General features: G+C 71.9%; 101 protein-coding genes. 55 read left to right on the forward strand and 46 right to left on the reverse strand.

The window, feature by feature from the left end; translation table 11 throughout:
- Positions 1-381, forward strand: a 381-nt coding sequence (locus H180DRAFT_RS26670; RefSeq protein ID WP_139151451.1) for a substrate-binding domain-containing protein, incomplete at its 5' end; no start/stop codon positions are given.
- Here the strand turns inward: H180DRAFT_RS26670 and H180DRAFT_RS26675 are convergent.
- Positions 318-1,514, reverse strand: a complete 1,197-nt coding sequence (locus H180DRAFT_RS26675; protein ID WP_079100438.1) for an NAD(P)-binding domain-containing protein — start codon at positions 1,512-1,514, stop codon at positions 318-320. The genes H180DRAFT_RS26670 and H180DRAFT_RS26675 overlap by 64 nt on opposite strands.
- Before the next feature lie 99 nt (positions 1,515-1,613).
- Here H180DRAFT_RS26675 and H180DRAFT_RS26680 point away from each other — a divergent pair, with 99 nt between their 5' ends.
- Positions 1,614-2,036: a secondary thiamine-phosphate synthase enzyme YjbQ gene (locus tag H180DRAFT_RS26680; protein WP_055488716.1), complete on the forward strand. Its 423-nt coding sequence runs from the start codon at positions 1,614-1,616 to the stop codon at positions 2,034-2,036.
- A gap of 405 nt (positions 2,037-2,441) precedes the next feature.
- Here H180DRAFT_RS26680 and H180DRAFT_RS29635 read toward each other — a convergent pair whose 3' ends face one another.
- The 4 genes from H180DRAFT_RS29635 to H180DRAFT_RS26695 form a co-directional block, all read right to left on the reverse strand.
- Complete coding sequence (locus H180DRAFT_RS29635) at positions 2,442-3,071, reverse strand: hypothetical protein (protein ID WP_139151452.1); 630 nt, start codon at positions 3,069-3,071, stop codon at positions 2,442-2,444.
- A 43-nt stretch (positions 3,072-3,114) separates the two neighbouring features.
- Positions 3,115-4,038, reverse strand: a complete 924-nt coding sequence (locus H180DRAFT_RS26685; RefSeq protein WP_055488717.1) for a WXG100 family type VII secretion target — start codon at positions 4,036-4,038, stop codon at positions 3,115-3,117.
- A gap of 140 nt (positions 4,039-4,178) precedes the next feature.
- Positions 4,179-4,346, reverse strand: coding sequence for a hypothetical protein (locus H180DRAFT_RS30000; protein WP_159033609.1), 168 nt, complete (start codon positions 4,344-4,346; stop codon positions 4,179-4,181).
- A gap of 342 nt (positions 4,347-4,688) precedes the next feature.
- The gene (locus H180DRAFT_RS26695; RefSeq protein WP_079100439.1) at positions 4,689-5,456 is read right to left on the reverse strand and encodes an IclR family transcriptional regulator; all 768 of its coding nucleotides are present in this window, start codon (positions 5,454-5,456) and stop codon (positions 4,689-4,691) included.
- A gap of 164 nt (positions 5,457-5,620) precedes the next feature.
- Between H180DRAFT_RS26695 and H180DRAFT_RS26700 the strand changes: the two genes are divergently transcribed.
- From H180DRAFT_RS26700 to H180DRAFT_RS26740, 9 genes are read left to right on the forward strand one after another with little or no spacing between them, the layout of a single operon-like run.
- A complete protein-coding gene (locus H180DRAFT_RS26700; protein ID WP_055488718.1) occupies positions 5,621-6,562 on the forward strand; it encodes an HpcH/HpaI aldolase/citrate lyase family protein in 942 nt (313 codons plus the stop codon).
- Entirely contained in the window at positions 6,559-7,737 is a 1,179-nt protein-coding gene (locus H180DRAFT_RS26705; RefSeq protein ID WP_055488719.1) for a CaiB/BaiF CoA transferase family protein, read from the forward strand. The genes H180DRAFT_RS26700 and H180DRAFT_RS26705 overlap by 4 nt, the downstream gene beginning before the upstream one ends.
- Positions 7,734-8,255: a MaoC family dehydratase gene (locus H180DRAFT_RS26710; RefSeq protein WP_055488720.1), complete on the forward strand. Its 522-nt coding sequence runs from the start codon at positions 7,734-7,736 to the stop codon at positions 8,253-8,255. Before H180DRAFT_RS26705 ends, H180DRAFT_RS26710 begins: the two co-directional genes overlap by 4 nt.
- Positions 8,252-9,412 carry an acyl-CoA dehydrogenase family protein gene (locus H180DRAFT_RS26715; protein ID WP_055488721.1) on the forward strand — a complete coding sequence of 387 codons (1,161 nt, stop codon included), beginning with the start codon at positions 8,252-8,254 and terminating at the stop codon, positions 9,410-9,412. Before H180DRAFT_RS26710 ends, H180DRAFT_RS26715 begins: the two co-directional genes overlap by 4 nt.
- A 48-nt stretch (positions 9,413-9,460) precedes the next feature.
- Positions 9,461-10,468: an LLM class flavin-dependent oxidoreductase gene (locus tag H180DRAFT_RS26720; protein ID WP_055488722.1), complete on the forward strand. Its 1,008-nt coding sequence runs from the start codon at positions 9,461-9,463 to the stop codon at positions 10,466-10,468.
- Complete coding sequence (locus H180DRAFT_RS26725; RefSeq protein ID WP_074467024.1) at positions 10,465-11,496, forward strand: TRAP transporter substrate-binding protein; 1,032 nt, start codon at positions 10,465-10,467, stop codon at positions 11,494-11,496. Before H180DRAFT_RS26720 ends, H180DRAFT_RS26725 begins: the two co-directional genes overlap by 4 nt.
- A 10-nt stretch (positions 11,497-11,506) precedes the next feature.
- Positions 11,507-12,103 carry a TRAP transporter small permease gene (locus H180DRAFT_RS26730; protein WP_055488724.1) on the forward strand — a complete coding sequence of 199 codons (597 nt, stop codon included), beginning with the start codon at positions 11,507-11,509 and terminating at the stop codon, positions 12,101-12,103.
- The gene (locus tag H180DRAFT_RS26735) at positions 12,100-13,407 is read left to right on the forward strand and encodes a TRAP transporter large permease (RefSeq protein WP_055488725.1); all 1,308 of its coding nucleotides are present in this window, start codon (positions 12,100-12,102) and stop codon (positions 13,405-13,407) included. The genes H180DRAFT_RS26730 and H180DRAFT_RS26735 overlap by 4 nt, the downstream gene beginning before the upstream one ends.
- Positions 13,404-14,633: an MmgE/PrpD family protein gene (locus H180DRAFT_RS26740; protein ID WP_199822527.1), complete on the forward strand. Its 1,230-nt coding sequence runs from the start codon at positions 13,404-13,406 to the stop codon at positions 14,631-14,633. Before H180DRAFT_RS26735 ends, H180DRAFT_RS26740 begins: the two co-directional genes overlap by 4 nt.
- Here H180DRAFT_RS26740 and H180DRAFT_RS26745 read toward each other — a convergent pair.
- Positions 14,617-15,300: an HAD family hydrolase gene (locus H180DRAFT_RS26745; protein ID WP_055488809.1), complete on the reverse strand. Its 684-nt coding sequence runs from the start codon at positions 15,298-15,300 to the stop codon at positions 14,617-14,619. The genes H180DRAFT_RS26740 and H180DRAFT_RS26745 overlap by 17 nt on opposite strands.
- Positions 15,301-15,438: 138 nt before the next feature.
- Between H180DRAFT_RS26745 and H180DRAFT_RS26750 the strand changes: the two genes are divergently transcribed.
- A complete protein-coding gene (locus tag H180DRAFT_RS26750) occupies positions 15,439-16,527 on the forward strand; it encodes a lactonase family protein (protein WP_254666201.1) in 1,089 nt (362 codons plus the stop codon).
- Between the two features lie 283 nt (positions 16,528-16,810).
- Here H180DRAFT_RS26750 and H180DRAFT_RS26755 read toward each other — a convergent pair whose 3' ends face one another.
- The 5 genes from H180DRAFT_RS26755 to H180DRAFT_RS26775 all read right to left on the reverse strand — a co-directional run bounded on the left by H180DRAFT_RS26755 (position 16,811) and on the right by H180DRAFT_RS26775 (position 21,809).
- Complete coding sequence (locus H180DRAFT_RS26755) at positions 16,811-17,824, reverse strand: sirohydrochlorin chelatase family protein (RefSeq protein WP_175437835.1); 1,014 nt, start codon at positions 17,822-17,824, stop codon at positions 16,811-16,813.
- A 106-nt stretch (positions 17,825-17,930) separates the two neighbouring features.
- On the reverse strand, positions 17,931-18,908 hold the full coding sequence (locus H180DRAFT_RS26760; protein ID WP_107097778.1) for an N-acetylglucosamine kinase: 978 nt from the start codon (positions 18,906-18,908) through the stop codon (positions 17,931-17,933).
- A 56-nt stretch (positions 18,909-18,964) separates the two neighbouring features.
- Positions 18,965-19,642 (reverse strand): uracil-DNA glycosylase, encoded by a 678-nt coding sequence (locus tag H180DRAFT_RS26765; RefSeq protein ID WP_055488729.1) that lies wholly within the window; start codon positions 19,640-19,642, stop codon positions 18,965-18,967.
- A gap of 58 nt (positions 19,643-19,700) precedes the next feature.
- Complete coding sequence (locus H180DRAFT_RS26770) at positions 19,701-20,810, reverse strand: WD40/YVTN/BNR-like repeat-containing protein (protein ID WP_055488730.1); 1,110 nt, start codon at positions 20,808-20,810, stop codon at positions 19,701-19,703.
- A 234-nt stretch (positions 20,811-21,044) separates the two neighbouring features.
- Positions 21,045-21,809 (reverse strand): TetR/AcrR family transcriptional regulator, encoded by a 765-nt coding sequence (locus H180DRAFT_RS26775; protein ID WP_079100440.1) that lies wholly within the window; start codon positions 21,807-21,809, stop codon positions 21,045-21,047.
- Positions 21,810-22,305: 496 nt separating this feature from the next.
- Here H180DRAFT_RS26775 and H180DRAFT_RS26780 point away from each other — a divergent pair, with 496 nt between their 5' ends.
- Positions 22,306-22,815: a hypothetical protein gene (locus tag H180DRAFT_RS26780; protein ID WP_055488731.1), complete on the forward strand. Its 510-nt coding sequence runs from the start codon at positions 22,306-22,308 to the stop codon at positions 22,813-22,815.
- A 27-nt stretch (positions 22,816-22,842) separates the two neighbouring features.
- Here the strand turns inward: H180DRAFT_RS26780 and H180DRAFT_RS26785 are convergent, their stop codons facing one another.
- From H180DRAFT_RS26785 to H180DRAFT_RS26800, 4 genes are all read right to left on the reverse strand, one after another.
- Entirely contained in the window at positions 22,843-23,577 is a 735-nt protein-coding gene (locus tag H180DRAFT_RS26785; protein WP_074467025.1) for a phosphatase PAP2 family protein, read from the reverse strand.
- 33 nt (positions 23,578-23,610) lie between these two features.
- Complete coding sequence (locus H180DRAFT_RS26790) at positions 23,611-24,555, reverse strand: M56 family metallopeptidase (protein ID WP_055488732.1); 945 nt, start codon at positions 24,553-24,555, stop codon at positions 23,611-23,613.
- Between the two features lie 66 nt (positions 24,556-24,621).
- The gene (locus H180DRAFT_RS26795; RefSeq protein WP_055488733.1) at positions 24,622-25,275 is read right to left on the reverse strand and encodes a DUF5134 domain-containing protein; all 654 of its coding nucleotides are present in this window, start codon (positions 25,273-25,275) and stop codon (positions 24,622-24,624) included.
- A 139-nt stretch (positions 25,276-25,414) separates the two neighbouring features.
- Positions 25,415-25,807, reverse strand: coding sequence for a VOC family protein (locus H180DRAFT_RS26800; protein WP_055488734.1), 393 nt, complete (start codon positions 25,805-25,807; stop codon positions 25,415-25,417).
- A 45-nt stretch (positions 25,808-25,852) separates the two neighbouring features.
- On the opposite strand from H180DRAFT_RS26800, the gene H180DRAFT_RS26805 reads away from it, so the two are divergent.
- Positions 25,853-26,434: a GNAT family N-acetyltransferase gene (locus H180DRAFT_RS26805; protein WP_055488735.1), complete on the forward strand. Its 582-nt coding sequence runs from the start codon at positions 25,853-25,855 to the stop codon at positions 26,432-26,434.
- Here the strand turns inward: H180DRAFT_RS26805 and H180DRAFT_RS26810 are convergent.
- Positions 26,406-27,089: a glycerophosphodiester phosphodiesterase gene (locus tag H180DRAFT_RS26810; RefSeq protein WP_055488736.1), complete on the reverse strand. Its 684-nt coding sequence runs from the start codon at positions 27,087-27,089 to the stop codon at positions 26,406-26,408. The two genes, H180DRAFT_RS26805 and H180DRAFT_RS26810, sit on opposite strands and share 29 nt — an antisense overlap.
- Positions 27,090-27,317: 228 nt before the next feature.
- On the opposite strand from H180DRAFT_RS26810, the gene H180DRAFT_RS26815 reads away from it, so the two are divergent.
- From H180DRAFT_RS26815 to H180DRAFT_RS26830, 4 genes are all read left to right on the forward strand, one after another.
- Positions 27,318-28,337 carry an alpha/beta hydrolase gene (locus H180DRAFT_RS26815; protein WP_254666202.1) on the forward strand — a complete coding sequence of 340 codons (1,020 nt, stop codon included), beginning with the start codon at positions 27,318-27,320 and terminating at the stop codon, positions 28,335-28,337.
- Between the two features lie 91 nt (positions 28,338-28,428).
- Positions 28,429-29,826, forward strand: a complete 1,398-nt coding sequence (locus H180DRAFT_RS26820) for a DUF6421 family protein (RefSeq protein WP_055488737.1) — start codon at positions 28,429-28,431, stop codon at positions 29,824-29,826.
- 55 nt (positions 29,827-29,881) lie between these two features.
- Entirely contained in the window at positions 29,882-30,661 is a 780-nt protein-coding gene (locus tag H180DRAFT_RS26825; RefSeq protein WP_055488738.1) for an SDR family NAD(P)-dependent oxidoreductase, read from the forward strand.
- The gene (locus H180DRAFT_RS26830; RefSeq protein ID WP_074467031.1) at positions 30,658-31,719 is read left to right on the forward strand and encodes a threonine aldolase family protein; all 1,062 of its coding nucleotides are present in this window, start codon (positions 30,658-30,660) and stop codon (positions 31,717-31,719) included. The genes H180DRAFT_RS26825 and H180DRAFT_RS26830 overlap by 4 nt, the downstream gene beginning before the upstream one ends.
- 89 nt (positions 31,720-31,808) lie before the next feature.
- Here H180DRAFT_RS26830 and H180DRAFT_RS26835 read toward each other — a convergent pair whose 3' ends face one another.
- Positions 31,809-32,528 carry a lysophospholipid acyltransferase family protein gene (locus H180DRAFT_RS26835; RefSeq protein ID WP_055488740.1) on the reverse strand — a complete coding sequence of 240 codons (720 nt, stop codon included), beginning with the start codon at positions 32,526-32,528 and terminating at the stop codon, positions 31,809-31,811.
- 274 nt (positions 32,529-32,802) lie between these two features.
- Here H180DRAFT_RS26835 and H180DRAFT_RS26840 point away from each other — a divergent pair, with 274 nt between their 5' ends.
- The 6 genes from H180DRAFT_RS26840 (at position 32,803) to H180DRAFT_RS26865 (ending at position 39,759) form a co-directional block, all read left to right on the forward strand.
- The gene (locus H180DRAFT_RS26840; protein WP_254666206.1) at positions 32,803-33,201 is read left to right on the forward strand and encodes a thioredoxin family protein; all 399 of its coding nucleotides are present in this window, start codon (positions 32,803-32,805) and stop codon (positions 33,199-33,201) included.
- A gap of 255 nt (positions 33,202-33,456) precedes the next feature.
- A complete protein-coding gene (locus tag H180DRAFT_RS26845) occupies positions 33,457-34,242 on the forward strand; it encodes an electron transfer flavoprotein subunit beta/FixA family protein (protein ID WP_055488741.1) in 786 nt (261 codons plus the stop codon).
- Positions 34,243-34,319: 77 nt separating this feature from the next.
- Entirely contained in the window at positions 34,320-35,282 is a 963-nt protein-coding gene (locus H180DRAFT_RS26850) for an electron transfer flavoprotein subunit alpha/FixB family protein (protein ID WP_055488742.1), read from the forward strand.
- A 144-nt stretch (positions 35,283-35,426) separates the two neighbouring features.
- Positions 35,427-36,428, forward strand: a complete 1,002-nt coding sequence (locus H180DRAFT_RS26855) for an NAD-dependent epimerase/dehydratase family protein (RefSeq protein WP_055488743.1) — start codon at positions 35,427-35,429, stop codon at positions 36,426-36,428.
- A 96-nt stretch (positions 36,429-36,524) separates the two neighbouring features.
- Complete coding sequence (locus tag H180DRAFT_RS26860) at positions 36,525-37,820, forward strand: DUF6986 family protein (RefSeq protein ID WP_055488744.1); 1,296 nt, start codon at positions 36,525-36,527, stop codon at positions 37,818-37,820.
- Between the two features lie 55 nt (positions 37,821-37,875).
- Positions 37,876-39,759 (forward strand): serine/threonine protein kinase, encoded by a 1,884-nt coding sequence (locus H180DRAFT_RS26865; RefSeq protein WP_055488745.1) that lies wholly within the window; start codon positions 37,876-37,878, stop codon positions 39,757-39,759.
- Positions 39,760-39,953: 194 nt separating this feature from the next.
- On the opposite strand, the gene H180DRAFT_RS30865 is transcribed toward H180DRAFT_RS26865, so the two are convergent.
- The 3 genes from H180DRAFT_RS30865 to H180DRAFT_RS26875 form a co-directional block, all read right to left on the reverse strand.
- Positions 39,954-40,076 (reverse strand): hypothetical protein, encoded by a 123-nt coding sequence (locus tag H180DRAFT_RS30865; RefSeq protein ID WP_302622460.1) that lies wholly within the window; start codon positions 40,074-40,076, stop codon positions 39,954-39,956.
- A 15-nt stretch (positions 40,077-40,091) separates the two neighbouring features.
- Positions 40,092-41,567: a sodium:solute symporter family protein gene (locus H180DRAFT_RS26870; protein ID WP_199822528.1), complete on the reverse strand. Its 1,476-nt coding sequence runs from the start codon at positions 41,565-41,567 to the stop codon at positions 40,092-40,094.
- 68 nt (positions 41,568-41,635) lie between these two features.
- Complete coding sequence (locus tag H180DRAFT_RS26875; RefSeq protein WP_055488747.1) at positions 41,636-42,835, reverse strand: CdaR family transcriptional regulator; 1,200 nt, start codon at positions 42,833-42,835, stop codon at positions 41,636-41,638.
- A gap of 179 nt (positions 42,836-43,014) precedes the next feature.
- Here H180DRAFT_RS26875 and H180DRAFT_RS26880 point away from each other — a divergent pair, with 179 nt between their 5' ends.
- On the forward strand, positions 43,015-44,271 hold the full coding sequence (locus tag H180DRAFT_RS26880; protein ID WP_074467026.1) for an NAD(P)/FAD-dependent oxidoreductase: 1,257 nt from the start codon (positions 43,015-43,017) through the stop codon (positions 44,269-44,271).
- A 219-nt stretch (positions 44,272-44,490) separates the two neighbouring features.
- Entirely contained in the window at positions 44,491-45,246 is a 756-nt protein-coding gene (locus tag H180DRAFT_RS26885; RefSeq protein WP_055488749.1) for a nucleotidyltransferase domain-containing protein, read from the forward strand.
- 139 nt (positions 45,247-45,385) lie between these two features.
- On the opposite strand, the gene H180DRAFT_RS26890 is transcribed toward H180DRAFT_RS26885, so the two are convergent.
- A complete protein-coding gene (locus H180DRAFT_RS26890) occupies positions 45,386-46,369 on the reverse strand; it encodes a LacI family DNA-binding transcriptional regulator (RefSeq protein ID WP_254666207.1) in 984 nt (327 codons plus the stop codon).
- A 228-nt stretch (positions 46,370-46,597) separates the two neighbouring features.
- Between H180DRAFT_RS26890 and H180DRAFT_RS26895 the strand changes: the two genes are divergently transcribed.
- Positions 46,598-47,593, forward strand: a complete 996-nt coding sequence (locus H180DRAFT_RS26895) for an ROK family protein (RefSeq protein WP_055488750.1) — start codon at positions 46,598-46,600, stop codon at positions 47,591-47,593.
- Here H180DRAFT_RS26895 and H180DRAFT_RS26900 read toward each other — a convergent pair.
- Entirely contained in the window at positions 47,520-48,422 is a 903-nt protein-coding gene (locus H180DRAFT_RS26900) for a helix-turn-helix domain-containing protein (RefSeq protein WP_055488751.1), read from the reverse strand. The genes H180DRAFT_RS26895 and H180DRAFT_RS26900 overlap by 74 nt on opposite strands.
- A 77-nt stretch (positions 48,423-48,499) precedes the next feature.
- Between H180DRAFT_RS26900 and H180DRAFT_RS26905 the strand changes: the two genes are divergently transcribed.
- Entirely contained in the window at positions 48,500-49,087 is a 588-nt protein-coding gene (locus tag H180DRAFT_RS26905; RefSeq protein WP_055488752.1) for a TIGR03086 family metal-binding protein, read from the forward strand.
- Positions 49,088-49,270: 183 nt separating this feature from the next.
- Positions 49,271-50,314, forward strand: coding sequence for an NUDIX hydrolase (locus tag H180DRAFT_RS26910; protein WP_055488753.1), 1,044 nt, complete (start codon positions 49,271-49,273; stop codon positions 50,312-50,314).
- Between the two features lie 82 nt (positions 50,315-50,396).
- On the opposite strand, the gene H180DRAFT_RS26915 is transcribed toward H180DRAFT_RS26910, so the two are convergent.
- Positions 50,397-51,794 carry a dipeptidase gene (locus H180DRAFT_RS26915; protein WP_055488754.1) on the reverse strand — a complete coding sequence of 466 codons (1,398 nt, stop codon included), beginning with the start codon at positions 51,792-51,794 and terminating at the stop codon, positions 50,397-50,399.
- 203 nt (positions 51,795-51,997) lie between these two features.
- On the opposite strand from H180DRAFT_RS26915, the gene H180DRAFT_RS26920 reads away from it, so the two are divergent.
- Complete coding sequence (locus H180DRAFT_RS26920) at positions 51,998-53,443, forward strand: geranylgeranyl reductase family protein (protein WP_368073149.1); 1,446 nt, start codon at positions 51,998-52,000, stop codon at positions 53,441-53,443.
- A gap of 291 nt (positions 53,444-53,734) precedes the next feature.
- Here the strand turns inward: H180DRAFT_RS26920 and H180DRAFT_RS30005 are convergent, their stop codons facing one another.
- Entirely contained in the window at positions 53,735-54,109 is a 375-nt protein-coding gene (locus H180DRAFT_RS30005; RefSeq protein ID WP_055488755.1) for a DUF6332 family protein, read from the reverse strand.
- Positions 54,110-54,390: 281 nt separating this feature from the next.
- Here H180DRAFT_RS30005 and bglX point away from each other — a divergent pair, with 281 nt between their 5' ends.
- Positions 54,391-56,709, forward strand: coding sequence for a beta-glucosidase BglX (bglX, locus tag H180DRAFT_RS26930; protein WP_302622461.1), 2,319 nt, complete (start codon positions 54,391-54,393; stop codon positions 56,707-56,709).
- Between the two features lie 39 nt (positions 56,710-56,748).
- Here the strand turns inward: bglX and H180DRAFT_RS26935 are convergent, their stop codons facing one another.
- Positions 56,749-58,023, reverse strand: coding sequence for an MFS transporter (locus H180DRAFT_RS26935; protein ID WP_074467027.1), 1,275 nt, complete (start codon positions 58,021-58,023; stop codon positions 56,749-56,751).
- A gap of 17 nt (positions 58,024-58,040) precedes the next feature.
- On the opposite strand from H180DRAFT_RS26935, the gene H180DRAFT_RS26940 reads away from it, so the two are divergent.
- The 3 genes from H180DRAFT_RS26940 (at position 58,041) to H180DRAFT_RS26950 (ending at position 60,341) form a co-directional block, all read left to right on the forward strand.
- On the forward strand, positions 58,041-59,273 hold the full coding sequence (locus H180DRAFT_RS26940) for an ROK family protein (protein WP_055488757.1): 1,233 nt from the start codon (positions 58,041-58,043) through the stop codon (positions 59,271-59,273).
- A gap of 13 nt (positions 59,274-59,286) precedes the next feature.
- Complete coding sequence (locus H180DRAFT_RS26945; RefSeq protein WP_055488758.1) at positions 59,287-59,823, forward strand: GNAT family N-acetyltransferase; 537 nt, start codon at positions 59,287-59,289, stop codon at positions 59,821-59,823.
- Between the two features lie 134 nt (positions 59,824-59,957).
- The gene (locus tag H180DRAFT_RS26950) at positions 59,958-60,341 is read left to right on the forward strand and encodes a PPOX class F420-dependent oxidoreductase (protein WP_055488759.1); all 384 of its coding nucleotides are present in this window, start codon (positions 59,958-59,960) and stop codon (positions 60,339-60,341) included.
- A 273-nt stretch (positions 60,342-60,614) separates the two neighbouring features.
- On the opposite strand, the gene H180DRAFT_RS26955 is transcribed toward H180DRAFT_RS26950, so the two are convergent.
- Together H180DRAFT_RS26955 and H180DRAFT_RS26960 are read right to left on the reverse strand one after the other, a co-directional pair.
- A complete protein-coding gene (locus H180DRAFT_RS26955; protein ID WP_079100443.1) occupies positions 60,615-61,196 on the reverse strand; it encodes an ATP-binding protein in 582 nt (193 codons plus the stop codon).
- 176 nt (positions 61,197-61,372) lie between these two features.
- Complete coding sequence (locus tag H180DRAFT_RS26960; RefSeq protein WP_055488760.1) at positions 61,373-61,684, reverse strand: hypothetical protein; 312 nt, start codon at positions 61,682-61,684, stop codon at positions 61,373-61,375.
- Positions 61,685-61,810: 126 nt separating this feature from the next.
- Between H180DRAFT_RS26960 and H180DRAFT_RS26965 the strand changes: the two genes are divergently transcribed.
- Entirely contained in the window at positions 61,811-62,992 is a 1,182-nt protein-coding gene (locus H180DRAFT_RS26965; protein ID WP_074467028.1) for a PLP-dependent cysteine synthase family protein, read from the forward strand.
- 44 nt (positions 62,993-63,036) lie between these two features.
- Here the strand turns inward: H180DRAFT_RS26965 and H180DRAFT_RS26970 are convergent, their stop codons facing one another.
- A complete protein-coding gene (locus tag H180DRAFT_RS26970; RefSeq protein WP_055488762.1) occupies positions 63,037-63,831 on the reverse strand; it encodes an arylamine N-acetyltransferase family protein in 795 nt (264 codons plus the stop codon).
- A gap of 145 nt (positions 63,832-63,976) precedes the next feature.
- Positions 63,977-64,849: a DeoR/GlpR family DNA-binding transcription regulator gene (locus H180DRAFT_RS26975; RefSeq protein WP_055488763.1), complete on the reverse strand. Its 873-nt coding sequence runs from the start codon at positions 64,847-64,849 to the stop codon at positions 63,977-63,979.
- Positions 64,850-65,137: 288 nt separating this feature from the next.
- Between H180DRAFT_RS26975 and H180DRAFT_RS26980 the strand changes: the two genes are divergently transcribed.
- Positions 65,138-67,543, forward strand: a complete 2,406-nt coding sequence (locus tag H180DRAFT_RS26980) for a hypothetical protein (RefSeq protein WP_074467034.1) — start codon at positions 65,138-65,140, stop codon at positions 67,541-67,543.
- On the opposite strand, the gene H180DRAFT_RS26985 is transcribed toward H180DRAFT_RS26980, so the two are convergent.
- Together H180DRAFT_RS26985 and H180DRAFT_RS26990 are read right to left on the reverse strand one after the other, a co-directional pair.
- The gene (locus tag H180DRAFT_RS26985; RefSeq protein WP_055488765.1) at positions 67,513-69,984 is read right to left on the reverse strand and encodes a right-handed parallel beta-helix repeat-containing protein; all 2,472 of its coding nucleotides are present in this window, start codon (positions 69,982-69,984) and stop codon (positions 67,513-67,515) included. The genes H180DRAFT_RS26980 and H180DRAFT_RS26985 overlap by 31 nt on opposite strands.
- Positions 69,985-70,269: 285 nt before the next feature.
- Entirely contained in the window at positions 70,270-70,872 is a 603-nt protein-coding gene (locus tag H180DRAFT_RS26990; RefSeq protein WP_055488766.1) for an Rv1733c family protein, read from the reverse strand.
- A 399-nt stretch (positions 70,873-71,271) separates the two neighbouring features.
- On the opposite strand from H180DRAFT_RS26990, the gene H180DRAFT_RS26995 reads away from it, so the two are divergent.
- Positions 71,272-72,684, forward strand: a complete 1,413-nt coding sequence (locus H180DRAFT_RS26995) for a family 2B encapsulin nanocompartment shell protein (protein WP_055488767.1) — start codon at positions 71,272-71,274, stop codon at positions 72,682-72,684.
- Positions 72,685-72,789: 105 nt separating this feature from the next.
- The gene (locus H180DRAFT_RS27000) at positions 72,790-74,184 is read left to right on the forward strand and encodes a family 2B encapsulin nanocompartment shell protein (protein WP_055488768.1); all 1,395 of its coding nucleotides are present in this window, start codon (positions 72,790-72,792) and stop codon (positions 74,182-74,184) included.
- A gap of 104 nt (positions 74,185-74,288) precedes the next feature.
- Here the strand turns inward: H180DRAFT_RS27000 and H180DRAFT_RS27005 are convergent, their stop codons facing one another.
- Positions 74,289-76,682, reverse strand: a complete 2,394-nt coding sequence (locus H180DRAFT_RS27005) for a phosphoketolase family protein (protein ID WP_055488769.1) — start codon at positions 76,680-76,682, stop codon at positions 74,289-74,291.
- A 127-nt stretch (positions 76,683-76,809) separates the two neighbouring features.
- Between H180DRAFT_RS27005 and H180DRAFT_RS27010 the strand changes: the two genes are divergently transcribed.
- The 3 genes from H180DRAFT_RS27010 to H180DRAFT_RS27020 all read left to right on the forward strand — a co-directional run bounded on the left by H180DRAFT_RS27010 (position 76,810) and on the right by H180DRAFT_RS27020 (position 80,175).
- Positions 76,810-78,162, forward strand: a complete 1,353-nt coding sequence (locus tag H180DRAFT_RS27010; RefSeq protein ID WP_254666204.1) for a GAF domain-containing protein — start codon at positions 76,810-76,812, stop codon at positions 78,160-78,162.
- A gap of 64 nt (positions 78,163-78,226) precedes the next feature.
- The gene (locus tag H180DRAFT_RS27015) at positions 78,227-79,750 is read left to right on the forward strand and encodes an acetaldehyde dehydrogenase ExaC (protein WP_055488770.1); all 1,524 of its coding nucleotides are present in this window, start codon (positions 78,227-78,229) and stop codon (positions 79,748-79,750) included.
- Positions 79,750-80,175, forward strand: a complete 426-nt coding sequence (locus H180DRAFT_RS27020) for a DUF779 domain-containing protein (RefSeq protein ID WP_055488771.1) — start codon at positions 79,750-79,752, stop codon at positions 80,173-80,175. The genes H180DRAFT_RS27015 and H180DRAFT_RS27020 overlap by 1 nt, the downstream gene beginning before the upstream one ends.
- Here the strand turns inward: H180DRAFT_RS27020 and H180DRAFT_RS27025 are convergent.
- Entirely contained in the window at positions 80,129-81,058 is a 930-nt protein-coding gene (locus H180DRAFT_RS27025) for an MOSC domain-containing protein (protein WP_074467029.1), read from the reverse strand. The two genes, H180DRAFT_RS27020 and H180DRAFT_RS27025, sit on opposite strands and share 47 nt — an antisense overlap.
- Before the next feature lie 48 nt (positions 81,059-81,106).
- Positions 81,107-81,640, reverse strand: a complete 534-nt coding sequence (locus H180DRAFT_RS27030; protein WP_055488815.1) for a DUF6643 family protein — start codon at positions 81,638-81,640, stop codon at positions 81,107-81,109.
- 226 nt (positions 81,641-81,866) lie between these two features.
- Between H180DRAFT_RS27030 and H180DRAFT_RS27035 the strand changes: the two genes are divergently transcribed.
- Positions 81,867-83,186 (forward strand): TerD family protein, encoded by a 1,320-nt coding sequence (locus H180DRAFT_RS27035; protein ID WP_055488816.1) that lies wholly within the window; start codon positions 81,867-81,869, stop codon positions 83,184-83,186.
- Between the two features lie 28 nt (positions 83,187-83,214).
- Here the strand turns inward: H180DRAFT_RS27035 and H180DRAFT_RS27040 are convergent, their stop codons facing one another.
- Complete coding sequence (locus tag H180DRAFT_RS27040; protein ID WP_055488772.1) at positions 83,215-84,348, reverse strand: glycosyltransferase; 1,134 nt, start codon at positions 84,346-84,348, stop codon at positions 83,215-83,217.
- A 99-nt stretch (positions 84,349-84,447) separates the two neighbouring features.
- Here H180DRAFT_RS27040 and H180DRAFT_RS27045 point away from each other — a divergent pair, with 99 nt between their 5' ends.
- Positions 84,448-85,233, forward strand: coding sequence for a glutamate racemase (locus H180DRAFT_RS27045; RefSeq protein WP_055488773.1), 786 nt, complete (start codon positions 84,448-84,450; stop codon positions 85,231-85,233).
- Positions 85,234-85,709: 476 nt separating this feature from the next.
- Here H180DRAFT_RS27045 and H180DRAFT_RS27050 read toward each other — a convergent pair whose 3' ends face one another.
- Complete coding sequence (locus tag H180DRAFT_RS27050; RefSeq protein WP_079100445.1) at positions 85,710-86,798, reverse strand: O-antigen ligase family protein; 1,089 nt, start codon at positions 86,796-86,798, stop codon at positions 85,710-85,712.
- 186 nt (positions 86,799-86,984) lie between these two features.
- Here H180DRAFT_RS27050 and H180DRAFT_RS27055 point away from each other — a divergent pair, with 186 nt between their 5' ends.
- From H180DRAFT_RS27055 to H180DRAFT_RS27070, 4 genes are all read left to right on the forward strand, one after another.
- The gene (locus H180DRAFT_RS27055) at positions 86,985-87,467 is read left to right on the forward strand and encodes an NUDIX hydrolase (RefSeq protein ID WP_055488774.1); all 483 of its coding nucleotides are present in this window, start codon (positions 86,985-86,987) and stop codon (positions 87,465-87,467) included.
- 105 nt (positions 87,468-87,572) lie between these two features.
- Positions 87,573-88,697, forward strand: a complete 1,125-nt coding sequence (gene tal, locus H180DRAFT_RS27060; RefSeq protein WP_055488775.1) for a transaldolase — start codon at positions 87,573-87,575, stop codon at positions 88,695-88,697.
- A gap of 99 nt (positions 88,698-88,796) precedes the next feature.
- Positions 88,797-90,035, forward strand: coding sequence for an NAD(P)/FAD-dependent oxidoreductase (locus tag H180DRAFT_RS27065; RefSeq protein WP_055488776.1), 1,239 nt, complete (start codon positions 88,797-88,799; stop codon positions 90,033-90,035).
- Between the two features lie 93 nt (positions 90,036-90,128).
- On the forward strand, positions 90,129-90,785 hold the full coding sequence (locus H180DRAFT_RS27070) for a DUF309 domain-containing protein (RefSeq protein WP_055488777.1): 657 nt from the start codon (positions 90,129-90,131) through the stop codon (positions 90,783-90,785).
- A gap of 21 nt (positions 90,786-90,806) precedes the next feature.
- Here the strand turns inward: H180DRAFT_RS27070 and H180DRAFT_RS27075 are convergent, their stop codons facing one another.
- The 6 genes from H180DRAFT_RS27075 to H180DRAFT_RS27100 all read right to left on the reverse strand — a co-directional run bounded on the left by H180DRAFT_RS27075 (position 90,807) and on the right by H180DRAFT_RS27100 (position 96,888).
- Positions 90,807-91,277 carry a PTS-dependent dihydroxyacetone kinase phosphotransferase subunit DhaM gene (locus H180DRAFT_RS27075; RefSeq protein WP_079100446.1) on the reverse strand — a complete coding sequence of 157 codons (471 nt, stop codon included), beginning with the start codon at positions 91,275-91,277 and terminating at the stop codon, positions 90,807-90,809.
- Positions 91,270-91,902: a dihydroxyacetone kinase subunit DhaL gene (gene dhaL, locus H180DRAFT_RS27080; RefSeq protein ID WP_079100447.1), complete on the reverse strand. Its 633-nt coding sequence runs from the start codon at positions 91,900-91,902 to the stop codon at positions 91,270-91,272. The genes H180DRAFT_RS27075 and dhaL overlap by 8 nt, the downstream gene beginning before the upstream one ends.
- Before the next feature lie 76 nt (positions 91,903-91,978).
- Positions 91,979-92,971 (reverse strand): dihydroxyacetone kinase subunit DhaK, encoded by a 993-nt coding sequence (gene dhaK / locus H180DRAFT_RS27085; RefSeq protein WP_055488778.1) that lies wholly within the window; start codon positions 92,969-92,971, stop codon positions 91,979-91,981.
- Positions 92,972-93,276: 305 nt separating this feature from the next.
- Complete coding sequence (locus H180DRAFT_RS27090) at positions 93,277-94,203, reverse strand: GNAT family N-acetyltransferase (protein ID WP_055488779.1); 927 nt, start codon at positions 94,201-94,203, stop codon at positions 93,277-93,279.
- Positions 94,204-94,273: 70 nt separating this feature from the next.
- A complete protein-coding gene (locus H180DRAFT_RS27095; RefSeq protein ID WP_055488780.1) occupies positions 94,274-95,725 on the reverse strand; it encodes an amino acid permease in 1,452 nt (483 codons plus the stop codon).
- Positions 95,726-95,931: 206 nt separating this feature from the next.
- Positions 95,932-96,888 (reverse strand): hypothetical protein, encoded by a 957-nt coding sequence (locus H180DRAFT_RS27100; protein ID WP_175437836.1) that lies wholly within the window; start codon positions 96,886-96,888, stop codon positions 95,932-95,934.
- Between the two features lie 559 nt (positions 96,889-97,447).
- Between H180DRAFT_RS27100 and H180DRAFT_RS27105 the strand changes: the two genes are divergently transcribed.
- The 6 genes from H180DRAFT_RS27105 (at position 97,448) to H180DRAFT_RS27125 (ending at position 101,970) form a co-directional block, all read left to right on the forward strand.
- Positions 97,448-98,212, forward strand: a complete 765-nt coding sequence (locus H180DRAFT_RS27105) for an MgtC/SapB family protein (RefSeq protein WP_175437837.1) — start codon at positions 97,448-97,450, stop codon at positions 98,210-98,212.
- A 37-nt stretch (positions 98,213-98,249) separates the two neighbouring features.
- Positions 98,250-99,911, forward strand: coding sequence for a phytoene desaturase family protein (locus H180DRAFT_RS27110; protein WP_055488782.1), 1,662 nt, complete (start codon positions 98,250-98,252; stop codon positions 99,909-99,911).
- A 70-nt stretch (positions 99,912-99,981) separates the two neighbouring features.
- Positions 99,982-100,134, forward strand: coding sequence for an alpha/beta fold hydrolase (locus H180DRAFT_RS29640; RefSeq protein WP_139151454.1), 153 nt, complete (start codon positions 99,982-99,984; stop codon positions 100,132-100,134).
- 89 nt (positions 100,135-100,223) lie between these two features.
- Positions 100,224-100,739, forward strand: a complete 516-nt coding sequence (locus H180DRAFT_RS27115) for a VOC family protein (protein ID WP_055488783.1) — start codon at positions 100,224-100,226, stop codon at positions 100,737-100,739.
- 92 nt (positions 100,740-100,831) lie between these two features.
- Positions 100,832-101,086 carry a DUF397 domain-containing protein gene (locus tag H180DRAFT_RS27120; protein ID WP_107097783.1) on the forward strand — a complete coding sequence of 85 codons (255 nt, stop codon included), beginning with the start codon at positions 100,832-100,834 and terminating at the stop codon, positions 101,084-101,086.
- Positions 101,087-101,472: 386 nt separating this feature from the next.
- Positions 101,473-101,970: a hypothetical protein gene (locus H180DRAFT_RS27125; RefSeq protein ID WP_055488785.1), complete on the forward strand. Its 498-nt coding sequence runs from the start codon at positions 101,473-101,475 to the stop codon at positions 101,968-101,970.
- 143 nt (positions 101,971-102,113) lie between these two features.
- Here H180DRAFT_RS27125 and H180DRAFT_RS27130 read toward each other — a convergent pair whose 3' ends face one another.
- The gene (locus tag H180DRAFT_RS27130) at positions 102,114-104,279 is read right to left on the reverse strand and encodes an N-acetylmuramoyl-L-alanine amidase (RefSeq protein ID WP_254666205.1); all 2,166 of its coding nucleotides are present in this window, start codon (positions 104,277-104,279) and stop codon (positions 102,114-102,116) included.
- 162 nt (positions 104,280-104,441) lie between these two features.
- Entirely contained in the window at positions 104,442-105,599 is a 1,158-nt protein-coding gene (locus H180DRAFT_RS27135; RefSeq protein ID WP_074467035.1) for an aminoglycoside phosphotransferase family protein, read from the reverse strand.
- Positions 105,600-105,851: 252 nt separating this feature from the next.
- Here H180DRAFT_RS27135 and H180DRAFT_RS27140 point away from each other — a divergent pair, with 252 nt between their 5' ends.
- Entirely contained in the window at positions 105,852-107,384 is a 1,533-nt protein-coding gene (locus H180DRAFT_RS27140; protein WP_055488787.1) for a DNA-binding protein NsdB, read from the forward strand.
- Between the two features lie 209 nt (positions 107,385-107,593).
- Here H180DRAFT_RS27140 and H180DRAFT_RS27145 read toward each other — a convergent pair whose 3' ends face one another.
- Together H180DRAFT_RS27145 and H180DRAFT_RS27150 are read right to left on the reverse strand one after the other, a co-directional pair.
- Positions 107,594-109,813, reverse strand: a complete 2,220-nt coding sequence (locus H180DRAFT_RS27145) for a glycoside hydrolase family 15 protein (protein WP_199822529.1) — start codon at positions 109,811-109,813, stop codon at positions 107,594-107,596.
- 246 nt (positions 109,814-110,059) lie between these two features.
- The gene (locus H180DRAFT_RS27150; RefSeq protein ID WP_055488788.1) at positions 110,060-111,544 is read right to left on the reverse strand and encodes a PP2C family protein-serine/threonine phosphatase; all 1,485 of its coding nucleotides are present in this window, start codon (positions 111,542-111,544) and stop codon (positions 110,060-110,062) included.
- A gap of 314 nt (positions 111,545-111,858) precedes the next feature.
- Here H180DRAFT_RS27150 and H180DRAFT_RS27155 point away from each other — a divergent pair, with 314 nt between their 5' ends.
- Positions 111,859-113,319, forward strand: a complete 1,461-nt coding sequence (locus tag H180DRAFT_RS27155; protein WP_055488789.1) for a hypothetical protein — start codon at positions 111,859-111,861, stop codon at positions 113,317-113,319.
- Positions 113,320-113,651 lie beyond the last annotated feature (332 nt).

Below are 113,651 nucleotides of genomic sequence, written 5' to 3' on the forward strand. Positions count from 1 at the left end.
CTGCGTCAGGTGGAGGCGGGGCGGCTGGATGTGGCGGCGGGGAGGGATGCGGGGGCGCGGTTGCTGGGGATGTCTCCGCGTCCTTCGGGGGTGTTCTGTGCGAATGATCTGCTGGCGTTGGGTGTGTTGCAGGCGTTGTACGGGGCGGGGGTCTCGGTGCCGGGGGAGGTTGCGTTGGTGGGGTATGACGACATCGAGTTCGCGGCTGCGGCTGCGGTGCCGTTGACGTCGGTGCGGCAGCCTGCGTTCCGTATGGGGCGGGCGGCGGCGGATCTGCTGATCGAGGAGACGGGGGAGAACTCCGGGGGACATGAGCATCAGCGGATCGTGCTCCAGCCCGAACTCGTCGTCCGCCGCTCCAGCATTCCCGTCCGGACCTGACCGCCGCTTTCCTGTCCGTGCTTCCCGGCCTCCGGGGACCGTTGCGTGCCTGTCCCGGGGGAGGGCTGCGAGGCCCTGCCCCGCAGCAGCCGGTCCACCTCGCGTGCGGCGGAGCGGCCGGCACGGTTCGCGCCCACCGTGCTGGCCGAGGGACCGTATCCGACCAGATGGATGCGGGGATCCGCCGCCACCCGTGTGCCCTCCATGCGAATGCCGCCGCCCGGCTCCCGCAGGCCCAGGGGTGCCAAGTGGCCGGTGGCGGGCCGGAATCCGGTGGCCCACAGCAGCGTGTCGGCCTCCATGCGGCGCCCGTCGCTCCACTCGACGCCGTCCGGCACGATCCGTTCGAACATCGGCTGCCGCACGAGCACGCCGCGCTCGCGGGCCAGGGCCATCTCTTCGGTCAGGGGCAGCCCCGTGACGGACACGACGCTGCCCGGCGGCAGCCCCCGCCGGACCCGTCGCTCGACGGCCGCCACCGCGGCGCGTCCCTGGTCCTCGGTGAACGGCCCTTCGCGGAAGGAGGGTTCGTGGCGCGTCACCCACGCCGTCTCCGCCGCCACCTGCGATACCTCCAGCAGATGCTGCACCGCCGAGGTACCGCCGCCGATCACAACGACGCGCTTGCCGGTGAAGGCCTCGGAGTGAGGTCCGGGGTATCCGGCGGTGTGCAACTGGCGCCCGCGGAAGGTCTTCTGTCCGGGGTAGCGGGGCCAGAACGGACGGTCCCAGGTGCCTGTCGCGCTGATGACGGCCCGGGCCCGCCAGACGCCGGCCGACGTCTCCACGCGCAGCAGCCCGCCGTCCTCGCGCACCGCCCGCACACGCACCGGACGCCGCACGTCGAGGCCGAAGGTCTGCTCGTACGCCGCGAAGTACTCGCTGATCACCTTGGACGACGGACGCGCCGGATCGGCCCCGCTCAGTTCCATGCCGGGGAGGGCGTGCATGCCGTGCACCTTGCCGTACGTCAGCGTGGGCCAGCGGAACTGCCAGGCACCGCCGGGCCGCTCCGCGCGGTCCAGGACGACGAAGTCCCGCCCCGGTTCGTAGCCGAGACGACGCAGGTGAAAGGCGCTCGAGAGGCCCGCCTGCCCGGCCCCGATCACCACAGCCGCAACCTCGTTCCCCATGCTCACTGCAACCCTCCGGCGCTTGCGGAACTTCCCGTCCGCGTGTGCGGGAAGGGGGCGTGCAGGGTGCGGAAGCGGCCCTGCATGGAGGATGGAGGCATGACCGACGCACTTCGGACCCACGTCCTGCACATCACCACCGGCTCGGGTGAGAGCGTCAGCGACCTCACCCACGAGTGCGAGTCCTTCCTCGCCGGCGCGGCCGAGGGCCGGGACGGCCTGCTCAACGTCTTCGTCCCGCACGCCACCGCGGGCATCGCCGTCCTGGAGACCGGAGCCGGCAGCGACGACGACCTCCTCGCCGCCCTCCGCGACCTGCTGCCGGCCGACGACCGCTGGCGGCACCGGCACGGCAGCCCCGGCCACGGCAGGGACCACGTGCTGCCCGCGCTCGTCCCGCCGCACGCCACGCTTCCGGTCGTCGGCGGGAGGCTGGAGCTGGGCACCTGGCAGTCCGTGTGCCTCGTCGACACCAACGGGGACAACCCGCACCGGAGGGTCAGGCTGAGCTTTCTGGGGTGAGGAGGCGGCCGCGAAACATGGTCGTGGGACCGTGGGCGTCCTGGGCAGTTTGCCGCGAGGTGCCCGTACGGCCTCGACCCAGCCGATTGCTGAAGGCTCCTTCACCCCCGGTCGTGGAATGTCCAGGTGGGGGATGCGGATATCGAGTCGTGCCGGACGGTCCCTGAGCATGTGATGCCTCAGCCCGTCGCCCCGCGCTCGCGTAGCTGGTACGGAGCGACGCCCCTCCCGTTGGTGCGGCGCTCGACACAGCGCTCGGCGGCGTCGGTCGCGTGCCCGGGGCCATGCGAAACCGGAGTAGACGGAGGCTCGGTCCGAACACCGTCGGCAGTAACGGGGCAGCCAACCCCGAACGTCCTTGAACCGAACGAGGAGCTGACGAATTCAGTGCGCAGCGTGATGCACTCAGCCTTTGAAACCCGGTGGGGGCGCGAGCTTTCCGAGTATCTGTTGCTGTGCTCCTCCCTTCAACCGGACGCTGCTCCAGGAGCCGTCGGTGAAGTGCAGGCGGCTATTCGCGACATACGGCGAGTCGTCTGCCCACTTCAGTGGCTCCGCGTCGCGCACGTGTTCCAGCGGCAGCGACCAGCCGGCTTCGGAGCCGAGGTCACCGACGTAGACAAGATGCAGCCCCGAGCGGCCAACGACGAGATACGTTCGTGCCGGAGCGTCACAAGCGGCCAGTAGCCCGCCCGCCTGACTCCGCCAACCACCCCGCAGTGGCCTGCGCTTGCGGCGGAGGGTGATCGAATCGGCAATAAGATCATAGAGAGTCTGTGGCACATCAGTCAGCCAGATGAACACGAGGACCAGCCATCCCCACCACGGCGGCCGCTGCTTGCGCTCCTTCCCGGCCACCCGCGGCTTGGGCCTCAACCTCTTCGGCACCCTCCGTGCATCCGTGCCCGGCGTCACCAGCCCCACGGCCACGGGGGTATCCGTATGTCCCAGGGCCGCCACCACTTGAGTATGAACTTCCTGCGACATCTGCCCCGCCCCGCTGTTCATCGCTTCGCCTGCGTCAGCTCCACTCATCCGAAGTCCCTAGCCACTTTCTCCTTCGCTGAGAGTCCGGAGTTCATCCGGTCCGCGAAGTTACGGGAGTCACCCCGCGGAGGCGCCTCCTTCGGCGCGACACCGGGTGCGCCTTCGGGGCCGTAAGTCTCGTATGCCTGCCCCAGAGGCTCGCCGACCTGGTTACCGACGATCGGCGCGACGTCCCCCGCTTGATGGCGCGTTTGGCAGCGGCCCGTTCGCCGACCATTCTGAGGTCCTCCGTCTGCCCACCGGGAAGCTTGGCCCCCGGGGTATCAGGATCCTTGACCCGACCCAAGTAGCGCTTGGCCGCGTTCTTGTGGCTGAATGGGTCCTTCTTGTCGCGCATGGATTGCATCAGCTTCTTGAGTTTCTGCGCTTTCTTCAGGGCCTGCATCCGCTTCGCCAGGTCGGCCAGGGTGTCGGCCAGCTTCGCCGTGATTTTCACGGCCCTCATAGCCTTGTGCGCGATCCCTGCGGCCGCGATCAATGGCCCGATCGCGGCGGCGGCGCCCGCCGTGAGTACGGACAGGATCGCAGTCGTCGCGGCCGCTGCCAGCGCAGCCTGAACGATCTCCACGAGCAGGTCGATCATCAGTTTCTCGGCCTCGGCGCACGCCTCCACTGCGGACTCCAGCAGTTCGGCGATCTGGTCCATGTCCGTGGCCTCGCCGTGGAGGGCCTCCTCGAAGGCGGACGCCTCCTTGTGGAAGGCGTCCGCAGCCTCCCCGGCCCAGTGGCCACTGAGACGCTTCCGTTCGAACTTGAGGTCGTCCACGACACCGCGCAGGTCCCGGGCCGCTTCGCGATAATCCCCGGCGATCTGCGTGAGACGCTCGTTGTCACCCGAGACCTTCTCCAGGTCGTCCTCGAGGCCGAACTGCTTGATGATTCCTCGGACAGCCTCGTCGAGGACGTCGGAAAACGGCCCGGAGATGCTGATCCCGAGCCGGCTCAGGATGTCCATCACTTGCCCTCGAAGTCCACGTTGACATCGTCCTCGGTGCGGTCGTAGGCGTCCGCCGTGTCCTTCACCGCGTCCACGATGCCTTCCAGTGCACCAGCTGCGCCCTTGAGGTCCTCAAGCGAGTCGGAACGCTGCTTCTCTTAGTCGTCGGCCAACTCGTCCGATTCGGGAAGTTTGCCGAACGCCCCGGGCGACAGTCTCACCTGGTCGATCTTGTTGCGTATCCGCCGGATTCGCTCCGCTTCCTTGTCGACGTTCTTCGCATAACGCCGCAAAGCACTGGGATTCACCTCGAACTGAGCAGGCAATGTTGCTCCCCGTCGCGCCGGCTCATGGTCGTCCGTCAGGCTAAAGCGCCGTCAGCCGTGGTGGATTGCCTTTTGTGTTCAGATCCCGTCACAGTGCCTGCACTGGCCCAGGTGCGCCGCGACGCACGGCTCACACAAAGCCCTGGGGGAGCCATTTCTGAAGGCATCTGCTGAAGTCGAGACGTCCCCTGGAAACGAGGGAAGGCCATGAACGGGATGCTCGACTGAGAGGGGAGACCGCCGCAGAGCGGGCCGATGCTGGGGGCGGACCGGCCCTGGTGGCTGCGGTCAGAATCCTGGCCGGGCGGCAACAGCCGCCATTCGCCCTGCCCCCCGCCCGCTTCACCCCGGCGGCAGGCTCGCGCTGATGCGCCGCGCCGCGGCTGCCGTCAGCGGTCCGAGCAGGCGGCCCCGCTCCGCGTCGTAGCGCTGGACCGGCACGGAGACCGCGAGCGCGCCGACCGGCCGGCCCCGCTGGTCCACGAGCGCCGCGCCGACGGCGCCGACGCCGGGCCGCCACGCGCAGTCGTTCGTCGCGTACCCCGCCTCGCGCACACGGCGCAGGTCTTCCAGGACCGCCGGCAGGTCGGCGGGAGTCGTCTCCGAGAAGCGTTCCAGCGGCCCTTTCAGCAGCCGTTCCACCTCCGCGTCCGGCAGGCGCCCGAGGATTGCCCGGCCGCTGCAGCTCGCGTGCAGCGGTACCCGTGTGCCCAGGCGCACCCAGGTGCGCACCGGCTCGTCGCTGTCCACCCGGTCGATGACGATCAGGTCGTGCTCAAAGCCGTAGCCGGAGAGGTGGATGGTCTCGTGCGTCTCGTCCCGCAGGTCCCGCATCACCGGAAGTGCGGCCTCGCGCAGTCCGACTTCGGCCGGGGCGTGGATGCCGACGGACAGGGCCCGGCCGGTCAGCACCCACAGCGTGCGGTCGCCCCGGGAAGTGGTCAGCCATTCCGCTTCGCGCAGCGTGACCAGACAGCGGTGGACGGAGCTCTTCGGGATGCCCGAGGCCCTCGCGATCGCCGAGACACCCACGGGCTGCAGCTCAGCAACTGTCTCCAGTACGCGCAGAGTTGTGATGACGGCGCGCATCCCGGTGCCGGAGCTTGGCATCAGCGATCGTCCCCCTTGCCCGGGTCTCGTTCCGGTTGGCGCCTGCACACCTCTTGACAGTACGTGAGCGCCATCACCAAGGTAAGGGCGATCGTACCGCCACGTGGTACGTGTTCCGTCTCACGGAACAATCCTCAGGGAGTCTCACGGAACAGGAAGAGTTCATGGACGTCGGACGGACGCTGCTGTTCGTTCCCGGCGACCGTCCCGACCGGATCGCGAAGGCCCTGACGAGCGGAGCCGACGCCGTTGCCGTCGACTTCGAGGACGCCGTCGGGGAGGCGTCGAAGGAGACCGCGCGCGCCCTCACCGCGGAAGCGCTCACCCGCCTCGCCCCGGCCCCGCCCGGCGGGGCGGCACCCGGCGCGAGCGGTGCCGCCGTCCGTCCCGCCGTCCTCGTCCGCATCAACGCCCTGGAGACCCCCGAAGCCGAGGCGGACCTGGCGGCAGTCGCATCCCTGCTCGGCACGGTCCGCCTGGACGGCCTGATCGTGCCCAAGGCGGAATCGGTCCGGCAGCTCGACGAACTCGACGCGCGACTCACCGCGGCCGAGGCCGCCGCGGGCACCGGGCCCGGAGAGCTGTCGCTGCTGCCCGTCGTGGAGACCGCCGCAGGAGTCCTGGCCTCCGCCGGTGTCGCCGCGGCCGGGCCCCGTGTGCACGCGGTGCTGTTCGGCACGCTCGACCTCGCCGCCGGACTCGGCGTGCGCCCGAGCGTCGAAGGACGCGAACTGCTCCACGCCCGCTCGCAGTTGGTGCTCGCCGCACGCGCCGCGGGGCTCACCGGCATCCTGGACGGACCGTACGCGGCGCTGGACGACGAGAACGGCCTGGCGCGGTCCACGCTCGCAGCCCGCGAACTCGGCTTCACTGGACGCGCCGTGCTCCACCCCCGCCAACTCGCCCCGGTCCGCGCAGCGTTCACACCGACGGACGCCGAACTGGACCAGGCCCGTGCCGTGCTGGCCGCCCACCGGGACGCCTCCGGACGCGGCGCCGCTGCGGTGCGGCTGAGCGACGGGACCTTCGTCGACCGCCCGGTGGTGGCCCGGGCCGAGGCGCTGCTGCGCGAGTCCGGCCGGCACGGGGCGGAGGCCGGCTCATGACGGCGCACGCCGCGTCGCACGGCGGGCTGCCCCTGGACGGCCTCACCGTCGTCGCGGTGGAACAGGCCGTGGCCGCCCCGTACGCCACCCGCCGGCTCGCGGACCTCGGAGCCCGCGTGATCAAGGTGGAGCGGCCGGACGGCGGCGACTTCGCGCGCGGCTACGACCAGGTGGTCGGCGGCGAATCCAGCGCGTTCCTCTGGCTCAACCGCGGCAAGGAGTCCGTGCAGCTCGACCTCAAGGACCCGGCCGCGGTGGAGGATCTGCACCTGCTGCTGGAGCGCGCCGATGTAGTGGTCGCCAACCTCGCCCCCGCCGCCCTCGGCCGGCTCGGCCTCGACGCCGCCTCGCTGCGGCAGCGCCATCCCGGTCTCATCGTCTGCCTGATCTCCGGTTACGCACCCGGCGGACCCCTCGCCTCGAAGAAGGCCTACGACGCGCTGATCCAGGCGGAAACCGGCGTGATGTCGCTGACGGGCACACCGCAGGCACCCGCGAAGGTGGGCGTGTCCATCGCCGACATCGCCGCCGGGAGCCACGCCCTCAGCGGAGTGCTCGCCGCCGTCCGCCACCGCGACAGGACGGGCGAAGCCCTGCCGGTCCAGGTCTCGCTCTTCGACGCGCTCACCGAATGGATGGCGCACCCGCTGTACTACACCCTTCATTCCGGCAACGCGCCCGTCCCGATGGGGACTTCGCACCCCGCGATCGCCCCGTACGGCGCCTTCACGGCGGCGGACGGGGACTCGCTGCTGATCTCCGTGCAGAACGAACGCGAATGGGTGCGGCTGTGCACCGACGTGCTGGATGCCCCGGCGCTCGCCGGCGACGACCGCTTCGTCTCCAACACCGCCCGCGTCGCCGAACGCACGGCCCTCGACGCGGAACTGGCCGACCGCTTCGCCGCGCACACCTCGCGGACACTGACCGCACGGCTGGACGCCGCCGGAATCGCCTGGGGGCGGATGACGTCGCTGACCGACCTGCCCTCCCACCCCGAACTCGCCCGCGACGGACGCTGGATGGACACCGGCACCCCGGGCGGCACCGTGCGCACCCTGCGTCCGACCGGCATGCCCGGCGGGCGCACCGCCGAGGGCGGCGCCGTGCCGGCCCTGGGCGCCCACACCGCCTCCGTACTCGCCGAACTGCACGCCGCCAAGGGGGAGTCATGACGACCCACACCGGCTGGCAGGGCCGCTACTACGAGGACTTCGTCGTCGGCGACGTCTTCGAGCACCCGCTGGGCCGCACCGTGACCACGACCGACAACATCTGGTTCACCCTGCTCACGCAGAACACCGCTCCGCTCCACTTCGACCACGAGTACGCGCGGCGCACCGAGTTCGGCAAACCACTCGTCAACTCGGCCTTCACCCTGGCGCTCGTGGCGGGCCAGAGCGTCACCGACGTCTCGCAGAACGTCTTCGCGAACCTCGGCTGGGACGAAATCACCCTGCCCAACCCGGTCTTCGAGGGCGACACCATCCACTCCCGGTCGAGCGTGCTGAAGGCGAGGGAGTCCGCCTCGCGCCCCGGCCTCGGCGTCGTCACCGTCCGCACCACCGGCGTCAAGCAGACCGGTGAGGCCGTCATCGAATTCACCAGGACACTGCTGGTCCACAAGCGCGGCCACGGCCCACGGCACCAGGGCCCCGCACAGAACGGGGCGCACGAGGGAGAGGGACAGTGACCAGCGAGGCGACCAGCGAACTCCGCCGCGACCTGCGCCGGCTGACCGACCGGATCTGCGCGGACTACCCCGACGCGTACTGGCGGGAGGTCGACGCCGAACGTCGCTACCCCGAGGAGTTCGTCGACGCCCTGACCGGCACTGGCTGTCTCGGGGCGCTCGTGCCGGAGGAGTTCGGCGGACTGGGGCTCGGCCTGGGCGACGCCTCCGTCATTCTGGAGGGCATCAACGCGGCCGGCGGCAACGCCGGACCTGTGCACGCCCAGCTCTACACCATGGGCTCACTGCTGCGGCACGGCACTGTGGAGCAGAAGCGCCGCTACCTGCCCTCCATCGCCTCGGGGGAACTGCGCCTCCAGGCGTTCGGCGTGACGGAACCCACGGCCGGCACCGACACCACCAGCATCCGCACCACCGCGGAACGCACCGGCGACGGCTACGTCATCAACGGCCAGAAGGTCTTCATCTCCCGCGTGCAGCACTCCGATCTGATGCTGCTGCTGGCGCGCACCACGCCGCGGGAGCAGGCGGCGAAGAAGTCCGAGGGGATGTCGCTGTTCCTCATCGATCTGCGCGAGGCGGAGGGCGTGGGACTGCGGCCCATCCGCACGATGGTCAACCACGAGACGAACGAGGTCTTCTTCGACAACGTGCGCGTGCCCGCCGACAGCCTCATCGGCGAGGAGGGCAGGGGATTCCGCTACGTCCTCGACGGCATGAACGCCGAACGCATCCTCATCGCTTCCGAATGCATCGGCGACGGACGCTGGTTCGTGGAGCGTGCCTCGCACTACGCGCGGGAACGCGAGGTCTTCGGCCGTCCCATCGGGCAGAACCAGGGCGTGCAGTTCCCCATCGCGAGAGCGCACGTCAACGTGGAGGCCGCCGACCTGATGCGCTGGCGTGCCTGCGACCTCTTCGACGCGGGCGAACCCTGCGGGGCCGAGGCCAATATGGCCAAGCTGCTCGCGGCGGACGCCTCGTGGGAGGCGGGCAACGCCGCGCTCCAGACCCACGGCGGCTACGGCTTCGCCGCCGAGTACGACATCGAGCGCAAGTTCCGCGAGACGAGGCTCTACCAGGTCGCCCCCGTCTCCACGAATCTCATCCTCGCCCACATCGGCCAGCACGTACTGAAGATGCCGCGCTCGTTCTGACCGCGGCCCCGCAGGCAGATCCGCACCACGAAGGAGGCTTCAGCGCACATGACTCCCGCTCCCGGCTACGGGCTGGTGCTGTGCAGCCAGTTCACCTCCGACGACGACGTGGTGGCACGCTTCGCCGAACAAGTGGAGCAGGTGCGCTTCGCCCGCGACGCCGGCTTTTCCTCGGTGTGGGCGACGCAGCACTATCTCGCCGACCCCTTCCAGTACCTGCATCCACTGGCCGTGCTCTCCCGCATCGTTCCCGAATCCGGCGACATGCGCATCGGCACCGCCATCACGCTCATGGCGCTCCAGAACCCCGTCGACATCGCCGAGGAACTGGCCACGCTCGACATCATCAGCGCAGGCCGCCTCACCGTCGGAGCCGGACTCGGCTACCGCGACACGGAGTTCGACGCCTTCGGCGTGCCCCGGGACGCGCGGCTGCGCCGCTTCCTGGACAACCTCGGCCTGGTGCGCCGGCTGTGGACCGAGGAGGAGGTGAGCTTCACCGGCGACCACGTCAGGCTCGACGCCGTACGGCCCGTACTGCGGCCGGTGCAGCGCCCCCACCCGCCGGTCTGGCTCGCCGGCCACACCGACGGGGCGCTGCGCCGCGCCGCGCGGATGGGGCTGCCGTGGATCGCCGCCGCTGCACACGTCGACCGCGACTACCTGCACCGGCAGGTCGCCCTCTACCGGGCCGCCTGCTCCGAGTACGGCCGCGAAGAGGCCCCCGTACAGGTGCTCCAGGAGATCTACGTCGGCGAGAGCGACGAGGCGGCCGTCGAGGACGTGCGCGCCGCGATGACCGCGAAGTACGACGCCTACCGCGCCTGGGGCCAGGACCGGGTGCTGCCGCCCTCGCAGAGCTTCGACGCGGAATTCGACAAGCTGCGCAGGGGCCGGTTCATCCTCGGCGGGCCCGCCGCCTGCCGGGCGCAGCTCAGCGACCTCATCACTCATGTGGCACCGGAGAACATCCTGCTCCGCCCGCAATGGCCAGGGATGCCGCAGGAGAAGGTCATGGCCAGCCTGAAACGCCTTACGGACGAGGTACTTCGATGAAGACAAGAGCTATGGGACGGCGGAGCTTCCTGTCCGCGGCGGGCGTGGGCCTGGCGGCGGCCGGAGCCTCCGCCTGTGCGCCGGCGAGCGCGAAGACGGGCGGCACGTCGAGGATGGCGACATATCTGCCGTCCTCGTACGACGACCTGTACCCCGGCATCGAGATGTTCAACGAGGCCGCCGCCGAACACAGCGGCGGGCGGCTGACGTTGGACATGTACGACTCGGGCGCCCTCCTCGGCGCCGAACAGCTCCTGCCGGGACTGCTCGCGGGCGTCGCCGACGTGATCTTCCAGACCAGCTCCTACGTGTCCTCGACGTATCCGGTGCTCGGCGCCATGGAACTGCCCTTCGTCACGGAGGACTACGGCAAGCTCCGGCGCGCCATCGAACCGGGGAAGCCGCAGTACGAACTGGTCAACAGGGAACTGGCACGCCAGGGAGTGCGCGTACTCGGCGGCATGCCCACGACCTTCGAGTACCTGTGGACGGTGGACAGGCCCATCCGCAGGCCCGAGGACGTGCGCGGCCTGCGCCTGCGCGTCGCCGGCGAGATCGAGGGCGAGACGGTCAAGGCCCTCGGCGGAGCGCCCGTGACGATGGGTTCCGCGGAGGTCTATCAGGCGCTGGAGAAGAACACCATCGACGGGCTCGTCAGCTACATCGGGACGGTGGTCTCCCGCGATCTGCAGAAGATCGTCAGGTACGGGACGGCCGGGCACTTCGGCGCCTACACCGTCGACGCCTACTGCCGCAGCGACTGGTACGACCGGCAGCCCCCCGCCGTCCGCACCGCCCTCGACGAGGCGGGCCGGAAGCTCTACCGCGACGGGACCGCGAACATGGTGAAGGTCCACACGAAGGACTACCTCCCCAAGGTCGAGGCCGCCGGTGTGCAGCTGGTCAGGCCGGAGGGCGCCGAACTGGACGCCTTCCGCAGGGCGGTGTCCCCGGTGCACGCGGCCTGGAGGCAGCGCCTCGGCGCCCGCACGGCCGACCGGGCCGTCGAATCCATCCGGAAAGCATGAGGGGCCCGGCATGAGCGCGCTGAACTCGATACGCAAATACGTACTGGCCTGCGCCCTTGCGCTCGCCGTCGTCGCCATGGCCGTCGTCGGGCTGATGATGCTGACCATCACCTACGACGTGGTCGTCCGGGCGGTCCTGTCCGCACCGACGGACTGGGCCTACCCGCTGAACTCCGCGGGGGTGCTCGCCGCGACCTCGCTGACGGTCCCGTACCTGTACGCCAAGGGCCGCCACATCTCGATGGATCTGGTCCACCGGGCGCTCCCGCCCGTACTGCGCCGGGCCGCCGACCTGGTGACCGCCGCCGCCACCGCGTTCCTCGGGGTGGTGCTCGCCGTGACCGCGTACCGCTCGATGACGGTGGCCGTCGAAGGCGGACTGACCGGCTCCGGCACCTTCAGCATCCCCCTGTGGATCCCCGACGCCGTTCTGCTGGTCAGCGGCGTGCTGCTGGCGGTCGTCGCGGTCCTCTTCCCGCCGCCGGCCACCGACGCCGTGACGGCGGTCCAGCCACCGTCCGCGGCCGCACCGTCCGCGGAGGGCGCACCGGCCCCCGGTGACCGCGACACCGCCGCCGGCACCACAGAAGGGCAGGCACGCCCATGATCTCCGACGCCGCCATCGCCGGCCTCGCGGTCGTTCTCCTGCTGGTCCTCATCACGATGCGCACACCGATCTTCGTGGCGCTCGCCGTCTCCGGCATCGCCGGGCTCATCGGCCTGGACGGGCTGTCCGGGGTCGAACTGGTGCCGCTCTCCCTCGTCGCGCAGCTCCAGAACTACGCGCTCGTCGCAGCGCCGCTTTACATTCTCCTCGGTGAGGTGCTGGCGGTCAGCGGCCTGGGCCGCGACCTGTTCGGCGCGGCCTACCGCTGGTTCAACCGGGTCCCGGGCGGGCTCGGAGCCTCCGCCATCGGCTCCTCCACCGTCTTCGGTGCCATGTCCGGCGTGAGCATCTCCTCCGTCGCGGTGATCGGACGCATGGCCGTACCGGAGATGCTCGCCAGGGGCTACCGCCCGACCTTCGCCAGCGGCAGTGTCGCCGCCTCCGGCGCGCTGGCGATGCTGATCCCGCCGAGCCTGATGTTCATCCTCTACTCGTCCGTGACGGGCGTGAGCATCGCCGAACTCTTCGCGGGCGGCCTCCTCCCCGGACTGCTCCTCGCCGCGTTCATGATTCTCTACGTGGTGGTGCGGGCCAAGTCCTCACCGGCCGAGGCGCCCGTCACGGAGGAGCGCTTCACCTGGCGGGAACGCCTCGTGGCCCTGATGAAGATCTCGCCCGCGCTGCTGCTCATCGTCCTGGTCCTCGGATCGATCTACCTGGGCGTGGCCACCCCCACCGAGGCGGCGGCCGTCGGCGCCCTGGCGGCGTTCGCCATGACCGGTTTCCTGTACCGGAAGCTGGGCCGGCAGAACCTCCGCACGATCTTCGTCTCCACCGCGCACGTCACCGCGTCCATCCTGGCCATCGTCGGCGCCGCCTTCGTCTTCACGCAGATGCTCGTGGTGGCACGGGTCCCCGACGCCGTCTCCGACTTCGTGGTGGGCCTGGAGGCATCGCCGTACCTGGTGATCGCGGCGATCATGCTGGTGCTCGTGCTGCTCGGCTGCCTGGTCGACGCCGCCTCGCTGCTGCTCGTCGTGACGCCGATCCTCGTGCCGGCGATCGAAGGGCTCGGCTTCGACCCCCTGTGGTTCGGAGTGCTGCTGGTGATCAACCTCGAAATGGCGGTGATCACGCCGCCGGTCGGGCTGAACCTGTACACGATGAAATCGGTCGTTCCCGAACTGGACCTCGCGGACATCTTCCGCGGGATCCTGCCCTACCTGGCCATCGAGGCCGCGATGCTGGCACTGGTGACGGCCGTGCCCGAACTCGCCACCTGGCTGCCGGAGTTGATCGCGTGATCGCAGACCTCGCCGACTGGGCCGCCGCCCTCGGCCCCGACGAGGCCGACAGGGAAGTCGCCCGCAGGGCACTGGTGGACACCGTGGCCGTCACCCTCGCCGCGGCCGGCGACCCCGTCGCCGCAATGACGGCGGGGCTGCCGGAGCCGCTGCGGTGGGCGGCGACCGGGCACGTCCTGGACTTCGACGACGTTCACCTGCCCTCGACCTCGCACGTCAGCGTCGTATGCGTCAACGCGGCGCTCGCCTGCGGAGGCGGAGCGCGCGCCTACCTCGCGGGAGCGGGAGTGATGGCCCGGCTCGGCACGGCGCTGGGCTGGAGCCACTACGCGAGCGGCTGGCACACCACGTGCACCGCCGGAGCGCCGGCCGCCGCCGTGGCGGCCGGGACCGCCCTCGGCCTGGACACGGACGGGCTCAGGCGGGCCATGGCGCTGGCCGTGCCCGCGGCGGGCGGTGTCCAGCGGGCCTTCGGCACCTCCGGGAAGTCACTCCAGGTCGGCTTCGCGACGGACGCCGGCGTGCGCGCGGCGCGGCTGGCCGCGGCAGGCGCGACGGCCGAACCGGCAGCGCTGGACGACTGGTTCGGCCTGGCCGGCGGCACCGCGGAACCGGATCTGTCCGGACCCGCCGTTCCGGACGGCCTGGCCCTCAAGCTCCACCCCTGCTGCTACGCGATGCAGCGGCCCATCAGCGCGGCGCGTGAACTGCCGCGCGAGGGGCGGGGGACGGAGGACATCGAGCGGATCACCGTCACCACGCCCGAGGCGGGCATGCAGCCGCTGATCCACAGGCGGCCCCGCACCGGACTGGAGGCGAAGTTCAGCATGGAGTACGCGGTGGCCACGACCCTCCTCGACGGATTCCCGCGCATGGCCGACTTCACCGACTCCGCGGCCGCCCGGCCGCAGGTGCGCGAACTGCTGGAGCGTACCAAGGTCCGGGTCCTGCCCGGCGGCGAAGGCGGGCTGACGGGCGGCGAGACCCGCATCGTCGTGGAGAGCTGCGGCGGTGAACGGGCCGAGGCGGCCGTGGAGTTGCCACGCGGCCACCCGGAACGGCCGGCGAGCGACGCGGAGCTCGCCGCCAAGGTCGCCGACTGCGTGGGCGAAGAACGCGCCGCAGAGGTCATGGCACTGACCTGGGAGTCCGCGGCGCCGCTGCTGCGTGGCGCTCTCGGCCCGGACCGAGGGCAGGAGAACCGGAGCGTCAGCCCCGGCCGGTGATCCAGTCGAAGACCCGTGCGGCGTCGAACTGGTCCTGCCCGCCCGCGAAGAGGAGCCCGGCGGAGGCGAACGCCGGGTCCGTCGCGGTCTCCCGCACGTACGGAACCGCCACGCAGCGCATGCCCGCGCGGCGCGCCGCCTCCGCGCCGGGCGGAGCGTCCTCCAGCACCACGCAGCGCCGGGGCGGCACCCCCAGCCGCCGGGCCGCCTCGAGGAAGACGTCGGGCTCCGGCTTGCCGTGCGCGACCTCTTCCGCGGAGACCCGCACGGGCAGCAGCGCCGACAGCCCCGAGCCCTCCAGCACGGCCTCGACGGCCGCACGCGAGGACCCCGAGGCAAGCGCCAACGGATATGACGCGCCGTGCAGTTGCTCCACGAGAGTGCGCATCCCGGTGAAGACCGGCGTGGAGTGCGCGGCGAGACGGACATAGATGCGGTTCTTCTCCGCCAGCAACTGCTCGACGGGCGCGGCGATTCCGTGCTCGGCGCGCAGCGTCTCCAGCGTCTGACGGGTTCCGATACCGATGAACCGCGTGTGGTCCTGCCACGTGAAGCCGGTGACCCCGTGGTCGGCGAGCACTCGCCGCCCCGCCTCGTAGTAGTGGGGTTCGCTGTCGACGAGCGTGCCGTCGAGATCGAAGATGACGGCGGCCGCGGAGTTGTCCATGGCCACCAGGGTGCCAACTCTGCGGGCGAGTGACCGGGGCCGGGCGCCGGGTGTGATCGAGTACGCCCCGCCTCACCGCGGGCGCTGCTACGGTCGGCCAAGATCGCGGAACTGTCTCCGGAGGAAGGGCGCGGCGCGGTGAGTGAAGTGAGCGGGCAGTGGGCCGACAGGGCGTACATCGGATCGTTCACCTCGGCGGGCGGCCGGGGCATCACCACCGCCGCACTCGACCCGGAGAGCGGCGCGCTGACGGAGCTGCACCACACCGAGACCCTCGTGCCCGACCCCTCGTACCTCACCGTCGTCGAGGGCCCCGGCGGGCCGGGCAGCGCCGGCGGTCACCTCTACGCCGTCAGCGAGCGCGAGACGGGCGGAGCGGCCGCCTTCTCCCTCGCCGACCGGGACAGACCCGAGCTGCTCGGGGAACCGACTCCCGTGGGAGGTGCGGGGCCGACGCACCTGACCGTCGCCGCGGGACATCTCATCACCGCCAACTACGGCTCCGGGAGCATCAGCGCACTGCCCGTACGGGCCGACGGCACGCTCGGCAGCCGCGCGTCCGTGCACCAGCACACCGGCCACGGCCCCGAGACGCAGCGGCAGGAAGGGCCCCACGCGCACGCGGTGGTGCCCGACCCGTCCGGGCGCTGGCTGCTCTCGGTCGACCTCGGCACCGACTCGGTGTGGATCTACGACCTGCGCGACGCCTGTCCCGAAGGCGAACCCCTGCCGTACGCGGAGGCGCACATGCGGCCCGGAAGCGGGCCCCGGCACCTGGTCTTCCACCCCGACGGCGCCCACGCCTACATCGTCAACGAGCTGGCCTCGTCCGTGACCGTGTGCGCCTGGGACGCCGGGAGGGGCGCCCTGGAGGCGACCGGCGAGACGGCGACCGTTCCCGACAGCGCTGCACCCGAACGCAACTTTCCCTCGGAGCTCGCCGTTTCACCCGACGGACGCTTCGCGTGGGCCGCCAACCGCGGCCACGACAGCATCTCCGTCTTCGCCGTCGCCGCAGCCGGAGATTCCCTGCAGCTCACGGGGACCGTGCCGTGCGGCGGGCACTGGCCGCGCGACCTCGCCCTGCACCCGTCCGGGCGCCACCTCTACGCCGCCAACGAACGCTCCGGCGACGTCACGTGGTTCGCCGTAGACCAGGTCACCGGCACGCCGCACCGTGAGGGCACCGTCTCCGTCCCGGCCGCCGGCTGCGTCGTCTTCGGCTGAGTCACCGGGGCCGAGTCACCGCGGCCGAGTCACCGCGCTGGAGGGGCGCCGGGCGGTCGGGTCCGCGGCCCGTCAGTTCGTCCGCCCGTCTCCCGTCTGATCGCCCGTCCGCCCGTCTCCCGTCCGTCGCCGCTCTGCAGGCACCCTGCGAAGGACGCGCACGCCGCGGGGCCCAGGCATGCGCGGAGGCGGTGTGCCCGTCCTCCCCGACGGGCACACCGCCTCCGTTCCGCGCCGGCGCGGGCGGAGACCCGCGCCGAAGAGCATGCCCCCGGCCGCCGCGTCAGCGGGCCGCCAGGCCCTGGGGCGAGTGCTGCTGCGGGATGCCGAGCTTGGCCGCGTACGTCGACGCGACGAGCTTGCCCACGGCCGGGTAGGCGCCCAGCGGCTCGGCCACGGCGCAGCCGGCCTCCGCCGCCGCGGCGTCCAGCAGCCCCTCCGGAACCTCGGGGCCGATGAGGCACGGTGCAACCGCGAGCTGCTGCGATCCCGCCTCGCGCAGCTGCTCGGCGACGCGCGCCACCGCGCCCGCCTCGTCGAGGCCCGCGGCGAGCACCGGAACGGCGAGCCGCGCGGCCAGCAGCATGCCCGTGATGCCGGCGGCCTGCACCGCCTCCTCACCGCCGACCGCCGCGAGGATGATGCCGTCCGCGGCGGTCGCGACGGTGAACAGCCGTGCGCGGTCGGCCCGGGCGAGACCCGCCTCCGAGAGCTTCACGTGCACCGCTTCCGCGAGCAGCGGATGCGGCCCCAGCACGTCGGTGAGTTCCGCGCCGGTGCCGCTGGAGAGCACCGCCTGCCGTATCTGCCGCATGCCGGCGGCGTCCGGGCCGGCCAGAAGCGGGATGACGAGCGCGACGAGGCGCTCCTCCGCCCCCGTCTTCGGAGCCTGGCGGGCGGCAGCGGTCGCCCCGGGCTCCGCCTGGCCGCCCTCGTCGCCCGCCTCCGCGGCCGCTGCGGCGGCCTCGACCGCGGCCAGGTCCGCAGCGCGGTCCTCCGCGGCCTGCTGGTCGGCGGCGGTCTGCGTCAGGACGTTCCCGAGAGTGGGGTACTCCTCGCCGTCGCCCTCCACGTAACCGATCCGGGCGTCCATCCCCGGCAACTCCGAGCGGGCGATGCTGAGGATCTCCTCGGCGAGGCTGCGGACGGCGCTGGACGGTGTGCCGGGCACGGCGAGTACCAGCGCAGGGGCGTTCTCTGGTGCAACAACAGGCTCCGGCTTGCGGTGCCTTCCGGGCCTGCGTGGACGCGGCATTCGTACTGGCAGGCCGTTGTCCGGGTCAGTGGGGGAGCTCATGCGCCCGCATGCTAACGCCTTGTGGGACCCGGCAGTTCAGGCGGGGGAGAGTGGCCGGAAATGCCGTTTTGATCCGGTGGAGGGTTGTTCGGCTTTGCCGGATTTCTCAACTCAGGGCCAGCAGGACCGGATCCGGTGGAAGCCGCAGCGCACCGTCGGTGAGCCGCGCCGCGATCAGCAGCGCACCGTCGAGAGGGCCGCCCTCCGGCGTCAGGACGCGCGCGCCCGGCAGCCGCCCGTCCAGTTCCTGCCGCAGCGGCTCGGCGAGGGGGGCACCGAGACGGAAGAGGCCACCGGTCAGGGCCACGGCGGCACCCTCCGCGGAGGGGCACACGGCCGTCGCGGCCGCGGCGATCTCCCGCGCCGCCGACCTCATCACCGCACCGGCGACGGGGTCGCCGTCCCCGGCGCAGGCGGCGACATCGGGGGCGAACGACGCCAGCACGGCCGGGCGGTCGCTGCGCGGATAAAGCTGCGAGGGCAGACCGCTGAGCGGTGCGCCGAAACGGGCCTCGGCGCGCTCCCGCAGCGCACGCGAGCCGCCTTCCCGGCCGTCGAACGCCCGCATCGCGGCCTGCAGTCCGGCCTGCCCGATCCACGCCCCGCCGCCGCAGTCGCCCAGCAGATGCCCCCAGCCGTCGGCGCGCTGCCAGCTCTGCAGGTCGGTGCCCATGGCGATCAGCCCGGTGCCGCCGGCGACGACGGCACCCGGCTGTTCGCCCAGCGCGCCCGCGTAGGCGGTCACCGCGTCGGCGGCCAGTGCGACGCGCCGGGTGCCCAGCTCCCGTCTCAGCGCGCCGGGCAGGGCGGCCCGCAGGCTGCCGCCCAGCGTGGCCATTCCCGCCGCGCCCACGCACACCGCGTCCGGGCCGGCGCCCTCCTCGCCTGCTTCGGCGAGCAGACGCCGCGCAGCGGGCAGCAGTTGGGCCAGCATGTGTGCGGCGTCGATCCCCTCCGGGCCGGTGCGGACCGGTTCGGTCGAGGTGACCGTGCCCGCTGTCCGCGGGGCGGCGCCCGGCCGGGAGGCGTCCGCCAGCGCGACGCGCAGCCCCGAGCCGCCCGAGTCCGCGCCGAGCACCCACACGCGCCTGCCTGCCGTGCCCTCCGGGGGCGGCGGAGACGGGCCGGGCCCCTGAGCGGTCACGGCAGCCGCCAGTCCACCGGCTCGGCTCCCTGCTGCGCGAGCAGGTCGTTGACGCGGCTGAAGGGGCGCGAGCCGAAGAAGCCCCGGTCCGCCGACATGGGGGAGGGGTGCGAGGACTCCACGACGGGGCGGCTCCCCAGGAGGGGACGCAGATTGCGCGCGTCGCGGCCCCACAGCACCGAGACCATCGGCTTCTCCCTCGCGACGAGCGCCTTGATCGCCTGTTCCGTGACCTCTTCCCAGCCCTTGCCCCGGTGGGCTCCGGGGCGCCGGGGCGCGGTCGTCAGCGCCCTGTTGAGCAGCAGTACGCCTTGCCGCGTCCAGGGCGTCAGGTCGCCGTTCGAGGGGCGCGGCAGGCCGAGGTCGCTGCCCAGCTCCCGGAAGATGTTCTCCAGGCTGCCGGGCAGCGGGCTCACGTCCGGCGCTACGGAGAACGACAGCCCCACGGCGTGACCCGGTGTCGGGTACGGGTCCTGTCCGACGATGAGGACCCGCACGTCGTCGAAGGGCTGCTGAAAGGCGCGCAGTACGTTCTCGCCCGCGGGGAGATAGGTTCTCCCCGCGGCGATCTCCGCCCGGAGGAACTCGCCCATGGAGGCGACTCGTTCAGCGACGGGTTCGAGCGCCTTCGCCCAGCCCGGTTCGACGATCTCGTTCAACGGTCGTGCAGCCACGGGCGGTTACTCTACTGGCTCCGGAAGGCCGCTTCGGACCCCGGATCTCCCCGTCACATCAGCCGATCACCGCCGCCCGCACGCACAGCACGTCCGGCAGATGTCCCGCGAGCTGCTGCCAGTTCTCCCCTTCGTCGGCGCTGGCGAAGACCTCGCCGTTGCGGTTGCCGAAGTAGATTCCGGCGGGGTCCGCCCCGTCCGAGCACATCGCGTCGCGCAGGACCGGACCGTAGTGCGCCTCCACCGGCAGCCCCGCCCCGAGTTCCTGCCAGCTCGCGCCCGCGTCCTCGGTGCGGTGGACGCGGCAGCGGCGCTCCGCCGGGACCCGGTCGGAGTCGGCGTTGAGCGGGAAGACGTAGGCGACACCGCCGCGCTGCGGGTGGCTCACCACGGGGAAGCCGAAGTCGGAGGGCAGACTCCCCCCGATGGAGGTCCAGTTGCTGCCGTCGTCGTCACTGCGGTAGACGCCCCAGTGGTTCTGGAGGTACAGCCGGGACGGGTCGGCGGCGTCCCGCGCGACCTTGTGCACGCACTGCCCGTACTCGGGGAAGCGCATGTTCTCCGGGAGGAAGACCGCCTCCACGCCGCGGTTGCACGGCTCCCAGCTCTTGCCCGCGTCGGCCGTGCGGTAGGCCCCGCCCGTCGAGACGGCGACGGTCACCCGGCGCGGATCTCTGGGGTCGACAAGGATGGTGTGCAGACCGAGCCCGCCGCCCCCCGGGACCCAGTCCTTGCGAGTGGGGTGCTCCCACAGCCCGCGCACCAGCTCGAAGCTGCTGCCGCCGTCCTCGGAGCGGAAGAGCGCGCCGGGTTCGGTGCCGGCCCAGACGACGTCGGGCTCGTCCGCCCCGCCGGGCTGGATCTGCCACACGCGCTCGAGGGAAACCCCCGTGTCCTGGGGGAACTTCACCGCCGGTGCGGACGGCTCCGTCCACGTCGATCCCAGGTCGTCCGAGTGGAACACCGACGGCCCCCAGTGCGCACTGTCACCGCCGACGAGGATCCTGGGACCGGAGGCGCGGCGCGTGTCGAAGCCGACCGAGTAGACCGCCTGCGCGTTGAAGTGCGGACCCTCGAACTCCCAGCCCGTTCCCCGCCGGCCGTTCCCCGGCCGCCGCGCGAGGAAGAGCCCTTTCCGGGTGCCTACCGCGAGAAGTACGTCTGACATGTCTGATCCTGCCTCCGTGACGTCTTTGTCCGGGCTTTCCGAAGTGGCCACAGTCTGCACCCGACCACCGACAATGACGCCGCCGCGGAGGTCGCCGCAGGTGAGAGCGGCGCGTGCGGCCTCTGGACATACACGCCGCAGCGGGGCGGCTGGTGAGCAGGGTCCGGACCCGGCGTTCCGTGCCGCCGAAGGCCGTCTTGCCGCCGCGGCCCCCGTGCCGCCGCCGGCAGGTGCTCAGTTCGCCGAGGGCCTCCGGCGGGGCGGGCCGGCGGGCGCCTGTGCCTGCGGCTGCCGCAGCACCTCGTACGGCTCCGGCTCGGTCCGCGGCTCCTGCCCTCCGGGGGCTCTTGTGACGGTCAGCCGCCTCGCCTGCGCCGAATCGTTCACCGCCGGGCCCTGTGCCGGGGGACTGCCCAGTTCCCACTCCAGTTCGTAACGCGCGAAGAGTTCGGCACGCAGACGCGCCACCGGCATCGGCACGCCGGGGATCAGCACGGCGAACACGGCACCCATCAACAGCGCGCGCAGCAGCGGATAGTCGGCGTCAGGGTCGGAGGATCCGTAACGTTCCACGGTCCTGCTCAGCAGAGACGCCAGGCGCTGCTGCTCGGGGCACTGGACGAATCCTTCCTGCTGGAGGATTCCTGCCATGTGCGCCCGCATCAGCACGGGGCGGTCCTGGGCCAGCCCGAGGATGGCGTCGATCGCACGCGCCAGGAACTCGTTCCCCGCCTCGGGGCCCTCCGGCAGCGGCTCACGCTCCAGGGCCTCCTGGAGCGTGAGGTGCATCAGACGGTGCACGGCGGACTGGAAGAGCTGCCGCTTCCCCGGGAAGTAGTACGAGATGAGCCCCCGGGCCGAGCCCGCACGGTCCGCGATGTCACCCAGGGTCGTCGCCTCGAAGCCGCGTTCGCCGACGAGGTCGACCGTCGCCTGCAGCAACCGCTCACGCGAGCGCCGGCGCAACTCTTCGTTGACCGAGGCGCTCCGAGGGGACATCCTGTTAACTCCTATGTTGACTGGCTCCGAGCCAATATACTCGTGGAGACTTCGGACGCACGCCCCCGACCAGGCTGCTTCCGGCACGACCGCCGGTATTGGGCGACGCGGGGGATCGCCCAATACCGGCCTGCTCCGGCCTCTGCGCCGTTCCGGAGGAGCCGGGGCCCTCCCGTCCGCCCGGCCCGGGGCTCCTGCGGCACAGCCGATCCGTGATGTTGCCGCATCCGGCCGCGAACCCGCCGCCCTGCGCCGGCCCGAGCCCATTGCCCACCGGTCCCAGGCACCTGCCCGTTCGGGCACGGGATGTGCCGGCCGGAGCCGAGGGGCCGCACAAGCGCGCAATTCATCGTGTGCGGAACGTTGTTGAACTCGAGACGAGCAATAGAATGAACCGACGAACGCGCTGATACGGGAACTCGCGGCACTGCAGTCCGAGCAGTCCCTCCCGCCCGGTCCGCGCTCTTCCGGTTCCCGCGGCTTACTAGGAGAGTCCATGCCGTTAGCGGTGGTCTCGCTCATCTGGGACGCACAGCACTCCTCCGGTCCGCAGCACGTGAAGTACGACGACGACGGCTACTACCTCGTCCGCTTCCCCTACGGGCAGCAGGAGTCGTACGACCCCTGGAACATGCACGCCGCCCGTCGGGACGGTGACACCTCCGAGTTCCCCGACTCGCGGTCGGGCCTGATCCATCCCAGCCACGAGGGCTGGGGCGTCCTCTCCGCGATGGTCCACTGGTCGAAGGACGGCGAACCGCACGAGTACCGCGCGCGCTTCGTGCGCGACCCGCTCGGGGACGGCTACGACTCGACGGCCACCACGGACGCCGCGGAGACGGGCGGCGGCCAGTACAAGGCGTACATGTGGCAGATGTTCGTATACCCGGACGTGCCGCTCGGACTGAAGGTCTCCGCACGGGGCAAGGGCGACACCAAGATCCGCACGCCCTTGCTGCACGCCCAGTTCAAACTCGCCATCCACACGGACGTGATGACGCCCTGACCCGCCCGGCCCCGACGGGCGGTTGGTTCAGACGGGGCTCCTCGACGCGCCGAGGCTGCCCCTGTTCACCAGGGCACACCACAGGCCGATGGACAGGGCCGCCAGCGCGATGCCCAGCACCGCGCCGACCACGGTGTCCGTGAGCCAGTGCACCCCGAGCGCCACGCGGGTCAGGCACGCCCCGGCGACCGAGACACAGGCGAGGAGGAGCACGAGAGCACGCAACGCCCTGTCCGCCGCGGAGCGTTGCACCAGCCACACCACCACAACGCACGTGAGCGCGGCGGTCATGGCGTGGCCCGACGGCATGGCGGCAAAGTGGGCGGAGTCCACGGGCTGCTGCCACTCCGGACGCGGACGGTCCACCAGTGCCTTGAGCCCCTGCTGAACTCCCGCTCCCACTGCGGTCGTTGCCAGGCACCACAGCGCGAGCACGCCTTCCCCCCGGAGCCACACCCACAGCGCCGCCGCCCCGATCACGAGCCGCATCGTGACCGGGTCCCACACCCAGTCGGTGAGAACGCGGTTGGCCTCCGTCCAGGCCGGATGCGTCAGGGCCCGGGCGTGGAACCAGTTCGCGACCTCCTTGTCGGTGCTCAGCAGGGGCGGCCAGCCGGCCGCGACGAGCACGATGACGGCCGAGGCGACGGCGCTCAGCACGAGCGCGGTCCACAGCCATGCCGCGCAGTGGGCAGGGGAGTTCGCCGGTGAATTCGCCGGCGAAGGTGCGTCAGTGGTCGGCGCGTGCGTCGGTCCGTGCATGGTCCGATCTTCACCCGGCGGACACGCGCGTGGCTAACGCAGCGCCGAGAGTCCCGGCACGAAAGCCACGACGAGTGGCACGGCGGGAACGAGCACGGCCGCCGCCGTCATCCGCAGCCGGCGCGAGACGGGCAGCCGGGGAGCGGCGGACAGCAGACGGTGCACCCTGCGGGGAACCTGTGCGAGCGGGGCGGGCGCGGGACCGAACACGCCGCTGTCCTCGTTGAGTTCGACCAGGGCCAGCGCGACGGTCCGGCGTCCGTAGCGCTTCGAGGCGGCGTCGTCCGCCGCCATCTCGACCAGGGTGTGCACCTGGTCGCGGAACGCGGCGAAGACCGGCACCCGCGGGAAACCCGCCGCCAGCGCGGACGAGCAGTGCATCAGCAGGTCGTGACGGGCACGCGCGTGTCCCTGCTCGTGTTCCAGGACCGCATCCAGCTGCCGCCCCTTCAGCCGGCGCAGCGCGGCGGTGGTGACGACGAGCTGCGGTGTGCTGCCGGGCAGCCACCAGGCTTCCGCCTTCTCCCCTTCGAGGACCACCAGAGGGCCGCCGTCGCACGGTTCCTCGCCGGGCAGCCGCGGTGCCCGCTCGAGCAGTTCCGCACGCCTCCTGCGGCGCCGCGCCCTTGCCTCGTGCACCTCGCGCAGCAGCATCGCGCCCGTCCACGCGCCGCCGCACGCCAGCAGCACCGCGAGGGCTCCGGCCCAGGGCCCGTACGCTCCGAGGCCGAGCCCGTAGGCCTCCTCGACGCCGCTGGGCGCCGGTGCGAACACATGACCCCTTACGACCTGCCAGGCGGCGGCCGCCGAGAAAGCCATGGCCAGCAGGCAGCACAGAAGTACGGCGGCGACGACGCACTGCCACACCCACAGGCCGAGCACCGGTTCCCGTTCCGGCCAGGACGAACGTGCCAGCACTCGGGGCGCGACGGCAGCGGCCAGGGCGCCGAGGACGAGCAGCGCCAGCGGGACCATCATGAACGCAAGACTATGAGCCGCCGGCCGCGGGGCGGTACGTCCACCGGCACAGAAGTGACCGATCCCTCACAGCATGACGAGCATCGCCAACATGCCGATGCCCATGGCGACTCGGCACGCCGACGCCAGCTCCGGCCGGTCGTGCGCCGGGCAGTCACCCCCGGGCGCCCCGGCCCCGGCCCCGGCCCCCGCCACGGCGGCGCCGCGTGCGGGCGCCGGAAGCAGCAGCAGGCCCGTGCGCATCACGTACGCCGCGTAGTAGACCAGCAGCGCACCCGTCAGCAGCGGCAGCCCCGGAGCGGCACCGGCCGTGTGACCGCCCTGCGCGGCGCCGTGGGGGCCCGGCATCGCCAGTGCCATGTAGATCATCGCGAGGGCGCCGACGAGATGATGGAGGTGGTGCCCACTCCCGGACCGCCTCCCGGACCGATCCGGGGAGCCCCGCCCCCGTGGCGGCCGGGCCGCCCGCCGCGCCTCGTGCAGCAGCGTCAGCTCCCGCGCCCCCACCCCGGCGAAGAGCAGCACAAGGACGAGCGGGGGCGGTCCCGCGGACACGCTGCCGGGCAGCGCCATGGCCGCCATCCCCAGCCCCATCAGGGCCTCGCTCCTGGCAGTACGCCGCCGCATCCCCCCGGCCCCCCGTGCGCGCAGCAGGCACACACAGGCGACGAACGCGCACAGTGCCGTCAGCAGCCAGCCGACGGTTGCTGAGCCGTGCATCGCCGCCCTCCCCGCTCGCCCCCTGGTGAGGCTTCCCGCCCGGCGCCGTCACACGGGAGCGCACGGGCGCAACGGGGGAGCGCTCAACCGCACGGCGTGGCCGCACAGTTGGGGCAGGGCAACCACGTGCGGGTCCGGGTCAGATCCCCGGGCGGTAGCGCATCGGGTGGGTCTCGGGAACCTCCACGACGCAGATGCGCACGCCGTCCGGATCGGCGATCCACATCTCGATCAGCCCCCACGGCTCCCGCACCGGCTCCCGCAGCACCTCCGCCCCCGCTCCGGACAGCTCGCGGTGCGCTGCCGCCACGTCCTCGACCTGGAGCCACAGCTGCAGCCCCGGTGCGGGCGGGTGCTCGGAGCGGCCGGAGACCTCGAGGGAACCACCGCCCAGGAAGTAGACCGTGCCGCGCTCCGGTCCCGTCCCGAACTCCCGCTGGACCGCCAGCCCGAGCGTCCGCCCGTAGAAGGTCCTCGTGCGCTCGGGGTCGGTCGGCCGCAGCAGTACGCGGCTGCTGAGTACATGCACCATGCCGGCCGACCCTAATCCGGGCAGCCGGTATTAGGGTCGCTCAGCATGGAGAACGTCAAGGAGAACGCGAAGGCGGGCGTCCACGGGAGCGGCGGACCGGTCTTCCGCGTCGCCGGACCGGAGGACGTCCACGCGCTCGTGGCGCTTCTGGAGTCCGCCTACCGGGGCGACTCCAGCCGCGCGGGCTGGACCACCGAGGCCGACCTGCTGGAGGGGCAGCGCACCGATCCCGAGGGCGTCGGCGCCGTCGTCACCGGCGCCGGCAGCATCATGCTCGCCGCCGAGCGGGCGGGGGAGCTGGTGGGCTGCTGCCAGCTGGAGCGGCGGGGCGACGTCGCGTACTTCGGGATGTTCGCCGTCCGTCCGGGACTCCAGGGCGCGGGCCTGGGCAAGGTGGTCCTCGCGGAGGCCGAGCGCATGGTGGTCGCCGAATGGAGGTCGCGGGAGATGCAGATGACCGTGATCCGGCAGCGCGAGGACCTGATCGCCTGGTACGAGCGACGCGGCTACACGCGCACCGGCAAGGTGTCGCCGTTCCCGTACGGCGACGAGCGGTTCGGCATTCCGCAGCGCGACGACCTGGCCTTCGAGCTGCTGGTCAAGACGCTCGGCGGGCCGCCGTCCTGATCTCCGGCAGGTCCGTCACCAGGCCGTCGAGTCCCAGCTCGCGGACCCGGTCCAGCTCCTCGCCGGTGTTCACGGTCCAGGTGATGACCTTGATCCCCTCGGCGTGGCAGCGCTCGACGGTCTCCGCCTCCAGCCACCGCAGTTCGCACGAGACCATGAACGCACCCAGCTCGCGGGCCCGTTCGGGCGCGGTGGGAGTCGAGCGGCCGGTCACGAGCACCAGCGGCATCTCCGGCAGGTGCGCGCGCACTTCCCGCAGCGCCTCGTCGTGGAAGGAGATGACGGTGACCCGGTCGTGCAGCCCGAGCTCACCGATCACTCCGGTCAGCACCCGTGCCGCCGCCCGGTCCTTGATCTCGGCCTGCAGCGGGGAGCCCACGGCCTCCACGACCTCCTGGAAGGTCGGGACGCGCTCGCCCTCGCCGGCGTCCAGCTCCCGCAGCTCCGCCAGGGTGAAGTCGCTGATGGCACCGGAACCGTCCGTGGTCCGCGAGACGTCGGCGTCGTGCATCACGACCAGCTCGCCGTCCTTGCTCAGGTGCAGGTCCAGTTCGATGACGTCGAGACCCTCGTGCTCGGCGCGGACGAAGGAGCGCAGAGTGTTCTCGGGCTCGACGCCCATCACCCCGCGGTGGCCGACGATCAGCAGTGACAAGGCGCTCTCTCTTTCCTCCGGGACGGCGCACGGCGTGACGTGCGCGGCGGACAGACTAGCCGTCGTGCCCGGTGCGGCCCCGGCCCGTGCGGCTCCTGCGGAGCAGCTCAGCATGCCCGGCGGCCCTCCGGGAGGCGGCCCGGTGCCGGAGGGGCCCACAGAAGGTGAACGGACAGCCGGCGGACCGTGCGGAACGCACCCACGCGACGAAGACGAAGGAGCAGCAACGTGAGCGGCAGCAGCGCACCCCAAGGTCCCGAGCGCCTCGCCCCGGGGGCCCGCGAGTTGATGGAGGCCATGACGGCCGTCTTCCCGGACGTCGGCGTGAGCGTCCACGATGCGGCGGAGGCCCGCCGCATCTTCGCCCGGTCGCTGCCGGAGCCGCCGCGCGAGCCGCCCGTGGGCGAGGTGTCCGACCGTCTGATCCGCGGACCCGAGGGCGCACCCGACCTGCCCGTGCGGATCTACCGGCCGTACGAGGAGGACGCCGGACCGGCACCGACGCCGGGCGGTGGCCCCACGGTGGTCTTCTTCCACGGAGGCGGCTGGGTCCTGGGCAACATCGAGACGCACGACGCGACGGCGCGGGCGATGTGCCGCGCCTCCGGGGCCGTCGTCGTCTCCGTCGACTACCGCCTCGCACCCGAGACCCGCTTCCCCGGGCCGGCGGAGGACGCATACGCAGCGGTGTGCTGGGCGGCGGGGAGCATCGCGGAGCTGGGCGGCGACCCGCAGGCGCTGCTGGTCGCGGGCGACAGCGCAGGCGGCAACCTTGCGGCGGCGTCCGCCCTCATGGCCCGCGAGCGCGGCGGTCCGGGGATCGCGCATCAGCTGCTGATATATCCCGTCCTCGATCCGCTGGCCGAGACGGAGTCCCGCCGCATCAACGCGGAGGGCTATTTCCTCACCGAGGTCGCGATGCGCTGGTACGGAGCGCAGTACTTCGGCCCCGACGGCGACCCGGCGCACCGCTACGCGGCGCCGCTGCGGGCCGATCTGCAGGGTCTGCCGCCCGCGCATGTGATCACCGCGGGCTGCGACCCGCTGTGCGACGAGGGCCGTGACTACGCGGCGAAGCTGAGCGACGCCGGTGTTCCGGTGAGCGAGGCGCACTTCCCGGGCATGTTCCACGGCTTCCTCGGGGTCGGCGACCTGCTGCCGGACGCGTCGGAAGCCATGGCCGGACTGGGCAAAGTCATTGCCTCAACTGCGTCGAACAGGAAGATCCACGGCGAACACGGGGGTTAGAGAGGAGGATTTCCTGCCCCCTCCACTTGAGAGGGCCACCGGTCCCGGCTACCTTTTTCATGACGCCAGGTTCTTCTGTGGAGGGGTAGTCATGACGGAAATGCTTTCGTCCAAGGTCGCGGATGTCCGGGAGATGTCCGCCGAGCGCGTGGTCGAACACCCGGCATGGACAGTGCTGAAGGACGCCGTCGAAGCCATCCGCCCCGCACAGTCGAAGGACGGCTCGATCGACTTCGAGGCGGAGGGCGCTCCCGCGCGTGACGCCGTGGAAGCCGGCGTGCAGCGGGTCTGCGACGCCGTGCGGGACCTCTCACCGCTGCTGCCGCACGATGCCGCCTACCACGAGGCCCTGGTCGCGGACCTGCGCCGCTGGGCCGACGGCGGCTTCGGCGTCCCGGACTTCCTCGACTCCCTGCTCGCCTTCCAGCCCGCGCAGAACCGCCAGGACGGCCTCCAGCACCTCGTCGTCTTCCCGATGTACACCCAGAACGGCAACCCGGACCGCAACCTCGAAGCAGTCGTGCTGCGCATGGTCTGGCCCGACTGGCTGGCCGAACTGGAGCGCACCCGCTACGACAACCCGCTCTTCTGCGGCATCACCTTCGAGGACTTCACCTCCGGCTACGACACCAACTCGGCCGTCCTCTTCCCGGAGACGGTCGCGGTCCGCGAGGCGCCGGAGCGCTTCTCCTGGGGCGGCATCTTCTGCGACCGCGAGGCGGCACGCTTCCGCCGCGTCGTCGATGCCGCATGCGACGTCACGAGCCTCGAACTGCCCGACGTCGTCCGCGGACTCGTCGCCGACCAGGCGCGCTGCCAGCAGACGTTCGTGCTGTGGGACATGATCCACGACCGCACCCACAGCCACGGCGACCTGCCCTTCGACCCGTTCATGATCAAGCAGAGACAGCCGTTCTGGATGTACGGGCTCGAAGAGCTGCGCTGCGACCTGACCGCCTTCCACGAGGGCGTACGCCTGGAGGCCGACGGCTATGAGCAGGGCCGCGACGTGCAGTTCGCGGTGCTGCTGGACCGCCTCTTCCGCTTCCCGGTCACCGGTGAGCGCAACCGCAACTACGACGGCCTGGGCGGCCAGCTCCTCTTCGCCTACCTCCACCAGCACGGGGCGCTGCGCTGGACCGACAACAAGCTCGCCGTCGACTGGGACCGGGCCCGCCGGGTGACGGTGCGGCTGCGTGAGGAGATCGAGACCCTCTACCGCGCAGGCATCGACCGTCCCAAGCTCGTCCACTGGTTCAAGGCGTACGAGCTGGTCTCCGCCTACCTGGCACCGCACCCCGGCTCCACATGGGCCAAGGGGCCCGACGCGCTCGACCTGAGCCTGCCCCCGCGCAAGCTCGTGGACGAGGTGCTTCCGGACGAGTTTCCGCTGAGCATGTTCTACGAGGCCCTCGCGAAGAAGCTCCGTTCCGTGATCGCATCGACCAAGGGCATCACGGCGGAGGCACCCGTGCGGGCCGCGGCCTGAGCGCCCGGGCGGACAGCAGCACCAGGCGGGCGTCGAGGACCAGGAGGCGACAGGGATGAGCGACAAGGCGGCACACGGATACCAGGGCAATGGCAGGGGGAGCCTCGAAGGGTCCGTCATCGCCGTCGCAGGCGCGGCGGGACCGGCCGGCGCGGCCACGCTCCTGCGGCTCGCCGAGGAGGGGGCCACGGTCGTCGGAGCCGATTCCGACGTCGAACGCCTTGCCCGGGCCGTCGACACGGCCCGCTTCGCCCACGGCGGTGCGAGGGTGACGGGCGAGACCGTCGATCTGCTGGACCTGACGGCGACGCGCGAGTGGGCCGCCCGCACCGAGAAGGAGTTCGGCAAGGTGGACGGGCTCGTTCACCTTGTCGGCGGCTGGCGGGGCTCGGCGTCGTTCGCCGAGACCGACCTCGCGCACTGGGACACACTGCACGATCTGCTGATCCGCACCGTCCAGCACACCTCCCTCGCCTTCGAGGCCCCGCTGACGCGCAGCGACAACGGCCGCTTCCTGCTGGTCAGCGCCGCGGGGGCGAGCAGCCCCACCGCGGGCAACGCCGCCTACTCGGCCTCCAAGGCCGCGGCGGAGGCGTGGACGCTGGCGCTCGGCGACGCCTTCCGCAAGGCGGGGGGCGAGGCCGGGCCGTCGGCCGCCGCTGCCATCCTGGTCGTCAAGGCACTGGTCAGCGACCAGATGCGGGCCGAACGCCCCAATGCGAAGTTCTCGGGCTTCACCGACGTCAAGGACCTGGCCGGTGCCATCGCCGACACGTGGACCACGCCCACCGAGGAAGTGAACGGACAACGCCTGTGGCTGACCCCGAAGCCCTGAACACCGACGCCAAGCGCCGCCACGACCCCGGCATCCGCGGATTCGCCAGCGACAACTACGCCGGCGCGCACCCGGAGGTCCTGGCGGCGCTGGCCCTGGCCAACGGCGGCCACCAGACCGCTTACGGCGACGACGAGTACACCGAGCATCTCCAGCAGACCGTCCGCAGCCACTTCGGCCCGCGCGCCGAGGCCTACCCGGTCTTCAACGGCACCGGCGCCAACGTGATTTCGCTGCAGGCGCTCACCGACCGCTGGGGCGCGGTGATCTGCGCCGAGACCGCGCACATCAACGTCGACGAGTGCGGCGCCCCGGAACGCGTCGGCGGGCTGAAGCTGCTGACGGTCCCCACCGAGGACGGCAAGCTCACCCCGGAGCTCATCGACCGCGAGGCGCACGGCTGGGACGACGAGCACCGGGCCATGCCCCAGGTCGTCTCCCTCACGCAGAGCACCGAACTCGGCACTCTCTACTCGGTGGAGGAGATCCGGGCGATCTGCGACCACGCCCACGAGCGCGGCATGAAGGTGCACCTCGACGGGGCCCGCATCGCCAACGCCGCCGCGTCGCTCGACAGGCCTATGCGTGCCTTCACCAACGCCGCGGGCGTCGACGTCCTCTCCCTCGGCGGCACCAAGAACGGGATGCTCTTCGGCGAGGCCGTGGTCGTGCTCGACCCGGACTCGGTGCGTGCGATGAGGCACGTGCGCAAGCTGTCCATGCAGCTCGCGTCCAAGATGCGCTTCATATCCGCGCAGTGGGACGCCCTGCTCTCGGGCGACCTGTGGCTGCGCAACGCCCGCCATTCCAACGCGATGGCACGCCGGCTCGCGGAGGGCGTCAAGGACGTCGACGGGGTCGAGATCCTCTATCCCGTCCAGGCGAACGCGGTCTTCGCACGGCTCCCGAACCAAGTCAGCGAGCGCCTCCAGAAGCGCTACCGCTTCTACTTCTGGAACGAGGCGGCGGGCGACGTCCGCTGGATGTGCTCCTTCGACACCAGCGAGGAGGACGTCGACGGGTTCGTCGCGGCGCTGCGCGAGGAGATGGGCCGCTGACGGAAGGGCCGGCGGGGCCGGGCCCGCCGGCACCGGGCGCCCCGCCGCCGGGTCCTCTTCCCGTCCTGTCCGGCGCGGCCGCGCGGGAGTTACATGGCCCTCGCCTCGGCGGGGGTCGGCGCGGTTCCGCCCATGTGAGCCGGCAGCCACCACTTGTCATCGGGCCCGCTGGGGGTGCCCGGGTATGCGTGCTGCGCCGCCTCCAGCAGTTCCTGGATGCGTTCGCGGACCCGGGAGGTCAGCCCTGCCGCGGACTCGCCCGCGTCGGCGTGCAGCGCTTCGCCGACGCGTATGCAGACGGGGAAGTGGTTGCGCCCGAAGTCCCGCTTGTGGCCCTTGGTCCACATGCGCTGCGTCCCCCACAGTGCGACCGGCACCAGAGGGACGCGGGCCTCCTGCGCCAGCCTGGCGGCACCGGACTTGAAGTCCTTGAGCGTGAAGGAGCGGGAGATGGTCGCCTCGGGGAAGACCCCCACGATCTCACCCGCGTCCAGCGACCTCAGTGCGTGCTTGTAGGCGTCCTCGCCCTGCGAACGGTCCACCGGTATGTGCTTCATCGCCCGCATCAGCGGCCCGGACACCTTGTGCCGGAAGACCGACTCCTTCGCCATGAAGCGCACCAGCCGCTTCGAGGGCAGCGCCGCGAGCCCGGTGAAGATGAAGTCCAGGTAGCTGATGTGGTTGCTCACCAGCAGTGCGCCGCCCCGCCGCGGCACGTGTTCGGCCCCCTGGATGTCGAAGCGCAGGTCCAGCGCCTTGAACCAGGCGCGTGCGGTGGCGATCACGGGTGGGTAGACGAGTTCTGCCATGTCCGGAGCCCTTCCTTTCCGTCCTGGGAGGGAGTGGCTCCCGCCAGGTGCGCAGCCATGTACCTACGGCTGCGTAACTTCGGTCCGCCGCCGATGGTTCCCCATCGGCCTCGCGATGGCTACACCCGGGACCTGCGCGGAGGCCGGGACGGGCAGGGAATGTCACTGCGTGCGGCTGTGCTGCACACTCGGGACGCGGGAGTGCCGGCAGGCCACAGGAGCGAAACGGCAGGAGAGCGGAGTGCGGCAGCAGAGCTGTGACGGAGGCGCGCGTCTGGGCGCGGAGACGCTGGGGCCGGGCGTCCTGGGGCGGCGGGCGACGCTCGTGCAGTTCTCCAGCGCCTTCTGCCAGCCGTGCCGCGCGACCCGGCGCGTCCTGCGCGAGGTCGGCGGAATGGTTCCCGGCGTGACCCATGCGGAGATCGACGCGGAGGAACACCTCGCCCTCGTACGGGAGTTGGGGATCGTGCGCACTCCGGCCGTGCTCGTACTGGACGCCGGTGGGCGCGAGGTGAGCCGCGCCTACGGACAGCCGCGCAAGGCGGACGTCATCGCGGTGCTGGGTGCGGTGGTCGAGGCCGGCGGGGCCGTCGGCGCGTCGGGGGAGGACCCCGGGGAGGGCGGCCGTCGTGCGGAGCCGGTGGAACCGGGGGCCACGGCCTCCCGTGATTGATCTCGCATCGCACGGCGACCTGCTTGACCCCTCCCTGCCGCCTCGGCACGGTGACAGCGCGGTCACCGGCGGCATCGCCGGACTGCCGCCGTGATTGAGTTGGGCTCGTGCTCCCGGTGCGCCGGGGTTGGCAAGGTCACAGTTCGGGGCCTTGAGAACGGGGTACGCGCTGTGTGTACTGGCGAGTAATATCGAGGACGGGGTGCCGGTTCAGCGACGGACCGGAACCGTAGGACAAGCAGTAGGAGAGCCGGCGTGAGCTTGAGGATCGTTGTCTGTGTGAAGTACGTGCCCGACGCCACCGGCGACCGGCACTTCGCCGAGGACCTGACCACCGACCGCGACTCCGTGGACGGCCTGCTCTCGGAGCTGGACGAGTACGCGGTCGAACAGGCCCTCCAGATCGCCGAGGACGCCGACGACGCGGAGATCACCGTGCTGACCGTCGGGCCCGAGGACGCGAAGGACGCGCTGCGCAAGGCGCTGTCCATGGGTGCCGACAAGGCCGTCCACGTCGAGGACGACGACCTGCACGGCACCGACGCGCTCGGTACGTCCGCCGTACTGGCCAAGGCGATCGAGAAGACCGGGTACGACCTGGTCATGTGCGGCATGGCCTCCACCGACGGCACCATGGGCGTGCTCCCGGCGATCCTCGCCGAGCGCCTGGGCGTGCCGCAGGTGACGCTGCTGTCCGAGGTCTCCGTCACCGACGGCAAGGTCAACGGGCGCCGCGACGGTGACACCGCCACCGAGCACCTCGAGGCCTCCCTGCCGGCCGTCGTCTCGGTCACCGACCAGTCCGGCGAGGCTCGTTACCCGTCCTTCAAGGGGATCATGGCGGCGAAGAAGAAGCCGGTGGAGTCCCTCGACCTGGACGACCTGGACATCGAGGCGGACGAGGTCGGACTCGAGGGCGCCTGGACGAAGGTCGACGACGCCACGCCGCGTCCGCCGCGCACCGCGGGCACCGTCGTCAACGACGAGGGCGAGGGCGGCAAGCAGCTCGCCGAATACCTCGCGGGCCAGAAGTTCATCTGAGGCCCGCCCGAGCGACACGCACCTGATGCGAACGCCCGCCCGCACCATCCGCCCCATTCTTCCGCAGGAGCAACCCCATGGCTGAAGTCCTTGTCTACGTCGACCACGTGGACGGTGCCGTCCGCAAGCCGACCCTCGAACTGCTCACTCTGGCCCGCCGCATCGGCGACCCGGTCGCCGTGCACCTCGGCCCGGGCGCCGACGAGGCCGCGAAGACGCTCGCCGAGTACGGCGCCGTGAAGGTGCTGGCCTCCGACAGCGGTGAGTTCGCCGACTACCTCGTCGTGCCGAAGGTCGACGCGCTGAAGGCCGCCTACGACGCAGTCTCGCCCGCAGCCGTCCTCGTCCCCTCTTCCTCGGAGGGCAAGGAGATCGCCGCCCGCCTCGCGGTGCGCATCGGCTCCGGGATCATCACCGACGCCGTCGACCTGGAGGCCGGCGACGAGGGACCGGTGGCCTCCCAGTCCGTCTTCGCCGCGGCGTTCACCACCAAGTCCCGCGTCAGCAAGGGCACTCCGGTCATCACCGTCAAGCCCAACTCCACCTCGCCGGAGGCCGCGCCGGCCGCCGGTGCGGTCGAGCAGCTCCCGGTGTCCTTCGGTGAGACGGCGACCGGCACCAAGGTCGTCTCCCGCACGCCCCGTGAGTCGACCGGGCGTCCGGAGCTGACCGAGGCCGCGATCGTCGTCTCCGGCGGCCGCGGCGTGAACGGTGCCGAGAACTTCCACATCATCGAGTCCCTGGCGGACTCCCTCGGTGCGGCGGTCGGTGCCTCCCGCGCCGCCGTCGACGCCGGCTGGTACCCGCACTCCAACCAGGTCGGCCAGACCGGCAAGACGGTCTCCCCGCAGCTGTACATCGCCACCGGTATCTCCGGCGCGATCCAGCACCGGGCCGGCATGCAGACGTCCAAGACCATCGTGGCCATCAACAAGGACAGTGAGGCACCGATCTTCGACCTCGTCGACTACGGCGTCGTCGGCGACCTCTTCGAGGTCGTGCCGAAGCTGACCGAAGAGATCAAGAGCCGCAAGGGCTGACCCTCCCCGCTGGGCCTCTTCGGCCCGGGCCGCTCCGCCGCCCCCGCACGCCACCGGCATGCGGGGGCGGCGCACTGTGTTCCGCTTGTTCTGCCGAGAGCAGGACGGCGCCCGCGCCTTCCCCGGGACGGGCACACTCGCGGAATGCGACTCCTGATGCTGGGCGGGACCGAGTTCGTGGGCAGAGCCGTCGCCGAGGCGGCGGTGGCGCGCGGCTGGCAGGTGACGGTATTCCACCGGGGACGGCATGCGCCGCCGCCCGGCGTGCGGGTCCTGCGGGGCGACCGCTCGTCCGGCGACGGCCTCGCCGCGCTCGGTCAGCAGGAGTGGGACGCCGTGGTGGACACCTGGTCGGGGGCGCCCCGCGCCGTGCGCGACGCGGCACGGCTGCTGGCCGGCCGGTGCGGGGCCGGGCCGTACGTCTACATCTCCAGCAGGTCGGTCTACGCCGAGCCCGTCGCGGCGGGTGCAGACGAGACCTTTCCGGTCGTGGACGCCTCACCGCACGACACGGAGGCCGAGGACTACGCCCGGGTCAAGCGTGGAGGGGAGCTCGCCGCCGCCGATGCCTTCGGCGACCGGGCCCTCTTCGTGCGGGCGGGCCTGATCATCGGTCCCGGTGAGAACGTCGGCCGCCTCCCGTGGTGGCTGCTGCGCACCGCCCGGGGCGGCGACGTGCCGGCACCCGGCCCGCCCGGACTGCCGCTGCAGTACATCGACGTGCGCGACCTGGCCGAATGGGTGCTGTCGGCCGCGGCCCGCGGACTCGGCGGCACCTACAACGTGGTCTCCCCGCCGGGTCACACGACGACGGGCGAACTGCTGCGCACCTGCGTGGAGGTCACCGGGGGCCGTGCCCGACTGTGCTGGCGCACACCGGAGTCCGTGCTCGCCGCCGGAGCAGAGCCGTGGACGGGGCTCCCTGTGTGGCTGCCCCCGGACAGTGCCGACTACGACCACATGCACCGCAGTGACGTCTCCAGGGCGCTGGCCGCGGGACTCCGCTGCCGCCCGGTGGAGGAGACGGTGGCCGACACCTGGGAGTGGCTGCGGCGGATCGGCGGAAGAGCCCCGATGAGGGCGGACCGTCCGCTGAAGGGTCTGGACGAGGAGACCGAGGCGAGGCTCCTGGCGATGCCGGACTGACTGTTGACCCGCGCGGAAGGCCGCGGATAGCGTCTTAAACGAATTGTTGAATTCGCTGGCCGGGAGGCCGGAACCAGACCGGCAGAGGAGGCTGGCGTGGGTCAGGACGCGGACGTGGCCACGAGCCTGCCGGACGGCGTGAGCGAAGAGCTCGCGGCCCGGCTCGCCCCCGTCGACGCGGAACTCGCCCGCCGCTACCCCGGTGAGCCGCCGCACCGCCAGCCCGTGCACACCGTGTACGTGCCCGCCGACGCCGTCACGTCCGGGACCGCACGCGAGTGGGGAGAGCAGGCCCGGGAACTGCTCGACGAACACGCCCCGGACGCCGCCTCCTTCGCCTCCGTGCTCGGCCTGCCTCCGCAGCTCGCGGGGCCCGTCCACGACCGCGTACGGGCGAAGCTGGAGCGCGAGCCCGTCGAGGACCTGCGCATCGACTTCGAGGACGGCTACGGACTCCGCCCCGACAGCGAGGAGGACGCGGCGGCCGTCCGCGCGGCCCGGCTGGTCGTGGCCGCATCCGAAGAGGGCGGCGCACCCCCGTACATGGGCATCCGCATGAAGTGCATGGAAGCCGACGTGCGCGACCGCGGCATCCGCACCCTCGACATCTTCCTCACGGGTCTCGCCGATGCGGGCGGACTGCCCGCCGGACTGGTGCTCACCCTCCCCAAGGTCAGCCACCCCGAACAGGTCGCGGCAATGGCGCGGCTGTGCGGTCAGTTCGAGGCGGCACGAGGACTGCCCGAGGGCCGCATCGGCTTCGAGATCCAGATCGAGACCACCCAGTCGATCCTCGGCCCCGACGGACGAGCCACCGTCGCCCTGATGATCGACGCGGCCGGCGGGCGTGCGACCTCCCTGCACTACGGCACCTTCGACTACAGCGCGGCGTGCGGCGTGAGCGCCGCCCACCAGGCGATGGACCACCCGGTGGCCGACCACGCAAAGGCCGTCATGCAGGCCGCCGCCGCGGGGACCGGGGTGCGGCTGTCCGACGGGTCGACGAACATCGTCCCCAGCGGACCCATGAGGCAGGTGCACGACGCCTGGAGGCACCATCACGCCCTCGTGCGGCGGTCGTTGGCCCGCGCCTACTACCAGGGCTGGGACATGCACCCCGGACACCTGCCCACGCGCTACGCCGCCGTCTACACCTTCTACCGCGAAGGCATGGAGCGAGCCGCCGCGCGGCTCGCCGCCTACACCGGTCACACCGGGGCGGACGCCGCCGTGATGGACGAGCCCGCCACCGCGCGCGCACTGAGCAACTACCTGCTGCGCGGCCTGGACTGCGGCGCCCTGTCACCGGGCGAGGTCGCGAGGCACTCCGGGCTGACCCGGGCGGACCTCGACCGTCTCGCCGGACGGGCCTCGGAGACGCAAGTCAACTGAGGCCCGTAGTCTGGCCCTTCGGTACGCGGCAGTTACGCGACAAAGGGGACGGGCAGTGCGGACACCGGGGGATCGGCCGCCGGAGGACGGCGGCGGCGGCAACACCGGCCCTGCGGGGGAGGACACGGGGCCGCCGGAGGCGGGCAGGGTCCTCGCGGGGCGCTACCGCGTCACGGGCCGCCTCGGCCGCGGCGGAATGGGCGTCGTCTGGCGCGCCGTCGACGACGTCCTGGGCCGGGAGGTCGCGGTCAAGGAGCTGCGGACCTTCACCGACGCTGCCACCGGTGAACTGGACGGGCTGCGCACCCGGATGCAGCGCGAGGCACGGGCAGCCGCACGCGTGCGGCACTCGGGAGTGGTCTCCGTGCACGACGTCGCACAGCACGAGGGCCGTCCCGTCATCGTGATGGAGTTGGTCGAGGGCCCCTCGCTCGACGACGTGCTCCGTGAACGCGGCACCCTGGAGCCGCGGGAGGCAGCCGCCATCGGCGCCGCGGTGATGGACGCCCTGGCCGCCGCCCACCGCGCGGGAGTGCTGCACCGGGACGTCAAGCCGGGCAACGTGCTCCTGGAGAACGGCTCCGGACGCGTCGTCCTGACCGACTTCGGCATCGCCTCCATGGAGGACCCGGACGACGGCGCCGGCACCCAGCTGACGGGAAGCGGCGAACTGGTCGGCTCCCTCGACTACTTGGCGCCGGAGCGTGCGCGCGGCGAGGCGCCGCGCGAGGCCTGCGACGTATGGGCCCTGGGCGCGACGCTGTACGCCGCCGTCGAGGGCGCCGCCCCCTTCCGCCGCACCTCGACCTGGTCCACGCTCAACGCCATCGTCGTGGAACCGCTTCCCGAACCGCAGCGTGCGGGGCCGCTGGCGCCCGTACTGGCCGAACTGATGGACAAGGACCCGGCGAAGCGGGCCGATGCGGAGCGTGCGAAGGCGCTGCTCACGGCCGTCGCCAAGGGCACGGCGCCTCCGGCGGGCCCCTCGGAGACGATGCGGCTCGGCCCGGGCGGGCGCTCCCAGGCACGTCGTCAGGGCCAGGTGGCCGCAGCGGGCGCGGCCGAAGTCGCGGAGGGACAGGGGCAGTCGGGGCAGGCGGCGGACTCCGCCGCGAACAGCGCCCTGCCCCCTCGCGCGGATGCTCCGCGGAGTGCGTCCGGCGCGGCGTCCGAGCAGGCGCCCGCGGCCCTGCCTCCGGCCTCCGGCCACAGCACCGGCACCGACCGGCACACCGTCCACACCCGCGCCGGACGGTCCCGCGGGCACCGGCGGACCCTGCTCGCCGCCGCCGTGGCCGCGGTCGTGCTGACCGGCGCGGGTGGCACCTACGCCGTGATGTCGCAGACGGGCGGAGACGGTGGCAACCGGGCGCGCGGAGGTTCCGGCGACGACCGGACCGCGGGGGCGGGCAAGCATGAAACGGGCAAGGGCGAAGACAGCGTCCCGGAGCGCAACGGCCCCTCGTCCGACGGCCGCAAGAGGCAGGGCGACAAGGCGGGGGCGTCCGCAGGCGCCCCCGGCGACGGCAAGGGAAGCAGAGACGGGACCGGCGACAGCCGGCCCGCCGATGACAAGACGGGGGGCTCCAAGCCGGGTGCCGCGGGCGGCTCCGGCGGAGACAGCGGCGGCGGCGGGGGAGGCGCGCCGAGCCCGGAACCGGCCTGCCATGCGCGCGGCGACGGGAAGTTCGACTGCACGGTGTGGAAGACGGCCACGTCCTACAACGGGGCGCACAAGCCGGTCGGCCGGCTCAACGCCGGCACGAACTACTTCTTCTGCCAGAAGAAACTGGCCCATCGTGAGACGTCGGGGCAATGGACGAACGTGTGGTGGGCGAAGACCGACGACGACAGCGGCAACTCCGGTGTGTTCGTCAGCGACGTCTACATCAAGGGCGGAGACAACGACCGGCCGGTCCCCGGGCTTCCGGTCTGCTGACGCCCGGACGTGGCGGGCCGGTCCCCGCGGGCAACCGGCCCTTTCCGCTTCTCCGGTGGCTTGATGAGCGGGCCGAGGGCCCTGCGAAGGCTGGCACTTCGGCGTCGTCACGATGTACGCCGGAGGAGGTGCCCGCAGCTGCCCCCGCGGTCGTGGACTTGCCGGTGTTCCGGTGAGGCTGCCGAACGGCGGATTCAGCCGTCCGTTCTGTTGAGGACTTCGGCAACGTAGAACTTGAAACCCAGCAGACCGGTGTACAGCGTCGTCGCGATCACCAGTGCGGGGATGCCGTAGAGCAGTATCGAGTAGAGGCCCATTTCTCTTCCTTCCTCTCAGGACGGTCCGGCAGCGGTTGTCACACCGCGGTCACCGGTTTCACGGTTTCGGCTGCGCGTCAGCGTGTGGGCCACCACGAAGGCCACCAGATTGGCGCCGGCGCCGACGACGATCGGGTCCAGCCCCGTCCGCTCCTGGAACCACACCAGCCAGATCAGCGTCGCTGCCGCTCCGGAGACGATCGCGGCCAGCGCCGCGGTCCTGGACCTGCTGCCCAGGAGCACGGCTATGAGGAGCGGTATGACGATCGTCGGTGCCCAGAACGAGTAGGCGTAGATCAGCGCATCAACGATCGAGGGGACGACCAGCGCGAAGCCCGTCGCCAGCACGCCGACGAGCAGTGTGAGTGCACGCTCCAACGTCAGCTTGCGCCGCATGCTGAGGCCTCCCGGCGCGAGCGGCTGGTAGACGTCCTTGACGAAGGCCACGGCCGCCGCGTTGAGGTACGAGCTGGCAGTGGACATGACCACGGCCAACAACGCCGCCACGACCAGTCCCATGAGTCCGGCCGGGACCAGGTTCGTCACCAGCGTCGGCATGGCCTGGTCCGGCTCGATGTCCGGATAGAGGACGAGGGCGACGAGGCCGAGGGTGGCGGCGACGAAATAGAAGAGGAAGGCGAAGACCCCGGTCAGTGCGAATCCGCGGCGCGCGTGCTTGCTGTCCGGTGTGGAGAACGTCCGCTGGGCATACGGCGGCACGAGCGTCTCGCCCAGCAGGAATGCGATGAACAACCCGATGAATGTCGCGAGGGTGTAGTCGCCCCCGAACGTCAGATGTGCGTCAGGAAGCGAGTTGACCATCTCGGCAGGCCCGCCTGCCTCCCGGAGTGCCAGCACCAGGGTCACGGGAATGAACACACCCAGGAACACGAACTGCAGCATGTCGGTCTGGATCACTGCCCAGGCGCCGCCGAATGACGAATACAGCACCACGACAGCCATACCCACCGCGATGGACGGTCCCTGCGGCAGATCCAGCGTGGCGTTCACCACCGTGCCTATCGCCAGTGCCTGTGCACCGAGAATTCCGGCGCACAGCAGGATCGACAGCACACCGGTGAGCAGCCTTCCCGGCTTGCCGTAATGCTCGTGCATGATGTCGCCGACCGTGTGTGCCCCGGCATAGCGCTTGAGACGCGGTGCCACGAAGAGCCCCACCAGGAGAAAACTCACCGCGTATCCGAAGAACGCGAACATGTAGACGTAGCCGTCCGAGAACGTCTTCCCGGCCACACCCATCGAGGCACCGCCACCGAGGAAGGATGCCGCGAGAGAGCCGAAGAAGACGGGCCAGATGATGCGGTTTCCCGCCACGGCGAAATCCTCCTCGGACTTCACCTTGCGCATCGTCTGCACTCCGATGACGACCAGGAGAACGAAATAGGCCACCAGCATGACCCAGTCGAGAAACCCCACGGCACCCACCATCCCTCCGAGCCGGTAGAGAGTCATCACGGTAGGGACCGGCATTTATGACGTCACTGTTCAAAGCAGCTGGTTTATCGACGCTATGAGTGATCGGTTTCGTACGAAGCGTCCTACAGCTTGTCCAGGCGCTCGACAAGGCAGGCCAGATACAGGGGGGTTGCCTCCGCCGGGTCCCTGACGTTCCTGCCCGTCAGTGTGCTGATCTTGTCCAGTCGGTAGAGAAGGGTGTTGCGGTGGATGTGCAGACGTCTCGCCGCGTGCACCAGGTTGAATCCGGACTCGTGCCAGGCGACCAGAGTGGAGCGCAGCGGCGACCCGGCAGGCTGATCGGCCATCCCGGCCAGCTGGTCGCGGCTGAACCTGGCGCGGGCCCGATGCCCCGCACTCGTCAGCAGCTGCTCGATCCGCAGGGCGCGGACGGGGAAGACGGCCTCACCGGAGATGACCTTCGGCCCGATCCGGACCGCGTCGTCGGCGTCGGTGTAGGAGGCGTGCAGAGCAGCCACGTCCGCGCCGGCCTCGCCGAAGCCCACGTGCGCCGCGATGCCGTGGCGGCGCTGCAGTTCGTCGACGAGGGAGTGGCACCGGTCCTCGAGTCCGTACGCCCAGTCCGCACCGGTGGACACATGGCACAGCACGGCGATCCGCCCGGCCCGCATCTCTGCCACGACGTCGTGCGAGGCGTTGAAGACGCCCCGGACGGTCCGAAGCGGAGAGGCGGTGGAGGGCAGCCTGCCTGACGGGCCGGGACGGGCATCGGCGGCGTCCTGATGAGAGGTGACGACCAGCACTGCCGCCCTGCGCACGAGGAGATCCACGCCCAGTTCCGCGGCGCGCGCCACGATCACTGCGGGGTCCGCCGAGTCCGGGTCGAAGAACGCGACGTCGCGCAGCAGGTCCTCGCGTGCTCGTTCACGTACCATCCGGTAGCGCTGCAGGACCGACTCCTGCAGCAGGATTTCCGTCTGCCGCTGTACGACCCGCCCGAACTGCCGTACCCGCCGCGGTGCTCCGGTGAGACCCACCGTTCCCACCGGTACGCCGTCGAGCACGATCGGCAGGGTGATGCCGGGCCGCACCCCGTGCAGCTTCCGTACCTCTTCCGCCGTGTGGGTCCGTGGACTCAGGGTCTCCAGGACGCTGCGCGATGCTTCGTGCACGGTTCCGACGCGAAGCGTGTCACCGCTGCCGATCACAGTCCCTTCGCGGTCGGTGATGAGCACGTTCAGCCCGATGATGGCGCTCGTCTCGCCGGCGATCTCCTGCGCCAACTCAGGGGTGAGAACCGGTGCTCTGCCCGCATCCGCCATGACTGCCTCCACTTGCTGTTGGATCAACCATACGAAGAACGGCTGCTCGGAGATCCGTTTACGGGACGCTTCGGACGATGCTGCCGCCGGTCCTGTTTCCTAATGTCCTCTTCGAGGGGCAGCGCGGACGCGTCCTGCCGGCCGTATGCCATCGCACACCCGCCTATGGGGAGGGCACCGTGACCAGCGGACCAAGGACCGAGTCGGCGACAGTGATCGGCGGCGGACTGATCGGCCTCTGCTGCGCGTACTACCTGCGACAGGCCGGGCTGCACGTCACCGTCGTGGAGCGTCATCGGGTAGGGAGCGGGGCGTCCCGGGGCAATGCCGGTGAGATCTGTCCCGACCTGGTCACGCCGCTTCCCGCCCCTGGGGTCATCGGTCCCGCGCTCCGCGGTCTGCCGCGCCGCGACAGCGCGCTGCACCTTCGCCCACGGCTGGACGCCGCGCTCGTCCGCTTCCTCATCCGGTTCGGACGGAACTCCACCCGCCGGCGCCACAGCGCGGGCGTACGCGCCCTCTCCCAGCTCGCCGCCGGCAGCTTCCGGCTGTTCGAGGAGATGGAGAGCGCCGGGGTCGACGCCGAGCCGGTCAAGCGCGGCTACGTCTTCGCATACGCGTCGGCGGACAGCGCCCGGCGCGCGCTCGGGGGCTTCCGCGAGGTCGGCGCCCCGCTCGGCTCCGACGTCCTGGAGGGTGCTGAACTCACGGAGCTCGAACCGGCGTTGGGGCCGAGGGCGCGGGCGGGAATCCTCATCGAGGACCAGTGGTCCGTAGACCCTTCGCTCTTCGTGGACCGGCTTGCGGGCACGTTGCGCGAACAGGGCGTCGACATCATCGAGGGCGCGCGGGTGAGCTCCCTGGCCGAGGCGGGCGGCCGTACTCGTGTACGTACCTCCCTCGGCGACTTCATCAGCGACACCGCCGTCATCGCGGCCGGAGTGTGGTCTCGGGAACTGTGCCGCGGCCTGGGCGTGGACATCGACCTTTTCCCCGGCAAGGGATACAGCTTCTCCGTCGAGGCGGACCCGATGCCGCGCCGGGTGATCCATCTCGGGGACGCACGGGTGGTGTGCACGCCGATGGGTGAACGCTTGCGGGTTGCCGGGAGCATGGAGTTCGACAGCAACGCCGACGCGTTTCATCCGCGCCGGGTTGAGGCCGTCGTCGCCGCGGCCGGCGGATACCTGAGGTCGGCGGACTGGTCGGGACGGCAGGATGAATGGGTCGGCGCTCGTGTGATGACCCCGGACGGTCTGCCCGCGGTCGGACTCGTACCCGGTCACTCGCGCATCCACCTGGCGTCCGGCCACAACATGCTGGGCCTGATGCTGGGGCCGGCCACAGGACGTCTGATCGCAGACCTCCTCTCGCCCGGGCCCGCCCCGGCGGTCAGCGGGCTGCTCTCACCCGGCAGGAGTGCGATCAGAGTGTGACGCCGCAGCCGAAGCCCGAAACGGGCGGCGGCAGTTGGGCCGGCCCCGCCCGGCCTGCCGCCGAAAGAACGGGGCGGGGCGAATCCGACTGCGCGGCGTGAAAGACGGCACGTTCACGAGGTCACCCACGAGCCGGCGGGTCGGTTCAGCCCCTGTGCGGACCACTTCCAGCTTCGGGCTTCCGGTCCGCCGACGTCCCGAGGCAGGTACAACGGCCACATGGACGACCGGACTTTCCTCGACCACGTCGCCGACGCGCTCGCAAGACTGCCCGCGGTGCGGGCCGTCGCCCTCGGCGGATCCCGTGCCCAGGGCACTGAACGGCCCGACAGCGACTGGGACTTCGCGCTCTACTACCGGGGCTCCTTCGACCCGGCCGACCTGCGGGCCCTGGGCTGGCCGGGGGAGGTGAGCGGGATCGGGGAGTGGGGCGGCGGTGTGTTCAACGGCGGTGCCTGGCTGACGGTCGACGGGCGCCGCACCGACGTCCACTACCGCGATCTGGACGTGGTCGAGCACGAGATCGCCGAGGCCCGCGAGGGCCGCTTCCACCGGGAACAGCTCATGTTCCACCTGGCCGGGATCCCCAGCTACCTCGTGGTCGGCGAACTCGCCCTCAACCGGACGCTGCGCGGTCAACTGCCGAGCCCGTCCTACCCGCCGGCTCTGCGTGCTTCGGCGTCCGTCCAGTGGCGCGAGACGGCCCGGGCCACGCTCTCCTACGCCCGGACCAGCTACGCACCGCGCGGGTGCCTCACGGAAGTCGCCGGATCGATTGCCGTGGCGGCGATGCAGCACGCGCACGCCGTGCTCGCGGGCCGGGGCGTGTGGGTGACGAACGAGAAGACGCTGCTGGAGCGGGCCGGGCTGCGCGGCATCGACGAGGTGACGGCCTCGGCGAGCACCCGCCCGGAGGACCTCGAAGAGGCCCTGCGCGAGGCGGAGGCCTTCTTCGAGTCCGTCGTGCCGGGCTGACGCGACGTCCTGGATGCCCGAAGGCAACTCCCGTGCATCGGACCGGACTTCACCCCCGGCCACAGGGACCGCGGGGCCGGGGACCGGGTGCCGGGGAAGTCACAGGTGACAGGTGCGCCCGACGGCGCGCCAAGTGCGCTCAGGCGGGCGGCAGTTCGCCGGAGCCCCGCGCGATGAGCCTCGTGGGGTGTGTCTTCAGGCACGGCGGGTCCTGCGCGCCCTCCAGACGCCGGAAGAGCAGATCGGCCGCGCTGCGCCCCAGTTGGGCCGGGTCCTGCGCCACGACGCTGACCGGGGGCGAGAGCATGTCGGCGAGCTCGAAGTCGTCGAAGCCGAGCAGCGCCACGGGCCGCCCCACCTCTGCCAGCACCCGCACCAGTGTGACCGTCACCCGGTTGTTGCCCGCGAAGAACGCGGTGACCGGTTCGGGGCCGCCCAGCATGCGCTCGGCGTCCGCGCGTACACGCGAGGGGTCCGTGGCGCCCGGAGCCATCCAGCCCGGATGCACGGGAAGCCCCGCTTCGGACATCGCCGCCTCGTAGCCCCGTATCCGTTCGTGCGCCGTGTGGATGCGGGGAAGGTCGCCGATGAAGCCGATGCGCCGGTGTCCGTGCGCGACGAGATGCGCCACGCCCTCACGCGCACCGGCGAAGCTGTCGACCAGGACCTGGTCCGCCTCGATGCGGCCCGGCGGCCGGTCGACGAAGACGGTGGCGACCCCGGCGGCCATCTCGGGTTCGAGGTAGCGGTGGTCGTCGCTGGCCGGGACGATGACGAGGCCGTCCACACGCCGGGCGCACAGGGCGAGCACCAGCTCCTGTTCGCGTCCCGGGTCCTCGGCGCTGGAGCCGTTGATCAGCAGCGCTCCGTGCGCGCGGGCGACTTCCTCGACGGCACGGCTCAGCGGCGCGTAGAAGGGGTCGGCGAGATCCTCCAGGACGAGCCCGATGCTGGCCGTGCGGCCCTTGCGCAGGATGCGGGCGCTGTCGTTGCGGCGGAAGCCGAGAGCGGTGATCGATTCCTGCACGCGCCGCTCGGTGTCGGGCGAGACGCCGGCCTCCCCGTTGACCACTCTCGAGACGGTCTTCAGGCCGACGCCGGCGCGGGCGGCGACGTCCTTCATGGTCGGCCGGTTGCCGTACCGCCCGGATGACGGGCGGGCGGCGGCGGAACGTACGGAGTCGGGCACGGTTTCGGGATCCCCCTCGTGAGGCGCGGAGCGGCAGGCGAGCAGCATAGCTGCCCCGCACAGCGGTCTGGACAACGTTGTCATCACGCGCCAGACTGATCTCTCGACCGTTCCCGGCAGGGGGCGGGTCTGCGGCCCCCTCCACCGGGAGAACATCACCACATGCACACGGACATCGTCGCGGCTCTCGACATCGGCGGTACGAAGATCGCAGGCGCGCTGGTGGACAGCGGCGGCGACCTGCTCGTACGGACCCAGCGCCCCACACCGCCCGCAGGAGAGGGCGAGCAGGTGATGGCAGCAGTGGGCGAGGTGCTGGGCGAGCTCGCCGCGTCGCCGCTGTGGCCGGCCGCCCGTGCCGTGGGCATCGGCAGCGCGGGCCCGGTGGATTCCAATGCCGGCACCGTCTCTCCCGTCAACATCCCTGGGTGGCGCGACTATCCGCTGGTCCGGGGAGTTCGTGAGCTTGCCGGCGGCCTGCCCGTGACCCTCGTCGGGGACGGGGTGGCGATGGCCGCGGCCGAGCACTGGCAGGGCGCGGCCCGGGGGCGCGTGAACGCGCTGTGCATGGTGGTCTCCACGGGCGTCGGCGGCGGACTCGTCCTCGGCGGCGAGCTGCACCCGGGGCCCACCGGCAACGCCGGCCACATCGGACACATCAGCGTCGACCTGGACGGCGACAGCTGTCCGTGCGGCGGTCGCGGATGCGTCGAACGGATCGCCAGCGGCCCCAACATCGCCCGCCGCGCCCTGGAACGGGGCTGGCTGCCCGGCCCCGACAAGGACGTCTCGGCCGCCGCCGTCGCGGCGTCGGCGCGGGACGGCGATCCCGTCGCCGTTGCGTCGTTCGAGCGCGCGGCCCGTGCGCTCGCCGCCGGCATCGCCGCGACGGCCACGCTCGTCGAGATAGAGATAGCGGTGCTCGGCGGGGGAGTGGCCAAGTCGGGCGAGGTCCTCTTCGCGCCGCTGCGCAGGGCGCTGCGCGAGTACGCGACGCTGTCGTTCGTGCGGGGCCCCGAGGTCGTGCCCGCCCAGATGGGCACCGACGCCGGGCTCATCGGGGCGGCTGCGGCATGCGGGGACGTCAGGCCCGCGAGGGCTGCGCGCGCAGGGCGGCGCGTACGTACTCCGTCGGCCGAAGGCCGACCGTGCCCGTGAAGTCCCGCACGAGATGGGCCTGATCGCTGTACCCGAGCTCGCCGGCCAGCCGGGCCCAGTCGATGTCCGGGCGGCCGGCGGCCTGTTCCATCGCCTCGTGGATGCGGTAGCGCAGGATGACCCACTTGGGGCTCACGCCCACGCAGGCCGCGAAGAGCCGCTGAAGCGACCGCACCGAGACCCCCTCGCGGCGGGCGAGTTGCTCGACGCGTGTGATGCCGCGGTCGGTGCGCACGAGATGGGCCAGCTCCATCGCACGCCCGGCGGCCGGGTCGGCCTCGGGGCCCAGATCCAGGAGGAACGCGTCGAGCGCCTCGACCCTGGCGTCCTCCTCGGCAGGCGAGAGCACCGCGTCGGGAAGCGTGGGCTCGAGGCCGGGAAAGACCTCGCCGAGCGCGTCCCTGCGGCCCGTCAGTCCCGCCACGCTTCCGGTGCCCCGCCGGACGAGGAACGGCCGGAAGCCGCCGGGACGGAACTGGACGCCGCACACCCGCCCCGTACCCTCCAGCGTGATCGAAAACAGGCCCTGCCCCACACCGGCCACCTCGGCCTCCGCGGAGCCCGTGCCGCGGCGCTGGAAGACGAGGTTCACCGAGGGATGAGGCACGACCTGGGAGAGGTGGGGCTGCTCCAGCCGCCAGTCGATCAGCCAGTAGTGCTCCACGTACGGCCGCAGCGGCGCAGCGGCCATGCGACGCCTGAAGCGCACACGGGCGAAGAGCTCACCGGCGTCGACGATGCCGCGGGTGTCGCTGCGCGGCGTGTGCCCTCCGTAACCGGCCGCCGCGGTCCGGGAGGCGGGGCCGTCCTCGCGGTGCTCACCTGCCATGCCGCCCGATCCTATGACTGCGCCGCTGTCGCGTTTCTTCAAGCGGCGGCCTGCACGGCCGCCATAGTGTTCCGGACATGACGAACGAAATCTCCCCGCTGCTCGAAGGGGCCGCCGCGCAGGCCCGCCCGGTCGTGCACGGCGTGCGGGACGAGCAGATGGGTCTCCCCACTCCGTGCAGCGAGTACGACGTGAGCGCGCTGCTCAACCACCTCTTCCACGTGGTCGTGAGCTTCCAGTCCCTCGCCGCCGGGGGATCCGCGGACTTCTCCAGTACCCCCGACTACCTGGACGGCGGCAGGGCGGACTGGCGCGCGCGCTTCGACGAGGAGACCGCGCGGCTGGTGGAGGCGTGGTCCGCCCCCGGTGCGCTGGAGGGCACCTCGCAGGGCATGGGACTGCCGCAGCGCACCGTCGGCGGGATGGTGCTCGGCGACCTGACCGTGCACGCCTGGGACCTCGCGCGAGCCACGGACCAGGACTTCCACCCGTACGGGCCGGGCCTTCCGGAGCTGCTCGAGGGCTGGAGGGAACTGGCGCCCATGGGACGGAAGATGAAGGTCTTCGGTGAGCCCTTCCCGGTCTCCGGGAACGCGTCCCCCTTCGACGAACTCCTTGCGCTCAGTGGCCGCGACCCGGACTGGCGTCCGCCCGCGCCGTCCTGATCCGTACGCTCCCCGGCGGCCCCGGGGACGCGGGAGAGCCGCCCAGAACGTGCCGCGCCGTCGCACAGTGGTGAAATCCGCCGCGTGCGCCAGGGTTTTGCGACGGCGCCGCCCCCGCGCGTTTCCGTGACAGGGTTGAGCGGGCAGCGTCAAACGGGGGGCGACGGCAGAGGGGGACCGACCGTGATCGTGTGGCTCAACGGCGCCTTCGGCGCGGGCAAGACCACCGCGGCGCACGAACTTCTGGAACTCATCCCGGGAAGCACTCTGTGGAACCCGGAGCTGATCGGCACGGGGCTCAGATGCATGCTGCCCAAGGAACGCCTCGCCCAGGTCGACGACTACCAGGAGCTTCCCTCCTGGCGGCGCCTGGTGGCCGACACCGCGGCCGCGCTGCTCACGGAGGTGTCCGGGCCGCTCATCGTTCCCATGACGCTGCTGCGGCAGGAGTACCGGGACGAGATATTCGGGTCGCTCGCCGCCCGCCGCATTCCCGTCCGTCACGTCCTCCTCCACGCGGATGAAACGATCCTTCGCATGCGCATCGACCGGTCCGGGGACCTCGACGGCCGCCACGGGCGCAGCTGGTGCCAGGGCCAACTGCCCGCCTACCGGGCCGCGTTGAGCTGGCTCACCGACGACGCGCACACCGTGGACACGTCCGGGCTGACCCCGCGGCAGACCGCGGAGGAGGTGGCAGGCGCGCTGCGCGAGGGCGCCGGGAGCCTGGAGATCGTTCAGACGCCGGAACCGACCGCCGAGACCGTCGCCGCGGGAGTCCTGCTCTTCGACGAGCAGGACAGAGTGCTGCTCGTCGACCCGACCTACAAGCCGGGCTGGGAGTTCCCCGGGGGCGTCGTCGAACCCGGTGAGGCACCCGCCCGCGCCGGGGTGCGGGAAGTCGCCGAGGAACTGGGCCTGGAACTCAAGACGGACCCCCGGCTGCTCATCACGGACTGGGAGCCGCCACGCCCGCCCGGCTACGGCGGGATACGCCTCCTCTTCGACGGGGGCTGCCTCACCGCGGCGGAGGCGGACCGTGTGCTGCTGCCGGGCGCCGAACTGCGCGACTGGCGCTTCGTCACCGAGACGGAGGCCACCGAACTCCTGCCTCCCGTACGGCTGGAGAGGCTGCGCGGCGCGCTGCGGGCACGTGAGACGGGACGCCCCCTCTACCTCGAGGGCGGCGTGCCGGTCGGCGATCAGGGCGGCCGGGACGCGGCGTAGAGGGGGACGTTGGGCGGGGCGAGGTGCGGCGGCGGGGCGGCGTCCGGCGCCCTGAGCGCGGGGGACGCCGCCCCGTACGCGGTCAGGCCCGGCGCGCGTACTCCCGGAGGAAGACGGCCTCCGCGACGGACATCCGCTCCAGCTCCTCCGGCGAGACGCTCTCGTCGACCGCGTGGATCTGCGCGGCGGGCTCGCTCAGCCCGACGAGCAGGATCTCCGCCTGCGGATAGAGCGTGGCCAGGGTGGCGCACAGCGGGATCGAGCCGCCCTGGCCCGCGATGTGCATCTCCTGCCCGTCGTACGCCGCGCCGAGGGCGTCGGCCATGGCCTTGTAGGCGGGGCTCGCGGTGTCCGCGCGGAAGGGCCTGCCCTCGCCCGTCGCCTCGACGGTCACCCGCGCACCCCACGGCGTGTGCGACTCCATGTGACGGACGAGCAGTTGCGCCGTCTGCTCCATGTCGGCGCCCGGCGGCACCCGGAGACTGACGGACGCCCGCGCCTTCGCCTGCACCGACGGCGTCGCGCCGGCGACGGGCGGGCAGTCGATGCCCAGCAGCGTCACGGAGGGCTGCGCCCAGACCCGGTCGGCGACGCTGCCGGTGCCCGTCAGCTCCACGCCGTCGAGCACCCGCGCGTCCTCACGGAAGGTCTCCTCGGGGTACTCCATGCCGTCCCACGGCGCGCCCGGCTCCAGACCGTCGATGACGGTCCCGCCGCGGGCGTCGCGCAGCGAGTCCAGCATGCGGATGAGCGCGGCCAGCGCGTCCGGGGCGGCGCCGCCGAACTGACCGGAGTGCAGGTTGCCTTCCATGGTCTCCACGGTGACCTGGAAGGAGCACATTCCGCGCAGCGACGCCGTCACAGTCGGCAGGCCGGCACGGAAGTTGCCGGTGTCGCCGATGAGGATCGCGTCGGCGGCCAGCAGCCGCGGGTGCGCTTCCGCGTACCGCTGAAGACCGTCCGTGCCCTGTTCCTCCGACCCCTCCGCGATGAACTTCACCGTCACCGGCAGGTCTCCCTCGGCACGCAGCGCGCGAAGTGCCAGGAGATGCATGACGATTCCGCCCTTGCAGTCGGCGGCGCCGCGCCCGTACCAGCGTCCGTCGCGCTCCGTCAGCGTGAACGGCGGTGTGCGCCAGGCGGCTTCGTCCAGCGGCGGCTGCACGTCGTAGTGGGCGTAGAGCAGGACTGTCGGAGCGCCCGGCGGACCGGGCAGCACGCCGTATACGGACTCGGTGCCGTCCGGAGTGGCGAACACCTCGACGTCCTCGAAGCCGTCGGCGCGCAGCATCTCCGCGACCCGGCGCGCCGCACCCTCGCACTCGCTCCTCGGGAACTGCTCCGCATCGGCCACCGAGCGGAAGGCGACGAGTTCCGCGAGCTCGGTCCGTGCCCGCGGCATGAGAGAGGAGACGGCAGCGGCGATGGCGGCGGCGGAAACGCCGGCCTTGTCATCTCCGCGGGCCGGGGTGAGGGTCATGGAACGCTCCTTGTGGTCGCGGTCGTGCTGTCGGCGGTGGCCGAGGGATGCGGCGTCCCGATGCGTGGCCCGTGTGGGGCACACGTGCAGGGAACGTGCCGTGTGGGTTGTGGGTGATCCTCCCACAGCGGGGACCGGAGGACCGGCGCCGTAGGATGCCAGCGGCCACACCAAGCCGAGGTCGAGCGGAGCGGAAGCACATCGTGAGCAGCGAGGACGCAGCCGGGGCAGAGGGCCGGAGCGACGCCGGGAGCGCGGAGGGGTCCGGGACCGGGGGGCCGGCGGCACCCCGGAGCGAGGGCGGTCCGCATGCGTCCAGCGGGTCCGGCGGATCCCGCGGCGCCGGGGACGCCGACGCCGGCGAGGGCATCGGCAGCGACGAACAGGCCCGCGGGGCCGCGGAGTTCACCGGTGACGACGGTCCGGAGCCTGCCGCGGCCGGGGAAGGCCTGCCGGGCGCGGCGGCCGAGGACGACGACGTCTGGGACGTGGTGGTCGTCGGCGCCGGTCCGGCCGGCGCGTCGGCGGCATACGCGGCCGCCGTCGCCGGACGACGGGTGCTGCTGCTGGAGAAGGCCGAGCTGCCCCGCTACAAGACCTGCGGCGGAGGAATCATCGGCCCGTCGCGCGACGCGCTGCCGCCCGGCTTCGACCTGCCCTTCCGCGACCGTGTGCACGCGGTGACCTTCTCGCTCAACGGCAGGCTCTCGCGCACCAGGCGCTCCCGGCACATGCTCTTCGGGCTGGTGAACCGCTCCGAACTGGACGCCGCCCTCGTCGAGCACGCGGTCAAGGCGGGTGCCCGGGTGCGTACGGGCGTGACCGTGACGCGGGTGGAACAGCACGGCACCTCCGTGCCCGACCGCCGCTCCGTCGCCGTGGTGCTCTCGGGGAACGAACAGCCCGTGCTCGCCCGTGCGGTCGTCGGGGCCGACGGCAGCGCCAGCCGCATAGGCGCCCACGTCGGCGTGAAGACGGAGCAGGTGGACCTCGGGCTGGAGGTGGAGATCCCGGTGCCGCGGAGCGTCGCCGAGGACTGGGCGGGCCGCGTGCTCATCGATTGGGGCCCGCTGCCCGGCAGTTACGGCTGGGTGTTCCCCAAGGGCGAGACGCTCACGGTCGGCGTCATCTCGGCTCGCGGCGAAGGAGCCGCCACCAAGCGCTACTTGGAGGACTTCATCGGCCGCCTCGGGCTGGCCGGCTTCGAACCGAGCATCTCCTCGGGGCACTTGACCCGTTGCCGCGCCGAGGACTCGCCGCTCTCCCGCGGCAGGGTGCTGGTCTGCGGCGACGCGGCAGGGCTGCTGGAGCCGTGGACGCGGGAGGGGATCTCCTTCGCGCTGCGCTCCGGCCGGCTGGCGGGGGAGTGGGCCGTGCGCGTGGCGCAGGCGCACGACGCGGTGGACGTGCGCCGGCAGGCACTCGACTACGCCTTCGCCGTCAAGGCCGGCCTGGGAGCGGAGATGGGCGTCGGGCGGCGCATGCTCAATGTCTTCTCGCGCCGCCCCGGTCTGCTGCACGCGGCGCTCACCAGTTTCCGCCCGGCCTGGAACGTCTTCGCACAGTTCACGCGTGGAGCGACCTCGCTGGCCCTGGTCGTGCAGAGGCCGATGGCACGGCGGGCCCTGAACGCGCTCGACCGGCGGTAGCGGCAGGCCGGGCTGCTCGTGCGGTGGCCGGGCTCGTCAGGCCTCCTGTCCGGCGGCATGGCGGTGCCGGCGAGACGTCGGTACGGTCCGTCGGAACCGGTCTGTCCGACGCGGAGACCGCCGGCCTCTTCCGGTCCCGCCGCCGGCCGCCAGGACGCATGCGAGCCGCGCGACGGTCGAGCCCGGCGCCTGCGACCTGGCCCGCCTGGTCGCCCCGGCCCACGAGTCGGGACCGGTGCGCCCCCGGCCGGCGCGACTGAGGGCCACCGGCGGGCGCACCGGCCGGTGCCCTCAAGCGTTCTCGCCTCCCCGGCCCCGGCCCTTCCCGTCTCCCGTCCCGTCCGCGCGGCCCGCGCAGTGCGCGCCGGTGTGCTCCGGCAGCCCCGTGCCGTCCTCGTCGTCCGCCTCCGGGCCCAGCCGGCCGGACGGCGCACGCATCAGTACGTACAGCACGCGGCAGACGAAGACGGTCGCGGAGGTGCTCCCGGCGAGCATCAGCCACGCGTGCCCGGCCGACGGGGTGAGCAGGCCCAGGCCGGCCAAGGCCCCCATGACTCCGGCGAACAGCAGGAAGCACAGGCCCGCCATCACCAGCCCCGTCAGCAGCGCGAAGCCGATCTCCACCGTCTGGGCGTCCCGCTCGGCCTGAGTCCGTGGACCCCTCATCGCATTTCCCCCTGTTGGTCTTCCTGCTCCCGGCGGCCGGTCTCCCGCCGTGGCCCCGGCGCGTGCGCCACGGGCGAAGGGTTCCTTCCCCGCTCGTGCAGAGGCACACGCGCACCGGCTCCCGGCCGGTTCCGGGACGGCCGCGAACCCGAAATGTATGCGCTTCCAAAAACTCGGTCCTGCATCCCTTTCGTCCCTTGACCGCCCATGGAGCGGCGGATTGACTGCCTCCCGGAAAGATCCATGCGAGCAGCCCATGAGGCACACCGAAGGAGACCCGAGTGGCCGGAGACCTCAGCCGTCGCGACGTGTTCGACGCTTCCGCGGTGGCGGAAGCCGCGGAGCGCGCCTCGTCGACGTCCCTTCCGGCGCCGAAGGCCGCACCGGCCGCCGCCTCTTCGCCGGCCCCGTCCGGGGCGCAGGACCCGGCGCCCGGCGCGAGGACCGAGGAGCGCGTGCGGGAGCTGCTGGAACGCATGACCGTGGCGGAGAAGTTCGGCCAGCTTCAGCAGCTGACCTGGAACCCCGACACCGGTCCGGGCGAGGCCCAGAACGAGCTGGCCCGCAAGGCCGCCGCCGAGGGCAGGCTGGGCTCCGTCCTCAACATCACCGGTGCCAAGCAGTGCAACGACCTCCAGCGCATCGCCGTCGAGGAGTCACGCCTCGGCATCCCGCTCGTCTTCGGGCTCGACGTCATCCACGGCTTCCTGACGACCTTCCCCGTCCCTCTCGCACAGGGCGCCTCCTTCGACCCGGCCGTGGTCACCGCCGATGCGGAGGTGAGCGCCCGGGAGACCGCCTCGTGGGGCGTGCACTGGACGTTCGCGCCGATGGCGGACGTGAGCCGTGAGCCGCGCTGGGGCCGCGTCGCCGAGGGCAGCGGCGAAGACCCCTACCTGACGGCCCGTCTGACGGCGGCGAAGGTGCGGGGCTACCAGGGCGAGGACTACTCGGCAGAGGGCCGGATCGCCGCGTGCGCCAAGCACTTCGTGGGGTACGGCTTCCCCGAGGGCGGCCGGGACTACAACACGGTGGACATCTCCGAGAGGCGGCTGCGAGACATCGCTCTGCCGCCGTTCAAAGCGGCCGTCGACGCGGGTGTGGCCACGGTGATGGCCGCCTTCAACACCGTCAACGGCGTCCCGGCGCACGCCAACCGGCACACCCTCACCGGCATCCTCCACGAGGAACTGGGCTTCGACGGCTTCGTGGTCGGCGACTACAACGGGGTGCAGGAGCTGATTCCGCACGGGGTGGCCGCCGACGGGGCGGACGCCGCGGCTCTCGCTTTGGGCGCGGGCGTCGACATGGAGATGGTCAGCACGACGTACGCCGACAACGGCGAGGAGTTGCTGGAGGCCGGCCGCATCGAACGGCAGCGGCTCGACGACGCCGTCACCCGCATCCTCCGCGTCAAAATGCGCCTGGGCCTCTTCGAGAACCCGTACACGGACGAGGACCGCGAGATCGCCGAGCCCACCCGGGCAGCGCGCGGGCACGCCCGCGAGACCGCGGCCCGCTGCGCGGTGCTGCTCAAGAACGACGGCGGCACACTCCCGCTGGGCACGGACACCCCGTCCGTCGCCGTCATCGGTCCCCTCGGCGACGACACGCGGGAGCTGCACGGCACCTGGGCCGGTCCCGGTGCGCTGAGGTTCCCCGCGGTCTCCGTGCTGGAGGGCGTGAAGCAGGCCGTGCCGGACGCTCAGGTCGCCTTCGCGCGCGGATGCGACGTCACCGGACCGGACACCGGGGGCTTCGACGGGGCCGAGGCGGCGGCACGGGCGGCGGACGCCGTCGTCGTGGTCGTCGGGGAGAAGGCGAGCCACAGCGGAGAGGCCGCGTCACGCAGCGACATCACCCTGCCCGGAGTCCAGGAGGAGCTGATCCGCAGGGTGGCCGCAGCCGGGAAGCCGCTGGTCGTGGTGGTCCTCGCGGGACGGCCGCTGGTGCTCTCCGGCGTCGTGGAGCACGCGTCCGCGGTTCTCGTGGGCTGGCATCCCGGGCTGGAGGGCGGAAACGCCGTCGCGGACGTCCTCTTCGGCAAGGTCAACCCGGGCGGCAAGCTCCCGGCGACCTTCCCGCGCGCCGTGGGGGCGGTCGCCGAGTACTGCGCGCACGAGAACACCGGCCGTCCCTACGACGCGGACGACGGTTACACCTCCAAGTACCTCGACCTGGCGCACGGTCCGCTCTTCCCCTTCGGGTACGGACTGAGCTACACCACCTTCGCCTGCTCGCAGCTGCGGCTGAGCGAGCAGAGCCTCAGCGCGCAGACGGTACGGGACGGCGGGAGCACGGTCGGCGTGACGGTGAAGGTCGAGAACACAGGCAGCCGCGCGGGCGACGAGGTCGTGCAGCTCTACATCCACGACAAGGTCGCGAGCCTGGCTCAGCCCGTGCGGAGGCTGTGCGGCTTCGAGAGGGTCACCCTCGAACCCGGTGAGATCCGCACGGTCTCCTTCGAACTCGGCGCCGACGAACTCGGGTTCCACACCAACCACCCCGCAGGTGAATTCGTCGTCGAGCCAGGGGAGTTCGGCATCTACGCGGGAGGCAGCCCGGAGGCGGAGCTGACCACGACGCTCACGCTCACCTGAGCCCCCCGCAGACGGCGCCGGAGGGTCCGCCCGCTGCGGTCATTCGTCCCCGGCGTCCGCCGTGGTGCCCGCGAACCGGGCCACCACGGCGGCGACGGCGGCGAGCAGGGCGACGGTGGTGAGTGCCGCCGTGAGCGAGAACCACTCGGCGAGGAAGCCGATGGCGACGGGGCCGATCAGCATTCCGCCGTATCCGAGCGTGGAGGCGGCGGCCACACCGCCCGGGCCCGCGACGGCGCCCGCCCGGGCCACGGCCACGGGGAAGAGGTTGGCCAGTCCCAGCCCGGTGATCAGGAAACCCGTGAGGACCAGCGGCACCTGCGGCGCCAGCGCTCCCAGCAGCATGCCGGCGCCGGCGGTGAGCCCGCCGGCCGTCAGCAGCCGCGTCCGGCCGAGGCGTTCGAGCATCCAAGTCCCGCACAGGCGGCCCGCGGTCATGGCGAGCGCGAAGACGGAGTAGCCGGCGGCGGCCGTGCCCGGGCCTGCTCCCAGGTCTTCGGTGAGGTGCAGGGCGCTCCAGTCGGCGAGCGCGCCCTCCCCGTACGCGGTGCACAGCGCGACCAGTCCGAGGACCAGGACGAGCCGCCGCTGCCCGCTCGTGCGTCCGGTCCGCGCGGGTGAGCCGTCTGAGGTGCCCGCCTCCGGCCGGGCGGACGCCGGTGCCGGGGCCTTGCCGAGGGGAGCGCGGCCGGTGAGCAGGACCCGCCCGGCCAGCGCCGTGACCAGCAGTCCGCACACCGTGAGGAGCAGCAGGTGACGTGCCGGGGTGAGCTGCCCCGCCACCAGCCCGCCCACGCCGGCGCCCGCCATGCCGCCCAGGCTGAACGCGGCGTGGAATCCGGGCATGACGGGGCGGCCGAGCGCGGCGATCAGGTCCACGGCTGCGGCGTTCATCGCGACGTTCAGTCCGCCGTAGGCTGCCCCGAACACGAGCAGGACGAGACCGAGGGACAGGGCCGAGTGGGTCAGCGGCGGCAGCGCGGCACCGATCGAGAACAGCGCTCCCGAGGCGACGGTGACGGCGTGGTTGCCGAAGCGGTGGCACAGTCGTCCGGTGAGCATCATCGTGACGACGCCGCCCGCGGAGACGCCCAGCAGCGCCAGTCCGAGCGCACCGGGGGAGGCGCCCGTCTGCGTCTTGATGTCGGGGATGCGCACCACCCAGCCGGCGAAGACGAAACCGTCGAGCGCGAAGAAGACCGTGATCGCGATGCGGAGGCGGCGCAGGCCGGGACGCGGGGAGGCGGCATCGCCGGGACCGCCGGGCCGCGTTGCTCCGGCAAGCACCGACCGTATTTTGTTCAGAGTCGGCACAAAGCGAGAATAGAGGGGTGACCCCGACGCGTACAAGCAAACTGGAGCGAGGCCGAAGCGCTCTCGGCCCCGCACTGGAACTCGTCCACACCGGCAGGGCGCCCACGCGCGCCGCGCTCACCGCCGAACTCGGCGTGACGCGGGCGACCGCCGGAGCCGTCGCCGCCGAGCTGGAATCGCTGGGCCTGATCACGGTCGACTCCCGGCCGGGCGCCGCGTCGGGCACGCAGGGACGTCCCTCCCACCGGCTGGCGGTCGACCCCGAGGGGCCCGTCGTACTGGCCGCGCAGGTGCACGCCGACGGCTTCCGCGCCGCGCTCGTCGGGCTCGGCGGCCGGATCGTCGCCACCGCACCCGTCCGCCGGGCGGTCGCGGCCGACCCGGCGCAGGTCCTCGGCGAGCTCGTCGAGACCGGCGCCGGACTGCTGGAGAGCACCGGGAGGCGCTGCGTCGGAGCGGGCCTGGCCGTCCCCTCCGCCGTCGCCGAACCCGAGGGCACCGCGATCAACCCGCTGCACCTCGCCTGGGAGGTCGGAGCCCCCGTACGGGAGATCTTCACCCGCGCACTGGCCGAGGCCCGCATCGGTGGTCCGCCCGGGGACGCCACCGCGACCGGCTACGCCGCCAACGACATCAACCTCTCCGCCCTCGCCGAACACCGGCACGGCGCCGGGCGCGGAGGCCGGCATCTGCTCGTCGTGGGCACCGGGCACCGGGGCGTCGGCGGCGCGCTCGTCCTGGACGGGCGCCTGCACACGGGCAGTTCGGGTCTCGCCCTGGAGGTCGGCCACCTGACCGTCGACCCCGACGGACGCCCCTGCCACTGCGGCAGCCGCGGCTGCCTCGACGTCGAGACGGACCCGCTCGCCTTCCTGGAGGCCGCCGGACGCGAACCCGGCCCCGAGGTCTCCCTGCTGAAACGCTCCCAGGAGCTGATCGGCAACGAGTACGGAAGCGATCCCGCCGTGCGCGGCGCGGTCGGCACGCTCATCGACCGGCTCGGACTGGGACTCGCCGGACTCGTCAACATCCTGAACCCCGACCGCATCGTGCTCGGCGGCCTGCACCGCACGCTCCTCGAGACCGACGGCGAACGCCTCCGCTCGGTGATCGCCGACCGCAGCCTGTGGGGCAGGAGCGGCAGCGTCCCGGTGCTGCCCAGCTCGCTCGAGCACAACAGCCTCGTGGGCGCCGCGGAACTGGCCTGGCAGCCCGTCCTCGACGATCCGCTGGGGACGCTGACGGGATGACGGAATGACGGCAGTGCGCATCAGAGCCGGCGCCGAGAGGGACCTGAGGCGCCTTCAGCGGATCGAATGCGCCGCGGGGGGCCTCTTCCGCGCACTCGGCATGGACCGGATCGCCGACGACGCCCCGCCCCCGCTCCCCGTGCTGCGCCGCTACGCGCACTCGGGCGGTCTGTGGGTCGCGGTGGACGGCGACGGCGAAGCACCGGCCCACGAGGACGAACCGGTGGCTTATGCGATGACCGAACCCGTCGACGGCAGCGTCCACATCGAGCAGATCTCCGTCGACCCCGCTCGCGCGCACCGCCGCATCGGACGGGCACTGATCGAGCACGCGGCCCGGCGGGCGCAGGAGGCGGGAGTGCCGGCACTGACTCTGTGCACCTTCGCCGAAGTGCCGTGGAACGCCCCGTACTACGAGCGCTGCGGCTTCCGTGTGCTGGCCGGGGACGAACTGACCCCGGGGCTGCGCCGCATCCGTGCCGAGGAGGCGCGGGCCGGCCTGGACCGCTGGCCCCGCGTGTGCATGCGGCGCGAACTGGGCGCCGGCTGAGGGCTGTCCGGGCCGGGATGTCCGGGCCGGGATGTCCGGGCGTCGCGCACGTGGCGGAAGCCGTCCGCGCCACAGGCGGCGCCCGGTTCGGGGTCCGCGGTGCGCGCTCGCACCCGGGGCCGTAGCCTCGGCACGTGACGCCATCCCGGATCGCCGCAAGCCGCTACGTCAGCCTCACGACCTTCAAACGCGACGGGACGCCCGTCGCCACCCCCGTCTGGGCGGTCGAGGACGGAGGTGAGCTGCTCGTGTGGACCCGTGACGACAGCGGCAAGGTCAAACGCATCCGCAACGGCGCCCGCGTCACCGTCACCCCGTGCGACGCGCGCGGCCGTACGGCGGGGGACGCACAGCCCGCCGAGGGCACCGCGAGGCTGATGACGGAAGAGGGCGGCCTGGACCGGGTGCGCCGGGCGATGGCCCGCAAGTACGGCTGGCAGTTCCGTCTCACCGACTCCGGCGGGGCGCTGCTCAGGTTCGGCCGGCGCCCCCACATCGGGATCGCCGTCACGCTCTGACGCCGGGCCGGACGCCGCCCGGCTGCACCCCGCACCCGCCTGCGGAGTGTGGCGCCCTCGGCTGCTTCACCGGGAGGCACGGGGACCGCCGTCCAATTCGCCGGGGCGGAGCCCCTGCCCCAGCGAGGCCCGGTGGCGAAGGAGAACGAGCGCAGCCGCTTCGCGAGACAGCCCTTTCGCAGGGCGGCACGGTCCGGTGTGCCGGGCGGGCGCCGTCACCGGGCCGGGACCGGAACCGGGGGGACCGGAACCGGCGGGGGACCGGTGCGTCGCTCAGGGATGCGCCGATGTGCCGGGATCGGTATGCGGCCGGCCCGCGGGCGGCGGCCCGGACGTCGTGCTCCCCGGCTCCCCGCCGGCACCGGCCGCCGCGGCGAGCGCGGGCAGGGCGGTCTCGTCGGGCCCCGCGCCGGCGAGGGCCGAGGCCCGCTGCGGCGGCGTCCCGAACGTGACCGGCAGCGTGAACCACACGACCTTGCCCGAACCGTCGTTCTGCGCACGCATGCCCCAGCTGGCGCTGACGGCGGCGATGAGTGCGAGCCCCCGGCCGTTGGTCGCGGCCGGTTCGGCGCTGCGCACCCGCGGCAGACGCGGATCGTGGTCCCGTACGGACACCGTCAGGTGATCCCTGCGGAAGACGATCTCGACGCTGCAGTGCTTGTCGGACCCGGTGTGCCGGTGAACGTTGGTGAGCAGCTCGGTCACTCCGAGGGCCGCCGCGTCGACGAGCGACTCCAGGCGCCAGTAACGCAGCTGCGCAGCCACGATCCGCCGCACCTGCCCGATCCGCGAGGGCAGTGCCTGGAACTCGACCGCGCAGTGGGTGCGTGATCTCCCTGTGGTACGGGCGGTCACGGCAACGGCTCCACAGACGCACCGGTCAGGGAGCGCAAAGCGGCATTCGCGACATTTGTGATGGAAGACACACGACAAGGATGAGTCGGCACCCCGTCTCCCGCAACGCGAGGGAGACCGCTCCGGGCGGCCCCCGGGACGTCACGGCGGCCGCCTGCCGCGCCTCCCGCGCCGCTTCAGCCGCCGAGCACCCCGCGCTCCGCGGCCGCCTTGGCGCGCGCCGTGCGCACCGCGTTCAGCAGGCCCGCACGGTGCCCGAGACCGAAGCGGAGCACGTAGCGTGTGCCGCTGATCGTCGCCAGCGCGCTGTCCTGCATGCCGTAGCCGCTGATGCGGACCTCGTCGACCGGAGCGCTGTCGATCTCGCTCCCGTAGCTGGTCTTCAGCACCAACTGCCCGTCCCGGACCTGGACATGACCCGCACGTGTGAGTGAGCGGAGCATCCGCCGTATCCGGACCCCGCCCGCGTCGTACTCCGGCTCCACCACGATCGCCTCCCACAGTCGCCGCGGTCCCGGGAATTCGGCAAACCCCGGGCCGGCCGCCCCATACCCTCTGTGAAGTGTGCACGCAAGCTGCGGGCTCCACCAGGGGGCCCTTCTATCATCGGCCCCGTGAGCACCACCGAACCTGCCCCGTCATCCGGCCCGGGGCCCGCACAGCCCTCCCTCAGTCCTCCCGGTGCCCGGGACTCCGGCGCGGCCACCCTCGATGTGGACCGCAGCGACGCCGAGTACCGGGCCTGGCTCAAGGACGCGGTCCGCAAGGTCCAGGCCGACAGCAACCGCAGCGCCGACACCCATCTGCTGTCCTTCCCGCTGCCCGAGACCTGGGGCATCGACCTGTACCTCAAGGACGAGTCGACGCACCCCACCGGAAGCCTCAAGCACCGGCTTGCGCGGTCCCTGTTCCTCTACGGGCTGTGCAACGGATGGATCCGCGCCGGCAGGCCCGTCTTCGAGGCGTCGTCCGGCTCGACCGCGGTGAGCGAGGCGTACTTCGCGAAGCTGATCGGGGTGCCGTTCATCGCGGTGATGCCGCGCACGACCAGCCGTGAGAAGACCAGGCTCATCGAGTTCCACGGCGGACGGTGCCACCTCGTGGACGACCCCCGCTCGGTGTACGAGGTCTCGGCAGCCCTCGCGGCGGAGTCCGGCGGCCACTACATGGACCAGTTCACCTACGCCGAGCGGGCCACCGACTGGCGCGGCAACAACAACATCGCCGAATCCGTCTACGAGCAGATGAAGTTCGAACGCTTCCCGGAACCGGCCTGGATCGTGGCGACGGCCGGCACCGGCGGCACCTCGGCGACCATCGCCCGCTACGTGCGGTACATGCAGTACGACAGCCGCGTGTGCGTGCCCGATCCGGAGAACTCCTGCTTCTTCGACGGCTGGCTCCGGGGCGACGACGAGGCGTCCGTCGAGGGCTTCTCCCGCATCGAGGGCATCGGCCGCCCCCGCATGGAGCCCAGCTTCCTGCCCTCCGCGATCGACCGCATGATGAAGGTCCCCGACGGCGCCGCCATGGCCGCGCTGCGCACCCTGGAGCGCACCATGGGGCGGCGCGCGGGCGGTTCCACGGGGACCGGGCTGTGGAGCGCCCTGAAGATCGTCTCGGAAATGGCCGGCGAGGGGCGCACGGGCAGTGTCGTCACGCTGATCTGCGATCCGGGCGACCGTTACCTCGACAAGTACTACTCGGACGACTGGCTCGCCGAGCAGGGCCTCGACATCGCCCCGTACGCCCGGACCCTCGAGACCTTCCTGGCGACGGGCGACTGGACCGGCTGACGGGGCCCCGGGGGTTGCGGGGCTCCGGGCTGCTCCGGCCGGTTTCAGCTCTCCGCGGCGCCCCTCAGGGCCGGAAGGCGGTCCAGGACGATGCCGAAGTGCTCGCGGTAGGCGGCGAGCACCGCGTCCTCGGGCAGTTCCTCCTCGCGCCGGTCCCCGCCCTCGGTCACCGTCAGGGTCCGGCCGCTCAGGGTGACCCGGCCGGTCTCCGTGAGCAGCGAGCACACGAGAGAGCGCGTGAAGTGCGACTTGGGTGAGGTGCGGTTCCACCAGCAGCCCAGCTCGAAGTCGGCGAGCGCGCGGGGACGCTGTTCGAGGCGGTACTGCGGAACGCCGTCCCGGTGGACGTCCAGATCGCCCTGCGGGGTCTCCAGGATGCGGAAGGTCCCGCCGGGATCGGCCTGTTCGCCGCGCCGGTCCAGACGCAGCGGATATTCGCTGTGCCGCCCGAAGCCGACGTCCACCAGCCACGGCCGCGGTGTCTCCACGCGCAGCGCGAGGTGGTCGAAGAGCGGACCGGGCAGCCCGTCCCCGCCGAAGACCCGCGCCGCCATGAGCGTCACCGGGTAGCCGAGGGCGGTGAGGAGGGCGGCGAAGGCGCCGTTGAGTTCGTAGCAGAAGCCCCCGCGGCGGTTCACGGCCACCTTGCCGGTCAGCGTCTCCGCCTCCAGCACGATGTCCTCGCCCAGGTGCACGCTCAGATTCTCGAACGGGACGGTGAGCAGGTGGCTGCGGTGCAGGTTCCGCAGCGAATCCGCGTCGGCCCGCGCCGGGCGCGGTGCACCGATGCGGGCGAGGTATTCGTCGGTACGTGAGGGGCCGATGTGCAGGTCGTCCATGTCTCAGTTATGCCAGCCGGTCCGGCCGGGCACATCGGGCGAGGGAAGTACGTCCCGCGGCCTGCACGGCAGCGGCGACGCCCGAGGCGAGCGCGGCTGCGGGCCCTGCGGGCGGAGGCTCCTCCCCGCCCCTCGGAGTCCCCCGTCAGCCCTCGGACGCCGGCTGCCCGCTCTCTGCGCCTGCCGGCCGCCCGTCCGCGACGACCAGTTCCCTGATGTGTTCGCGTACCCGGTCCCGGGCCTCGTGCGGCAGACCGCCGTCGGTGACGAGCGTGCCGACCTCCTCCAGCGACGCGAACGAACTCAGCCCAACCGTCCCCCACTTGGTGTGGTCCGCGACCACGACAACTCGCCGCGCGGAACCGACGAGATGTCTGTTCGTCTCGGCCTCCGCCAGGTTCGGGGTCGACAGGCCCGCTTCGGTGGATATGCCGTGCACCCCGAGGAAGAGCACGTCGAAGTGGAGCGTGCGGATCGCCGCGTCGGCGACGGGGCCGACAAGTGAATCGGAGGGCGTGCGCACACCACCGGTGAGGACCACCGTCGCGGCACCCGTGCCCGGGCGCGACCCGGCCGGCGTGCGGCGCTGCGCGGCATGGAAGACGTCCGCGACGCGCACCGAGTTGGTGACCACCGTCAGGTCCGGCACCTCGGTGAGCCGCTGCGCCAGCGCGTACGTCGTCGTGCCGCCGGACAGCGCGATCGCGCTGCCGGGCTTCGCCAGCACCGCCGCGGCACGGGCGATGTCCTCCTTCGCCGACTGCTCCAGCGACGACTTGGCCTCGAAGCCCGGCTCGTGCGTGCTCGCTTCCGCGAGGGGCACCGCGCCGCCGTGCACCTTCTCCAGGGTGCCGCGGCGGGCGAGCACGTCCAGGTCGCGGCGGATCGTCATGTCCGAGACCATCAGCCGCCGCGTCAGTTCGTTCACCCGGACACCGCCGCGTTCGCGCAGCTCCTCCAGGATGAGCGCACGCCGCTGCTCCGCGAGCAGATTCTGGTTGTCGCCCGCCGTCTCCACCGTGTGCCGCCGTCCCTTCGCGTGCCGCCGCGTACCTGCCCGGCCATCCTCCCACCCGCCGGAGCGGGAGCCCACGTCACGATTTCGCGTTGCTTGTGTGTGGACGGTCATGGCCGCCCGCCCGCGGGCAGGATGCTGGAGGGAGATCAGGAGGACGCAACTTCCCGGGGGAGCGCAGAATTGCAGACGGCCGAGTACGGCGACGGGTACGACGAGTCCGGTGCGGCAGCCGCACGAACCACCCCGGGAGAGTCGGGAGTTGAGCCCCCGCCGGGGCCGGGCCCGAATCTGGAACTGCTCGTGCACGGGGTGGGCGGCACCACACCCCAGGAGATGCTCGGCGACCCGAGCATCGAACGGGTCACCGGCGACCTGACCGCGGCCGTCTACCGGCGCAGAGACGACGTCGACGCCGAGACCCGGCCGCAGGACTACGCGGACAAGCCGGTTCCCGAGGCGTACTCCTGGTCCAACCTGACCTCCGGCAACGGTGCCCGCGCCCTGTGGCTGATGCTGCTGCCCTTCATGGTCGCGAACCTCGCCCACTGGATGCGACCGGCCGACTACGGCCCCCGGCTCGTGCTCGCGCGTCTGCACGGCGTGCTGGTGCGTCTGGTGGCCCTCAGCCTCACCGTGCTGCTCGTCGCCGCCGCCTGCGAGGTGGCGCTGGACCTTGTCGCCTGGCAGTGCGCGGGCTCCACCGGGTGTGCCGCAGAGCGCTCCTGGCTGGGCTTCATGGCGCAGGGCCCCTCCGGTGAGGGCGGCTGGTGGAGCCAGCCGGGCCGCCGCCTGGCGCTGGCCGCGGCGGTGCCCGCCGTGCTGACACTGCTGCTGTGGTGGCTCTCGCACCGCACCTGGGCGGCGTACGAATCGCAGCCCCCGCTGCGCCGCCCCGTCGACGAGTACGACCGTGAGGCCCGGCACCGACCGGCGCTGTGCCTGCCGGGGTTCTGGTACGGCAAGCGGCTCGTTGCGCGGCTGCGTGCGGCGCACACCGCCGCCGGGCTCCTCACGGTCGCCGCCGCACTCGCAGCCGCCACAACCCGCTACGACCGCACAGCCGGCGGCAGCACCGCACTCGACACGGTCGGCTGGCTGACGCAGATCCTCGTCGTGGGGTGTGCGGCGTGGGTGCTGTACGTCGTGTGCCGTCGCGGCCGCAAGGAGAGCGAACCGGACGACGCCCTGGACAGGATCACGGTGCGGGCGCTTCCGGGCATCAGCGCCGGCGTGCTGCTGCTGGCTGCCGTGCACGCCTCGTGGTCGAGGCCGCGGTGGGTCTCCCGCGGCGGCGGACCGCCGGGCGACGAGGCCTTCGCCGTACTGGTCGTCGCCCAAGGAGTCCTGGTGGCGGCGATCGGCGTGCTCGGCATCGTGCTCCACCGCCGGCACCCCGAGGGGCGCACCGCGCTGAAGGGCCTGGGCTCCGCCTCCGTCGCGATGCTCGCGTGCGCGCTGGGGGGCGTGATGTCCGGCGGCGTGACGCAACGCGTCGGCGACTGGCTCGACGGCCCGGGCACCCCCGGCATGGGCAACGGCCTCATCGAGGGGCCGCCGGTACTGCTGACCTGGCAGTCCTCCGCCATTCCCGTCATGCTCGGCGTGGTGCTCCTGTTGCTGCTGTGGTTCCTCCTCCAAGTCTCCCGCCGCAGCCGGAAGATGACCGACGAGGTGGAACGCTCCTACCCCGGCGCCCGCCACGACGCCTCCCGTTCGCGCCGCATCGCCTCCGTCGTCGCCCGTGCCGCCCTCACCGACGCCACGCCGTGGCTGGTGGGCGCCGCCGCGGCCATAACGCTGCTCCTCGGCGGCGCCGGCGTGCTCGGGGCGTGGCTCACCGGTGAGGTTCCGGGACGCGCCGCGGACGGACAGGCCGCCGTCGTCGACGGATTCGCCGACACCGTCCAGGCGCTCGGCTCGTGGCTGATCGGCTTCGCCTTCGTCCTCTTCCTCACCTGGGCACGCCGCGCCTACCGCGACCCGTCGGCACGCCGGACCATCGGCATCCTGTGGGACGTCGGCACGTTCTGGCCCCGCGCGGCACACCCGTTCTCCCCGCCCTGCTACGCGGAACGCGCCGTGCCCGACCTGGCCTGGCGGATGGCCACATGGACGGAGCAGACCGGCGGGCGACTGGTGATCTCCGGGCACTCACAGGGCAGCGTGCTGGCAGCGGCAGCGGTCTGGCACCTCGACCGTGTCACGCGCCGGCAGGTCGCGCTCCTCACGTACGGCTCACCTCTGGAGAGGCTCTACGGGCGCTGGTTCCCCGCCTACTTCGGGCCGCGTCAACTCCAGGACCTGCACGAGCAGGTGGACCGCTGGCGGAACCTGTGGCGCGTGACCGACCCCATCGGCGGGCCGGTCCGCGTCGACGGGGGCGCGGCCATCGACCGCGGTCCGCTCGTCGACCCCCTCGAATACGGCCGGACTCTCCGGCACCCGCTGCCCGCCCCCATCCTCGGCCACGGCGAGTACCAGGCCGACCCCGTCTTCGACGAGGAGCGAAACCTGCTGCTGCTCAGCTTGCGACAGCGCGAGTCCGGCCCCGCACCCGGCCCCGTGCACGCAGGCGCGGACGAGCGTGCCGCGGCGGACCTGCCGCGTCAGGGCACGCCCGGGGACGCCGGAGAGGACGGGGCGGACGGGGAGGGCGCGGGCGCTCAGACGGACCCGGGAAGGTCGTCCTCGTAGAGGAGGGTGAGGTCCTCGGTACTCGGGTCGGACAGCTGCGCCACCCGGCCCGCGTGCCGCTCGACCATCGACTCGAACGTCTGCCGCGCCGTTCGCCCGTTGCCGAACGAGGGGCCCTTGGGCAGGGCCGTGAAGTGCTTCAGCAGCGCTTCGGTCGCGGCCTCGCCCAGGTGGTACTCGTGCTCCTCGGCCTGCTGTTCCACGATCCGCAGCAGTTCCTCCGGCGTGTAGTCGCCGAAGGTGATCGTGCGTGAGAAGCGGGATGCGACACCGGGGTTGACGGCGAGGAAGCGCTGCATCTCCGCGGTGTATCCCGCGGCGATGACGACCACTTCCTCGCGGTGGTCCTCCATCAGCTTCACCAGGGTGTCGATGGCCTCGCGGCCGAAGTCCCGGCCGCCGTCCTCCGGGGAGAGCGCGTATGCCTCGTCGATGAAGAGCACCCCGCCCCGCGCACGGTCGAAGGCCTCCTGGGTGCGGATCGCCGTGGAGCCGATGTGCTCGCCGACGAGGTCGACGCGGGATACCTCCACCAGATGACCCCGCTCGAGGACGCCGAGGGAGTGCAGAATCTCCCCGTACAGGCGGGCGACGGTCGTCTTGCCGGTGCCGGGGGAGCCGGTGAAGACCAGATGCCGTCGGACGGAGGCGGCCTTGAGCCCGGCCTCCTGACGGCGGCGCCCCACCTCGATCATGTCGGTGAGCGCCCGCACTTCACGCTTGACGCTGTCCAGGCCCACCAGGGTGTCCAGTTCGCCGAGGACCTCCTGAGCGGGCCGGGCCGGCAGGGCGGAGGGCTGTGCCTCCTCACCCGGAGCGGGGTCCTGCCGCGCCTTCGCGGGCTGCTGCGGGGCCGCCGCCTTCGCCGGCAACAGGCCCGCAGGGACCGCCGTTTCGCCCAAGGTGGCGTCCTCGGCGGGAGCCTTGGCCGCGGGAGCGGACGAGGACGCGTCTCCGGGCGCCGCGACGACGGCGCTGTCGTCGCTCCTGCAGTCCTCGACCTCGGGGCCCTTCTCCGCGAACTCGAAGCCGCCCCGCGCGCACCGCTCCGTACGGCACCGCCGGAGCGTGGTGCGGCAGCCGTCGATGACGTGGAAACCGTATCCCTGCGATCCGCTGACCCGGCAGCCGTGGAAGGTGCCGCGGCCGTCGGCGGAGACGTAGAAACCGGCCTCGGAGGGGGAGGTGACGGTGCACCTCTCGATGCCCGGGTCGGCTCCCTTGGTGACGATGAAGCCCGTCGCGACCCCGTCGACGGTGCAGTTGGCGACCGTGCCCCCGCTGCCGTGGTCGCGGAACCACGCGCCCGTTGCAGCCTCCCGGATGCGGCAGTCGTCGAGCTGCACGGCCGCCCCGTCGCTCACCGAGACCGCGGTGCCGCGGACCTGGGTCAGGTCGCTGTCGACGACGTCGGCACGCGAGCCGCGGTCGAGGACGAACAGTGCGTCCGGGACGGTGTGCACGCGGCAGGAATCCAGTACCACGCTGGCGCCGTCACTGATCCACACCGCCGGATAGTCGCCCGTACTCTCATGTATCTCACAGCTGTTGGCGTCCGCGCGGGTGCCCGGGTCCCACACCGACAAGCCGTTGCGGCCGAAGCGGCGCACCGTGGAGCGGGTGAGGGTGAGAACCGAACGGGCGCGCAGGTCCAGGGCGTTCTCGGGGATGTCGTGGATGTCGCAGTCGGCGAGCGTGAGGACCGCGTCGGTGTCCAGGGTCACGCCGTCGGCCGACGTGCGATGGACCCGGCAGTCGGTGAGGTGACCCGTCGCACGGGAGACGACCTGCACACCGCTGCCCTTGATCTCGTACACCTCACAGCCGACGGCCTCGGCGGCGCTGCCGTCGCCGTGCAGCAGCAGCCCGGCGCCCGTCGCGTGGTGGATACTGCAGCGCTCCAGGCGCGGATGGGCGCCGTCGCGCACGGAGATGCCCGACTGTCCCGCCGAGACGATTTCGCACTCCTCGTACACGCCGCCGGCGCCGCCGGTGACGGTGATGCCCGTCCCGGCCGGGTTGTCGACGGTGCAGCGGCGCACCGTCGGGCGGGCGCCTCCGCGCACCTCGATGCCGGATGCCGAACGCGTCATCACCCGCAGTCCGTTCAGCTCCGCGGCTCCGTCCTCGACCAGCAGCGCGGGGGAGGTGGCGTCCTGCGCCTCGATCTGGAGGTGCTGCACGACGGCCGAAGACCGCACGGTCACGGCGACGCCCTCGGAGGGGGCGATGCGGACGGATCCCGAGGCGCCACGCTCGGGGCCGCGAAGGGTGACGGTGCGCTCCAGCACCAGGTTCTCCCGGTATGTGCCGGGAGCAACAGTGATCACATCTCCGTCGGTTGCGGCCTCCACGGCGGCCGCGAGAGAGCCGTACTCTCCCGTGCGGCGCCGCCACCGCGACGTACCGGCGTGCGTCACCTGCACCGAGCCCTGTGCCATGGACAGTTGTGCCCCAACCTCGAAGTTCCGGTGGCGCGTTGATATGCGCGCCGGGGAGGCACCACCGTAGCGTGCGCCGGGAGCGGCGCATTCACGTGTCCGCACTTCGGGCGCCCGGGGACCACCGTGCGACCGCTGTACGCGCGTCCGGGCGGCACGGCCTCACGGTGCGGGCACACCCGGTGCGGGTACACCCGGGGGCGGGATCCCGGAGCCCGGAAACCGGGCAGGAGACCGGGCGGGCACGGGGACGGCCTGAGCCGGGGCGCCCCGCCCGGCCCCGGCTCAGTTGCTGGAGCCGGTGCGTCCCCAGTCCGGGCCGATGCGGGACCACTCCGCGTCCCACAGGGCGTACCGGCGGCGCAGCAACTGCCGCATGGTCAGCCGGCGTCCGGCCTCCATGAGCCCGGCGGCTCCCGCGCCCGCGGCGAGTCCGGCCAGCGCGGCGTACGAGGACGCGGTCTGCGAACTCATGGGACTTCTCGTGGCGAGGCCCTCGGCGTCCGTCCAGATGCGGAAGCGCTCACCGGGCTGGACGCGCTGTTTCGTGGTGACGGTGCTCTTGTGCGTCTCGCCGTCCGGGCCGGCCCAGTGGGCGACCACGTGACGGCGGTCGGGCTGCTGCGAAGCGGACTCGGGATCGGCATCCAGCGGAGCCCGGTCCTGGACCGATTCGGCCACGGCCCACACCTGTTGACGGCCCTGCCGCTGCTCCTCGGCGTTCTTCAGCAGCGCTCCGTGCGCCGCGGAGGCTCCGAGCCAGCCGGCGAGCGGAGCGATGACGACGACGAGGATCACGGCACCCAGTGCCAGCCATGCTTCGCGGCGGTCGCTGCGGCGGCACAACGGGTTGCCGCGCCAGCGCCACAGGCCGACGATCGCGCGCATAACTTCTCACCCCCTTCTCCACGTGCGTGAGTACCTCGAGCAGGCGGGTACATGCGTGGAGTAGGCCAAAGAGACTCAAATCACCGGAACATGGTCAAGGTTCCGGTCCCGTAGCCACCCCATCGTGGAACACCGAGCCTACCTCGCGTGCCCGGGCTCCGAAGGGCCGGGGGCCGGAGCCCGGGGTGCACTGAGTGTCATGTCGGTGGCCGGCGGCCCTCCGGGCCCCTCTGTGGCTGGTTTCCCTCCCTCAAGTGCGGGCCGGTACCCAGGCACTTGGGCGGTCATTCCGGGGAATGGCATCTCTTTTGAGCGATTGCCCGTTATGAGCACGGCGGATTAGCTTCGTCTGCGCAACGACGAATTGCCGGTGCGGACACGGAGATTGGCGGTACCCATATGGCGACTGCGGTGGAGACGAATTCCGGTGGCGAGGATGCCGCACAGCGGGCACAGGCGAGTCTTGCGACGGCGGCCGCACGCAATCTCACCACGACCACCAAGACGCCCCCGCAGATGCAGGGAATCAGCTCCCGCTGGCTGTTGAAGGTTCTCCCCTGGGTGCAGGTGCCCGGCGGCACCTTCCGCGTCAACAGGCGCCTGACGCACACCCTGGGCGACGGCCGCGTGGAGTTCACCACCACGGGTGCCGAAGTGCGGGTCATCCCGCTGGAGCTGACCGAGCTCCCGCTGCTGCGCGGCTACGAGGACCGTGCGGTGCTCGAAGCGCTGGCGAACCGTTGCGAACAGCGCGACTTCGGTCCGGGCGAGACGATCGTCGAGGAGGGACGCCCGGCAGACCAGGTGGTGCTCGTCGCCCACGGCAAGCTGCGCAGGACGAGAGAGGGCAAGTACGGCGGCGAGAGCGCCCTCGGCGTGCTGGCCGACGGCGACCACCTCGGGTCCGACCGGCTCACCGGCGAGCCGGGGAAGTGGGACATCACGCTCACCTCGCTGACCAGCGGCACCGTACTGACCCTCGCCCGGGAGTCCTTCGAGGAGATCGCCGGCCGGTCCGAGAGCCTGCGCGCGCAGACCGCCACGGCGGCATCCGAGCTGAACGGGCGGCGCACGCCCGACGGAGAATCCGAAGTGGCCCTGGCTTCGGGGCATGTGGGGGAGGCGTCGCTGCCGGGTACGTTCGTGGACTACGAGCTGTCTCCGCGTGAGTACGAGCTGAGTGTGGCGCAGACGGTGCTGCGGGTGCATTCGCGGGTGGCGGATCTGTACAACCACCCGATGAACCAGGTCGAGGAGCAGTTGCGGCTGACGATCGAGGCGCTGCGGGAGCGGCAGGAGCACGAGATGGTCAACAACCGCGACTTCGGGCTCCTGCACAACGCCGCCCTGGCCCAGCGCATCCACACCCGTTCCGGCCCGCCAACCCCCGACGACCTCGACGAACTCATCTCGCGCCGCCGCAAGACGCAGTTCCTCCTCGCCCATCCCAAGGCGATCGCCGCCTTCGGCCGCGAGTGCAGCCGCCGCGGCATCCAGCCCGACAGCGCGGAAGTGGACGGGCACCGGCTGCCCGCCTGGCGGGGCGTGCCCGTCCTGCCGTGCAACAAGATCCCCGTCGGCCCGGAGGGCACGACGAGCGTGCTGGCCATGCGTACCGGCCAGGAGAAGCAGGGTGTCGTCGGCCTGCACCAGACAGGAATTCCCGACGAATACCAGCCGGGGGTCTCGGTCCGTTTCATGGGTATCGACGAAAAGGCCCTCATCTCCTATCTGGTGAGTGCCTACTATTCGGCGGCCGTTCTCGTGCCGGATGCTCTGGGAATCCTCGAGGACGTCGAAATCGGCCACTGACCCCGCGCGTCGGCGTCACGGCGGTCCGCTCCCGCCGAGCGGGATTTCCGGACGATTCCCGAAAGCAGTTCAAGTACCGGCCACAGCACGAAAGGTCTCCGGTCGATGACCACCCAGCCCGAGACGACGCCCGCCTTTGCACCCGGGCCGAGCCTCAGCCTCACCACTGCCGCTGCCCGCAACCTGACGACCACCACCAAGACACCCCCGCAGATGCAGGGGATCTCCTCACGCTGGCTGCTGAAGGTCCTCCCGTGGGTCGAGGCCACCGGCGGCGTCTTCCGCGTCAACAGGCGCCTGACGCACACCCTCGGCGACGGACGGGTGGAATTCGTCGTCACCGGCGCCGACATCGGCGTGATCCCCGCCGAGCTCCGCGAGATCCCGCTGCTGCGCGGGCTGACGGACGACGCGGCCCTGGGGGCTCTCGCCGAACGGTTCGAGCAGCGGGAGTACGCCGCCGGGGAGACGGTCGTCTCGCCCGGTGACCCGGCACGGCTTCTCCTCATCGCCCACGGGAAGGTGAAGCGCACGGGTGCCGGCAAGTACGGCGAGGAGGTGTCCCTCGGCGTTCTCGCCGGCGGCGACCATGTCGGCGACCAGGCCCTCACGCCGGAGCCGGGGGAGTGGGAGCACACCCTCACCGCGCTGACGAAGTGCACCGTACTGTCCCTGTCCGCACAGGAGTTCCGCGAACTGGCGGACCGCTCACGGGCGTTGCGCACCTACCTCGACGCCTGCCTCTCCCGCGCGATCCCGCGGCAGAACAGGCGCGGGGAGGCCGAGATCGAGCTGGCTTCGGGGCATGCGGGGGAGGCGTCGCTGCCGGGTACGTTCGTGGACTACGAGCTGTCTCCGCGTGAGTACGAGCTGAGTGTGGCGCAGACGGTGCTGCGGGTGCATTCGCGGGTGGCGGATCTGTACAACCACCCGATGAACCAGGTCGAGGAGCAGTTGCGGCTGACGATCGAGGCGCTGCGGGAGCGGCAGGAGCACGAGATGGTCAACAACCGCGACTTCGGGCTCCTGCACAACGCCGCCCTGGCCCAGCGCATCCACACCCGTTCCGGCCCGCCAACCCCCGACGACCTCGACGAACTCATCTCGCGCCGCCGCAAGACGCAGTTCCTCCTCGCCCATCCCAAGGCGATCGCCGCCATCGGCCGCGAGTGCAGCAGCCGCGGCATCTACCCCCAGCAGACCGAGCTGCACGGTGCGAGCGTGCGCTCCTGGCGCGGCATTCCGCTCCTGCCGTGCAACAAGATCCCGGTCAGCCGTGAGGGCACGACCAGTGTGCTGGCCATGCGCACGGGCCAGGAGAACCAGGGCGTCGTCGGCCTGCACCAGACGGGCATCCCCGACGAGATCGAGCCCGGTCTGAACGTGCGCTTCATGGGCGTCGACGACAAGGCCCTGATCTCGTACCTGGTGAGCACCTACTACTCGGCAGCGGTGCTCGTCCCCGACGCTCTCGGCGTGCTGGAGGACGTCGAGATCTGACGTCGCAGGCCACAGCACCATCGCAGGCCACTGCACGGGCACCCGCCAGGCAGGACGCGCGCCGGCAGCAAGGGGGATCCGGACCGGGAGGGGAGGAGGGGACCTCAGCCGGAGGCCGCGGACCAGCTCCAGTCCGCGACCTCCGGCAGGTCCGTCCCGTGCTCACGGGTCCATGAGTGGTGCCGGGTCCGCACGTCCCCCATCGCCTGCCGCACACCCGCGGCCCGCACCGGCAGGCCCGGCGTGCGGTCGATGACGTCCATCACGAGCCGGTAGCGGTCCATGTCGTTGCGCACCACCATGTCGAACGGCGTCGTGGTGGCGCCCATCTCCTTGTATCCGCGCACATGGAGCGAGTCGTGCACGGCCCGCCGGTAGGTGAGGCGGTGCACGAGCCACGGATAGCCGTGGTACGCGAAGATCACAGGCCTGTCGCGTGTGAAGACGGCGTCGAACTCCGCGTCGGTCAGGCCGTGCGGATGCTCCGACCGCGGCAGCAGCCGCGCGATGTCCACCACGTTCACCACCCGCACCGCCAGCTGCGGCAGATGCTCGCGCAGCAGCGACGCCGCCGCCAGCGTCTCCTGCGTGGGAACGTCGCCGGCACAGGCCAGCACCACGTCCGGCTCCCCGTCCTGAGCCTCCGTGCCCGCCCATTCCCACACGCCGAGGCCCCGCTCGCAGTGGTTGCGGGCCTCCTCCAGCGACAGCCAGTCGAAGCACTGCTGCTTGCCGGCCACCACGACGTTGACGGTGTCGCGCGTGCGCAGCACATGATCCGCGACGCACAGCAGCGTGTTGGCGTCCGGCGGCAGATAGACCCGCACGACCTGCGGGCTCTTGTTCATGATGTGGTCGATGAAGCCGGGGTCCTGGTGGGAGAAGCCGTTGTGGTCCTGCCGCCACGCGTGCGAGGTGAGCAGGTAGTTGAGCGAGGCGAGCGGCATGCGCCACGGCACTTCCCGCGAGCTCTGCAGCCACTTGACGTGCTGGCCGGCCATGCTGGCGACGATGTGCGCGAAGGCCTCGTACGTGCCGAAGAGACCGTGCCTGCCCGTGAGCAGGTAACCCTCCAGCCAGCCCTGGCACATGTGCTCCGAGAGGACCTCGAGGACCCGCCCGTGCCGGCCGAGGTGCTCGTCCGTCCCGAGGGTCTGCGCCTGCCAGCCGCGCGGCGTGACGTCGAAGACGCCGTCTAGGTGGTTCGAGGCCGTCTCGTCGGGACCGAACAGACGGAAGTCCCGCCGCTGCTGAGTGGCGGAGAACAGCTCGGTCAGCACGCCGCCCAGCACGCGTGTGGGCTCGTGCGAGGTGTGCCCGTGTCGCTCCACGTCCACGGCGTGCGGTTCCAGCGCGGGCAGCGGCAGTTCACGCAGCAGGCGTCCGCCGTTGGCGTGCGGGGATGCGCCCAGCCTGCGGTCTCCCTCCGGCACGCATGCCAGCACCTCGTCGACGGGCCTGCCCTCCTCGTCGAAGAGCTCCTGGGGACGGTAGGAACGCAGCCAGGCCTCCAACTGCCGCAGCCGCGCCGGGTCTTCACGGACGCCTGCCAGCGGGATCTGGTGCGAGCGCCATGTGTCCTCCACGGGCACACCGTCGACCTCCGAAGGGCCCGTCCAGCCCTTCGGGGTGCGCAGCACCAGCATCGGCCAGCGCGGCCGGTGCACCGAAGCGCCCGCACGGGCGCGGGCCTCACGCTGGTACTGCCCGATCCGTTCCAGCGCCACGTCGAAGGCCCCCGCGAGCGCGCGGTGCGTCTCGGCCGGAGGCGTCCCGGGGTGCGCGGTGACGTGCAGCGGGTCGTATCCGTATCCGCGCAGCAGGGCGTCCAGTTCGTCATCCGGGAGCCGGGCGAGGACCGCCGGGTTCGCGATCTTGTACCCGTTGAGGTGAAGCACGGGCAGAACCGCTCCGTCGTGCACCGGGTCGAGGAACTTGTTGGAGTGCCAGGCCGCGGCCAGCGGACCCGTCTCGGCCTCCCCGTCGCCCACGACGGAGCACACCAGCAGATCGGGATTGTCGAAGGCCGCGCCGTATGCGTGGGCCGTCGCGTAGCCGAGCTCGCCGCCCTCCTGGATCGAACCGGGCACGTCGGGTGCCGTATGGCTGGGCAGCCCGCCCGGATGCGAGAAGTCCCGGAAGAGGCCGAGCATGCCCGCGGCGTCCCGCCGGCGGTCGGGTTCGAGTTCGCCGAACGTCCCCTCCAGCCACGCGCCCGCCAGCACGGCGGGCGCCCCGTGGCCCGGCCCCCAGATGCCGAGGGCGTCCAGTCCGTGTGTCCGGACGGCCCGGTTGAGGTGGGTGTAGACGAGCCCCAGTCCGGGTGCCGAACCCCAGTGCCCCAGCAGCCTGGGCTTGATGTGCTCCGGGCGCAGCGGCTCACGCAGCAGCGGATTGTCCCGCAGGTACAGCTGACAGGCGGACAGGTAGTTCATGGCACGCCAGTGGGCGTCCAGCCGGGCGGTCTCGTCGTCGGAGAGCTGAGGGTGCGTGTGCATGCGGTGATGGGTACCAGGGGACGCCGCATGACACACGTGCAGGCGGACCGGTGAGTATCCCGAAGCGTGCTGGATTGTCCGGGTCCACAGCGTTGCCTGGGGCTGTGACGCGCGGCACGATGACGGTGTGCTGAATCCATGGCTGGCGCTGGAGGCAGGGGCAGACGCGGCCGAGCGGACGGGCCAGGTCCGCCGCGCGCACGAGGAGTTCGTGACCGAGGGCGCGATCGGCGCGCAGGTGCGGAACGTGGTGGCCGAGTCCTGGCAGCGGTGCGCCGGTGCCTCCGTCGAGCCGGAGAGCGTGGCCCGGGTCGACCTGGAGGACGCCGAGCTCGCCGCATACCGGTCCGCGCATCCCCTGCACCGCGTCATGCCGCTCTTCCGCGAACTCCTCGGCACCGTCGCCGACGACGGTGCGCATCTGCTGTCCGTGTGCGACGAGAACGGACGCATGCTGTGGGTCGAGGGACACTCCCAAGTCCGGCGCCACGCCGAGGGGATGAACTTCGTTCCCGGCGCCCGCTGGTCCGAGCGCTACATCGGCACCAACGCCCCGGGCACGGCCCTCGCCGTCGACCACGCCGTGCAGATCTTCACAGCCGAGCACTACTGCCGCCCCGTGCAGGCGTGGACGTGCGCCGCGGCACCCGTCCACGATCCGCGCACCCACCGCCTCATCGGGGCCGTCGACATCACCGGCGGCGACCATCTCGCCTCGCCGCAGAGCCTCGCGCTCGTCCAGGCGACCGCCCGCGCCGCGGAGGCGTATCTCGCCGAACTGTCCGCCGCCGGCGGCACTTCGGCCGACGGCGCGCCCGTGCTGAACGCCCTCGGCTGCGACGAGGCCCTGCTCGATCCCGGAGGCGGCACGCCCGTGCGGCTGGGCAGGCGGCACAGCGAGATCATGGTGCTCCTCGCGGCGCATCCCGAAGGCCTCACCGGAGAACGTCTCGCGCTCGAACTCTACGGAGAGCGCGCCGTCACGCCGGTCACGCTGCGTGCCGAACTCTCCCGGCTGCGCGGGCTGCTGGGGTCGCTGCTGGACTCACGCCCGTACCGGCTGCGCACCGCAGCGCACACCGACCACGACGCCGTCGCGCAGGCACTGGCCGAGGGCGATCTGCCCGCCGCGCTCTCCGCCTACCGCGGCCCGCTGCTGCCGCTCTCCGAGGCGCCCGGTGTCGTACGGCTGCGCAGGCGGCTGGAGGACCGGTTGCGCCGTGCTCTGCTCTCCTCCCGCGACCCGGTCCTGCTGGAGGAGTGGGTGCGCACCCCCTGGGGCGAGGACGACCTGGAGATGTGGGAGGCCCTGCTGGCCGGACGCCGGGGCGGTGAGGCCCGCACCGCCGCCCTCACCCGCCGCGTGCGCGAACTGCGCCGCTCCTACGGGCTGGAGAGCACGCAGCCGCCCTCCGCGCCCCGTCCGCACACAGAGGCAGGCACAGCACACGCAACGTATCGGCAACGTTCCCGTCCCTAGGCTTCCCCGCAACACGGGCCCGCCGCGGGATGAGGCGGGCCACCAGCACCAAGGGGAGGCAGTGATGAGCCGCTACGCCGCGCCCGGGTCCGACGGGGCCGTCATGAACTACAAGTCCCGCTACGACCACTGGATCGGGGGCGAATACGTCGCCCCCAAACAGGGCGGCTACTTCGAGAACCCCACACCGGTCACCGGAGCGCCCTTCACCGAGATCGCCCGCGGCACCGCCGAGGACGTCGAGCGGGCCATCGACTCGGCACACGAGGCCGCCCCGGCCTGGGGCCGCACGCCCCCTGCCGAACGTGCCGCGGTACTCAACCGCATCGCGCAGCGCATGGAGGACCACCTCGAGGAACTGGCCGTGGCCGAGAGCTGGGAGAACGGCAAGCCGGTGCGTGAGACGCTGGCCGCCGACATTCCTCTCGCCATCGACCACTTCCGCTACTTCGCCGGTGCCATTCGGGCACAGGAGGGGTCGCTGTCGGAGATCGACGAGGACACGGTCGCCTACCACTTCCACGAGCCGCTCGGCGTCGTCGCCCAGATCATCCCGTGGAACTTCCCGATCCTGATGGCCACGTGGAAGCTGGCTCCCGCGCTGGCGGCCGGCAACGCGGTCGTGCTCAAGCCCGCCGAACAGACCCCGGCCTCCGTCCACTTCTGGATGAGCCTGGTCGCCGACCTGCTGCCTCCGGGCGTCGTCAACATCGTCAACGGCTTCGGCGCGGAAGCGGGCAAGCCGCTGGCCAGCAGCCCCCGCGTGGCGAAGGTCGCCTTCACCGGCGAGACCACCACGGGCCGGCTGATCATGCAGTACGCGTCCGACAACCTCAAGCCGGTCACGCTCGAACTCGGCGGCAAGAGCCCCAACATCTTCTTCGACGACGTCTCCCGCGCCGACGACGACTTCTTCGACAAGGCGCTGGAAGGCTTCACGATGTTCGCCCTCAACCAGGGCGAGGTGTGCACGTGTCCGTCGCGTGCCCTCATTCAGCAGGGCCACTACCGGGACTTCCTCGATGCGGGCATCGCGCGCACGGAGAAGATCGTCCAGGGCCATCCGCTGGACACCGACACCATGGTGGGCGCCCAGGCCTCCAACGACCAGCTGGAGAAGATCCTCTCCTACCTCGACATCGGCAAGCAGGAGGGCGCGAAGGCGCTGACCGGCGGCAGCCGCGCCGAGCTCGGAGGGGAGCTGGAGGGCGGCTACTACGTGCGGCCCACCATCCTCGAGGGCAAGAACAGCATGCGCGTCTTCCAGGAGGAGATCTTCGGTCCGGTCGTCGCCGTCACCGGCTTCTCCGACTTCGCCGACGCCATGACGACGGCGAACGACACCCTCTACGGACTCGGTGCCGGCGTGTGGACCCGCGACGGCAGCACCGCCTACCGAGCGGGCCGCACCATCCAGGCCGGGCGCGTGTGGACGAACTGCTATCACGCCTACCCGGCGCACGCCGCGTTCGGCGGCTACAAGCAGTCCGGCATCGGCCGCGAGAACCACCGCATGATGCTCGACCACTACCAGCAGACCAAGAACCTGCTGGTGAGCTACTCGCCGAAGAAACTCGGATTCTTCTGATGTCCTCCGCGGAGCAGGCTCACGACCGAGCCGCCGCCGAGCCGCCGGAACGGGTCGGCGTCACCGACGAGGCGGCCAGGATGATCCGCCGGCTGACGGACCAGCACGGGCCGCTGATGTTCCACCAGTCGGGCGGCTGCTGCGACGGCAGCTCCCCGATGTGCTACCAGCTCGGCGAGCTGCGCACGGGGGACGCGGACGTGCTGCTCGGGCGGCTGGCGGTGGAGGGCGTCGGCGAACCGGTGCCGTTCTGGATGTCCTCGAGCCAGTTCGCGTACTGGAGCCACACCCACCTGACGGTGGACGTGGTGCCGGGACGCGGCAGCGGATTCTCCCTGGAGGCCCCGGAAGGGGTGCGCTTCCTGATCCGCTCGCGGCTCATGGACGAGGGCGCTTCGGCCGAACTGCCGCCGCAGCAGCGGTAGAAGGGGTGCTCGCCGCGGACGACGGGCCCTGCGCGAGCACCTCGACCGAGTCGCCGCTGCGTACCCTGCCCGTGCGCTCGGGGATCAGATTCTGACCGAAGACCAGCTGATCCCCGAAGCGACGGTGGCGGGCCAGGGTGCGCAGCGGCTCCTTTCCCCGGACGCCCGACGTCTGGTCGGTGGTGGTCACCACGCAACGCCCGCACGGCTTGGCCACCCGGAAGACGGCCTCGCCGACGCGGAGCCTCCGCCATCGGTCCTCGGCCCACGGGGGAGATCCGGTGACGACGAGGCTCGGCCGGAAGCGGTCCATCGGCACGGGCCCCTCGTCGGCGTGATCGCCCTGTGCAATCAGGGAGTTGAGAGCGTCCAGCGACGAGACGGCCGTGAGCAGGAGCGGAAAGCCGTCGGCCAGCGAGACCGTCTGACCGCCGGGGGCGAACTGCGGGTCGATGAGGCGCCGCCGCTGAGGGGCGTCCAGATGCACGAGCAGCACCTTCGTACCGAGATACGCGGAGAACCAGTCGCCGGCCTCCGCGTCGGCGGGCACCACGTGCAGCTTCTTCCCGAACAGCCGTACGGGGACCGTTTCCCGGTCCGCAGGCGGCACGCCGACCTCGAGCGGCTCCCTCCCCGGAGCCGTGATGCGCAGCGCCGCTCCCCCCGGACCTCCCCCGCAGGCGTCATCGGACAGTGGAACCGCCCGGACGAGGGCAAGGCGTGGCTGCTCCCGCTGTGTGACCTCGCTGCCGTCCGGAGACGTCAGCATCCAGCGCCTGTCGGCAGCCGGTCCCCACGGCTCGACGCTCAACTCCTCGCGCGTGATCCCCGCCAGTGCTTTCACCGGGTAGAGGTGGAGCGATGCCAGCGTCATGGACGTCATGCCGTCATCCTGCCACCGGCGCCGGCCGCCCGAAGGGGCCGGATCCGGTCAGTAGCCGCGACCGGGGTACTGCTGCCCGCCGTAGGGGTCCTCGTAGGCGTTCGGCATCTGCCGGGGCGCCGCGGGACGCGGTGCGGCGGGACGGGGAGCGGCAGGACGGGGCGGTGCGACCGGCCGCATCTGCTGCGGCGGCTGGGGCTGTTGGTACTGCTGAGGGTGCTGACGCGGATCCTGGTGTCCCCGCTGCGGCTGCTGCTGCGGAATGTGAGGCGCGGGCGCCTGCTGCAGCGGAGCCGACTGAAGGGGGGCGGGCTGCGCCATGCCGTGCTGCGGGGGCTGGTGGCCCATCGCACCCGGGTACCCCTGCGGTGGTGTGTGCTGCTGGTGGCTCGGCCCGGCGGGAAGCGCGGGCAGAGCCGGGGGAAGTGCGGCGAGGGAAGGCAGCGCCTCGTACGCCGAGGGGACACGGATGGGAGCGATCTGCGGGGTGCCGCGCTCGTTCACGAGCATGTCGTAGATCGGTGTGTCGGGGTACGAAGGGCCAGCGTAGTAGCCGCCAGGGGAGTAGCGGGGGGAGGTCATGCCCATAAGGTAAGCCCAAAATGTGGCCGTTGGGCACCCCGGTCGAGGAGCGGTTTCCCGTGCTTGCGGTGACTGCCCGTCAGCAATCGGAGCGAATCCGGTAAAACCGGGCACGCAGGGCCTGTCGAGATGTTGTGACGGGCCGCTGCAGCCGCGAGGACGCGGCGGACGGAGAGCCTCCGGCGACCAGGACGCCGGAGGAGGAGGGAAGTGGAGTGGCATGACGATGCGCAAGGGCACCAACATCCCGGTCGCGGCGACGTCGGTGCGTATCGAGCTGGGGAGGGATTCGGGCACCGGTCCCGTGGACGTGGACGCCTCCGCCCTGCTGCTGACGGCGTCCGGAAAGGTCCGCTCCGACGACGACTTCGTCTTCTACAACCAGCCCCGTCACGCCTCGGGCGCAGTGAACCACGAGGGCAAGCGCTCCGAAGCCCCCGTTGCCGTGGACGTCTTGAGCGCGGACCTGGCGAGGGTCGAGCCCGATGTCGACCGGATCGTCCTCGCTGCCTCCGCCGAAGGCGGCACGTTCGGACAGGTCCCCGGGCTGCACGTACGGCTCGTGGACGCGGACGGCGGAGCGGAGATCGCCCGCTTCGAGAGCGCCGACGCCACAGTCGAGACGGCCTTCGTCCTGGGTGAGCTCTACCGCAGGCAGGGAGGCTGGAAGTTCCGTGCGGTCGGCCAGGGCTACGGGAGCGGACTGGCCGGTCTGGCAACGGACTTCGGGATCAGCGTCGACGAAGAAGCGGACGCCGGCGCACCGGTGCGCGAAGCGGCGCCCGCCGCCGCGGTCCCGCCGCAGGCATCCGCCTCGCCCCCGCCACCGGCGGCGGCCCCGGCACCGGCGGCGGCGTCCGCACCCGCGCCGTCCGCACCCGCTGCGGCCGGAGCCGTGCGGCTGACCAAGGTCACGCTGACCAAACAGGCACCCTCGGTCTCCCTCACCAAGCAGGGCGGCACCGGCGGAGTCATGCGGGTCAACCTCAACTGGCAGACGCAGAAGCAGTCGCAGAAGAGCGCCTCGGGCTGGGGCCGGAAACTCGGCAGGGCCGTCGCCGGACACTCCGGCCTCGATCTGGACCTGTGCGCGCTCTTCGAACTCGCCGACGGGCGAAAGGGGGCCGTCCAAGCGCTCGGCAACGCCTTCGGCTCGCTGCACCAGCCGCCGTACATTCACCTCGACGGCGACGACCGCACCGGCGCGGTCGCCTCCGGCGAGAACCTCACCGTCAATCTCGATCACGCCGCTCAGCTGCGGCGCGTCCTGGTCTTCGTGACGATCTACTCCGGGGCGCGCAGCTTCGAGGGAGTCCAGGGCACCGTGACCCTCCAGCCGCAGCACGGCGCTCCGGTGGAGTTCTCGCTCGACGAGTGCACCGTTCCCTCCAGCGTCTGTGCGCTGGCGCTCATCACCAACAAGGGCGGCGATCTCGTCGTGCACCGCGAGGCCCGCTACCTGGTCGTCGAGCGCGGCAGCAGCCCGCAGCGCACGGTCGACGCCGCCTACGGCTGGGGCATGCAGTGGGCTCCCGGCCGCAAGTGAACTGCCGCCGGCCGCGCGGTACCTGCGCTCACGCGTAGGTGCGCCCCTTCCAGGCGGCACCGCGCCCCCGGTGGTGCCGCAGCGCCGAATCGAGGGTCATCAGCAGGTACAGGGCAGCCGTCACCGGCAGTGCGAGCGCACACCACGGCGGCTGCCGGTAGTAGCGCAGCATCGGCACGTACGTCAGCGCCATCACCGCCCACGCCGCCGCGCCCACAGGCGACCCCGCCAGCGCGGTCAGCGGCGGCACCAGGTACACCAGCGTCAGGGCGGCCACCGCGCCCAGCAGCACCAGCGGACTGTTCCCGAGCTGTGCGTACGCGCTGCGCGCCACCATCCGCCACAGCTGCGGCAGCCGTTCGTAGGGGCGGACGCTGCGCACGCCGTCCGCCAGACCCAGCCAGATCCGCCCGCCGCTGCGTTTGACGGCACGGGCGAGCGTCACGTCGTCGATGACGGCGTGCCGGATGCTCTCGGGGATGTCCGCACGGACGGCCGCCTCGGTGCGCAGCAGCACACAGCCGCCGGCTGCCGCGGCGGTACGGGACGCGGGCCGGTTGACCCGGCCGAAGGGGTAGAGCTGCGCGAAGAAGTACACGAAGGCGGGCACGATGAGCCGCTCCCACGCGCTGTCGGCCCGCAGCCGGGCCATCTGGGAGAGAAGGTCCAGACGGGCACCGGTCGCGGCACTCACCAGGTCCCGCAGCGAGTCCGGCGCGTGCGCGATGTCGGCGTCCGTGAGCAGCAGGAAGCCCGCGCCCGTCCGCTCCTGCGCGAGGGCCATGCCGTGCCGCAGCGCCCACAGCTTGCCCGTCCAGCCCGGTCCGGGCTCCCCGGGGGAGGTGACGGTCAACGGCAGATCGTGCGGCGCCTGTTGGCTCGCGAGGCGGCGGGCCACCTCACCGGTGCCGTCCGTGGAGCCGTCGTCGACGAGGAAGATCTCGGCCCGCCCCGGATAGTCCTGGGCGAGCAGGCCGGGCAGGCTCAGCGGCAGGACGTCCGCCTCGTCCCGCGCCGGCACGACGACCGCCACCGCCGGCCAGGCCTGCGGCTCCGAGCGCGGCGGCAGCCGGATGTCGGTACGCCAGAAGCGGGCCTGCGCCAGCAGCAGCCACAGCCAGGCGGCAAGCGATCCCGAGGCGGTCCAGGTCAGGGCGCTCATCCGACGCAGTCTGCCGCACCGGGGGCGGGGCGCACGGTATGCCGGGGCCGCGGTGACACCGGATGAGGCCGCATGGCCGATCGACTACAGTGGCCTGCCGTGAAGATCGCGTTGATGGACTCCGGTATCGGCCTGCTCGCGGCGGCCGCGGCAGTGCGCAGGGCCCGTCCCGATGCGGATCTCGTCCTCTCCAGCGACCCCGAGAGCATGCCCTGGGGGCCGCGCACCGCCGACGACATCACCGCACACGCCCTGGCCTGCGCGAAGGCCGCGGGAGCCCACGAGCCGGACGCCCTGATCGTCGCGTGCAACACCGCATCCGTGCACGCCCTCGCGGCGCTGCGCGAGGAGCTGGAGCCGGACCTCCCCGTCATCGGCACGGTGCCCGCGGTGAAACCGGCGGCGCAGGGCGGCGGTCCCGTCGCGGTCTGGGCCACCCCGGCGACCACGGGAAGCCCCTACCAGCGGCGCCTCATCGCCGACTTCGGCAGGGAAGCCCAGTTCACCGAGGTGCCCTGCCACGGTCTGGCGGACGCCGTGGAGACGGCGCAGGAACACGCCATCGACGTGGCAGTCGGCGCCGCCGCGGATCTCACTCCGAGCGGTGTGCGCGCCGTCGTCCTCGGGTGCACGCACTACGAACTCGTCGGCGAACGCATCCGCGCGGCGCTCACGGATGCGGACGGTGCGCCGCCGGTGCTCTTCGGCTCCGCCGACGCGGTCGCCGCCCAGGCCCTGCGCAGGATCGGCACCGCCCCCGACCCGGGCGCCGCCCCCACCGGCGGGCTGACCGTGCTGCTCGGGGGGAGCGCGGCCAGGCTGCCCGAGGTGGCGAACACCTACGCCGAGGGCCGGCTCCTCGCGGGCGCACCCGTGACGCCTTGATCCCGGGCCGGGCCCGGTCCGGCGCAGTCTGAGCCCCATGAGCGGGCAGACCCAAGCCCCGCCCCGGCCTCCCGCAGTCCGGACCGGCGGGCGGCCCACCGCCTGCCAACCTCCTGCCAACCGCCTGTCTCCCCGGCAGCCACGTGCTCGTCCACGTGCGGGTCACCGTCGACAGCGACGCTCTGGAACTGCGCCGCGGACACGCCGGGGTGGCTGCGGCGCCGCGTCCCGCTTCCCACGTCCCGGCCGCGGAGGTCCGCCGCGTCACGCGACATCAGTGGGGTGGCCGCGGCTGCAGGGGGCGCCCCGGCAAGCGCAGGGCGGTCGTCGTACGGCGCTGAGGGCGTGGGCTGCGGCGGGAGTACGGGCAGACGTTCACCTTCTCCGCGGACGCATTCACCGGGGAGGCCTTCACCGTGGACGACGCGGAGTCGGCGGTGCGGGCGATCCGCGGGCAGCTTTCCCGGGGAGGCGGCTCAGCCGAGCCGCCTCGCACAGGCGATACCTGCGAGGAGCCCCGCCCCGGCCGTCACCTGCGTGAAGCTCAGGGCGTTGCCTATCGCCGCGAGAGCGGCCAGCGCCGAGAGCGCCGCCCCCGCCGTCAGTGCGACAGGCGTGGGCCGGGGTGAGGTCCACAGCGCGAACAGCAACCACCCGAAGGCCGAGGCGAGCAGAGCCAGCCCCGGCAGCCCCTGTTCGGCGGCGACCTGCAGGGGAGCGGAGTGCGGCTTGCCGTCGGGCGGCGCCGCTTCGTCCGCGTGCAGCGTGCCCTGCGCCGTGAACGCCGCCGGCGCCGCGCCGGTGCCCGTGTCACGTGCCGTACCGCTCAGGTCCCGGAAGGTGTCGGGCCCCGCGCCGAAGAGCGGGTACTCCCGCGTGATGGCGATGGCGTCCCGCCACAACCCGACCCGGTGGGCGGTCAGTTGCTCGTGCAGAGCGGCCGACGCCCCGCGCGGCTGCTGGTCCTGTGCCACCGCGAAAGTGACGCCCGAGACGGCCGCGGCGGCCAGCGTGAGAGCCGCCAGGTACGCGGGCCGCCGGCGAATCCCTCCCGCCACGAGGGAGCACAGCAGCACGCCCAGGGCTGCCGCGAAACCGACCGGGGTGCCCACGAGCAGGGCGCACAGTACCGCCCCGGCCGCCAGCAGCCGCATGCTCCGCCGCACGGCAGGCACCGGTGCCGCCCAGGCTGCACAGCAGAACGCGCCGACCGAGAGCGTGAGGAGCGCGGCCGTCACACCCGAACGTCCCGCCGGGCCCGCGAAGTCGATGCCGCCCGGGATCAGGTGCAAGGACGACGGGCCGAAGAAGGCGAGAACGACACCCAGTGCTCCCGCCCCTGCGGCCGCTCCGACGGGCAGCAAGGAGCCCATGATGCGTCCCGTGGCGTATCCGGCACCCACCGCGAGCACGGCGAGCAGCAGCCCTTCGGGCCGCGCGTCCCTCCCCGCGGCCGTGACCAGCGCCCATGCGGCACACGCCCCCAGTACGAGCACACCTGTGACGTCGGCGGTGCCGTTCTCGCGTTCGCGCACCCCCGACGATCCGAGCACCGGCGACGTCATCCCCTGCGACCCCCCGAAACCGGCGCGGCCCGTACCGCCGGCCGGTCGGCTGCGGCGCGGGCTGCGACTTCGCGGCTCAACGGTAATGCGTGAGACGGGAATTGTGGATATCCCGTACCCGAGTGATGTTCCTCCGGTGAACGGTGACGGGGCGACGGCACACCCCGACCCGATACGCTCGGGATCATGGCGACACCCGAATTCATCCGCAGAGTCCGCGCCGCCGCAGGCCATCAACTGCTCTACCTGCCGGGCGTGAGCGCCGTCGTGTTCGACGACGAGGGGCGTGTGCTGCTGGGAAGGCGGGCCGACACCGGGGACTGGTCGATCATCGGCGGCATCCCCGAACCGGGTGAGCAGCCTGCGGCGGCGGCCCGGCGTGAGGTCGAGGAGGAGACGGCCGTGCGGTGCGTCGCCGAACGAGTGGTCGCGGTGCAGGCGTTGGAGGAACCTGTCACCTACCCCAACGGCGACGTCTGCCAGTTCATGGACATCTCCTTCCGGTGCCGCGCCACCGGGGGAGAGGCCCGGGTCAACGACGAGGAGTCGCTGGAGGTGGGCTGGTTCGGGCTGGACGCGCTGCCGCCCATGAGCGAGGCCGTCGTCAGCCGCATCAAACAGGCCGCGGGCGACGGCCCCACGTGGTTCGAGGGGATCGGCCGGAGCTGACCGGGGCCGGGCGCCGTGCCCCCGGTCACGGGCCGTCGGGGGCCGAGGCCCGGCGTTACGTTGGAGTGGAGGGCTGCTCGGGGGAGACGACCCGAGGAGACGAGCATGACCGGCACCCTGGAACGGCTCGCGGGCGAAGGCGTGGCTCCCTGGCTGGACGATCTGAGCCGTGAGCGCCTCGTGAGCGGCGGGCTTTCCCGGCTGGTGAACGAGCAGGGCGTCGTGGGCATCACCAGCAATCCGACGATCTTCGACAAGGCGATCGGCTCCGGGCTCCACTACGACGCGCAGATCACCGATCTCGCCCGGCGGGGCGTCGGCGTCGCCGAGGCGGCCCGGCTGCTGACCGCCTACGACGTGCGCTGGGCCTGTGACGCCCTGCGCGGCGTCCATGAGGCCACCCACGGCGTGGACGGACGCGTCTCGATCGAGGTGGCGCCGCAACTGGCCCGCGACACCATGGCGACCCTCGCGGAGACGCGGGATCTGTGGTGGCTGGTGGACCGGCCGAACCTCTTCGTGAAGTTTCCCGCCACCCGCCAGGGGCTGGGAGCCATCAGCGCGGCCCTCGCCGAGGGCATCAGCGTCAACGTGACCCTGATCTTCTCCCTCGACCGCTACGACGAGGTGATCTCCGCCTTCCTCGCCGGAATGGAAGGGGCGCGGGCCGCCGGTCGCGACCTGTCCTCCATCGCATCGGTGGCGTCCTTCTTCGTCAGCCGGGTCGACACCGAGACCGACAACCGCCTGGACAAGATCGGCAGTTCACAGGCGCGGACGCTGCGCGGCCGCGCAGCCATCGCCAACGCGCGGCTCGCCTACCGGCAGTTCGAGAAGGCCCGTGCCGGCGACCGCTGGCGGGCACTGGAAGCGGACGGAATGCGGCCCCAGCGTCCGCTGTGGGCCTCCACCGGCGTGAAGGACCCGGCCTTCGACGACACCCGTTACGTCGTGGAACTCGTCGCACCGGACATCGTGAGCACCATGCCCGAGGCGACCCTCCGCGCGGTCGAGGACCACGGGGAGCTCAGAGGCGACACCGTCCACGGCACGTACGCGGAGTCCCAGCAGATCCTCGACGACCTCGACGTGGCCGGTGTCTCCTATCACGACGTCGTGGCGACTCTTGAGGAAGATGGCATAAGGAAGTTCTCGGACTCCTGGCGGGACGTTTTCGGCACGGTGGAGAAGGAACTGCGCACCGCGTCCTCGAAGGGCCGGCGCGCCTGACACCCCTTCGCAGCGCCGGCAGCGCCGCCGGACCGGGGAAACCGACCCGCGCCGAGGGGTTCCCTGCCGCAGCGCCCGATCGTCACCGAGGAGCAGAACATGGCCGTGAACTCCCCCTTCGTGATCGTCGGAGCCGGACTTGCCGGCGCCAAGGCCGCTGAAGCGCTGCGCGAACGGGGATTCGACGGGCCGCTGGTCCTGGTGGGCGACGAGCACGAGCGTCCCTACGAACGTCCGCCGCTGTCGAAGGAGTACCTCCAGGGCGCATCGCCCCGTGAGGACGTCTACGTACACTCCCGCGACTGGTACGAGGACAACGGCGTCGAGTTGCGGCTCGGCGTCCCCGTGACGTCCCTCGACCCCGGTGGCCACGCGGTGACTCTCGCGGACGGCAGCTCCCTCCCGTTCGCGAAGTTGCTGCTGGCCACCGGCTCCTCGCCGCGCAGGCTGCCCGTGCCGGGCGAGAACCTCGACGGCGTGCACTACCTGCGGCGGCTGGCCGACAGCGACCGCCTGAAGGAGACCTTCCGCACCGCTTCCCGGATCGTCGTCATCGGCGGTGGCTGGATCGGACTGGAGACCACCGCCGCCGCCCGCTCGGCAGACGTGCAGGTCACACTGGTGGAGGCGGCGGAACTGCCCCTGCTCGGTGTTCTGGGCCGGGAAGCCGCCGAGGTCTTCGCCGGTCTGCACACCGAGCACGGCGTGGATCTGCGCTGCGGCACACACGTCACGGAGATCACCGGCGAGGACGGCCACGTCAGCGGCGTGCGGCTGCGGGGCGGCGAGCGGATCGAGGCCGACGCCGTGATCGTCGGCGTCGGCATCACACCCGACACCGGCCTCGCCGTACAGGCCGGGCTCGACGTGGAGGACGGCATCCGCGTCGACGCCGCCCTGCGCAGCTCGCACCCGGACATCTGGGCCGCCGGCGACGTCGCATGCGCCCTCCACCCGCTGCTCGGCAGGCACATCCGCGTCGAGCACTGGGCCAACGCACTCCACCAGCCCGCCACGGCTGCCAGATCGATGCTCGGTGAGGACGTGAGCTACGGCAGGCTCCCGTACTTCTTCACCGACCAGTACGACCTCGGCATGGAGTACACGGGCCATACCGGACCGGGCGGATACGACCAGGTCGTCTTCAGAGGAAGCACCGCCCGCCGCGAATTCATCGCGTTCTGGCTCAGGGAGCGCCGGGTACTGGCCGGGATGAACGTCAACGTCTGGGAGGTCACCGACCCGATCCGTACCCTCGTGACGTCCGGTCTGCCCGTCGAAGTGGCGAAGCTCGCCGATGTGGGCGTTCCCCTGACCGAGGTCTTCGCGGAAGGCTGACCACCGGCGACGAGGAGGGCGGCGACCCCCGGGTGCGGGGCGGCGGACGCCGGTGAGCAGCGTGCACATGGTCAGCGAGGGAGAGAGCATCACGTGCAGGAGAGCCAAGAGCAGCAGGGCGGCGAGGCGGCATGCTGGCTCAACCAGGTGTGCGAGGAGTGCGGCCGGGTCAGGGAGGACTCCTCGCGTCCCGGCTGCGAACACTGCGGCCACGACCCGCGGGGAACCCGTACCGCCGCCTCCGGACGCGGTTCACGCCGGCGCGACCGTGACTCCGAGGGCAAGGCCCGCAACGCGCGGCCGCGCGACGGGCTGGGCCGGCCCCTTCCGCACGGCGAGCAGGGCGTCCCGCGCGCGCCCGAGGGCGTCGTGCGTACCCCGGAGCGGACGCTGGAGGAAGCTCAGCGGCTGCTCGACGACGGCATGCCCTTCCACGCACACGAAGTGCTGGAGGACGCCTGGAAGAGCGCACCCGAGGCGGAAGCGCCACTGTGGAAGGGCCTGGCGCAGCTCGCCGTCGGGATCACCCACCTCGCCCGCGGGAACACCAAGGGCGGCGCACGGCTGCTGCTGCGGGGAGCCGAGGGCATCGAGCCGTACGGGAGTTCTCCCCCTCACGGCATCGACGTGGCAGGACTCGCGGACTGGGCGCGCGCCACCGCCGAGGGCGCGGAGGAGACGGGCCGGCCGGACGCGGACGGAAAGGCGGCCGGGGAGCCGGCGGCTCCCGGCCTCCGCAGGCAGGGCTGAGCCGGCCCGCGGAACGGCCGCTCACACCTTCCGGAAGTGGTAGGCCTCCTCGGCGGCCGCCGCCACCGCCGCCAGGTCCGCACCGCCCGCGGCGGCGACCACCGCGGCGATCGCCCCCTCGACGAGCGGGGCGTCCACCAGCTGGGCGGTCTCCGGCAGTTCGTCTCCCTCGGCCAGCAGTGCCTTCACCGTCAGCACGGCGCTGCCGAGGTCGACGAGGATGGCCACTCCGGCCCCCGTGTCGACCCTGTGGGCAGCCTCGCTGATGAGTTCCGCGCTGGTGCCCAGGGAGCCGTCCGGTCCGCCGCCCGCGCCCTCCACAGGCGGGCTGTCGTCCCCGGCGGCGAGCCCGACGGTCAGGCGTGCGACGGAGTCGGCGACCTCCTTGCTGTGCGAGACCAGGACGATCCCGACCTTCGGCCCGGTCCTCCCCGTCGCGGCCCGGGCCGGAGCCTCCCCGCCGGCGGGGGAGGCCCCGTGCTGCTCACTCATCGGCGACCGCCTCGGCCAGCGCCGCGAAGAGCAGCGCCGAGGAGGTCGCGCCCGGGTCCTTGTGCCCCACGCTTCTCTCGCCCAGGTAGCTCGCCCGGCCCTTGCGCGCCCGCATCGGCACAGTCGCCAGTGCGCCTTCACCGGCGGCGGTGCGCGCCGCGCCGTAGGGGTGCGGTCCGCCCGCGGTCAGGGCCTCCACGCCGGGATAGAGCGCGTCCAGCATCGTCTTGTCCCCCAGGGCGGCACCGCCCAGCTGCGCCACGGCGTCGACACCGACGCGCAGCGCCTCGGCCAGCTGATCGCCCGTCACCCGCTCCGCGTCGCCGAGGGCCTTTCCCGTGCGGCGCAGCAGCGTCCCGTACAGCGGACCGGACGCGCCTCCGACGCTGGAGACCAACTGACGCCCCGCGAGCACCAGTACGGCCCCGGGCGCCGAGGGTGAATCCTTGCCGAGAGCGGTCACGACAGCGGCGAATCCGCGCTGCAGATTGGTGCCGTGGTCCGCGTCCCCGATGGCCGAGTCGAGTTCGGTGAGCATGTCCGCGTCCCGTTCCACGGCAGCGGCGGCGGCGGTCAGCCAGCGGAAGGCGATATCGGCGTCCAGCTCATCGGTCAGTTCGGTCAAGACAACTCCCTCTCCAGGACCGGGTGCCGTTCCCGGAACGGCGACCGCGGCCCCGCCCGGTGCTCGTGACGCATCCTCAGCAACCCCAGCGCAGTCCCGGCGTGTTCACCGGCGCGTCGTACAGCCGCAGGATCTCCTCGTCGGCCCGGCACAGTGTCACCGATGCTCCCGCCATGTCCAGCGAGGTCACGTAGTTGCCGACGAGGGTGCGGGCGACCGGCACCCGGCGCTCGTCCAGGACGCGCCGCACCTCGGCGCAGAAGCCGTACAGCTCCAGCAGGGGGGTGGCGCCCATGCCGTTGACGAGGACGAGCACGGGACCGTCCGGCTCCAGGTCGCTGAGGACGGCGTCCACGGCGAAGTCGGCGATCTCGCCGGAGGTCATCATCGGGCGGCGCTCACGGCCGGATTCTCCGTGGATGCCGATGCCCAGTTCCAGTTCGCCGGCGGGCAGGTCGAAGGTGGGGCTGCCCTTCGCGGGTGTCGTGCAGGGGGCGAGTGCCACCCCGAAGCTGCGGGAGGAGCCGGCGACCTGACGGGCGATCGCCTCGACACGTTCCAGCGGCGCGCCCTCCTCCGCGAGGGCTCCGGCGACCTTCTCGACGAAGAACGTCGCGCCGGTGCCCCGGCGTCCTGCGGTGAACTCGCTGTCGGTGACGGCGACATCGTCCTCGACGAGGACCTTGCCCACCTGGATGCCCTCGTCCTCGGCCAGCTCGGCGGCCATGTCGAAGTTGAGGACGTCGCCCGTGTAGTTCTTCACGACGAACAGGACGCCCTTGCCGCTGTCGACGGCAGCGGCGGCCCGCGTCATCTGGTCGGGAACCGGGGAGGTGAAGACGGCGCCGGGGCAGGCCGCGTCCAGCATGCCCCTCCCGACGAAGCCGTTGTGCAGCGGCTCGTGGCCGGAGCCTCCTCCGGAGACCAGGCCCACCTTGTCGGCCACCGGGGCGTCACGCCGCACCACGACGCGGTTCTCCACGTCGACCGTCAGCTCGGGATGCGCGGCGGCGATCCCCCGGAGGGCGTCGGCGACGACGCTCTCCGGCACATTGATCAGCATCTTCATTGATACCTCCGAGTGAGCGGAACACTGTTCCACTGGCCAGTATTACTACAGGTGGGAGCCGGAAGCGCGACCGCGTCGTCCGCCCGTCCCGGGTGCGGGCAACGGGCCCGCCGGGACGGGCGCCGTGACCGGAACCCGTCCTGACGTCCGGTCAGGAGGTCCCCGTGCGCCGGGCCAGGACCCGGAGCGGCCGCACACCTACAGACTGCCGCACGGAGAGGCCGCCGCGGTGGTCCCCGCCGGTGCTGCGGCGGGTCTCCTCGCGCGTCTCCTCGCGTGGCACGGATCCGGAAGCGCCGCAGCCGTCAGCCGAGTTCGAGACTCGTGACGCCGAAGACGCGCTCCGCGCGCGTGCCGGGCGGGTCGCCCTTGTACATGCGGACCGTCTCGGAGCCGAGTTCCAGTCCACGGCTCGTGGCCAGGCCGACGGCCGCTGCGTGAGTCTCCGGGATGTCGATGTGCACCTCGTCCTCCGGGCCGAGGTGTGCGATGAGCGTGTCGAAGACGGCCTCGGCGATCTGCGGGGTGTCGGCGAAGAGCGGCCCGATGCGGTGGCCGTTCCTGGCCTGCCGGATCACGCCGTAACCGGCCGGCTCGCCGTTACGTACGCAGACGTGCGCGCGGTGCCCCGGCGCGCTCAGCCACCGGCCGAGGAACGCCTTGCGGGGCGCGGGGAAGCAGGTTTCGTCGTATGCGGCGATCGCCTTGAGGTGATCCTCCGTCACTGGCTCCACGGAGGGCGAGGGGACGCCCGGGGAAGCGGGACGCCCGCCGTAGCGGCCCGTGCGGTAGGCAGCGGCGAAGCCCGAACGCCGGTAGGTCTCCTCCTGGGCGGGGACCGCGTCGAGGCCGATGGTCCTGCCGTCGGCGTGCGGCACGGCCGCCTGCCAGGTGGCCATGCCGATCCCCTTGCCCCGCAGCGCGGGATGGACCAGGTAATAGCCGAGGAAGGCGTATTCGTCGGAGTAGTTGACGACGGAGACGGCCGAGACGGGCCTGCCGTCCTGGCGCCCCAGGAAGAACCCGTCCGGGTCCGTCGGATGGAAGCAGGCCGTGTCGCCCAGGCCCGGGTTCCACTGTTCCTCGGCCGCCCATTCCTCGACCTGGAGCCATTCCTCGGCCGAGGCGCGCGTGACGCCGAGTCCGGCGGCGTGGCCGCCGTGGAGCGGGCCGGCTCCGGCGGTCCCGGCTGCGGAGGGTTGATGGGCGGCGTCGTCCCCGAGAGGTTCCATGCCGTGTGTCCGTCCTTTCCTTGGAAGGTCGCGGCGGCGGACCGGCACCGCACGGCCCGCCGGCGCTGCGTCAGATCAGGTCCATGGCCGCCACTTCGTCGGGACGGCCGTAGCTGACGGGGCCCTGGAAGCGCCTGCGGGCGGTGGCGAACCACCACACCGTCGCGATGATCAGGACCACGGCCAGTGCGATCGGGGCGTAGTTGAACGTCGTCGCGGTGATCGGGGAGGCGTGCGGCAGCATGAACAGGACGTTGCTGACGAGGATCCACGCCACCGCGACGATCCCCACCGGCTTGCCCCAGCGCCCCAGGTGCCACGGACCGGGCTGGAAGTCGCTCAGGCGCAGCCGGAGGTAGATGGGCACCGCGTAGGCGAGGAAGAGTCCGACGACGTTGACGCTGACGATCGCGGTGAACGCCGTCTTCGACCACCAGCCCGGGACGACCAGGACCAGGGAGCACGCCGCGGCGAGCCACACGGCCTTCACGGGCGTGCGGGTACGCGGCGAGACCGAGTGCCACCAGCGGGAGCCGGGCATCGCGCCGTCACGTGAAAAGGCGAAGATCTGCCGCGTGTTGCTGGTCATGTTGGCCAGACCGCAAAAGAGCATTGCGCCGATCACGATGAGCAGCAGAAGCCTGGCCGCGCCCGTGCCGACCGAGTCCAGGAGAATCTGCACGGGCGGGGCGTCCGCGGCGGCCTCCTTGCCGTAGTCGCGGATCGCGAAGACGAGCGCCAGCATGAGGACGAAACCTGTGATCGCGGAGTAACCGATGGCACGCATGATGCCACGCGGCGTGTTCACCGTCGCCTGCACCGTCTCTTCGGACATGTGGAAACTGCCGTCGAAGCCGGTGAAGGTCCAGCTCGTCACGAGCAGGCCGAGCATGCCGCCGTAAAGGGCGCTCGTGAAACCGGTGTTGTTGGCGAAGTGCGTCACGAAGGACGCGGACTGATGGTGCTCGGGCATCACTGTCAGTGCGGTGACGATCACCACCGTTCCGGTGAGCAGCCACCACACCGAGACGCGGTTGAGTACGGCGACGAGTTGCACCGTGTAGGTGTTGGCCAGGCCCTGGAGCAGAAGGATCACCGCGGTGATGAGAACGGTGCGCTGCCCTGTGACCTCGTAGGAAGGCCACTGCATCGCCAGGAACGCCTGGATGAAAGTGGCTGCCGCGTAGCCCGTCGCCGCCGTGCCTCCCACCTGTCCGACGAAGTTCAGCCAGCCCGTGTACCAGGACCATGCGCCCTTGTTCTTCTTTGCGAGCTTTCCCGCGGAGAAATACAGCGCGCCGCTCGTCGGATAGGCCGACGCGACCTCTCCCATCGACGCTCCGATGAAAAGAACCATCATCGAGACGCCGATCCAGCCGAATACCAGGACCAGCGGGCCGCCCGCATTCATTCCGAAACCGAACGAGGAGAAGATCCCGGAGATGACGTTGATGATGGTGAAAGAGATCGCGAAATTGTCGAACGCGCGGAACCGGCGCGTCAGTTTCCGCGGATAACCCATCGCATGCAGAGTGGCGTCATCGTCCAGGGTTGCAGGCGCTTCGCGCTGACGTATTCTCGTGCGGCCTGCGAAGGCGGAATCGGGCACGGTCGGCCTTTCTTGTGCGGAATGCGGGAAAAGACGTCGCGGCGACCGGTGCCGGTCGTGCGCGGACGCCCGGTTCGGGGGCGGGCCCCGGCGGAGGCGGGGCGGCGGGACGGGTCATCTCAGCGCGAGCCCGGTACGGGGAGCCCGCAGGCGAGACGTGCCTTGCAGAGCTGCTCCTCGGGATCGCCGAAGGCGCTCCACGGCATCCGTGAGGCGTAGGGCCCCATCGCCGCGAAGACGGCGCGGGCCTCGAACTCGCAGTCCGCCATGACAAGTGCGTGTGCCAGGTAGGCCAGGTCCAGTACGGGCGTGAACTCGTAACCCGTCACCTCGGGCAGCCAGTTCCGGTACGCCCCCAGCGCCGTGGCCTTCCACTGGGGCTGTTGCCATGTGCGGCCGGCCAGGAGCGAGTCGGGGTCGTGCTCCTCGATCAGGGCCACCAGCGGCAGCAGCCTCAACGCCGAGGACGCCGGGGCCCGTTGGCCGAGAAAGGCGGCAACGTCCCATGCGGCCTTGCCCGATCCGCCGTTGCGGGCGAAGAAGAAGGACAGCAGCCGGTGATGGGCCTCCCTGTGCCACGGATCGAGCCGCACGATGTGGGAGAAGAGCGACCAGGGGCCCTCCGGTGAGGTCAGCAGTCCTTGCGGTGCGGGGTCCCGGGGGCGCTGGAGACGGGCGAGTGAGAGCTGGGCCACCCACGGCGTGGGGTCTCGGGGGGCCATCAGCGCCGCCCGCTGGCACGCGGCGAAGGCGATGCGGCCGAGGTCACCGGCGTGGCGGTCCTCGGCGTCGGCCGCGCGCAGCGCGCGCAGCGAGGAGACCCGGGCCCACAGCAGCGCCGCCTCCCTGCCGGGCTCCTCGGCGAGCCAGCGTTCCGCGAGGTCGGAGTCGCATGCCTCGGAGGCGAGAACGAGTGAACGGTGGGCGCGCAGACCGAAGTTGCGACGTGCGTCCCTCAGTACCTCGTTCGAGCTGAGGTAGCGGCCCGCCCGCACATCCACGCATGCCCGCGCCAGCTGACGGTCATCGGCCGCGGGGTGCCATATGTACTGCCCCTCGAAAAAGCCAGCGGTCATGCTCTCCTGCCGAATCTGCTGTTCCTGCCGGTGCCGTCCCGATATGCGCGATTCGGGCACGCCGAATTCGACCGGCACGAGTCCGGTACCCGGCAGCAACGCACACCCTACTCAGCGTCATGAGTGACCGGAACCACTATTCCTCATCGCTCCCGGCCGGGGAGTCACTTCTTCTGTCCGTTCCGCACCGGATTTCCCGTAGTGGCGGCGGGCCGGGCATGTGCTGAGCGCATGCCGGTCCGTCCCGTCACCTTTTGCGCCGAGCGGAGTTGCTCATCCTGAGCCCTGCGCGCCTCGGATGCTGCACGGCGCGTCCGCCGGACCGCGGGAGGTGGATCCCTTCTTCAAGTGGCGTACCCGGACCGCCTGTTCGAAGAAATCGCACAGGAATGGCATGCGGTTGAAAAGTCAACTGGTGTGCATGCCACGGAAGTCGGGTGCGTGAGCCCCGCACGCGGGTGACCGCCTTCCCCGGGGCCGGATCCCTCCCTGTGTCGGGGGAGCCGGAGAAGACGCACTTCCTGGTATTTTCCGGGCCAATCGGAGCAGGAGGAGGCGCGTGATGGGGCTGGCTGCTCCACTGTGGGACGTGCACAACCATCAGGGCTGGTCCCAGCTCGGTGAGTTGGGCCTGGCGCTGGTCCTCTCCACGCTCATCGGCTGGGAACGGGGCTCGCGTCAGAAGAGCGCCGGACTGCGCACACACGCGCTGGTCGGCATCGCGAGCGCCCTGATGATGCAGATCTCCCAGTTCGGCTTCAGCAGCGTGCTGGGTGCCGAGGACGTCTCCTTCGACCCCTCCCGCGTCGCCTCGCAGATCATCACCGGCATCGGGTTCATCGGCGGCGGGCTGATCTTCGTGCGCCGCGACGCCGTGCGCGGCCTCACCACCGCTGCGACGGTCTGGCTCACCTGTGCCGTGGGCATGGCCTGCGGCGGCGGCCTCGGCGTGCTGGCGGCGGTGACGACCGCGCTGCACTTCCTCGTCATCCGCGGCTACCCGCTCGTTGCCGCGCGGCTCTCCACGGGGCCGGGACTCACGGAGTCCACGGTCCGGCTGCGCTACCGCACCGGAGAGGCCCTGCTGCCCCGCCTGATGGAGATGTGCACGAACCGGGGGTTCCATATCCTCGGCGTCAGTGTGGAGAGGCTGCCGCGGTTCGAGGAGGTCTCCGAGGCGGAACGTGCACACGCGCGGGAGACCGCACGGGTGGCTCTCCGGCTGGAGGGCAAGGCGGACGTGCGGACGCTGGCGTCGGAGATGTTCCACACCGCGGGAGTGCTGGGCATGGAGGTGACGACGGACTCCGATCCGGGGGAATGAACGTGTGGCCTCGGCCCGGGACATGCTACGAAGAGGCATGCCTGCCGCCTCCCGCGCCACATCGCCGAACGCCTCCGACGACTCCTCCGCATACGATGCCGTCATCGTCGGCGGAGGCCACAACGGTCTCGTCGCCGCCGCGTATCTCGCACGCGCCGGCCAGAGTGTCCTGCTGCTCGAACGCCTGGGCCGTACCGGCGGAGCCGCCGTCTCCGAGCAGACCTTCCGGGGGGTCGACGCCCGGCTCTCGCGCTACTCGTACCTGGTGAGTCTGCTGCCGCAGCGGATCATCGACGACCTCGGGCTGCGCTTCGCCGTACGCAAGCGCGGCGTCTCCTCCTACACGCCGACCGTGCGCGACGGGCGGCCCACGGGGCTCTTCGTCGGCGACGGCACGGCCCGCACCCGGGAGTCCTTCGCCCGGCTCACCGGAGGGGAGAGGGAGTTCGAGGCGTGGGAGCGCTTCTACACCATGACGCAGCGAGTCGCCCAGAAGGTCTTTCCCACCCTCACCGAACCGCTCCCCACCCGCGAGGAGTTGAAGAGGCGGATCGGCGAGGACGACACGTGGGAGGCGCTGTTCGAGCGCCCGCTCGGCGAGGCCGTCGAGGAGTACTTCACCGACGACCTGGTCCGGGGCGTCGTGCTGACCGACGGGCTCATCGGCACCTTCAGCCATGCGCACGACCCGTCTCTGCTGCAGAACCGCTGCTTCCTTTACCACGTCATCGGGGGCGGCACCGGCGACTGGGACGTGCCCGTCGGCGGCATGGGTGCGCTCACCGACGCCCTCGCCGACGCCGCACGCTCCGCCGGTGCCCGGATCCGTACCGGGCACACGGTGCAGCGCATCGACACCGACGGCACCACCGCCGAGGTGCGCTACCGCACCGACGAGGGGGAGGGCACGGTGGCGGCCCGCCGCGTCCTGGTCAACGCCTCACCACAGGCGCTGTCGCAGATGCTCGGCGGGGAGCAGGGGGCGGCGTCCGGGGCCGGGCGGCGCGGTGAAAGCCCCGTCAGCGGCTCGCAGTTGAAGGTCAACATGCTGCTGCGGCGCCTTCCCGGCCTGAAGGACACCGCCGTCGACGCGCGGGAGGCCTTCTCGGGCACCTTCCATGTCGCGGAGGGGTACGAACAGCTGGCCGAGGCCCACCGGCAGGCGGCGGCGGGAGAGCTGCCGGGGGCGCCTCCCTCCGAGCTGTACTGCCACTCACTCACCGATCCGAGCATCCTGGCCCCGGAACTGGCCGCTGAAGGCTTCCAGACGCTCACCCTGTTCGGGCTGCTCACTCCCGCCGAGTGCTTCGAGGCCGGGAGCGCCTCCGAGCGGGACGCCCTGCGTGACGCGGCTCTTGCCCGTACGCTCGCCGAACTCGACCGTCACCTGGCGGAGCCCGTCGGCGACTGCCTCGCACACGACGCCGACGGCAGGCCGTGCATCGAGGCGAAGACTCCCCGGGATCTCGAAGGCGAACTGCGGCTGCCGGGCGGCCACATCTTCCACGGGGACCTCTCCTTCCCCTGGGCCGCCGAAGAGGGCGGTGGACGCTGGGGGGTGGAGACGGCGCACCCCAACGTGCTTCTGTGCGGCGCCGGTTCGGTACGCGGTGGCGGTGTCAGTGGCATCGGCGGGCACAACGCCGCGATGGCGGTGCTGGAAGCCGAGGGCGGCCGGGTGGCGGCGCAGGTGCGGTGAGTGCTCCGACCCGGGCGCCGCCGGGCCGGGCCGCCGGTCGCCGGTTTCTGCCCGGCGTCGTCTGCCACGCTTGCAGAAGGACATGGAGGCCGTGGCCGAGCGCATCCCGCTCGGCACGTTCGTCACCGTCGAGGACGGCGGGCACATGGTGCACGAGCAGCGTCCCAAGGAATTCGCCGCGGCCGTGCAGACGTTCCTGGCGGGCGGCGCCCCGGCACGGTGACCACCCGTGCCCGTGGCGGCTCGCAAAGCGGTACCCACACCTCTAGAGTGATTGTTGAAGAGCAAATCACTTCTGCAGGGAGGTCCGTGATGGCTGAGCCCGAGGGATCGGCACTGGAGGAACTGCGTACCCGGCGGGAGACCCTGCGGGAACGCTATCTGCGCGCCGCCCCCGGCCGGCCCGCCACCACAGCCGCCGGCGTCCACCACGTCGCCTTCATCTGCCGGGACGTGGAGGAGACCATCCGCTTCTACCAGGACCTGCTGGGCTTCCCCCTCGTCGAACTCGTCGAGAACCGCGACTACAAGGGCTCCACGCACTTCTTCTTCGACATCGGCAACGGCAACCTGCTCGGCTTCTTCGACTTCCCCGGCCACGACCACCCGGAGTTCGCCGAGACCGTCGGCGGTGTACAGCACCTGGCGCTGTCGATGACGGACGAAGCCCACTCCGCGGCCCGCAGCGCCCTCGACTCCGCGGGCATCGAGTACGCCGGTCCGGACCGCGGAGTGGAGGAGAGCCTGTACTTGAAGGACCCCAACGGCGTGCCCGTCGAGCTGTACCGGGAGCGGCTCGGGGTCTTCAACGGCAAGAAGATCGTCTGAGGACGCCCCTGCGACCGGCCGCCGGCCCGAATCCACATCGGCACAGCTCTGTCCGCTGCCCCTCGCCGCTCGTTACGCTGAAGCCCCTTCCGATGAGAGAAACAGGAGGAGCGCACGTGGCCGAGCGCACCACCACCAGCACCGCGACAAGGCCGGACCTCGATCTCACCAACGCCCGCTGGCAGTCGGGCACCCAGCAGATGGGCGGCGTCGAGATCGCCTTCGTGGAGGGCTACATCGCGATGCGCAACGGCCGCACACCCGAGATCCCGGCGGTCATCTTCTCGCCGGGGGAGTGGAACGCGTTCGTGCTCGGTGCGCGCGACGGACGCTTCGACCTCACCTGACACCCTGCTGCGGCGAAGCCCAACGCCTGTGCGCGCTGCGGCAGTTCACGCTCACAGCGTTGCCCGTGAGCCACCGGTCGCCGTTAGCCGCTGCGCCGCAGTGGACGGGCTCCCGGACGCGGGTGCTTGTCCACCGGCCGGCCGCGGAGGCACCCCGCCGGAGCGCACGGGCGCCGGCGCGGACGGCAGGCCCACGGGCCGCAGCCTGCGCCGCCTGCACCGTCATGGTGACCTCCCGTACCTCCAAAGCGGCCGGCCCGGAACCGCCTGCTTCCGGGTCAGGTGACGGTACGGCTCACAGGCTCCGGATCGGTGGCAGTGACAGGTCCGTGACCATGATGAGACGCCCCCGGGGAGAGGCACGCCGTGGGACGTACCATGTCCGCATGTCCTTCCTCCGCCGTCGCAGCGCGTCCGTGCCCGCAGGTCCGGACTTCGATGTCCTGGCCATGGACCCGACCGACTGGCCCGGCAATCTCGGTGCGGGCCTGCTGCCCGCACCTGACGGCACCTGCCAGGGCGTCTTCCTGCGCTACGACCTGTTCGGCGGCCGCGGCCCGGCGATGATCATCGGCAACCTGCCGGAGGGCTCACCGGCCCGCGAGGTCACCGGCAGCCAGGTGCCCTTCGAGGTGGCGCAGCTGATGGCGGCGCTGGAGAACGACGAGGCGATCGAAGTCACCGGGGTCGAGGACGATCCGGTGATGCACGAGGACAACCTGCTGATCGTGCGCCGCGTGAAGTGCTCCGAGGAGCGCGTCTCGTGCGTGCAGTTCGACCGCAGCGACGGGGTGCTCGTGACCATCGCGAGCTGGGACCGTCCCATCACCAACGACCTCTACGCGCTGCTGAAGCCGCTGCCGGCCGAGATGTTCCAGCACTGACCCGCCCCCGGCCGTCACGGGCCGGAGCCCTCCGGCACCGAACAGCCCGCGCGCCCGCGGCAGGGGCCCGGCAGCCCCGGACGGCACCTTGCCGGTGCCGGCCGCGGTGCCGGGCCCCTGCCGCACTTCCGGAGCCGGATCCGTCAGGAGCGGATCACCTTCACGTCCTCCGCCTTGACGAATGCGACGCGGTGCCCCAGCTGGATCTGGTAGTACGTGAGATCGCCGCGCACCACCTTGAACTTCTCGGCCTCCGGGTCGAACTCCTTGGCGTAGAGATACTCACCGCGCGTCTTGAGCCCCGCGGCGTACGCCTGGCCCGCCTTGATCCGGTAAGGCAGCGGCGAGAGCTCCTGCGCCGGGATGCCCTCCGGGTAGGCCTCCTTCTCCGGGTAGGCCCGCCCGTACACCGGGATCTCGTCCTTGCCGTCCGCGGGGACGATCAGCCTGCCCCGGGCGGGAACCGCCGTGGGCTGCTTCTTCGGGTTGTGGAACCAGGCCTTCTGCCCGAGGTACCAGATCGCCGTCCAGTCGCCCTTGCGGCCGGCCACGGCGTACTGCTGTCCCGTGCTGGCCCGGGCGCCGGTGTCGTTGACGCCGGTGGTGGACTTCCCGCCGGGGTGCAGCCCGATGTCCTGGACCAGCTCCGAGTCCGCGTCGGGCGCGGTGTGCAGGCGCACCGCGCCCGAGCCGTGTGCCGGGCAGGGGTCGCCCGAGTCGTCGCACTTGGTGTACTCCGGGCGGTGCTTGCGGTAGTCCGGCCTGATGGTCAGCAGCTTGCCGTCCGGTGCGCCCTTCGACGTGAACGGCCGTCCCAGCAGCGTGAAGTAGTGCTGCCAGTCGAAGTAGGGACCCGGATCGGTGTGCATGCCGGGGATGTTGGCGCTCGTCACGCCGGGAACGTTGTCGTGACCGAGGATGTGCTGCCGGTCCAGAGGGATGTCGTACTTGTCCACGAGGTAGCGCACCAGGCGGGCCGAGGAGCGGTACATCGCCTCGGTGTACCAGGCGTCGGGATCGGTGAGGAAACCCTCGTGCTCCAGGCCCACCGACTTGGCGTTGACGTACCAGTTCCCCGCATGCCAGGCGGCGTCCTTGCCCCGTACGTGCTGGGCGATGTGCCCGTCGGAGGAGCGCAGCGAGTAGTTCCAGGACACGTACTCCGGGTCCTGGATCAGGTCCATCACGGTGTCCCAGTTGCCCTCGGTGTCGTGCACGACGATGTAGTCGACCGAGGCGGAGGCGGGCCTGCGGGCCTTGTCGTGGTTGCCGTAGTTCGGGTTGCCGTCGTCGTCCGTGTACTCCTCGTACGGGGCCGGCAGCCACTCGCACGACACGCTGCGGGGGCATTCGGGCTTCTGCCCGGGGGCGGAGCGCAGCCCCGCCTGCCCGGTTCCGTCCACCTGTGAGGGGTCCGCGCGCAGAGCGGGGTCGGCGTCGAGCCGCACCCGCTGGCCCGAGTCCGTGGTGCGCTGCTCGCCCGAGCGCATCACGTCGAAGACGTCGTCCGCGAATGCCGTGCCGGTGCCGCGCTCGGACGCGGCCGGAAAGGAGGCCACCGCGCCGTACCAGTCCGCCGGGTCCGGACTCAGGGGACGTCCCAGCTTCTTCTGAGCGGCCGCGAGCAGCGCGGCGCCGCCCCGCAGGTTCGCGGCCGTGGACTCGCGCAGTTCCTTCCGGGTCAGGCCCGTCAGCTTCGCCGCCCGTTCGGCTGTGCGAAGCCGGGCCGGCAGCTCGCCGGGCTTCAGGGCCTCGTCGCCGTCCGTGGCCGCGGCGGTCTTGAGCGCAGGACGTGCCGTGTCACCGCGCGGGTCCTCCGAGCCGGAGCCGAAGTGGCCGCCGTGCGCGGCGGCGGACCGGGCCAGCGCCGTTCGGGCGTCCGTCAGGTGCATCGGTCCGTACCCGCCGGAGACGCTGGGGGCACCGCCGTGAGCGTCCCACCGGGACTGCAGGTAGGACACCCCGAGCAGCACGCTCTCAGGGACGTCGTGGTCCTCGGCGGCGTCCGCGAACTGCTGCTGGAGTCGTGAGGTGCCGCGCTGCTCCGCCGTCGCGTACGGGCCGGCGGAGACCAGCGGGAGCAGCAGGGCCGCCGCGGCGACGCCGGTGCCGGCGGCCCACAGGGCACGCGCGCGGCGTGCGCGCGGCGCGCCCTTGCCGAACGCACCACGGGCAAGGCGTCTGAGCGGGTCGGGAGCTTCGGGAACGGGACCAGAACTTCCGGGTGATCCGGGCAATGCGGCCTCCTCGGTCGGGGCTCGTCGCATGCAAGTGCGAGCAGGCCTCAGAGGTATCGGTTGCCCGACCATCCGTCAATGACCGCAGGAGGAGGAGAAGTCGCACGTCAGCGTGGTGTGTTCGGGAGCACGCGGGGTGCCTGCACCGAGCTGCGGGGCGTCACCTGTCCAGACCGGTGACGCCCCGCAGGTGACGAGCGGATACGGGCCGGAGCCCCCGCTCGCCGGCAGGTTCTACCGCGTGCCCACCGCCGCACGCACCGCACCCCTGACGAGACCGCAGTCGTCGTGCAGCCGCCGCAGCAGCAGTCGTTGCTGCTCGCCGGTCGCCATGGCACCGGGGCGTTCCTGGCCCGCAGGCCCGGCGGCCGGGGCGGGACCGCGCATGGTGCGCTGGACGGCCGACTCGTACGCACGGATCTCGCGCGTCAGCACGAGCATCAGATTCACCAGGAAGGCGTCCCTCGCGGCCGTGCCCTGAGCCTGGGCGACCTGGCTGATGTGCCGGCGGGCCATCGGTGCGTCACCGAGCACCACCCACAGCGTTGCCAGGTCGTAGCCCGGCAGGTACCAGCCCGCGTGCTCCCAGTCGACGAAGGCGGGACCCGGCGGGGCGAGGAGCACGTTGGTCAGCAGGGCGTCACCGTGGCAGAACTGCCACGGCGGGACACCGCCGGTGCCGTGTCCCTGGACGGCCCCGTGCAGCAGCGTCTGCAGATCCCCGAGGTCACGGTCCGTCAACAGGCCCTGTGCGTGGCAGCGGGCGAGCCGTGACGGGTAGTCGATCGGGCGGCTGAACGCCGATGCCGGCGGCTGCCAGAGGTTGAGCTTGCACAGCGCGCCGAGCGCGGCGCGCAGGTCCGCGCGCGGCGGCGTGTCCAGCAGGTGACGCCGCAACGCCGCCACCCGGCCCGGCATGCGCTCGATCACCAGCACGCACTCTTCGGGATCCGCCGCCACAAGCCTCGGCGCCCGCACCGGGGGCCGGTGCCGCACGAAGGCCCGGTAGGCCGCTATTTCGTGCCGGAAGCGTTCGACGGACGTCTCCGCCTTGTCCACCAGGCACTTGGCGACGACGGCGTTGCGCCCGGCCGTGCCCGAGACCAGGACGGACCGGCCGACCCGGCGCAGTACCTGCACCGGGTGGAACTCGGGGCAGATCCGGTGGACGGAGGCGATGGCCGCACGCAGCTGCGTACCGTTCGGGCCGGACAAGTCCAGTCTCCCGCTGACGGATTGAGATCCGGCGCCGGCCGGCTGCCGCGTCCGCACGGCGCCGCTCCCCGGGGCGGACGGCCGCGCCGCGGAGGGAATCACGGGAGATCCGCCACCGTGAGGTGGCATGCCGAACGGCCGGAGCGGTGCGGACACGGCGGACGTCGCTGGATGCATGGTGAGCAGGGTCCCTTCGTACGCCGACGGGTCGCGCGCCCGTCCGGGCCCGCCCGGACGGCGGCCCGGCACCCTGGGGAATGCCTTGCCGTGTTGCTGGTCGTCCGGACGGGACCGGGGTGGCGCGTTTCTACAGGACAACGGCGCGCGGGTGGCACACCATCTGGCGGACCCTGGCGAACCCTGGCGAATGGTCGCAGGGCAGTTGAGCGGAAGTTACTGTCAACTCAGCCGAGAACCTGGGGGCTTGACGTGACAAAGGGACCCAACACCCGTCTCGCGGACCTGTTCGGCCTCGCCGGATGGTCCAAGGGCGAACTCGCGCGGCTGGTGAACCGGCAGTCGGTGGCCATGGGCCACGCTCAGCTGTCGACCGACACCTCGCGGGTGCGGCGTTGGATCGACATGGGGGAGACCCCGCGCGATCCGGTGCCGAAGGTGCTGGCGGCTCTTTTCACCGAGCGACTCGGCCGTGTCGTGACCATCGAGGACCTCGGGTTCAGCAGGCCGGGCCAGTCGGCCAGACGGCAGCAGTCCGGACTGGACGGAGTGCCGTGGGCACCCGAGCGGACGGCCGAGGTCCTCACCGAATTCACGGGAATGGACCTCATGCTCAACCGACGCGGCTTGGTGGGCGCGGGCGCCGCGCTCACCGCAGGATCGGCACTCAGCAGTGCCATGTACGACTGGCTCCGCGGCGCCCCGGGCTCCGCCGCGGGCGTTGCGCAGTCCGGCTTCCCGGGTCCGGCCCGCCATGCGGACCAGGCAGCCATCGACAGGTACGACGCGGCTCCCGTGGGATCGCAGGAGATCGAGGCGCTGGAGCACTCCGTCGAGGTCTTCCGCGCCTGGGACGCCGCACGGGGCGGCGGACTGCAGCGCAAGGCGGTCGTCGGCCAGCTCAACGAGGTGGGCGGCATGCTCTCCTACCACCACCCCGAGCGTCTTCAGCGGCGGTTGTGGGGCGTGGCGGCGAACCTCGCGGTGCTCGCCGGATGGATGTCGCACGACGTCGGCCTGGAGCCCACGGCGCAGAAGTACTTCGTCATCGCCGCGCATGCGGCGCGCGAGGGGGGCGACCGGCCGCGCGCCGGCGAGGCGCTCTCGCGTGCCGCGCGGCAGATGGTGCACCTGGGCAGGCCGGACGATGCGCTCGACCTGATGAAGCTGGCCCGGTCCGGCTCGGGGGAGGAGACGCTGCCGCGTACGCGGGCGATGCTGCACACCATCGAGGCGTGGGCACAGGCGTCGATGGGCCACGGGCAGGAGATGCGGCGCACCCTGGGGGAGGCCGAGGAGCTGTTCGCCTCCGACAAGGGCGATGTGCCGCCGCCCAGTTGGATGCAGATGTTCGACGAGGCCGATCTGCACGGCATGCAGGCGCTGGCGTTCCGGACGCTGGCCGAGCACGATCCGTCCGCGGCCGGTGCGGCGGAGGCGCACGCCATGCGCGCCCTCGAACTGCGAGCCGACGGGCGGCAGCGCTCGAAGATCTTCGACTGGATCTCGCTCGCCTCGGCCTGCTTCATCGCCGACGAGCCCGAACAGGCCGACCGTTACGCGCGCCTGGCCGTCGTCAGCATCGGTGAGAACTCTTCGCACCGCACGTGGGACAGACTGCGTGAGATGTACCGGCTCACAGGTCAGTACGCGGGCCACGGTCTTGTCGACGACCTGCGGGAGGAGATCCGGCACGTGCTGCCCAAGCAGCCCAGGACGCCCCCGCTCTCGGGCGAGCCCAAGCCGGTCCGGCTGCCCGGGAGCAGAGGGCTGCGCTCGGTGTGAGCGTCAGCAATCCCCGTGCAGGCCGGGCCGGTCGGGAATCGCGGCGGTTCCCCGGGCCGGTGCGGCCGGGCCACCGCCGCTGAGGGCGGCGGCCCGCGCCGGCAGTCGCGCGGAGGCCGGCGGCGCCGGCAAGCCGTGGCGGCGTCCCGTGGCACCGGCGGGCCACGCTTCCGGCAGGGTGGTCTTCCGTGTCAGCCGTGCAGTCCGTGTCAGCGGTGCAGATAGCGCTCCGCGACAACCGTCGGGTACTCCACAGGCGTTCCGCGTTCCAGTGACCACGCCAGGCGCAGGTACTGCGCATGCGTCCACGCGAGCGGCGTGGCCGACGCCGTGCCCTTGCCCGACTGAACCTCCGGCACCGGGGGCCGGTCGTCCCAGACCTGCTCGGGCAGCATCAGGGTCTCGCCGGCCGTGGCGGCGATGTCGCGCAGCCGCCTCCCGGCCGACTGCCGGTCGCCGCGGAGGAGTTCGTACTCCCCGCGCTCACCGGAGAAGATCGGCCAGAGACGGCCGTAGGTGGTCTTCACCTCGGGACGGTCGACGGTCCAGGGCTCGCCGTCGGGCTGCTCGCCGTAGCCGTCGCCGCTGTAGCGGTGCCAGTGGCGGCCGGAGGGGGTGTCCACGGCGAGTTCGCGGTCCACCACCTCGAGAGAGTTGCGGATCACCGGGTCGTCGGCGGGCTTGACGCCCAGCCGCACGAGCTCCAGGAAGCCCGCGTCGACGACGCTGCGCTGGTCGGCCCTGCCCTCGTTGTTGTTGCCGAGCTCGTACGCCGTGCCCGCGTTCGGCTTGCCGTCCTTGGTCAGCCGCAGGTAGTACGGCTCGGAGGAGTGCGGGCCGTTGGTGCTCACCGTCCAGCCGTCGAGCGACTCCCGCCACTTGTCCGCGGCCGCGAGGTACTTGGCGGCGTCCGCGGCCTGTCCGCCGCGCTGCATCAGATCCGCGAGGCACACCAGCGCCGCGATCGCGGAGGCGATGGTGGAGGGCGAGTAGCCGCTCTGCTCCTCCCAGCGCTCCTGAGGAGTGAAGGGGGCCCTGTGGCCTTCCTCGCTCTTGAACTCCAGGATGAAGTCGGCGCCGCGGCGCAGGTGCCGCAGGGTCTTCTCGTCGTGGCGGTCGAGTACCCAGGCGAGCAGCAGGGGGGCCGAGGTCTCGTCGAGCTGGATGTTCGTCCAGAACGGTGTGCCGTCGACCTTGTGGTTCTGCGACCAGTGCCCGTCGGGCATCTGAGTGCGCAGCAGATGGTCCATCGCCCGGTCCGCCGCGTCGCGGTCGCCGGCCGCGAGCAGCCCCGTCCCGATGTGGTAGAGATCGCGGGCCCACACCAGGTGGTACGAACCGGTCTCGGGCGCGATGTTGCGGTCGGTGCCGAACGCCCACGGCATCGACGGGGAGGCTATGAAGGCCCCCGGGTTGCGCTTGTCCTCGCCGGCAGCGAGCGTCACGACCGACGCCGTGTACAGCGACCGGTCGGAGGGCGAGCGCAGGCATCCGGGGGCCTTCGGCAGACCCGCGAGATAGGCGAGCCAGCCGCGCTCGTACGCGCCCTCGGCCGCCTCGAAGCCCCGCCGCAGCGACCGCTTCGCCGTGCGCACGGCGTCCGCGGCCTGCTCGCCGAAGCCGAGCACGACCGTCTGACGGGTCCGGGCGCGCCCGTCCATCCGGAGCCGGCCGAGCTGCACGACGTTGCCGGGGCCGGCCGTGGCGTAGCGGTGCTTCAGGCGTCCGTTGTTCCCGGAGAGCTGGGTCCAGCCGTCGTTCACGTCGAGGTAGCCGACGGTGGATTCGGCGAATCCGTCCTGGGCGACCAGCGCGCTCGCCGCGTGCTCGTCCTCCGCCACCAGCGCCCCGCCCTGCGGGAAGGCACTGTCGTCGTTGCCCTCTCCGGACAGCGACGGGTCGTGCAGGACGAAGATCTGCAGGGGAGCGCCCGTCTCCGAGAGCACTTCGACGTCGATGAGCACGCTTGCGCGCTCCGGGTCGGTGACGTACCGCGTGACCGCGCGCCAGCCGGTGCCCCTGCTGGTGAGCCGGTAGCCCGGTGCCCCGCCGTTCCCGCAGAGTTCGGTGCGGGTCTCGCCGTCGCTGAGGCGTTCGGCGAACGTCTTCCCGTCGGTGATCACCAGCTGCGTCTGCCGGCTGGCGGGGGTGCTGAGGTCCGGATAGTACGTCTCGCTCATCCTGCCGCCCTGCAGGGTGAACCAGACGGGGCTCTCCTTCGTACGGGAGGTTCCGAAGCCGGTCTTGTCCGCGGGTACGAACGCGGCGCTCGTTCCCGGTCGCCCGGGTGCCTCCCCCGAGGGGTCGGCGGCGGCTCCTGCGCCCCCGGTCCCGGCCCGGGCGACGCCGGCCAGCGGGACGGGCGCCGCGATGGCCGACGCGCCGACCAGCGCTGCTCGCAGGAAGTTCCGACGGGAATTGCTACGCACACATCCTCCAGTCGAGGAGAGAACGGGGCGATCGACGGGCGCCCTCTGTGAGTTCACCACGTGAAGCCGTTTGGTCGGGCGGCCACGTCTCGGGTGAGCGAAAGCCTCGTCGCGGAAGACGACGACGTCAAGAGAGCGTGATGTGACTCCAAGAAATGAACGCTCACGAGTGTTTTCTTCCGTGCCGTCAGGCATGCGGGCCCGGCTCCGTACCCCACAACGAGGCCGGGAGCAAGGGCAGTTGGGTCAGCCGGTCACGCGGGCGACCAGGACGCAGGCGTCGTCCGTGCGGTCCCGGTCGCCGAACTCCTCGATCACCGTGCGCAGGCACTCCTGCGCGCATCCCGCCGAGGCGAAACGGCCGGCGAGGTCCAGCAGCCGTCCGGGCGCGCCGCGTTGCGTGTCGGTGGCGTTCATCCGCCCCTCGCGCGGGGCGAGTCCGTCCGTGTGCAGCACCAACACGTCGCCGGGCTCCAGCACTTCGGTGCTCTGTCCGTACGCGGTGCCCGAGGCCGCACCGAGCAGCACACCCCGGGGCGGGCGCAGCACCCTGCCCGTGCCGCCCCGGAAGACGACGGGCGAGGGGTGCCCGGCCTGCGACAAGGTGAGGGTGCGGTCGCGGGGCTCGTACCGGCAGCACACCGCGCTGCCCAGAGCCGGCTGCGCCGAGGTCTCCAGCAGCTGGTTCAGATGCCCCATCAGCGGGCCCGGCCCCACCCCCGCGAAAGCCATGCCCCGGACCGCGCCCAGCAGCATCGCCATGCCGGAGGCGGCCGCGACTCCGTGACCCGTAAGCTCCCCGGCGGACAGGAGGATGGCGCCGTCGGGCAGCTCCAGCGCGTCGTACCAGTCGCCGCCGATCATGGCGCTCGTCGTGGAGGGCAGGTAGTGCGAGGCGATGTCGAGTGCGGGACCGGCGCCGGCGTCACGGGCGTGGCCGGGACCGCCGTGCGGGATGCGCCGCGAGCCGCGCCACGGGGGGAGCACCGTCTCCTGCAGCTCCACCGCGAGCCTGTGCTCGGCACGGGCCGCGTGACGTTCGCGCCGCACGGTCTCATGGATCTCGCGCACGGCGAGTTCGCTGCGGCGCAACTCGCTGACGTCCCGGAGCACGGCCCACATGGCGGCGGTGCCGCCCTGGCCGTCGAGCACGGGTTCCCCCAGCAGGTGGAGGGTGCGCACGGCACCGTCCGGACGCATGATCCGGAACTCCCGGTCGATCGGCCTGCCGTCGACCAGGCAGTCGGTCACGGCGGCAGCGAGCAGGGGCTGGTCGTCGGGGAGCACCCACGAGGGCAGTTCGTCCAGGGAGAGCGGGCCGTCCTCCGGCCCGCGGCCGAAGATGCCGTACAGCTCCTCCGACCAGGACACCTCGTCGGTCAGCAGGTTCCACTCCGCGCTTCCCACCCGGCTCGTCAGCGCGGAGGGCCCGCCAGGGGCGGGTGCGGCTCCGCCGGGGCCGGCCCCGTCCGGTTCCGGCGGGGAAGGTGCGCCCGCACGGAGCCGGCCGAGATGTTCGCCGAGGTCGTCCAGCTGGTGGGCCGCGAGATCGCACAGGGCGCGCTGCCAGCGCCGTGCCGGGTCCTCCACCCCCTCGGCGTCCTCCTCCTCCGCGCGGGGCCGCACGGCGTCGATGCCGCCGCGCAGATGCCGGGCCTGCCGGATGAGGGCGTCCAGCACTCCGCGTTCGGGCGGCTGGGCCGGACGGTCCGCATCGACGTGGGAGGGCATCGAGGTCTCCGATACGGGAAGTGAGGGCTCGGTTACGACTGTTGCACAGGCTGCGACCGGCCGTAAGTGATTTCGCGATACCCGATCCGGTGGTGCTGCGGACATATGTCGCCGGGCCCTACGGTCCGGGATGCGTGCGGGGCCGGGTCACGCGGAGGGTGCCGGTAGGCTCACGGCCCGTACGGGACGGAGCGGTCCCCATTCCGCTTCTCCCTCCGCCCCCGGCCAGGAGTAGAACGGCTCGCAGGGGCAAGGATGCTGGTCAACGGAAATCCCGTTGCCAGTCGAAGACCCCGCACCGGATGCTGACCCTTATGTTCGCCGATTCCGTCGATTCAGGCATAGCGCCCAGCGGTACGCTGCTCGGCCTCCTCCAGAGGGGGCGCGGCGACGGCACGCTGCACGCTCTGGCTGCGCCCCGCGCCGAAGCGCTCACCGCGCTGAGGCAGTGCGTGCTCCATGATCCCCGGCGGGACTGGCAGATCGAACACCGCTCGCTCTACTACGCCCGGCTCCACATGGAGCTGGACGCCTCCGTCGACTACATCGGAGAACACCTCTTCGCGCCCGAGGACGAACTCCCGCCCGCGGGTGACTGCGAGGCACGCACCGGGCTGGCCCTGTCCGTGCTCGGCCACCTCGCCTCCTACGACGACGACGCCGCGACGGAACTCCTGCGCAGATACGCCGCCTCGGGCGCCAACTGGCAGTGGGCCCTGGACGAGCTGGCCGTACGGGACGAGGACGCCGGGCTGCGCCTGCTGGGCCCCGCCGTCCTCGCCCGCTTCCCGGAGACGGAGCAGGGCGACGCCGACCTGGCCGCGGCGGCCAAGGACGCCTTCGAGCCCAGGCCCTGGCGGCTGTGGGCCGAGGACCCCTCCCGTCCCGGCCAGGCGGAGCGGCTGCGGCGGGTCGCGGAACAGGGGTGCTTCGACCGCTGGCAGCGTCAGCTGCAGAGTCAGGGCCCCCGCCCCGGGTGGAGCGTGCGCGAGGTCCTGGACTGGGCGCAGGAGGGATGCGAGCAGCATCCCCCCGTCCACCGCGAGGCGGCCGCCGCGCGGTGCCTGTCCGCCGTCGCGGGTCCGCTGGACCGCGAGGAGCTGCTCGCCGCCGCCGCCGGTCAGCGCGATGCCGCCCGCGCCGCCGCGCTCCGGCACCTCGCCGACCGCGGTGACCCGGAGGCTCTCGACCTCATCGAGGAGGCCGCCGCCGATACGTGCGAGAGCGTCGCCGGGGCCGCGCTGGCCGCGTTCGCGCGGATGCGCAGCACGGCGGCCGTCGTGCGGGCACGGAAATGGGCCGCCGCCCCCGAGGGGTCGCTGCCCGAACGCCTCACGACCGCGGCCGCCGAGATGCTCGCCTGCTGCGGCGGTGCCCAGGACGCCGGCGCGGTGCTGAGAGCCCTGCGCCGCACCGTGCGCAACGACGGCCCGGACAGCGACGCGCTGTGGCCGCTGGTGGACGGCGCCGGTCGGCTCGGCGTCGCCTCGGCCGCCCCCGTCCTTCGGCACATCTACCGGGAGACGGCCTCCTCCCAGCTGCGGGGCCGCGCGGCCGGGGCGCTCGCCCTGACCGACCCCTCGTTCCCGGCGGGCTTCGCCGTGGAGTGCCTGTGGGACTGCGAGGAGACCACGAGGGCCCTGGCCGCGGAGTTCGCGGCGACGGGGGACGAACGGGTCGTCGAGAGGCTGCGCAGGCTCGCCTCCGATCCCGCGGAGGAGGCCGGTGTGCAGAGCGCGGTGCGCGGCAGGCTCAGTCCGGAGTCCGGGCGCTGACGGGCAGTTGACGGCGCCGTGCACGCGTGTGGTGGCCGCCGGCCGGTGCCGTTGCGGGCAACGGGCGTTTCCGCGGCGCAGGTTCGGGGCGACCGCGACCATGCCTTGCGTGACAGTGCTTCGGGTGATGGTGATCCGGTGACGGTGCTTCGGGCCAACGGCGGTGCGTGCACCCGACGGTGAGGCACCTGCCCGTCGGCCACACGGACGTCAGCACGCCCTTCCGGCACGGTCCCGGTCCGTGCGAACGACTCCGCGTGAACTTCCCCATGGGGCGCGCAGGATCGCGCCGCACGCTGGTGACGTAACCGACATCAAGGGGTGATCCGGGC

The organism is Streptomyces sp. WMMB 322, assembly GCF_900090145.1.
Taxonomy (GTDB): Bacteria; Actinomycetota; Actinomycetes; order Streptomycetales; family Streptomycetaceae; genus Streptomyces.

Excerpts from the sequence above, each read along its gene's own strand:
- H180DRAFT_RS26905 (WP_055488752.1), top strand. The coding sequence starts at position 48,500 with ATGACGAACGAAATCTCCCCGCTGCTCGAAGGGGCCGCCGCGCAGGCC.
- H180DRAFT_RS27120 (WP_107097783.1), top strand. The coding sequence starts at position 100,832 with ATGAGAGAAACAGGAGGAGCGCACGTGGCCGAGCGCACCACCACCAGC.
- H180DRAFT_RS26820 (WP_055488737.1), top strand. The coding sequence starts at position 28,429 with ATGACGGAAATGCTTTCGTCCAAGGTCGCGGATGTCCGGGAGATGTCC.
- H180DRAFT_RS26855 (WP_055488743.1), top strand. The coding sequence starts at position 35,427 with ATGCGACTCCTGATGCTGGGCGGGACCGAGTTCGTGGGCAGAGCCGTC.
- H180DRAFT_RS26890 (WP_254666207.1), bottom strand. The coding sequence starts at position 46,369 with ATGAAGGACGTCGCCGCCCGCGCCGGCGTCGGCCTGAAGACCGTCTCG.
- H180DRAFT_RS27020 (WP_055488771.1), top strand. The coding sequence starts at position 79,750 with ATGTCCTCCGCGGAGCAGGCTCACGACCGAGCCGCCGCCGAGCCGCCG.
- H180DRAFT_RS26885 (WP_055488749.1), top strand. The coding sequence starts at position 44,491 with ATGGACGACCGGACTTTCCTCGACCACGTCGCCGACGCGCTCGCAAGA.
- H180DRAFT_RS27030 (WP_055488815.1), bottom strand. The coding sequence starts at position 81,640 with ATGACCTCCCCCCGCTACTCCCCTGGCGGCTACTACGCTGGCCCTTCG.
- H180DRAFT_RS26755 (WP_175437835.1), bottom strand. The coding sequence starts at position 17,824 with ATGAGCTCCCCCACTGACCCGGACAACGGCCTGCCAGTACGAATGCCG.
- H180DRAFT_RS27125 (WP_055488785.1), top strand. The coding sequence starts at position 101,473 with ATGTCCTTCCTCCGCCGTCGCAGCGCGTCCGTGCCCGCAGGTCCGGAC.
- H180DRAFT_RS26775 (WP_079100440.1), bottom strand. The coding sequence starts at position 21,809 with ATGTCCCCTCGGAGCGCCTCGGTCAACGAAGAGTTGCGCCGGCGCTCG.
- H180DRAFT_RS26900 (WP_055488751.1), bottom strand. The coding sequence starts at position 48,422 with ATGGCAGGTGAGCACCGCGAGGACGGCCCCGCCTCCCGGACCGCGGCG.
- H180DRAFT_RS26895 (WP_055488750.1), top strand. The coding sequence starts at position 46,598 with ATGCACACGGACATCGTCGCGGCTCTCGACATCGGCGGTACGAAGATC.
- H180DRAFT_RS26785 (WP_074467025.1), bottom strand. The coding sequence starts at position 23,577 with ATGCACGGACCGACGCACGCGCCGACCACTGACGCACCTTCGCCGGCG.
- H180DRAFT_RS26990 (WP_055488766.1), bottom strand. The coding sequence starts at position 70,872 with ATGCGCGCGATCGTCGGCCTGTGGCGCTGGCGCGGCAACCCGTTGTGC.
- H180DRAFT_RS26995 (WP_055488767.1), top strand. The coding sequence starts at position 71,272 with ATGGCGACTGCGGTGGAGACGAATTCCGGTGGCGAGGATGCCGCACAG.
- H180DRAFT_RS26780 (WP_055488731.1), top strand. The coding sequence starts at position 22,306 with ATGCCGTTAGCGGTGGTCTCGCTCATCTGGGACGCACAGCACTCCTCC.
- H180DRAFT_RS26795 (WP_055488733.1), bottom strand. The coding sequence starts at position 25,275 with ATGCACGGCTCAGCAACCGTCGGCTGGCTGCTGACGGCACTGTGCGCG.
- dhaK (WP_055488778.1), bottom strand. The coding sequence starts at position 92,971 with ATGAAGATGCTGATCAATGTGCCGGAGAGCGTCGTCGCCGACGCCCTC.
- H180DRAFT_RS26710 (WP_055488720.1), top strand. The coding sequence starts at position 7,734 with ATGACGACCCACACCGGCTGGCAGGGCCGCTACTACGAGGACTTCGTC.
- H180DRAFT_RS26970 (WP_055488762.1), bottom strand. The coding sequence starts at position 63,831 with ATGGACGACCTGCACATCGGCCCCTCACGTACCGACGAATACCTCGCC.
- H180DRAFT_RS26675 (WP_079100438.1), bottom strand. The coding sequence starts at position 1,514 with ATGGGGAACGAGGTTGCGGCTGTGGTGATCGGGGCCGGGCAGGCGGGC.
- H180DRAFT_RS26730 (WP_055488724.1), top strand. The coding sequence starts at position 11,507 with ATGAGCGCGCTGAACTCGATACGCAAATACGTACTGGCCTGCGCCCTT.
- H180DRAFT_RS26850 (WP_055488742.1), top strand. The coding sequence starts at position 34,320 with ATGGCTGAAGTCCTTGTCTACGTCGACCACGTGGACGGTGCCGTCCGC.
- H180DRAFT_RS26805 (WP_055488735.1), top strand. The coding sequence starts at position 25,853 with ATGGAGAACGTCAAGGAGAACGCGAAGGCGGGCGTCCACGGGAGCGGC.
- H180DRAFT_RS26770 (WP_055488730.1), bottom strand. The coding sequence starts at position 20,810 with ATGTCAGACGTACTTCTCGCGGTAGGCACCCGGAAAGGGCTCTTCCTC.
- H180DRAFT_RS26700 (WP_055488718.1), top strand. The coding sequence starts at position 5,621 with ATGGACGTCGGACGGACGCTGCTGTTCGTTCCCGGCGACCGTCCCGAC.
- H180DRAFT_RS30005 (WP_055488755.1), bottom strand. The coding sequence starts at position 54,109 with ATGAGGGGTCCACGGACTCAGGCCGAGCGGGACGCCCAGACGGTGGAG.
- H180DRAFT_RS27015 (WP_055488770.1), top strand. The coding sequence starts at position 78,227 with ATGAGCCGCTACGCCGCGCCCGGGTCCGACGGGGCCGTCATGAACTAC.
- H180DRAFT_RS27095 (WP_055488780.1), bottom strand. The coding sequence starts at position 95,725 with ATGGGTTATCCGCGGAAACTGACGCGCCGGTTCCGCGCGTTCGACAAT.
- H180DRAFT_RS27025 (WP_074467029.1), bottom strand. The coding sequence starts at position 81,058 with ATGACGTCCATGACGCTGGCATCGCTCCACCTCTACCCGGTGAAAGCA.
- H180DRAFT_RS27135 (WP_074467035.1), bottom strand. The coding sequence starts at position 105,599 with ATGCATCCAGCGACGTCCGCCGTGTCCGCACCGCTCCGGCCGTTCGGC.
- H180DRAFT_RS26680 (WP_055488716.1), top strand. The coding sequence starts at position 1,614 with ATGACCGACGCACTTCGGACCCACGTCCTGCACATCACCACCGGCTCG.
- H180DRAFT_RS26825 (WP_055488738.1), top strand. The coding sequence starts at position 29,882 with ATGAGCGACAAGGCGGCACACGGATACCAGGGCAATGGCAGGGGGAGC.
- H180DRAFT_RS27115 (WP_055488783.1), top strand. The coding sequence starts at position 100,224 with ATGGCTGAGCCCGAGGGATCGGCACTGGAGGAACTGCGTACCCGGCGG.
- H180DRAFT_RS27090 (WP_055488779.1), bottom strand. The coding sequence starts at position 94,203 with ATGGAACCTCTCGGGGACGACGCCGCCCATCAACCCTCCGCAGCCGGG.
- H180DRAFT_RS27040 (WP_055488772.1), bottom strand. The coding sequence starts at position 84,348 with ATGAGCGCCCTGACCTGGACCGCCTCGGGATCGCTTGCCGCCTGGCTG.
- H180DRAFT_RS30865 (WP_302622460.1), bottom strand. The coding sequence starts at position 40,076 with ATGGGCCTCTACTCGATACTGCTCTACGGCATCCCCGCACTGGTGATC.
- H180DRAFT_RS27155 (WP_055488789.1), top strand. The coding sequence starts at position 111,859 with ATGTTCGCCGATTCCGTCGATTCAGGCATAGCGCCCAGCGGTACGCTG.
- H180DRAFT_RS26915 (WP_055488754.1), bottom strand. The coding sequence starts at position 51,794 with ATGACCCTCACCCCGGCCCGCGGAGATGACAAGGCCGGCGTTTCCGCC.
- H180DRAFT_RS27005 (WP_055488769.1), bottom strand. The coding sequence starts at position 76,682 with ATGCACACGCACCCTCAGCTCTCCGACGACGAGACCGCCCGGCTGGAC.
- H180DRAFT_RS26875 (WP_055488747.1), bottom strand. The coding sequence starts at position 42,835 with ATGGCGGATGCGGGCAGAGCACCGGTTCTCACCCCTGAGTTGGCGCAG.
- H180DRAFT_RS26695 (WP_079100439.1), bottom strand. The coding sequence starts at position 5,456 with ATGCCAAGCTCCGGCACCGGGATGCGCGCCGTCATCACAACTCTGCGC.
- H180DRAFT_RS26870 (WP_199822528.1), bottom strand. The coding sequence starts at position 41,567 with ATGCCGGTCCCTACCGTGATGACTCTCTACCGGCTCGGAGGGATGGTG.
- H180DRAFT_RS27055 (WP_055488774.1), top strand. The coding sequence starts at position 86,985 with ATGGCGACACCCGAATTCATCCGCAGAGTCCGCGCCGCCGCAGGCCAT.
- H180DRAFT_RS26985 (WP_055488765.1), bottom strand. The coding sequence starts at position 69,984 with ATGGCACAGGGCTCGGTGCAGGTGACGCACGCCGGTACGTCGCGGTGG.
- H180DRAFT_RS27110 (WP_055488782.1), top strand. The coding sequence starts at position 98,250 with ATGCCTGCCGCCTCCCGCGCCACATCGCCGAACGCCTCCGACGACTCC.
- H180DRAFT_RS26745 (WP_055488809.1), bottom strand. The coding sequence starts at position 15,300 with ATGGACAACTCCGCGGCCGCCGTCATCTTCGATCTCGACGGCACGCTC.
- H180DRAFT_RS27075 (WP_079100446.1), bottom strand. The coding sequence starts at position 91,277 with ATGAGTGAGCAGCACGGGGCCTCCCCCGCCGGCGGGGAGGCTCCGGCC.
- tal (WP_055488775.1), top strand. The coding sequence starts at position 87,573 with ATGACCGGCACCCTGGAACGGCTCGCGGGCGAAGGCGTGGCTCCCTGG.
- H180DRAFT_RS27150 (WP_055488788.1), bottom strand. The coding sequence starts at position 111,544 with ATGCCCTCCCACGTCGATGCGGACCGTCCGGCCCAGCCGCCCGAACGC.
- H180DRAFT_RS27065 (WP_055488776.1), top strand. The coding sequence starts at position 88,797 with ATGGCCGTGAACTCCCCCTTCGTGATCGTCGGAGCCGGACTTGCCGGC.
- H180DRAFT_RS26705 (WP_055488719.1), top strand. The coding sequence starts at position 6,559 with ATGACGGCGCACGCCGCGTCGCACGGCGGGCTGCCCCTGGACGGCCTC.
- H180DRAFT_RS27035 (WP_055488816.1), top strand. The coding sequence starts at position 81,867 with ATGCGCAAGGGCACCAACATCCCGGTCGCGGCGACGTCGGTGCGTATC.
- H180DRAFT_RS26735 (WP_055488725.1), top strand. The coding sequence starts at position 12,100 with ATGATCTCCGACGCCGCCATCGCCGGCCTCGCGGTCGTTCTCCTGCTG.
- H180DRAFT_RS27130 (WP_254666205.1), bottom strand. The coding sequence starts at position 104,279 with ATGGTCGGGCAACCGATACCTCTGAGGCCTGCTCGCACTTGCATGCGA.
- H180DRAFT_RS26800 (WP_055488734.1), bottom strand. The coding sequence starts at position 25,807 with ATGGTGCATGTACTCAGCAGCCGCGTACTGCTGCGGCCGACCGACCCC.
- H180DRAFT_RS26790 (WP_055488732.1), bottom strand. The coding sequence starts at position 24,555 with ATGATGGTCCCGCTGGCGCTGCTCGTCCTCGGCGCCCTGGCCGCTGCC.
- H180DRAFT_RS27000 (WP_055488768.1), top strand. The coding sequence starts at position 72,790 with ATGACCACCCAGCCCGAGACGACGCCCGCCTTTGCACCCGGGCCGAGC.
- H180DRAFT_RS26835 (WP_055488740.1), bottom strand. The coding sequence starts at position 32,528 with ATGGCAGAACTCGTCTACCCACCCGTGATCGCCACCGCACGCGCCTGG.
- H180DRAFT_RS26720 (WP_055488722.1), top strand. The coding sequence starts at position 9,461 with ATGACTCCCGCTCCCGGCTACGGGCTGGTGCTGTGCAGCCAGTTCACC.
- H180DRAFT_RS27050 (WP_079100445.1), bottom strand. The coding sequence starts at position 86,798 with ATGACGTCGCCGGTGCTCGGATCGTCGGGGGTGCGCGAACGCGAGAAC.
- H180DRAFT_RS26725 (WP_074467024.1), top strand. The coding sequence starts at position 10,465 with ATGAAGACAAGAGCTATGGGACGGCGGAGCTTCCTGTCCGCGGCGGGC.
- H180DRAFT_RS27100 (WP_175437836.1), bottom strand. The coding sequence starts at position 96,888 with ATGACCGCTGGCTTTTTCGAGGGGCAGTACATATGGCACCCCGCGGCC.
- H180DRAFT_RS29635 (WP_139151452.1), bottom strand. The coding sequence starts at position 3,071 with ATGAGTGGAGCTGACGCAGGCGAAGCGATGAACAGCGGGGCGGGGCAG.
- H180DRAFT_RS26685 (WP_055488717.1), bottom strand. The coding sequence starts at position 4,038 with ATGGACATCCTGAGCCGGCTCGGGATCAGCATCTCCGGGCCGTTTTCC.